Below are 105,631 nucleotides of genomic sequence, written 5' to 3' on the forward strand. Positions count from 1 at the left end.
GTCACTGGTTCAATCCCAGTATCGCGCACAGGGTTTCCACTAGGAGCCCACGACGAGCGAGAGCTCGTCACGCGGATGTAGCGCAGTTGGTAGCGCATCACCTTGCCAAGGTGAGGGTCGCGAGTTCGAGTCTCGTCATCCGCTCCACATCGAGTGCCCCTCCAAATTGGAGGGGCACTCTTAGTTTTCTGTCTCCCGGATTTTAAGGGGGGGGTTAAGGGTTAAGGGGGGGTGAGGGGGCTCTTCCCCGTCAGCGAGAGAACTTCCAGTCAGCTGTTTATGATGTTTCTCACAGTCTTGTCGTCTCAAGGAAGTAGACATCATGAAAGCCTTTTCTCCACCTTCGTCTTCCCCGCAGGGCCTGTTACGCGGGGTCTTTGCTATTCTCGCAGCGCTACTCATCGCGTTTCTCACCGTCGTTGCGGTGCCAGCGTCTGCGCAGAATCCGACCGGGGTGTCGTCCAGCACAGCTCCGAGCTCCGAGGCCGCTACCACGAATAACCCGGAGTCCGGCCCCGATGGGGACGCCGCAGATACCGAGAGCGGCGCGACGATGCTTGTTCTCGATTCTTCTGGCTCGATGAATGCGCAAGACGCTGGCGGGCAGACCCGCCTCGACGCCGCGAAGGACGCAACGAAGAAGTTCGTCTCTGAGCTTGGTGGGACTATCCCACTAGGTCTTGTTACTTACGGCGGCACGGTCGACGAAGCACCAGAGAATCAGGAAGCAGGGTGCCAAGACATCCACGTGGTCAGTGGCCCCAAAGAGGATGTAGGGGATTCTTTCACTGGCCCGATCGATGCGCTCCATGCAAAGGGCTACACCCCGATTGGTGATTCCCTGAAGAAGGCCGCCGAGGAATTGGGTGGCCAGCACGGCACCATTGTGCTTGTCTCTGATGGAATCGATACCTGTGCGCCGCCGCCAGTATGTGAGGTGGCCAAAGAGCTTCACGAGCAGGGCGTCGATCTGGTCATCAACACCATTGGTTTTAACGTCGATGAGGAGGCCCGAAAGGAGCTCTCCTGTATTGCAGATGCCGCTGGCGGCGAGTATCTCGACGCCGATGATGCAGACTCATTGGCAGCGATGATCAAGAAGGCAGCAGGGCGCGCCGCGGACATCTATCAATCCGATGTCGAACAGATTGAAGGCAGCGAAGACATCAGCCAACCAACGCAGCTTCCACGCTGGGAGTCTGGTGAGGACTTCATCTTCCGCGCGGAGTTGGATGCCCCACCGAACGGCGGCGAGGAATCTCGCTCCGATTTCCATGCTGAGTCATGGTCGATCCCCGTCAAGCCGGGTGAGCGCTATGTGGCGACGATGTACAAGACACTTGAAGGTGCAGTGGGAACACCGAACGACCTGTATTTGAAGACATTTTTCGGCGATGGTGCAGAACCGCCAACGGGTACGCATGGTGGCGACGAAGGCTCAGATGATTGCACAGCTGACTGGGAAAGTGCGAACACCGGCACTGTATCTGAGGCCTTGGCAAACGCTAGCGCTTATACCTACGAAATCGGTTCCAAGAATTGCCAGGGCGACTTGGTCTTGACGGCGATGCGCGCAGGCCAGTACAAGGCCGATGAACCTTTCGACGTGGAGATTCTGCTTCACCGTGTTGACCCAGTATCCAACATTGACGAGCTTGTTAGTGGTCTTAGCAGCGAGCTGGACGGCGAACTCCATGCCAACGCCAACGATGCTGAACAGATGGCTCCCGGAAACTGGTTTGACAATGCCACGGAGCTTTGCAGCGGTCAGGCCATCGAAACCGACATTGTTCAGGGCGAAGCGCACGTCTACAAGGTCCCCATGAAGGAAGGACAGCAGTTGGCTGCCGCAATTAGAGCTGGAGAGGCTTCGGATAAGAAGGCTCTCCAGTACTCAGGCCTCGATGTGTCTATCCTCAATCCAGTTCGTGAGAAAGCTGGAGAGCATGAGTCTTTGATCTGGCCCGATGAGGGGGACGAGGGATCGGTCTCGGCAGCAAACCCTATTGCTTTCACTAACCGCTTCAGCTCGGATTCTGCACCCTCTTATGGCAACGCGAACTGGTTGGAGGGTGACTACTACATCGTGGTGACACTGGATGCAGGTAAAGGGAATAATCTAGCGGATAGTGAAGGCAATTTCACTGACAAACGTGCCACCATGAAATATTACCTCACGTCCAAGGTGTTGGGGGAGCCAATCCAAGGGCCCATTTATGAGCCTGTCAAGGACAAGACTGAGGCACCGAAGAGTGATGGTGACGAAGGAAATGTGGACCAAGCAGCAAGGGCCGATGAGGATAAAGGCCTCGGCCTTGGCGCTCTCGGTTATTTCCTAGCTGCGGCCTTGGGCATCATCGCTGTTGCCGTAATCATCCTGGTAGTTATCCTTCTGCGCGGACGTAGCCACTAGAAGTCTTATAAGAAACACGACCTTGCTGCTGGAGAGGACTGGGAACTTTTCCGCCGCGTGCAACGACTACTTGGTAACCTCGCGCATTTCGCGCGGGGTGAGGATTGGCTCGAGGATCCCTCCCGGCGATAGGATGAGGGAGCCTTCAATCAAAAGTTTCATCAGACCATCAAGGAGTAGTCCGGGAAATGCAGCTGCGTCAGGTCACTACGGGAATTGCCGCTGGGGCCGCGGGCCTTGCGATTGGGTTGTCCGCGCCGCTAGCGGTGGCACATGACTCAGTCATTGGCGGAAACGTGGTGGGTGACGCACCGCTGGAAGAGTTTCCGCGTGAAATCACACTAGAGTTCTCTGGTATTCCCCGGGATGACTTCAATACTTTTGCCGTGAGCGATAAGTCAAGCGGCGAGGTGCTCTTTGACGCCACCCCAACCATTGATGGCCGCAATCTCACCGTTGAGGTTCCTCAGGACATCGAACCTGGCGATGGTGAATACCAGGTAGGTTTCCGCATTACCTCCTCCGATGGCCACTCCACGCTCGGTTCCGTGCCGTTTAGCGTGGGTTCTGGGGCCGGCGGACATGAGGCTGCAGATGCTTCTGCTGATGGTGCCAAGGAAGGCGAAGAGGCGCAGGAGTCTCAGGATCCGCTGAGCTCCTTGCCCGCTGCGGCCAGATGGATCATTGGCGTAGGGGCAGTTCTCGTTGTCGGCGCAGCGCTTTTTGCCTTCGGAGCAAAGACCCGCCGCGCTGGTGGAGAAGGCTCAGAAGGCTAAACACCACCAGCCTCCGATGAGGCGAGGGTCAATCCGTACTTTCCTTAACTACTGTTACTACAGAAAGGCATGTCCCATGCTGAATACCCGTTCTTTCCTCCGTGTCTCCGTGGCGGCCCTCGCAGCCGGCAGCCTGACCTTGGCGGCTTGCTCCCCGAGCGAAGAGGATTCCGCCGCAGCTCCGTCGAGCGCTGCAAGCAGCGCGGAGAAGGACAAGGACGCAGAGACCAGTACTTCGGCTTCTTCCTCCGCTGAGTCTGGCGTAACGTTCGAGGATGCTGTTGTGCGCGCCATGGAGGAGGACTCCGATATGACCGCTATCTTCGGCACTCTCCACAACAACACGGACAAGGATATCAACGTGCTTGGCTTCAGCTCTTCGGTGAAGGCGAAGCACTATGAGATCCATGAGGTTGTCGATGGCGTCATGCAGGAGAAGGAGGGCGGCTTCGATATCCCTGCCGGCGAATCCATTGAGCTCGCGCCGGGCGGTTTCCACTTCATGTTGATGGGCGTGACCGAGCCTGTTATGGCCGGTGAGACTGCCACCCTCACGCTGGAGCTTGCCGACGGTTCCACGGTCGAGCTCGGTGACATCCCGGTGCGCACCATTGGTGCCGGCGACGAAGACTACGGCGACATGGGCCACGGATCTATGGACCATGCAGAGCACATGGACCACTCGGAGTCCGCAGACATGTCTGACGTGAAGAAGGAAGAACACGCGCACTAGAAACCAGCGTGCTCTGGGCCAAAGTAGGCAAGAAATCGGTTCTCACGAGATAGGGAGAAATCAAGGATGAGCGGGTTCGCGGAACCTGTCAGCCGGCGTGGATTACTCGCCGGAAGTGCTGTGGCGGCAAGCGCGGTAGCGCTTGCAAGCTGTGCGAAAGGGGATGAACCTGGACAGGCATCTGCGGATGCCTCCCGCGCAGCACAGGCTGGGGACGCCGGAAGCACCGGTCCGGACAGCCGCGAGGAGACCATGGGCGGCGATATCGTCGCCTTCGACGGAAAGCACCAAGCGGGCATCCAAACTCCGGTCCAAGCGCACGTGGAACTGGTGGGCTTTAACCTGAAAAAGGGGACCACCGCACGCGGCGCGGCCGCGCTCATGCGCCTGTGGACGGAAGACGCCCGCCGTCTGTGCACCGGTGAGAACCCGTTGGGCAGCCTCGAACCCGAATTGTCTACCACCCCAGCAAACCTCACCGTCACGTGCGGTTGGGGAGAGGGATTCTTCGACACGGTGGACGTCGCCAAGCCCAGCTGGCTGCGCGATATCCAGGCTTTTGACCATGATGACCTCCGCCCGGAATGGGGCCAGACAGATATCGTCCTGCAGATCTGCAGCGATGACCCTTTCACTGCCGCCTTCGTATTGCGGCATATGACCCGCGCGGGCAAAGATTACGCCGATGTTGCGTGGATCCAACAGGGATTCAGCCATGCCTATGGCTCCGCACCGAAGGGTATGACTCCGCGCAACCTCTTTGGGCAAAAGGACGGAACGGTCAATCCCCGAAGCGATGAAGACTTCAACGAACAGGTGTGGATCGAAGACGGCCCCTTCGCCGGCGGCAGCGCCATGGTGGTACGCCGCATTCACATGAACCTGGACACATGGGAGCAGCTTGATCGCGCGGCACGTGAGAACTCGACTGGGCGCACGCTCGATACCGGAGCTCCTATAGGCGCTAAGGACGAGTTCGACCCGGTGGATCTGGATGCCCGCAACGAGTTTGGGCTCAAAGCCATTGATGAAAACTCGCATGTCGCCAGAGCGCATCCGCCGGCAGAGCATCCAGAACAAAAGCTTTTGCGTCGCCCGTATAACTACAACCTGCCGCCGACTCCGGAGACCACCCAGCGCGGTGAACTTAGCAACGCGGGATTGATCTTCATCTGCTACCAGAAGGACCCGACGACGCAGTTCGAGCCTATTCAAGCGCGCCTTGATGAAGCGGATCGCCTCAATGAGTGGATTCGCCACATTGGTTCGGCCGTGTATTACATGCCGGCCGGAACTGAAGGCGAAACCTTCTGGGGCGAATCGCTCATACGCAGTTAAGAGGGGTAGACTAAGCCGCTGTAACTTTCTCGTTGAGTGCTGCTCGGCCAGGTATGTCGAGCGGCGCGTGAGCGCAAAGGAGCGCACCAAGTCATGGCGGAAATGATTCCAGCAGTCCCGGTGAACTACGAACCAATCACGGTCCCCGCCGGTACTGCCGTGGGAGCAGCGATGCGCGAGCATGAGCTGCCCAACAAGGGCCCGGAAGCTGTCGTCGTCGTCCGCGGCGCCGATGGAACCCTCTACGACCTTTCCCACACCCCGGACACGGACGCCGAGTTCACCCCGGTTGCTGCCTGCGAGGAAGACGGCCGCGCCGTTATCCGCCACTCCTGCGGACACGTCATGGCCCAGGCAGTGCAGGCGGAATTCCCCGGCACCAAGCTGGGCATTGGCCCGGCCATCGAGAATGGCTTCTACTTCGACTTCCAGACCGCTGAGCCCTTCACCCCGGAGGACCTCAAGGCCATTGAGAAGCGTATGAAGAAGATCATCAAGGGCGGCCAGCGCTTCGAGCGCCACGTCTACGCCACCACCGAAGAAGCTGAAGCGGCATTGGCCAACGAGCCCTTCAAGCTGGAGCTGGTCCAGGACAAGGGCAACGTGGATCCAGATTCCGATGAGGCCGCCGAGGTGGGCGCCGGAGATCTGACCCACTATGACAACGTAAACCCCCGCACCGGCGAGGTGGAGTGGTTTGACCTTTGCCGCGGCCCGCACGTGCCGACCACCAAGTACATCCCGGCTTTCACCCTGACGCGATCCTCTGCTGCCTACTGGCGCGGCGACCAGTCCAAGGCTGGCCTGCAGCGCATTTATGGCACCGCCTTCGAATCCAAGGAGGCCCTGGAGTCCTACAAGACCATGGTCGAAGAGGCCGAAAAGCGTGATCACCGCCGCCTGGGTGCTGAGCTGGACCTGTTCTCCTTCCCGGATGAGATTGGTTCCGGCTTCCCCGTCTTCCACCCGAATGGCGCCACCGTGCGCATGGAGATGGAGGAGCACTCCCGCCGTCGCCACATCGCGGACGGCTACTCCTTCGTGTCCACCCCGCACCTGACCAAGGGAGACCTGTTCAAGAAGTCCGGCCACCTCGACTTCTACGCGGATGGCATGTTTCCGCCGATGCAGCTCGACGGTGAGTGGGATGAGGACGGCAACTGCACTAAGCAGCCTCAGGATTACTATGCCAAGCCGATGAACTGCCCGATGCACAACCTCATCTTCGCTTCTCGTGGTCGTTCCTACCGTGAGTTGCCGCTGCGCCTCTTCGAGTTCGGCACGGTCTACCGCTACGAGAAGTCGGGCGTTATCCACGGCCTGACCCGCGCCCGCGGCTTTACCCAGGATGATTCGCACATTTACTGCACCCCGGAGCAGCTCGAAGACGAGCTGACCAAGGTTCTGGAGTTCATCATTTCCTTGCTCAAGGACTACGGTCTGGATGACTTTTACCTGGAGCTATCCACCAAGGACCCCAACAAGTACGTTGGCTCGGATGAGATTTGGGAGCGCTCCACGGCTACCTTGCAGTCGGTGGCGGAGAAGTCCGGCCTCGAGCTGGTCCCGGACCCAGCAGGCGCGGCCTTCTACGGCCCGAAGATTTCCGTTCAGGCGCGCGATGCCATCGGCCGTACCTGGCAGATGTCCACTGTGCAGCTGGACTTCAACCTGCCGGAGCGCTTTGAACTGGAGTACACGGCGTCGGATGGCTCCAAGCAGCGCCCGATCATGATTCACCGCGCACTTTTCGGTTCCATCGAGCGTTTCTTCGGCGTGCTACTGGAGCACTACGCGGGTGCATTCCCGGCGTGGCTGGCACCTCACCAGGTGGTGGGCATCCCGGTCGCCGATACCTTCGCCCCGCACCTCGAGGAAGTCTGTGCACAGCTGCGCGCACGCGGCCTGCGCGCTGACGTGGATACCTCTGATGACCGCATGCAGAAGAAGATCCGCAACCACACCACGGGCAAGGTTCCATTCATGCTGTTGGCCGGTGAGCGTGACGTGGATGCCAACGCGGTGTCCTTCCGCTTCCTCGACGGCACCCAGGTCAACGGTGTGCCCGTAGAGACAGCAATCAACGTGATTGAAGCATGGGTTCGTGAGCGCAACAACGAGCAACCGACTAAGGACACTATCGCTGAACGCTTCTAGGCGGATGCATCTAGGTAGAGGTTAGAAAAGGAGAACACACAGAGTGGGAGAGTACGTCGATACCGGCCTGGGAACCCCCGACCGCTTAGAGCGCCTGTGGGCGCCGTACCGCATGAGCTACATCAAGCGTGAGGGCGGCGCCGGCGACGTGCCCAAGGAAGCCCATAATCCGTTCGTGGAGATTCCACAGATGTCGGACGAGGACGGGCTCATCGTTGCGCGTGGCGAGTTTGTCTATTGTGTTCTCAACCTCTACCCCTATAACGCCGGGCACATGATGGTGATCCCATACCGTCAGGAATCAGAGCTGGAAAACCTCACCGAGGAAGAATCTCGCGAGCTTTTTCAGTTTGCCCAAGCCGCCATCCGCGTCCTAAAGAAGGTCTCCGGCCCCGATGCCGTCAACGCTGGCTTTAACTTGGGGCGCGCCTCGGGCGGCTCGGTGGGGCAGCACCTGCACATGCACATCGTTCCGCGCTGGAGCGGGGACTCAAATTTCATGACTATTGTGGACGGCGTCAAAGTGCTGCCGCAGCTCCTCAAAGACACCCGGTCCCTGTTGGCGCAGGGGTGGGCGGAGCTCGCCGCTGAGGGAATCATTTCAGGAGAAGCGCATGCTTAGTGTTCATGGGCGCAAACCCGCCGCCGTGGTTGTGGTCCCAGTGGCCAAACTCTTCCTGAAGGTGGGGCTCACGCCCAATGTCGTCACCGTCGTGGGCACAATCGTCACCATTGCTATTTCGGTTATCCTGATCCCGCTTGATCACCTCTTTGCGGCGGCGCTGCTGTCGGGACTCTTCGCTGCCTTCGACATGCTCGACGGCACCATGGCGCGCCTGACCACCGGCGGATCCAACTTCGGCGCGACTCTCGACGCCTCCTGCGATCGCATCACTGACGGTGCTTTGTTCGCAGCGATCGCCTATTGGATGGTGTACGTCGATAACGCCCACCCTCTCAACTTCGCCGCCTGCATGGTGGTGCTCGTGAGCTCCCAGGTCATTTCTTATGTCAAGGCGCGCGGCGAAGCCTCCGGTTTTAAGATGGTCGGCGGACTCGTCGAACGCCCCGAGCGCCTCATCTTGGGCCTCGGCGGCGTGGGGCTGGAAGGCTTGGGCGTGCCTTATGCACTCGAGGTTGCCCTGTGGCTGCTGGCCGTGGGCTCTGTCTTCACCATTTACCAGCGCATGCGCCAAGCAGCGCGTCAGGACACCAAGGCGCGTTTCAAGAAGGAACTGAAGCACATTTAGTCCGACACCCTCTTCTACCGGAAGGTACCGCGCCCTCAGCCCACACAGAAAGGCTCCCGAACCGTGGCTCTACTGGACCGTGACCGGCTGACCGCCGCCGCATACATCGCGTGCTGGAAGGTTGTGCGCTTCCTTCCCCAGCCGCTGGCAGCCTGGCTGTTCGAACGCGGCGCGGATCTGGCAAGTGACAACGGCCAAGGCATGGAACAGCTGCGCCAGAACCTGAGCCGGGTCGTGGGGGCGGAAAACGTCACGCGGGAGTTGGTGCGGGATTCGATGCGCTCCTATATGCGCTACTGGCTCGAGGCTTTCCGTTTGCCTGCTATCCATTCGGATCCGGATCTGCAGAGGCATCTATTGGCAGGTCTGCGAGGCAAGGAACATGCTGATGCCTCCGTGGCTTCCGGGCGCGGGGTGATTTTTGCGCTTCCGCACTCCGGTAATTGGGACATGGCGGGTGTCTTCTGCGTGGGGCACTATGGCGGCTTCACTACGGTGGCTGAGCGCTTGAAGCCAGAGGTGCTTTTTGACGCCTTCGTGGACTACCGCGAGAGCCTTGGCTTTATTGTCCTGCCACTGACCGGTGGCAGTTCTTCTCCTTACCCGCGTCTGAAGGACACTCTGGAACGCGGTGGGGTGGTGTGTTTGTTGTCTGAGCGGGACCTCACGCGCACCGGTGTGACGGTAGACTTCATGGGCGAAGAGGCTAACGTTGCCGCCGGCCCCGCCCAGCTGGCCATCGAGACAGGAGCTGCACTCCATGTCGTGCACTCGTGGTTTGACGGTAAGGATTGGGGGCTATCGGTCAGCCCCGAGGTGGAGGTCACTGACCTGCAGGAGACATGCCAGCGCCTTGCGGATGGCTTTGCGGAGAACATCAGGGCACATCCAGAAGACTGGCACATGTTGCAGCCGCATTGGAACGCCGATGTGGAGCGGCGGCGAGCCGCTCGCCAGAAGAAGTAGAAAGGCAGAACACAGATCATGCGCATAGGCATCATCTGCCCTTATTCCTTCGACGAACCCGGTGGAGTTCAGGCTCATATCCTTGACTTGGCGACTGTCTTCATTGAGCAAGGACACCACGTGGAAGTACTCGGGCCCGCAGCGGCGAGCACGCAGGTTCCCAGCTTTGTTCGCAAGGGTGGCTGGGCGGTGCCGATTACCTATAACGGATCCGTGGCTCGTCTCTCTATTGGCCCGCACGTGCGCCGCAATATTAAGCGTTTCATCCGCGAGGGAGATTTCGACATCCTCCATATCCATGAACCCAACTCCCCAAGTTATTCCATGGCTGCTCTGGCTGTGGTGCGCGGGCCCATCGTAGCGACGTACCATGCTTCGGCCTCGAGCTCTCTGGCATTGACCCTGGCTAAGCCTTTCCTCCGTCCGTATCTGGAAAAGGTTCGGGGAGGTATTGCGGTTTCAGAGATGGCTCGGCGCTGGCAGGTTGAGCAGTTGGGAGGGGACCCTGTGCTCATCCCTAATGGGGTCGACACCTCTGTCTATGCGCGCGAGCGTGCCCGCGCCGAGCATAAAGAGAATGATTCAGAGATTGAGATTGTGTTCTTGGGCCGGCTCGATGAGCCGCGAAAAGGCTTGGACATTCTTCTTGAGGCTCTCACGCTACTCCCGCAGCCGGTCCGGGTGACGGTTATGGGCGGGGGACACCCGCGACGCGTTCCGGGGGTTGACTTCGTGGGGCGTGTCAGTGATGCCGAGAAGGCGGCTATTTTGGGGCGCGCTGATATTTATGTGGCTCCCAATACAGGCGGCGAGAGCTTCGGCATTGTTCTTGTTGAGGCAATGGCCGCTGGATGCGCAGTGGTGGCTTCAGATCTGGAGGCCTTCGCCGCGGTGTGCAACGCAGACTCGGAGAAACCCGCAGGCGCCTTATTTAAGAACGGTGATGCGACGGACTTAGCGCGGGTGTTGCAGGATTTAGTGATCAATGCGGACAAGCGGCAGGCCTTGATTAGGGCGGGGGTGGAGCGTGCCCGCGAATACGACTGGGATCATGTGGCCGCAGCCGTCATGCAGGTATACGAGACCGTGGCGGATGGCACAAAGGTCCGGGTGTCATAAATGGCTATCGAGATAGTTATCATCCTCGCTGTGCTCCTCGTACTAGGTATGTGGGCGCTGTACACGGCGCAGCGGCTCAACTCGCTCCACATTCGCACGGACGCAGCCTTGGCACAGCTCGAAGCCACTCTGGATCGCCGCGCAGCAGTGATAAGTGCCTTGGCTCCTGAGCTTGAGGCTATCGCGGCGCGCGCAGAGTCAACGGAGCTTGTGCAAGGGCATTTCGATGAACGAGCCGCCCGGGAACGGGAGCTTTCGGCGGCCATTGCGCAGCGCTTTGAGTCACGCCCGCCCGTGCTTGCCGACGCCGAAGGTCGCATCCACCTAGCGCATCGCTTCTACAACGAGGCAGTCAGCGATACCCGCGCGCTGCGCCTGCGACCAGCCGTCAAGCTGCTGCGTCTGGGAGGAACCGCGAAATTGCCGGAGTACTTTGAGCTCAGTCAGATCGACGTGTGATTCACCCGCCCTGTCACACCCGCGCCTGATTCGCTCTTGCCACACGGTACTCAAGCAGGTGCCAGTAGACGGCACATGCGGTCATTGCCAGGATGAGCAGATTGCGCAACAGGAGCGCGTAGACCGGGTTGGGGTTTTCGCCCACAAAGAACCAGATGTAGTTATACCCATAGGGGTAGATGACGGTTCCCAAGGCCGCCGTTCCTACAGCGAGCACCGCCATGATGGCGCGTACCCCTTTAATGTCAGCGGCCACCTTCCGTGGGGTGGTGGCCGCCGTGGGAGTAGCGGAGCGAAGCGCCACCGCTAGTATCGGCCCAAGCCACACGATGTATTGCGGGGAGAAGACCTTATTTGTCGCGATGAGAAGGAGAATCGCCGCGATGAAGAAGACGAGGGAGGAGTGCGGGCTCCAATTCCCGCGCAGAAAGTGCACGAGTGCCACTCCCACGATCCACGCGAGGGCCGCTCCCATGGCGATGCTGCTCAGCGCAATCGTTGTGTCGACGCCCGGGCCGGTGATCTCAAAGCTTTTCGAGGCCGCGTATCCCATCGTCCACACATCAGGCTGGTGATGAGCTTGGTAGACGAACCAGGTGGCGGCTAGAGACTCAATCTGGAGGCCGCGTTCTCCTTGATAGGTCAATGGGGAGAGAACTCGATCCACGCTGGTCATTGCAGCCACGCCGAGGCACAGGGCAACGAGACTTCCAAAGAACACGGCTAGTCGCTGCCAGGTATCGCGAGAGGTTGCTCGCCCGACAAGCCCAGCAGCGAGGACCCCCGGCCACAGTTTCGCGGCGGTGGCCCAAGCCAACAAAACCGAGGCAAGTCTCGGGCGGGTAGCCAGAAGCGCGCCCGCGCCAGCGACAAGCAAGGCAGGATAAAGATCGAGTCGCCATGCGAATACGTGGCCCGCCGCGGTGCCGAAGAACACCCAGAACCACCCAGCGCTATACGCCCCTGGGGTGGTCCGGTGATGGCGCAGGAGAAGGGCGAGGAAGGTGGCGTCGGCAAGCAGCACCATTGCGGTAAAGCCGACGGCATAGCGCTCGAAGTTATAGCCGGTAAGCCGTGCAAGCAGGACGCTTGGCCACGTGCCGACTTGGGGATATTCCATCATGTCGCTCGGGTTCGGGCCATAGACGCCCTCCAGGTAGTACCGAACGTCCCCCAGCGGTCCCTTCTCGTTGACGAGTAGGTAGATAAGGAAAAGACGTGCCAGCACCCAGCCGGCCCAGATGCTGGGAGCCTTAGCGATTGTTTTCAATGGTGGACTCGACATCGACGGGCGGACCCAACATGAGCAGAACGCTAAAGACTACAGCTACAACGAACAGCGCGATGATTGCGGTGCGTACTGGGTGGCGGATGGCCTGTGCCAGGATCTTGTCGAAGAATCCCCGTGGCTGAGCGTCATCGCTAAACCGCCATGGGCCGGCGACGAGTCCGCGCCGCGAAACCCACACTGCAAAAGGCAAGGCCGCGAAGGGAATCACGGTGACTACCAAGCCTAGAATCCCCACGCCGAGTGACCATCGGTTGTTGATCCATACCAGCGCCGTCATAAGCAAGAAGCAGAGAAAACCGAAGCCGTGGATACCTCCCGCAATGGGGGTGAGTGCCTCGGTGGCGCCGGAGTATTTGAGGATCATCGAGAAGATCAGTAGGGCCCACGTGAACATTTCCAGGTAAGCGGCCACGCGGTGCACGCTGTGCGGGGTGGTGGAAGTCATGCGGAATATAGTACGCAACCTCTGGGCGTGGATCAGCATGTGAGTAGGATGGTCGAGGTTGGTGTGGCGGGCGCCATAACACGGCGTAGGCCACAACGCTAAAGGAAGGGAGTAGGGCATGGCATCGGTGGCCCAGGCGGTCGATATTGAGCGGATCGGCACAGATGAGTTCCGCGCCCCTGTGGTTCCATCGCGGATTAAGCGCACCTTCGGCGGACAAATTATGGCGCAAGCGCTGAGGGCAGCGCAGCTGACGGTAGAGGGCAAGTTAGCGCACTCCCTGCACTGTTACTTCGTGGGGCCGGGCGATTCGAGCGCACCCACCACCATCCAAGTCGAGCGGGTTAGGGATGGGCGCTCATTTGTGCACCGCCATGTGCGTGTCTTTCAAGAGGATCGTTTGATCTTTATGCTCAGCGCTGGTTTCCACGTGTCTGGGGACAGTGGCCCTGAACACCAGGCTGCGATGCCGCAGGTGCCGACACCGGAGAGCATTAAGGGCTCGCCTTATTCCACCCGCATCATTTTGAAAGAGTGGGAAGACTGGGATGTGCGGCTTGTTCCGGACGCAGACCGTGATGCTGTTGCCGCCGAAACCACCGGGGCCGGGTTTAGGAATATCTGGTTCCGCAATACCGGTGAACTGCTTGCTACCACCCCCGAGCAGTCCCTCCATCAGGCAGCGTTGTTGTATATGTCTGACATGACGCTGATTCGCACGGCGCTTCTGCCGCACCAAGGCGAAAAGATTCAGCTAGCAAGTTTGGACCATTCGCTATGGTTCTTGCGACCAGTGCGGGTTGATGAGTGGATGCTGTATTCACAGTCCAGTCCCTCGGCACAAACTGGTACGGGGCTTGCCCAAGGAAAGATTTTCAATCAGCGCGGCGAGCTACTGGCCGTGGCGGTGCAGGAGGGGCTGACACGCACCCTGCATCCCGACAGCGAAGTCTCCAGTGCCAATGGCAATTGGCAAAATCTCTAACGCCTAAAACACTTTTCTCCAGTGGGTTCTGCTGTGGATGCAGGCGGGATGCAGCCCCTGTGCAGGTGGAGGCTCGTTGAGGCCGTATAATTACAACAGTTTCCACACAAGTCTTTTAAGCCACATCGAAAGGGATGACATGGCAGGCCACTCTAAATGGGCAACAACGAAGCACAAGAAGGCGGCGAACGATGCCAAGCGTGGCAAGGAATTTGCCAAGCTGATCAAGAATATCGAGGTGGCAGCACGCACCGGCGGCGGTGACCCTGCAGCCAACCCCACCCTCGATGACATGATCAAGAAGGCTAAGAAAGCCTCCGTTCCCAACGACAACATTGAGCGCGCCCGCAAGCGCGGTTCCGGCGAAGAGGCCGGTGGTGCCGATTGGGAAACCGTGATGTACGAGGGCTATGGCCCGAACGGCGTGGCCATGCTCATCGAGTGCCTGACGGATAACCGTAATCGTGCGGCGACGGACGTCCGCACTGCGATGTCTAAGAATGGCGGCAACCTCGGCGAGTCCGGTTCCGTGGCATATATGTTCTCCCGCACCGGTCTGGTTATGGTGGAGAAGGGCGAACTCAGTGAAGATGACATCCTTCTCGCCGTCCTCGAGGCCGGCGCCGAAGAGGTCAATGACAACGGCGAGAAGTTCGAGATCACCTGCGCACCGGGCGATGTTCCTGCCGTGCGCGAGGCGCTCGTTGCTGCCGATATCGAGGTCGATGACACCGATACCGACTTCCGTGCTTCCGTTGAGGTGCCGCTGCAGGCAGATGATGCCCGCAAGATCTTCCGCCTCATCGATGCTCTCGAGGATTCGGATGATGTCCAGAACGTTTATACCAACATGGACTTAAGCGAAGAGGTCCTCGCCGAGCTGGACGAGGACTAAGAAGGCTAGTCGAGCTCGAGGCCTTCCATGCCATGAGCAGTCACCGTCTCTGACAATGGTGCGCGGCCCGGGGCAGTCTTGAACACGGGGCTGGACTGGTCTGCTACGCCGAAAGTTAGGGCGGTGACGAGTTTGTAATCCTCGTCCACGCCCAGGAACTCACGGACGGTTGGGGCGAGCAGCGAAATCATGCCCTGCGGGACGCCGTGATAGCCGTGCGCCTGGAGCGAGAGCAAAAAATTCTCCGCATAGGTGCCTTGGTCAAAAGCGGCACGGATGCGGTCACCCATCGGGGGAATGAAAAGCAGCGCGGTGTGCGGGGCACCGAAGAAGCGAAGGTTTTCACGGATAAATTCCGTGCGGGCTTCTTTATCTTCACGCGCAATGCCGAGGAGCCCATACATTTTGGCTGCCAGTTGCTGAGAGCGCTGCGGGTGAACGCCTTGACCGTAATCAATCGTGAAGTCTGGGTTGATGCCGTTCTTATCGAATTCGGATATGAGAGCAGCGCTTAGTTCTTGCAGTGCCGTACCGCCGACGAGGTGCACATTCCATGGTTGGGTATTGGAATTGGAGGGGGCGGATCGGGCGTCGATAAGCACCTGCTTTATGACATCAGCGGGGAGCGGCTCCGGAAGGAATGCGCGCGGTGAATGGCGGGAACGGATAAACTCTGAATAGTCATTAGGATGTTGAGACATGCGCGCCACTCTACGCCGCGCAGTAGGAGAGGCGAGTAAGCGGCTTGGGGGACTGCCTAGACTAGAACACATGTGTGTACACTGTTCCTAGATAAACAAGCGCTTCACAAGGGCGCGTGCAACAAGGGCGAGGAGGCGGCCGTGAACTTGGAGGGGTTGCGCGTCATGGGCATTGATCCCGGTCTGACGCGTTGCGGTCTGTCAGTTGTCCAAGCCGGTCGTGGGCGTGGGGTCATTCCCATCGCCGTAGGGGTCGTCCGCACCCCCAGCGACAAGGACTTAGGGGAGCGCCTGAAGCGACTATCGGTGGCAGTCCGGGAATGGATGGATGACTATAAGCCGGATGTTGTGGCCCTCGAGCGCGTATTCGAACGCGGTCAAGTCTCAACCGTGATGCAGACCGCGCACGCGGTTGGGGTATTGGTCCTTGCCGCAGCAGAGCGGGATATTCCGGTGCACATGTACACCCCTTCCGAAGTCAAGAAGGCAATTTCAGGCAATGGACGTGCTGATAAGAAGCAGATGACTGCCATGATTACTCGAATCTTGGGGCTCAGTGAGGCGCCTAAGCCGGCCGACGCTGCGGATGCCCTAGCCCTAGCCGTGTGTCACTGCTGGCGTGCGCCAGCCCTGGCATGGATGACCGGCGGTGATGCGAGCGCTGGCGTCGGGGCCGGGGCACGAACGAGCGGAGTACGCGGCACCTCGCCGCGTACCGCATCCGTCTCCCGGGCGGCGAAGACGACCTCCTAAGCTAACTGGCACAACCACTCACACCAAGGAACCCTATTAATGATTGCATCTTTGCGCGGAACCGTCCTAGACATCCAGCTTGATCATGCCGTGCTGGAATGCGCTGGCGTGGGCTATAAGGTCCTGGCCACCCCGGCCATGCTGGGAACCCTACAGCGTGGCGAGGAAGCGCGGATCATGACCACGCTCGTGGTAAAGGAAGACTCGATGACGCTGTACGGCTTCACCAGTCAGGATGACCGCGATATGTTCCACGTCCTCCAAACGGTTTCTGGGCTGGGGCCAAAACTGGCTCTAGCTGCTCTGTCCGTGATGAGCGCGGGCGATTTGGCACAGGCGATTGCGGGGGAGGAGGCCGCACGCTTGCAGAAAATCCCGGGAGTGGGAAAACGCGTTGCACAGCGGTTGATTCTGGAGCTCAAAGATAAGGTCAAGGCTTTCGCCCCGGCAGAAGGCGCGGATCTCTCGGCTGCTGCCCCGGCTGCCGCCGGGCCGGTGGTTGAGGATGTCGTTGAGGCTCTTATTGGGTTGGGCTTTACTGATAAAATGGCCCGCCCCGTGGTGGAATCCGTGGCGGCAGAGCAACCCGATGCGGCGACGCCGGTGGTGCTGCGCGCAGCGCTGAGCCAGCTTGGCGCCAAGAAATAGGGGAGAGTGGGTGACATGTCAGACGTAGAACGCACTGAATTTAAGCTTCCGGAGGGGATGGATTTAAGCTCGCCCCCGCAGCGTAACCAGGATGTGGACGCCACAGAGCAACAGGGCGAGCACGATATTGAGCGCTCGCTGCGCCCGAAGTCCCTCGATGAATTCATTGGCCAACCCAAGGTGCGCGAGCAGCTATCGCTCGTGCTCAATGGCGCGAAAAACCGTGGTGTCACCCCGGACCACGTATTGCTCTCCGGCCCGCCTGGGCTGGGCAAGACCACCATGGCGATGATCATCGCCCAAGAGCTGGGAAGCTCCTTGCGTATGACCTCGGGCCCAGCGCTGGAGAGGGCCGGGGATCTAGCGGCGATGTTGTCGAATCTGATGGAGGGGGATGTGCTCTTCATCGATGAAATTCACCGCATCGCCCGCCCAGCTGAGGAAATGCTCTACATGGCAATGGAGGATTTCCGCATCGATGTCATCGTGGGCAAAGGCCCAGGAGCGACGTCCATCCCGCTGGAAATCCCGCCTTTTACACTGGTAGGAGCGACAACTCGTGCGGGCATGCTGACTGGTCCGTTGCGTGATCGCTTCGGTTTCACCGCGCAGATGGAGTATTACGGTACTGAGGATCTCACCCGGGTAATTAGCCGTGCAGCGCGGATTCTGGAGGTGGACATCGATCAGGATGCCGCGGTAGAGATTGGTTCCCGCTCGCGTGGCACTCCGCGTATTGCCAACCGGCTTTTGCGCCGAGTCCGAGACTATGCCGAAGTCAACGGGGATGGACATATTAATGTTGCAGCTGCCCAGGCAGCGCTGCGGGTCTTCGACGTCGATGAGCGCGGATTGGACCGTCTTGACCGCGCGGTGCTCGGGGCTTTGATCAAAGGCCACGGCGGTGGCCCCGTAGGAGTGAATACCCTAGCCATCGCGGTGGGCGAGGAACCATCGACGGTGGAGGAGGTCTGTGAGCCCTATCTCGTGCGTGCCGGCATGATCTCACGAACCGGCCGCGGCCGTGTGGCAACAGCCGCCGCATGGCAACACCTAGGACTGGAGGCGCCCGAGGGAGCGGTTGGCGGGACCCTTTTTTAATTGGCCCGGAGGTAGGGCGGTCTGGCACACTGGCCTTTTATGAACGGAACTCAACTTCTTCTTCTCCTTGTTCTCGCCATCCTCGTCATCTTGCCGAGCTTCATGTCGATGCGAGCGCAGCGCAAGCGCCAGGCGCAGATGCAAAAGCTCCAATCCTCGCTGAAGGCGGGACAGGAAGTGATTACTGCCGGCGGCCTCCACGGCACCGTCGTCGCAACCCGCGGCGAGCAGGTTGATCTGCAGGTGAAGGACGGCACGGTGATGACTTTCGACACGATGGCCATCGTTCGCTCCGCTGACGCAGCCGGCGCAAACACTGATGCGCCAGTGGAGACGGAGGACGAGAACGACGAGCGCTTCCCGAAACTCTAAGATTGCGTTGCGCTCGTCACAGTGCGGGCGCGTACCTTAAGTCTGTTAAGGAAAACAACAGTCCATGACGTACCATGGTGGACTGTGCTTTAGTCATGGAGGCACCGCGGCGCCCAGTGCGTGCGCGGCGGTTGCTGCCATGACCTATGATTTTTAGCCCTGTTCCTCACAACACAGGAGATCTTTGTGTCCGCTTCGAAACGTGGTGGCGTTAGCAGCCGTCAACGGCAATGGCCCAAGCGTGCGATGGCGTTTTTCGCGCTCATTGTCATCGTGGTTTATGCGCTGATATTTTTGACCGGTGATAAGTCACCAACACCCAAGCTCGGCATTGACCTGCAGGGCGGAACCCGCGTAACCCTGGTGCCGCAGGGCGAAGACCCCACCCAGGAACAGCTGCAGCAGGCGCGCACCATCCTCGAGCAGCGCGTGAATGGCATGGGCGTGTCCGGTTCTGAGGTCGTCATCAGTGGCTCCAGCTTGGTCATTACCGTCCCCGGTGAAGATGCCTCCCAGGCGCAGGCCGTGGGCCAAACCTCCCAGCTGTTGTTCCGCCCAGTGGGCGAGCAGCCGATGCCAGACATGGGCAAGCTTGAGAAGACCATGACGGATATGGCTAACCGGTGGGTTAAGTACGGGGTGGTAACTCCGGAGCATGCTGATCAGTCGCTGGCCTCCATCCATGAGGCACTCAACCAGAGTGCCGACGCCGCCCAGGGCGGCGATCAGAAGGACGAGGAGAAGGATGACAAGTCACCGGCTCCGACTGTGAGCGAAAAGCCGCTTCCGGACCCAGCGAACTCCCTTGAGGAAACTGAGCGCCGCGACAAGGTTACTGAGGTTCTGCTCAAGGACCGCCAGTCCGAAGACCCCACCGTGCAGACCGCAGCCTTGGGACTGATGACCTGTGATGCGGAATCCGATCCGCTGGCAGGTACCGACGACCCTGCAAAGCCCTTGGTGGCTTGTGATTACTCGAATCAGCAGCCCTATATTCTTAACCCGGCTCCGCTGCTGGACGGCATTGAAGATCCGAACGGAACTCGCCTGACCGGTAACGAGATTGATAACAACGCCCCGATTCAAGGCGGGCTCAATTCCCAGACTGGTCAGATGGAGATTAACTTCGCCTTCAAGACCGGCGATGGCCCCAATGGTTCGCAAACCTGGGCTACCCTGACCCAGGAGTACCTCCAGAAGCAGGTGGCTATCACCCTCGACTCCGCCGTGATTTCCGCGCCGGTAATCCAAGGCCCGACCCCGGTTGGTTCTGCCACTTCCATCACCGGTGACTTCACGCAGGAGGAGGCCCAGAACTTGGCCAATAACCTGCGTTATGGTGCGCTCCCACTGTCCTTTACCGGCGCTAACGGCGAGCCGGGGGGCACGGTAGAAACCGTTCCGCCATCGCTGGGCAAGGCAGCTCTTGAGGCAGCGCTCATCGCGGGCATCGTGGGCCTCATCCTGGTTTCGCTGTATTCCATCTACTACTTCCGTGCCCTGTCTTCGGTGGCTCTGTTGGTCCTCATCGCTACCTGCGTTCTGCTTTATGGCGCACTGGTTCTGCTGGGCCGGTGGATCGGTTACTCGCTTGATCTTTCCGGCATGGCGGGCTTGGTCATCGGTATTGGTGCCACCGCTGACTCCTTCGTCGTCTACTACGAGCGTATGAAGGATGAGCTCTTGAGCGGACGTACCTTCCGCTCCGCCACCCGCACTGGTTGGGAGCGTTCGCGAGCAACGATTGTCACAGGTAAGGCCGTGACTCTCATCGGCTCCGTCGTGGTCTACTTCTTGTCCATTGGCGCCGTCAAGGGCTTTGCCTTCACCATGGGCCTCACCACCATCTTCGACCTCGTCGTATCCTTCCTGATCATGGCACCGCTCATGCAGCTTCTTGGTAGCCGCCCAGCCTTTGCCAAGCCGTCGATGAACGGCCTAGGCGGTATTTACAACCTTGTGGAGGAACGCCGTGAACGCGGCTTTTATGCCAAACCGGCCAAGAAACCCGTCGCTACTGCTACGGATGAGGAGAAGTAACCATGGCTGTCGAAACTACTAACCGCAAGATTTCCCGTTTTGACCGTCTCTATGTGGACGGCAGTGGATTTGACTTCGTGGGCCGGGCTAAGACCTGGTACACCATCGCCGGCGTGCTGCTTATTGCCTCGATCCTGGCTATCGTACTTCGCGGCTTCAATCTGTCCCTTGATTTCGAGGGCGGCACGAAGCTCAACATGCCTGCAGGCGATCTTTCTACTGAACAGGTAGAAGAAACCTTCACGGAAGCCACCGGTGTCACTCCGGAGCTGGTGCAGATTGTGGGCGCCGGTTCTTCGGAGACTCTGGAGATCACCTCCGAGCGCCTGTCGCAGGATGAGGTTAACCAAGCCCGCCAGGCTATCTTTGAGACCTACCAAGTCAAGGATGACAACGGCAAGCCCAGCCCGGATGCAATTGGCTCCTCGACGGTGTCGGAATCCTGGGGCTCATCGATCACCCAACGCATGGTTATTGCCATGGCGGTCTTCCTCGTGCTGGCTACCATCTATGTGGCGGTCCGCCTGCAGCGCGATATGGCTTTTGCCGCTATCCTCGCGCTCATCTTTGACGGTGTCTTCATCGCGGGCATCTACGCGCTCTTCGGATTCGAGGTGTCCCCGGCAGTCATCATCGGTCTGCTGACAGTCCTGACCTTCTCCCTCTACGATTCCGTCATTGTCTTCGACAAGGTGGATGAGAATACAACGGGGCTGGAAGGCCAACGCAAGAAGACCTACGCCGAGCTCACTAACTTGGCTGTCAACCAGACCGTGATGCGTTCCATCTCCACCTCGGTGATTTCGGCCTTGCCTATCATCGCGCTGTTCATCGTCGCCGTGTGGTTAATGGGCATTGGTACTTTGCGCGATCTGGCATTGGTTCAGTTCATTGGCGTTATTGAAGGTGTCTTTTCCTCCATCTTCCTGGCCACCACGTTGCTGGTGACCTTGTCGAATCAGCGCAAGAGCGTTAAGAAGCACAATGAGGTGGTCGCTGCCTACCGCGCCGAGGGGTGGACTGCAGAAGCAGAGGATGAGGATGCGCCGAAGGCAACACGCACCGTGGCATCCCCGGCCGCAGCTTCTGCACCAGCCGCAACACAGACCGAATCCGGGCCGCGTAGCGACGAGTCCGGTGGGGCGTCCTGGCGCCCTGGGCGCTAAGCCGTGCGTAGTCCATCATTCGCGGCGCTGTGTGCCGCGGTAGCTCTTACTGTGACCGCATGCGGGGCACAGGAAGGCGGCCTTGGCAAAGACACCCCGCCATCGCGTTTTGCGGTGCTGGCCGACGCCCCCATTGCCACCAGCAATGCAGCCACGGCGTGGGGGGATGCGGTGGGGGCGGCCCAGCTGGCTAGCCGTGTTTTCCCGGCGCTCTACGTACCGGGCCCGGCGGGGCAGATGGTCCCTAATTCAGATCTCGCCGATGCCGAGTTCTTTGCTGCCGAGGGTGAGGACGCTGGGGCGCACGTGGACTTCACGCTCACTGAGCAAGCACGTTTTGCTGACGGTGAAGCCGTGACCTGTGATGATTACCTTTTGGTCTTCACCGCCGGGCAGTTGAGCGAGATTTTCGGTTCCCACCTTCCCCTGATGGAGGAAGTGACAGAAGTGGAATGCGCGCCCCACAGCAAGAAATTCACCGTATGGTTTACACCTGATGCCGGCTCGCGGTGGCGGTATTTGTTTGGGCCGGGTTCGGTTGTCCCAGCACACGTGTTAGCCAAGCGGGCTGATATGAACCTCGAAGAACTCAATGCAGCTCTACATTCTCAGGACGTAGCTACTTTGCAGCCGGTAGCAGAGGCGTGGCGCTATGGTTTCTCTACGGAGCCTGGGCGCTTTGACCCGGAGTTACAGGTTTCCTTCGGTCCTTATCAAATCGAGCGCGTTGAGGATGACGGTGCCATTGTGCTCACCGCCAACGATAACTATTACGGCGATAAGCCGACCCTGCGCGAGATCCTCATGCTTCCGAGAAGCGCAGACGCTGCCGCGTTTGTTGCCTCAGATGAGCTCCGCGTTGCCGAGGCTGCCACCGCGTCACCGTCGTGGTTCGACCGGGATGCAGAAGGCAAGCCAGTAGAGGTGACGTCTTCGGCAGGAAGCCTGACAGACACCTTAGTATTCTCCGAGGCTGGGACCTTTTCTCAGCCCTGGGCACGCGCTGCCTTTGCGGCCTGTGTGGATGCACAGCACTTGGCGCAGGTCTCATCGAAGGAATCTGGCGTGGACGTCCCCGCTGTCACCGTCCGTACCGTGCGCAATGATGATCCGGTCGCGGCGCAGATGTCTTCGCTGACAACCGTTCCTGTAGACAATGCAACGGCATCCGGTCTGTCCGGCTACACCATCGGAGTGGGTTACCTCGGGCCTAACCCGCGTTATAAGGCGATGGTGGAGGAGCTCCGCGCCGCGTGCGAACCTGCGGGGATCATGGTGGAGGACCGTTCCGGCGAGCGGGTTTCCCGTGCGCAATTGGCCGCGGATCCTGCAACTGGGCAGCCGGAGATAGATGTCTACCTCGGCGCCGTGGACCCGATGCGTGAGCATTCCGCGCCGTCCTCTAGCGTGAAGCACGCGGCGGCGCTGCGGAATCTGGAGCAGGAATTGTGGGAGGAGCTGCCCTCTATTCCCATCGCCGCGCAGCCTCGCACATTCATTGTCGACCGCGCTGTCACCGGCGTGGTGCCCTACACTGGCCTTGCGGGTATCGGGTGGAACCTCGACCGTTGGAGCTATAACCCCACAACAGCAACTGAAACAAAGGAAGAGTCGTGAGCGAGATTTACGTCGCAGCAGCACAAGCCTTGAAGGATAAGGTGCGCCTTGTCCAGGATTTCCCAGAGGAGGGAATTCTTTTCGAGGATCTGACCCCGGTGTTGGCTGACGCAGATTCCTTCACCGTCGTTGTCGATGGCTTAGCAGAGGCCTGCAAGGAGCTCGGCGCAGACATGATCGGCGGCCTCGATGCACGCGGTTTCCTGCTTGGTTCAGCCGTAGCCTACAAGCTGGGACTAGGAATCTTGGCTATCCGCAAGAAGGGCAAGCTCCCACCGCCCGTCTTGACCCAGGAGTACGAGCTGGAATACGGCACTGCAGCACTGGAAATCCCCAGTAGCGGCATTGATATTAAGGGCAAGCGCATCGTGCTTGTCGACGACGTCCTCGCAACCGGCGGCACACTCCACGGCGCCACCTTGCTCTTGGAATCCGCTGGAGCTGAAGTCGTGGGCAACGTCGTGGTCCTAGAGGTCCAAGGACTTGAGGGCCGCGAGCGCCTGCAAGGTTCTCCGTTGATTGTGCTCAACCAGATGGGGACGAAGGACTAAGGTTGTATGCCTAAGCTACTTCGCGGAGGCAGACATGACGACTGAAAAGCAGGACAAGACTGCATGGCGGCCAGGCAGTGTGCGCGGCATGTCCGCGCGATTGGCCCGCTCCCTGACAGGTGGTCGAGTAAAGATCAATCCGGCTCTGGACCCGTTGATGTCGATCCACCGGGAATTTCACCCGAAGGCGGATGCGGAGCTGCTCAACAATGCCTACACCACGGCACAGCGTCTGCACGAAGGCGTTTTCCGCAAATCCGGCGAACCTTATATCACGCACCCGTTGGCGGTAGCGACAATTGCGGCTGAGATTGGTATGGACACCACGACTGTCGCGGCGGCTTTGCTCCACGACACAGTGGAAGATACTGACTATTCGCTGGAGGACCTCACCCGTGACTTTGGTCCCGAAGTGGCCCGGTTGGTCGACGGCGTAACGAAGCTTGACAAGGTCGCCCTCGGTGCCGCCGCGGAGGCAGAGACAATCCGCAAGATGATCGTGGCCATGGCCACCGACCCGCGCGTGCTCGTTATCAAGGTGTGCGACCGCCTGCACAACATGCGGACCATGCGCTTCCTGCCGCCCGAAAAGCAGGCGAAGAAGGCACGCCAGACTCTCGATGTCATTGCGCCACTGGCTCACCGCCTAGGAATGGCCAGCGTCAAATGGGAGCTTGAGGATTTGGCCTTCGCCATCCTGTACCCAAAGAAGTACGACGAAATCGTGCGCATGGTGGCGGATCGTGCTCCCTCACGCGATCGAGCGCTGAAGGAAATCAAGGCCCAGGTAGGCCAGGCTCTCAAGGCTAATGGTATTGAGGCCGAGGTCATGGGGCGCCCGAAGCACTACTGGTCGATTTACCAGAAGATGATCGTGCGCGGCCGCGACTTCGCGGAGATTTTTGACCTCGTGGGAATCCGCATCCTCGTCGATGACATCAATTCCTGCTACGCGGCCATTGGCGTGGTGCACTCGCTGTATCAAGCTCTTCCAGGGCGCTTCAAGGATTATATTTCCTCTCCGCGATTCGGGGTATACCAGTCACTGCACACCACCGTGATTGGGGCCGGCGGTTCCACCCTTGAGGTGCAGGTGCGCACGCACGAGATGCACTATAACGCGGAGTTCGGCGTGGCCGCCCACTGGCGTTATAAGGAAACTAAGGGCAAGAACTCGGGCCACCAAGAAGAAGTGGACCAGATGGCGTGGATGCGTCAGCTGCTGGATTGGCAGAAGGAAGCTGCAGATCCCAACGAGTTTTTGGATTCGCTGCGCTATGACCTGACAGCCAAGCAGATTTTTGCCTTTACCCCCAAGGGTGACGTGGTCAATCTGCCCGCGGGGTCCACCCCTGTGGACTTCGCCTATGCGGTGCATACCGAGGTCGGCCACAGGTGCATCGGCGCAAAGGTCAACGGCAAGCTCGTGGCTCTAGAATCGGAGCTGAAGTCCGGCGATAAGGTCGAGATTTTTACCTCAAAGGATCCGAATGCTGGCCCCTCGCGGGATTGGCAGGAATTCCTCGTATCGCCTCGGGCGAAGACGAAGGTGCGGCAGTGGTTTGCCAAAGAACGCCGTGAAGAGCACCTCGAGGCCGGGCGCGATGCCTTGGCTGCTGAGGTGCAGCGCGGCGGCTTGCCCATGCACCGCCTGTTTACCGCCAGCTCCATGAAGCAGGTGGCTGAGCAGCTGCACTATCCCGATGTGGATGCACTCTATACCGCTATTGGCGCGGGTCACGTGTCGGCACAGCACGTTGCCAACCAGCTCATGGCCCTGTTCGGGGACCAAGACGATGCCGTCGATGCCTTGGCTTCGCGTACCCCACTGAGCGAATTGGAGAACTCCCGTGCTCAGCACACGAAGGATTCCGCAACTGGTACCGGCATCTTGGTGGAGGGCAGCCCAGACGTCATGGCCAAGTTGGCGAAGTGCTGCCAGCCGGTGCCTGGTGACGCCATCTTTGGTTTCGTCACCCGCGGCGGTGGCGTGTCTGTCCATCGAGCGGACTGCACCAATGCCGAAAAGTTGAAGTCCGAGCCGGAGCGCATGATGCAGGTGGAGTGGGCCGGCGGGCCGAAGTCCTCCGGTGCATTCGCCGCAACCTTGCAATTGGAGGCCATCGACCGCCAAGGTCTGCTTTTTGAGCTCACGCGAATTTTCAGCGAGCAGAGCCTCAATGTGCTGTCGATGACGTCCAATCGCGGTGATGATCACATCGCGACCGTGCGCTTTTCCTTCTCGGTTTCCGATACCAAGCAACTGGGCCAGCTCATGACAACGTTGCGCAACACGGAGGGTGTCTTCGACGTTTATCGCGTCACCGCCTAACCCGCCACCCCTGATTCGGGGGTGCGTGGCTGAACTCAAGGTTGCGCCTGGGTGAAACCGTAGAAGATCCTACGTAAACCCGCTGGTGGTGGTCTCAGCATGCGCTGCGCCATTGTGATGTATGCGTTATAAACACGTGGACAAGATTCCTCTCATTCTCAGGAGACCTACGTGAACTTCCGTCGCTTTGGCCAGCTGTTGGCCGCCACCACCGTTACCGCCGTTGCTATCTCCGGCGCACCTGCCTTCGCCGCCGAGGCTGATCAAGTGACCTTCTCCGTCACTAACTTCACCGACTTCCACGGCCACCTTGAGCTGGCTGAGGAGTTCGACAAGGACACTAAGGAATTGAGCGGCTACACCGAGATGGGTGCTGCTCGCATGGCTGCGCTCATCAAGGCCGTCAACAAGGATCAGGAGTACGCCCTGACCTCCGCCGGTGATAACGTTGGCGGCTCCGCCTTCGTGTCTGCAATTTCTGAAGACAAGTACACCAACGAGGCCCTCAATACCATGAACCTCGATGTCACGGCTGTGGGCAACCACGAGTTCGACAAGGGCACCGATGACCTGATGGGCCGTATCAAGGACCAGTCCAACTTCCCGATCCTGGGCGCCAACGTCACTAAGGATGGCAAGCCCCTGCTCGATGCTTCCTTCGTCAAGGAGGTAGACGGTGTGAAGGTCGGCTTCGTTGGCACCGTTACCACCAACACCAAGTACAAGGTGTCCGCCGCTTCCATCCCAGGTGTCGAGTTCTCCGACCCCGTCGAGGCCACCAATAAGGAAGCCAGCCGCCTGAAGGAATCCGGCGAGGCCGAGGTTGTAGTGGCGCTCATGCACGAGGATGCTCAGCAGTTCGCGCAGGGCTTCAACAAGGATGTGGATATCCTCTTTGGCGGTGATACTCACGTCAAGACCCAGGGCGAGGTTGCTCGTGAGGACGCACTGCCGCTGTACTGGGCACAGGGCTACGAGTACGGCAAGGTGCTTAACGACGCCGACATCACCTACGACAAGGCCGAGAAGAAGATCACCAAGATTGATCTCAAGCAGTACGACGTGGCCGACGCAGATGTCTTCGCTCAGCTGCAGGGCCTCGAAGACGACCCCGAGGTAGCTAAGGTTGTCGAGGAAGCAAAGAAGGTAGCGGAGATTGAGGGTGCCAAGACTGCTGGTACCACCGAGAAGGCCATGTACCGCGGTTCTGATGAGGGCAAGGACACCGGTACCAACCGCGGTGTGGAGTCGACCCTCAATAACTTTATTGCCGATGGCCAGCGCTATGCTCTATCTAAGCAGACGGACAAGGACATCGAAATCGGTGTCATGAACGCAGGCGGTGTGCGCGCCGACCTCAAGCAAGGTGATGTTTCCTACCAGGACATCTTTGCCGTTCAGCCATTCGGTAATTACGTGATCACCGCGGAGGTTAGCGGCGCAGACTTCATTACCGCGTTGGAGAACCAGTGGAAGCCTGGCCAGTCCCGCCCGCGCCTGGCTCTGGGCCTGTCCAACAACGTCACCGTTGTCTACGACCAGAAGGCTGAGCAGGGCAAGCGCGTTAAGTCTGTCACCATTAACGGTGAACCGATTGACCCGGAGAAGAACTACAGCATTGCTCTGTCCTCCTTCCTTGCCTCCAGCGAGACGGAGGCCGGCGGCGATGGCTTCTTCGAGCCCGGTTCCATCAAGAACCGCAATGACGTTGGCTATATGGACACCCAGGCGATGATTGACTACATCGCTTCCGGCGAGTCCAAGGTTCGCACCGGCCAGGGCCAGATTGGTGCCCACGTGTCTGGTGACCTGAAGCCGGGGGAGGAGATCACAGTCGACCTTTCCTCCCTGAACTACTCCAACGCAGAAGAGCCACAGGCTAAGAAGGTCACCGTTGCACTGGGTGACGCTAAGGCCGAGGCAGACATTGACAACGCAGCACAGCCCGGTGACGAGCAGTTCGGTGAGCGCGGCCGCGCGACCGTCAAGCTCACACTCCCGGAGAAGCTGGTGGGCGATGAGAAACTGCACATCACTACCGATGCTGGTACTGAAGCAGTTCTGCCGCTGTTCCTAGACGGCAATGACGGCTCTCAGGACGGCGGTTCTGCCAAGGACGTAGGGTCCTCTATCGGCTTGGGCGTGGGAATCTTTGCCGCAATCGCGGCTGCTATCGCAGCCGTCATTGGTGCCATTAACATGCCGGTAGCAGCCCTCCCAGCTCCGGTACAGCAGTTAATTGAGCAGCTGCGCAAGCAGTTCAACATCTAGTCACTTCTGATGTACAGGCCCGCACTACGGTGCGGGCTTTAGCTTTTTCTTCCGGAAGGTAGGGTAGTAGGGTGTGGATACACTGAGGCTTTTTGGACGCGAGGCAATGTATCAGCTCGGCATTGAGCTTCACCGCATCCCCCTGGTGATGCTCGCAACGCTGGGTATCTATCTGGCCTTCATGGTCCTGGTCAAGCTTTTCGGCAGCCGTGTTCTGACGTCCATCACTGCCTCTGACGCCGTCATCATCATTATGTTTGGTGCGGTCTCTGGACGCGTCATCGTGGGTAACCCACCGACGCTCGCCGCAGGCATCATTGGTCTGTTCACCCTCATGCTCCTGGAAGCCGCCTTCGGTACGTTTCGTCAACTAGTGGCGTGGTCACGGTTCATCGACCGCAAGCCAGTCTTGCTCGTGTACAAGGGGCAGCTGCAAGAAGACAACATGAGTTTCGCCCACATTACCGAGAGAGACGTCAATTCCGCAGTGCGCAAAGCTGGCCTGGGCCGGCGCAGCGACGTGCAGCTGATGATTTTGGAGCCTACCGGCCAGATATCTGTCATTCGCCGTGGCCAGCTTGTTGATGCCTCCGTGTTCAAGGACGTCCTAGGCGCCGAGCGCATCGAGGAAGTGGATGAACCGGACTAGCCTGTATGTTCTGGCTTCTTGAGAAATTGAGTGCTTAAGAAGCCGCGTCGACCCTATCGGGGGCACCGTATCTGGTGGGACGGAAAACCAAAAACTCCTCCTGCGCGGAGTGCGCAAGAGGAGTGTACGGAGCCAGTGGCTTACTTGGTGCCGGCGAGCTTGTCGCCGAGACGCATAGCGTCATCCATGGCGCCGATGATGGAGGTGACGACCTTGATCCACTCGCGGATCTCCTTTGGGCTGATGTTGCCCTCATCGTCGGAGGAGAGAGCGAAGAAAGCCTTGGAGGAGCTGTCATCCTCAACCGGGGCTGCGGAAGCAACTGCGGTACCGGAGAAAGCGATGGTTGCAGCGGTGGCAGCAGCAACGATGGACTTACGGGAGAAGAACTTCATGGTGTGGTCCTAATCTGATTCGAATGTGAACGGAAAGTCTGAGCTATTCGGTCTGACTTACTTAGCGAAGTACTTGTTGTAGAAAGCGAAGACCGTGCCCAGAGCGCCGATGATAGCGGTGAAGACAGCGATCCAGTCGCGGATCTCACGCGGGCTCATGTCGGAGATGGAGGAACCCTCGGAGTCATTGGAGGAAGAGGAAGAAGACTCCTCGTCCTTGTCCTTGTCCTTGTTCCCGTCCTTGCCGTTGTCGCCGGTGTTGGTGTTGTTCTTGCCCTCAGACTTAGGAGCGTCCTTGCCGGCGTCCTCGTTGGTGTTGGTGTCGTTGGTGGTGTCGTTTACCGCGGCGGTGTCATCGTTGGTGGTCTCAGCGGTAGCAACGGTCACGCCGGACAGGGAAACGGTAGCGGCGGTAGCGGCAGCAACAAGTGCCTTACGGGAGAAGAGCTTCATTCTCGTTCCTTAGGTATCTCGGGAATTTCAAAGACCTCACAGATGGTACTGAGGCACTACGCGTTTTGCAAGGGTTCTACCATTCGAATAGCGAGTCTGAAGGTCTGCTGACTGTCGCATGTGAGCTGGGTTTATCACGATATGACGCCTTTGGGCGAAGAATGCTTTGCTAAATGAACAGCTCAAGGCTAAGAAATTCTTAGACCGTGATGGATGGTGAGGGACGGGAAAGGAAAAGCCCCGCTCACTGAACGTGTGCGAGGCTGATCACCGTAAAGGGGGTAAAACTTAGCTTTCGATGGTGGCCTTGGTGATGCGAACCTCTTCAGCAGGTTCACCATCGGATTGTCCATCCTTGACGCCCTTAGCGGCAATGGCGTCGATGGTCTTCTGGCCCTTCTCCGTCAGGTTGCCAAAGTAGGTATAGGCAGGCGGAAGCTGCGAGTCCTTGTAGTTAATGAAGAACTGGGAACCATTGGTGTCTTCACCGGCGTTAGCCATGGCGATGGAACCCTTCGGGTACAGAGCCGGCTGGGCCATTGCTGTGTCGTCAGCTTCATCGGTGGGGTATTCATTAGCAAACTGGAAGCCAGGTCCGCCGGAACCCTTGCCGGTGGGATCACCGCACTGCAGGACGAAGATGCCGCCATCAGTCATGCGGTGGCACACGGTGTCGTCGTAGTACTTTGCCGAAATCATGTCTGTAATCGCGTTGACGGTGCACGGAGCTAGGGAGCGATCAAGAGTCATTTCAATATCGCCTTGCTTGGTGGCGAAGTTGACGGTCACCTCTCCCTTGGCAGGAATGTCCTTGCCCTGCGGGGTGGGGACCTCACGGGAAGCGTCGCCGGTCTCGGGGTATTCGCAGGTGACGGTCTCACCAAGGGGCTTAGCGCGCTTGCCACTCAAAGCCTGGGCAGTGGGGGCTTCGGTGGTGGTGTTCGCAGCCGAGCTTTCCTCGGCCTGAATCTCCTCCTCCTCTGATGAGCGCGTTGACAGGAACCAGATACCGCCAACGAGAGCGATAATGACCACGGCCGCCATGAGCACAACGCCCAGTGGGCGGCTCTTTTGTTTGCGGTCACGGGATTTCAGCTCGCGATCGAGCTGATTGAGCGCATCATCCAAGCGCTGGCTGTTAGTAGACACCTATGTTTCCTTCACTGTGGTGGTTCACAAACTTTCGACCCACTCATCCTAACCGCACCGTTGTTCACCGTGGCGAGCCGCCCCGCGGGTCAGTACGCTTGGGTGCCATGGCTACAACGAATTTTCAGAATAAACCCGTCGACACCAATGCCGAGCTGCCCAAGGTTGGTGACGCCCTGCCGGACTTCACCCTCGTGGGAACCGACTTGGCAGAGCTGACTAATGCTGACTTCGCAGGCAAGCGCCTGGTGGTGTCCTGCTTCCCATCCGTGGACACCGGCGTGTGTGCGGCACAGCTGCGCAAGTTCAACGAAGAGGCAGCTGGTCTAGAGAACACTGTTGTCCTGTCCGTCTCCCGCGACCTGCCTTTCGCGCAGGAGCGTTTCTGCGCTGCAGAAGGCATCGAGAACGTCGTCAGCGCTTCTGATTTCCGCTCTGATTTTGCCGATAAGCTCGGTCTCGTCCTGGAAGGCTCCCCGCTCAAGGGCCTATTCGCCCGCGCGGTCATCGTCACCGACGCCGAGCACAAGGTGACCTACACCGAGCTGGTTCCGGAGGTCACGACCGAGCCGGACTACGACGCAGCTTTGGCAGCTCTCAAGTAATGAGCGCTCCCGAAATCTACGGTTTCGCCGCTGGGCCCTATAAAACCAACACCTATGTGGTGGCTAACGGTTCTCGGGCGTTCATCGTGGACCCAGGGATGCATACGCGCGAGAAGCTTGAGCAGCTCGCGCGTGAGAAGTCCTTGGAGTTTGAAGCCGTCGTGCTCACCCACGGCCACATTGATCACACGCGCGACGCTGCCGAGTTTGACCTACCGGTCTACATCCACCCGGACGACGCGTTCATGCTGGTGGATGGCTCCGGTGTGTCCCCCGAGTCGCAGATGCTCTTTGCTGCCGCCTCCATGAAGCAGGTAGCGGACCGCCGCGACTTGATCGATGGAGAAACGTTGAGTCTTGTCGGCCTTGAATTTGATGTGCTCCATGCACCGGGCCATTCCCCGGGATGCGTCATCCTCGTGGCTGAGGGGATTGCCCTGACGGGCGACGTGCTATTTAAAGGCTCCATCGGGCGTACCGACTTGCCACACTCCGACCACGCCGCGATGCAACGTTCACTGCGCGGTCCGGTGTGGGGTCTTGATGACTCCCTTGCTATCTTGCCGGGCCACGGCCCGACGACGACCATGCGGCGTGAACGCGCGACTAATCCGTTTCTACGCGCAGCAGGGGATGTACTCTAAAGGGCGTGAGTGATAAGAAGCAGTTCAAAGCCCTGTCCGCGCCTAAGGGTGTGCCGGACTACGTCCCGCCGCAATCGGCCATCTTTGCCAAGGTCCGTGAGGCCTTCGTACATCAGGCACACCTGTCCGGCTTCCAGCACATCGAACTCCCCGTCTTTGAGGACACATCGCTCTTCGCCCGCGGCGTAGGGGAGTCCACGGACGTGGTGTCGAAGGAGATGTATACCTTCGCCGATCGTGGTGATCGTTCCGTGACGCTGCGACCAGAGGGCACCGCGGGTGTCATGCGCGCGGTCATTGAACACAACCTTGACCGCGGTCAGCTTCCGGTGAAGCTCAACTATTTCGGCCCCTTCTTCCGCTACGAGCGCCCGCAGGCGGGCCGTTACCGTCAGCTGCAGCAGGTCGGTGTGGAGGCCATCGGCGTGGATGATCCGGCGCTGGATGCCGAGATTATTGCCTTGGCGGATCGCTCCTACCGCAGCCTAGGCCTGAGCCAATTCCGCCTTGAGTTGACCAGCTTGGGTGACCACGACTGCCGCCCGGCCTACCGCGAGAAGCTGCAGGAGTTCCTGTTCAAGCTGGATCTAGACGAGGACACTAAGGCCCGCGCGGAGCTCAATCCCCTGCGCGTGCTCGATGACAAGCGCCCAGAGGTCCAGGAGCAGCTTGTTGATGCTCCCTTGATGCTTGACCACCTCAATGCCGAGTGCCGCGAGCACTTTGAAACGGTCACCGGCCTGCTCGATGACATGGGCGTGCCCTACACCATCAACCCGCGCATGGTCCGCGGCCTCGACTATTACACAAAGACCTGTTTCGAATTCGTCCACGATGGCCTTGGCGCGCAGTCCGGCATCGGTGGCGGCGGCCGCTATGACGGCCTCATGGCCCAGCTTGGTGGGCAGGAACTGTCCGGAATCGGCTATGGCCTTGGCGTAGACCGCACCATTCTGGCCCTCGAGGCTGAGGGAGTCGAGCTCGAGGGTGTCGACGAGCGCGTGGCCGTCTACGGTGTGGCCTTGGGAGCTGCGGCGAAGCAGAAGATGGTCAGCATCATCAATGACCTGCGTAAGGCCGGCATTGCTGCCGATATGTCCTTCGGCGACCGTGGCCTTAAGGGAGCGATGAAGGGCGCTGATCGTGCCAACGCCCGCTTCGCACTCGTCCTCGGTGACCAAGAGCTAGAGGCCGGCTCCGTGGCGCTCAAGGACCTGCGCGCGCACGAGCAGCGCGACGTCCCTGTGGGGGACATCGTCAACCAGCTCCGTCAGCTGGTTTAGCACTCCACCTGGGAGACGGTAAAGCCCATCGTCTTCGCTAGGCCGCCGAGCGAGGTCTCCTTGTACTTGGAGAGCATGTCGCGTCCGGTTTCGGCCATGGTGCGGACCGCGTTGTCGAGGGTGACGTGGTGCGTTCCCTCACCCATGCGCGCTAGGCGAGCGGCGTTAATGGATTTGACGGCGCCAATAGCGTTGCGCTCGATACAGGGGATCTGCACCAGGCCGCCAACAGGGTCGCAGGTCAGGCCGAGGTTATGCTCAAGCGCGATCTCGGCGGCGTTTTCCACCTGCTCCGGGGTTGCACCGAGCAGCTCAGCCATACCGGCCGCCGCCATGGAGGAGGCGGAGCCCACCTCACCCTGGCAGCCCACCTCGGCGCCGGAGATGGAGGCATTGGACTTGATGATGATGCCAACGGCACCCGCAGTGAGCAGGTAGCGGCGGGCATCGGCGCGCGTGAAGTCCGCCATAAAGTCGCGGGCATAATGGAGCACCGCCGGGATGATCCCACAGGCGCCATTCGTCGGTGCAGTAATGACGCGGCCGCCGGCGGCATTCTGCTCGTTGACGGCGAGCGCGTAGAGGTTTACCCATTCCATTGCGGAAAAGCCACAAGACTCGTCGTCCTGCTTGGCCAACAACTGTTGGTACATCTGCGGCGCACGGCGGTTGACACGGAGGCCACCAGGCAAGATTCCCTTGGTGGAGATTCCCTCGGTCACGCATTCGCGCATGATGTCCCACACAAGGTCGAGGTGTTGGTAGACGTAGTCGAGTCCGCCTTCTTCGCGGTGCAGGACTGCCTCATTGGCGGCGACGATTTCCCAAATGTCCATGTCGTTGGCCGCGCACAGGTGAAGCAGGTGCTCACCCGATTGGAACTCATAAGGAACGGCGTCCTCGGCGGTCGCCGCAGCGACACCGGCCGGAACTCCAGTGTCGGTTTCGAGCTGGGCGTTGTACTCCTCGCGGGACAGAATGAAGCCGCCGCCGACGGAGAAGTACTCCGTGTTCTCGGCGAGGATGGAGCCGTCTTCGTCCCAGGCAGTGAAAATCAGGCAGTTCGGGTGTTCTGGCACCGGCTCGTTGTTGAACTCAATGCTGTACTGCACCTTACCTGCAGGGCCTGAGATGGAGCCCTCGCTGGGGATGAAGGCATCAGCGCGCGGCTCGGCGTCGAGCGGCACCGACAGTGGGTCCCAACCAGCAAGGCCCAAAATTACGGCGCGATCTGTAGCGTGGCCGCGGCCGGTAGCAGAGAGCGAGCCGCGCAGTACGACGTGGACCTTTGCAGGGTGTTCATCCAGTGTCTCGAGGAAAGCCTTGGCGGCGCGCATGGGGCCGACGGTATGAGAGGAGGAAGGGCCGATGCCGATGGAGAAGATATCGGTCACGCTAATTGTCATGTGGGGTCAAACCTCCTTAGAAGCGTTAAATAAGTTACGCTTTACGATAGTACCGAGAGGCCTCCATAGCTGCTTAGTCCGGTTGGCCGTCGTGGCGGGAGAGGAGTTCGCGGAAACCTGCAGGATCCGAATCCAGTATGTCTTCGGAACTGTCCTGGGGCGTTTCCTGCGTTTCGCTGAGGGTGCCCGTAAGCCCAGCGACCCGGTCGAGCGGGCGCACCATGAGATCCGCTAACTCCCTAGCGGCACGCTCGATGCGCCTTTCATTACGCGCGCCCTCCGCGGTGCCATAATCCTCCGTGGCTTGGAAGACGCCGGTGGGGACCACCGTGGCGTGCAGGTAATTGAGTAGAGGCCGCAGGGCATAGTCCAGGACCAGCGCATGCCGGCTGGAGCCGCCCGTGGCCGCGATAAGGGTAGGAAGCCCCTCCAAGGAATGCGGCTCCAAGGTGTCGAAGAACATCTTGAACAGGCCCGAGTAGCTTCCTTGGAACACGGGACTGACTGCGATGAGACCGTCGGCATTCAGCACGGCGGACTGTGCCGCCTTCAGACGAGGCGTGGGCGAGACCCAGTTGGTCATGGCCTCGGCCAGCTCGCCCGCGAGTTCGCGTAGCTCCACGACGGTGATGTCCACGCCTTCACCCCGGGCGGTGACATGGGCGGTGGTGGCGGATGAGAGGGCGTCACCAAGCGCGCGCGTCGACGACGGCAAGGACAGCCCAGCCGTAACAACCACCAGTGACCGCATTTATTTCTCCTCTCCAGGGCTGACCAGCGCGTGTGGGGGATAGGAGCCAAGCGTGGCGTGCGTCGGTGGGTCAGAAGGTACATGATCTGGGCGGCGTTCCTCAAAGCGGCGGCGCAGTTCCGGCACGACCTGGGTGCCGAGGATTTCTATCTGCTCCAGCACCACCTCTTGCGGCAGTCCGGCGTGGTCGATGAGGAAAAGCTGGCGTTGATAGTCACCAACCCAATCAGCAAACTGCAGCGTGCGCTCCACCACTTGCTCCACGGTGCCTACCGTTAAGGGGGTTTGAGCCGTGAATTCTTCCAGGGAAGGACCGTGGCCGTAGACCGGAGCGTTATCGAAGTAGGGGCGGAAGAAATCCTTCGCCTCCTGCTCTGTAGACCCGATGAAAACGTGCCCACCGAGGCCCACGATGGCCTGATCGGCACGGCCGTGCCCATAGGATTCATAGCGGTTGCGGTAGAGGTTCACCATCTTCGCGGTGTGTTCCTTGTGCCAGAAGATGTTGTTGTGGAAGAAGCCATCGCCATAATAGGCAGCCTGTTCGGCAATCTGCGGGGAGCGGATGGAGCCGTGCCAGACAAAGGGCGGGATACTGTCGAGCGGCGCCGGTGTGGCGGTGAATCCCTGGAGAGGGGTACGGAACTTTCCTTGCCAGGACACGACGGGCTCACGCCAGAGGCGGCGCAGCAAGTGATAGTTTTCCACCGCGAGGGGGATGCCCTCGCGGATGTCCTTGCCAAACCACGGGTAGACCGGGCCAGTGTTACCGCGGCCCAGCATTAGGTCGATGCGCCCGTCGGCGAGGTGCTGGAGAAAGGCGTAGTCCTCCGCGAGGCGGACGGGGTCGTTGGTAGTGATCAGCGTGGTGGCAGTGGAGAGTTGAAGGTTCTTTGTCTGTGCCGCGATATAGGCCAGGTGAGTGGTGGGTGCCGATGGGACGAAAGGTGGGTTGTGGTGCTCGCCGGTGGCGAAAATATCGAGCCCTACCTCCTCCGCCTTGAGCGCGATTTCCGTTATCGCGCGGATGCGCTCGGCCTCGGTGGGGGTGCGGCCGGTGGTGGGGTCTTGCGTGACGTCACCAATGCTGAAAACTCCGAATTGCATGCCAATCTCCCGTCTGTGACGTGTCAACAATAATGTACCAGGAGATTATTCCCATTCGAGGGCGTCGACCAACACTGCGAGATCCCCCGGTGTCGCGATAGCCAGCGGACGCTGCGAAGCCTTTCCATGCTCGGTGAGGAGGACTGCGCTGGCACGGACGCCATCTACGGTGGCCTCTGTGAGAGCATCGATAACCTCTTGCGCGCTGGCTGTGCGGGGCAGAAACTCGGCGCGGTCCTTCTTCTCGGCGAATTCCAGAACGGCGCTAATCGACGCCGCATTGACCACGCCATCGTCTCCCAAATCAGCCGCAATCCACCGGGCGATGACGTTGGTCGTCAGCAGCGCCTGGTAAGTCCCCGAATCATAGATAGGGATCTGCGAATAGCCGGTCTGGTTAATGAGCCGTAAGGCCTCCATGATTGGGGTTTCGGGGGCAAGAATGGTTACGTCACGGTCAGAAAGAAGGGACTGCGCTGTAGGCGGATCCGTGAGAAGGCGCTGCAGGTTTTCCAGCTGCGTGATGACCTGTGGGTGTGGGGTAGCGATGGGTGCGCCGTCGAAGTAGCGGCCATGGGCAATGGCATTGCGCAGGTTACCAAAGTCCTTCAGCTGTTCCGCTTGGCGCTTGCCCAACAGATGTTTGTCGTGTGCGCGATCAACAATCCACCAGAAAGAATCTGAATTCTTCGCCCCAATTGCCTGGCGGAGAAATTGTTCAATGTCGTTGAAGGCGGAAAAGAATCTGGCCAGGGAGTTATCGCTCATGAAGCCCCAGTGTACGGATTTGGCAGTGCGTGCTGTGTCCGGTCGCTAAAACACAATCACCGCGAGGACCCCGGTTGTTGGGGCACTCGCGGCGATAGGGCACTATGTGCTGTGCGCGTGTGATGCGCTGAAGCTTTAGAAGGCGACGCGCAGGATAGAAACCGTCACGGCTGCGATGGCTGCCGCTGCCGGGAGGGTGATAACCCACGCGAGGGCGATCGGCTTCATCAGCTTCCAGTTGGCGGCGTGGTTTACAATGCCGACGCCAAGGACAGCGCCGATAAGGATGTGGGTCGAGGAGACTGGCAGGCCCAGGAGGGACGCTGCCATGACGACGGCAGCGGCGGCCAGTTCAGCGGCGAAACCGGAGGAGGGGTGCATCTGAGTCAGGCCCGAACCGACCGTCTGGATAACGAAGCGGCCGATGAACCAGAGGCCAGAAATCAGGGCGATACCCATGGCCACCATGACCGGGAGAGGGACAGTGACTTCATCGGAAATCTGGTTCGTCCGCAGGACGTCGAAGACGGCGGCGAAGGGGCCAATAGCGTTAGCGATATCGTTCGAGCCATGCGAGAATGCGAAGGCCGAAGCAGTAAAGACCTGCATCCACGAGAAGAGAAGGAAGGTCGAGCGTGACAGGGACTTCTTCTTCAGGGAGCGGGCGAAGATAAACACAGCCATCCAGACCACGGCGCCTACCATGCCCATAACCAGGAAGTTCTCCAGGGTGGAGAAGTCAACGCCGGTGTTCTTCAACCCCTTGAAGAGCATCATCGCGGAAATAATGATGGCGCCCAAAGCGGCCAGCAGCGGGACCCAGTTCTCCAGGGCGCGGTGTGCATTGATGTCCTCAAGATCCTTGTTGAGGTTATGCAAGTCCCGGTAGTAGTCGGACTCGAGAGCCTCTGGGTCATAATCACCTTCCGCTGTGAGAGCAGCGTCACGAGCCATGGCGTTGGTGTAGGAAATCTGCTGCAGCTCGTTCATGCGCTCGAAGCGGGTCTTGTGCTCCTTGCGCAGCGCGGCACGGCGAACCTTGATCTCACGCAGGCGCTCGTCCGCAGCGTCGTTGTACACCAAGATGGAAGTCTTGATCCACTTGAAGAGAAGGAAGGCGGCAACACCACCAAGAACAGGGGAAAGGACCCAGGAGAAAGCGATGGTGCCAATGCCGCCCCACTGCACCATGTCCATGCCGCCCTTGCCGGTGATGAAGCCGACGGTCAGTGCAGCGCCGACGATACCGCCGACGATGGAGTGGGTCGTAGAAACCGGCCAGCCCATGCGGGTGGCGACGAGTAGCCAGATGGCAGCGCCTAGGAGCGATGCCATCATGATGTAGACGAACTCCATCGGGTCTAGACCGTCAATTGCATCAAGGTCCACGATGCCGGAACGGACGGTATCCGTCACCTCACCGCCAGCGAGGATGGCGCCGGATACCTCGAAGACCGCAGCGACCGCGAGGGCTTGCTTCATCGACAAGGTTCCTGCACCCACGGAGGTGCCGAAGGAGTTGGCGACGTCATTGCCGCCAATGTTGAAGGCCATGAATAGGGCGAAGATGATCGCTGTAATCAGGACTACGCGATTAGCCCCCTCAGCAACTTCTCCGTTGCTCCAAATGATGAAGAAGATCAGCGTGACAGCGGTGATGGCGCCGAAGAACAAGTGCCAAATCCAGTCCTTGTTCTTGCCATTCATCGATTCGAGGTCAGGCATCGTCGGCGTGGCGGTGCTCAAAACGTCGTTCCTTTCATGAAGAGAACGCTGCGTGATGAGGAAGCGCGGGCTGCCACAGGCAGGGCGAATGCGCCGTGAAAGCAGGGGATAATGTGCCTGTCGCGGTGCAGGGTGATGGCATCACGCACGGTTCTTTTATGCTTTTAAAGACAGAGCGGATCCCACCACAATCCGGCGGGAACTTGATCAGGGTAAAGCATCAAGATTGCCGGCAGGTAAACACTTCATGTATTTGAATTTAATCTGCACTTTTCTGGCACATTTGGGGGTGGTGCGACCTTTCATCGGCCGCACTAGTACTTTTAAGCGCAGTATTAAGACTTATAGACGCCTCGGCCCAAGGTATCGCACTGTTCCATCTTGCCGGTGTTATATCCAGCGAGGAAGGCCTGAGCGCGGTCCTCGGAGGAGCCGTGCGTCCACATGTCCGGGCGTACTTCGCCGCCCGAGCGGCGCTGGATGTTGTCATCGCCTACAGCACGAGCGGTGTTCACGGCATCGGTTACTTGTTGTTCAGTAATCGTTTCGAGCAAAGCGTCTTCGCCCTCATCGGCGTAGTGCGCCCAGAGGCCGGCATAGCAATCAGCTTGCAGCTCAATCTTCACAGCGTTGGAATCCTCGCCGGGCTCGTTGTAGTTGGACAAGCTGAGCGTGCCTTCCAGTTTTTGAATGTGGTGGCCAAACTCGTGGGCCACGATGTACATCTGGGCCAGAGGAGCATTCTCGCCGCCGAAATTGCGGAGCTGATCAAAGAAGGCGGTGTCGAAGTAGGCCGACTCATCCGCTGGGCAGTAGAACGGGCCCGTAGCGCCTGAAGCCTGGCCGCAGCCCGACATGGTGGTGTTGTTGAAGATGACGCGGCCCGGCTCGACGTACTCGATGCCTGCCTGATCCGGCAACTGCTGGGCCCAGACCTTGTCGACGGACTGGGCGGCGAACATGACGCGGCAATCGTCGTACTTATTGCCGTCCTCGGCAGTTTGGCAGTGCGCAAATGCGTCTTCGCCGCTTTCCTCTGGTCCCACCTGGGTCTGGTCGGTCTGGGGATCGCTTTCGGTGATGGCGCCGGGATCGCCGCCGAGGAGTAGATAGAGACCAATGAGAAGGAGAGAGCCAATGCCGCCGCCGGTAGCGATCATGCCGCCGCGGCCTCCACCGCCGGAGCTAGCTCGCTTACCATCAAAATTGGCGCCAGATTTAAAAGTCATGCCAGAGATTTTGCCACAAGCCGTAGGTGCTGTCTGCTCGATAAGTGGACTGCTGTTAAGCACACGGTGCTCACCCTAGCGCTGTGCAAGTCCGGTGTGGGCGGTAGACTTGGGCCGTTCAAGTACTTGCATCCCTCGGCGCGTGCTGTCTACGCGTGGCGTGTGTGGGTGCGAGCGTCAACAATGAGAAGGGATTGAACGAGAGTGCTGCGTACACATTTGGCAGGCGAACTGCGCAAGGAGATGGCAGGGGAGACCGTCACCCTGACGGGTTGGGTCGCTCGCCGTCGCGACCATGGCGGTGTTATCTTCATTGATCTGCGTGACCGCTCTGGCGTTGCCCAGGTGGTTTTCCGCGAATCTGAGGTAGCTGAGCGCGCCCACGATCTGCGTTCTGAATACTGCGTCAAGGTTACCGGCGTAGTGGAGCCGCGCCCGGAAGGTTCGGCTAACGCAAACCTGGCATCTGGTGAGATTGAGGTTAACGTCTCGGACCTGGAGGTGCTCAACAAGTCCGCAGCGCTGCCGTTCCAGATTGATGATCCGTCTTCTTCCGGTGAAGTCGGTGAAGAGACCCGTCTGAAGTACCGTTACTTGGACCTGCGCCGCGAGCGTCAGCACGAGGCTCTGCGCCTGCGCTCCGCCGCTAACCGCGCCGCCCGCGAAGTTCTGGACAACCACGACTTTACTGAGATTGAAACCCCGACCCTGACCCGTTCCACCCCGGAGGGCGCTCGTGACTTCCTCGTGCCCGCCCGCCTCAAGCCGGGCAGCTGGTACGCACTCCCGCAGTCTCCGCAGCTTTTTAAGCAGCTGCTCATGGTGGCCGGCATGGAGCGCTACTACCAGATTGCTCGCTGCTACCGCGATGAGGACTTCCGCGCGGACCGCCAGCCTGAATTTACGCAGCTCGACGTCGAAATGTCCTTCGTAGACCAGGACGATGTTATTGCACTAGCGGAAGAGATTGTATCCGCTCTCTGGAAGCTGATCGGCTACGAGATTAAGACGCCCATCCCGCGCATGACCTACGCCGATGCCATGAAGTACTACGGATCTGACAAGCCGGATCTGCGCTTCGACATCAAGATCGTGGAGTGCACCGACTTCTTCAAGGACACCACCTTCCGTGTCTTCCAGAACGAATACGTCGGTGCTGTCGTCATGGAAGGCGGAGCCTCCCAGCCGCGCCGCCAGTTCGATGCGTGGCAGGAATGGGCAAAGCAGCGCGGTGCGAAGGGCCTGGCTTATATCACCATCGCCGAGGACGGCACCCTGGGCGGCCCAGTGGCCAAAAACATTACTGACGCCGAGCGCGAGGGCATTGCCGAGCACGTCGGTGCTAAGCCGGGCGACGCCATCTTCTTCGCCGCCGGTGACGCAAAGTCTTCCCGTGCTTTGCTGGGCGCTGCGCGCGGTGAGATCGCAAAGAAGCTGGACCTTATCAAGGACGGCGACTGGGCCTTCACCTGGGTCGTGGACGCACCGCTCTTCGAGCCGGCCGCCGATGCCACCGCTTCGGGTGATGTGGCTCTGGGTCACTCCAAGTGGACGGCTGTCCACCACGCCTTTACCTCGCCGAAGCCGGAGTACCTGGATAACTTTGATGAGAATCCGGGAGAGGCCTTGGCCTACGCCTATGACATCGTCTGCAACGGCAACGAGATTGGCGGCGGCTCCATCCGTATCCACGACCAGGATGTGCAGAAGCGCGTCTTCGATGTCATGGGCATTGGTGAAGAGGAAGCGCAGGAGAAGTTCGGCTTCCTGCTCGACGCTTTCCAGTTCGGTGCCCCGCCGCATGGCGGCATTGCTTTCGGTTGGGACCGCATTGTCTCCCTGCTGGGCGGATTCGATTCCATCCGCGACGTCATTGCCTTCCCGAAGTCGGGCGGCGGCGTTGATCCTCTGACCGATGCTCCGGGCACCATCCCCGCTGAGCAGCGCAAGGAGACCGGCGTGGACTTCAAGCCGGAAAAGGCGGCTAAGGCTGCACAGGGTGAAAAGGCTGGGAAGGAGTCTTAAGACCGCGCAGCGCCGGTAAGGTAGTTGGGCCTACGACAAGTGGAGGCAGGCAAGCAAGTGAATTCGATGGGACACGAGTCCATGGACAGTTCTGCGGCTGATGCCGTGGTGGCGGAAGCATCGCTGATGATTTCCCGCCGCTATGGCGGCGAGCCTGAGCTGAGTGACATTCAACAGCTCACCGGCTCGGGCAATGCTGTGGTGCTTCGTGCCCGCACGACACCAAGTGCCTTCTTTCCACATCGGTCGGTCGTCATCAAGTACAACCCGGTCACCGGACACACTATTGATGACGCCGCACTCCTGCGTGAAGTGGTGGCCTATCAATTCACCACAGCGCTGTCTGAAGAGGTCCGCCCAGGCCCAGTCCTTCTTGCGCACGATGTGGAAAAGCGCATCCTCGTGCTCACCGACGCGGGCGATGGCGACACCTTGGCGGATGCCCTCGCCCACAGCAGCGATGAAGACCGCGTCGAGCTGCTCCGATCCCTGGGCAGCGCGCTGGGCAAGATGCACGCAGGAACCGCAGGGCGCGAGGAGGATTACGAGGCCCTGCTGAACCGTCAGCTGCGCCGGCATCCCGAATACGCTGAGCACCAGGCGCTGCGTGATGATTCGCTGAAGAGCTCCATCATGATCGGCGCTGACATTCTCAATGAGGCCGGACTGGAACCGCCGAAACACGTTCGCGAATTGGCTCGCACCGCCATGCAGAGCTTTAGTTCTGGCCGCAACCGCGCCTTTACCCCCTTCGATCTGTCCCCAGACAACATCATCGTGGGGACAGCGTTAACCTTCCTGGATTATGAATGGGCTGGTTTCCGTAACGTTGGCTTTGACGTGGCCTGCGTTGTTGCAGGCTTCCCACAATTCCTGTTCTCACGGCCGATTACTGATAGCGAAGCGGAAATCTTCATCCAAGCCTGGCAGCGCCGCATCGTCGATGTGTGGCCCCAGTTTGCTGATGAGAAGACGCTGCATGAATTGCTGGTGGCCTGCCTCATAGGCTGGGCCCTGTCGAGCGTGACCACCATGTATGCCGGCGGGATCGAAGGCGTTGTAGCCCTGGCGGAGGGCAACGCCGAGATTTATCGTGACCCGCATCGCTCGTTGCTTCGCCGTTCCGACCAGGGGCCGTTCACCGAGGATGAGGCTCTCATCCGCCGTGATCTTTATGAAACTTTCGAGGCGCTGTCGCGGTTTGCCGCGCAGTGCAAGAATGATGGATGCTCCGTGGTGGCCGCATTTGGCCGCGCAGTTGCTTCCCGTCTCCGGGAGTCCTGATGGGGCAGGAGTCACTCTTCGGCGATGACCAGTCAGCGCCCAGCCTGCCGGGTGGCCCCGATATGTTTGCAACTCATTCAGGCTCACCCCTTGCCGCGCGCTTGCGGCCGCAGAGCCTCGATGAAGTGGTGGGGCAGAAGCACCTACTGGAGCCGGGGACCCCGTTGCGCCGGCTGGTGGAGGGCTCGGGGGAAGCCTCGGTCATCCTGTACGGCCCGCCGGGAACCGGAAAGACAACGCTCGCCTCCCTGATCGCTTCCTCCTTGGGGGATAACTTCATTGGGCTTTCTGCCCTGGACTCTGGTGTTAAGCAAGTCCGCGAAGTGATCACTCATGCGCGTCGCGAACTCATCGAAGGTCGCCGCACGGTGCTCTTCATCGATGAGGTACACCGCTTCTCCAAAACCCAGCAGGATGCGTTGCTGGCGGCCGTGGAGAACCGCACTGTCCTTCTCGTGGCCGCGACCACCGAGAATCCTTCGTTTTCTGTGGTAGCGCCGCTGCTTTCGCGTTCGCTGTTGCTGCACTTGGAGCCGCTTGACGATGTCTCCCTCCGCAGCCTCGCGGAGCGGGCGCTGAGAAGTGAGCGCGGTTTGGCGGGGCGAATCACTGCCACGGAAGACGCTTTGGATCAGCTGGTGCTGCTCGCCGGCGGTGATGCTCGACGGACGCTGACCTATCTCGAGGCGGCCGCCGAAGCGGTGCCGGATGGCGGCGAGCTCACCGTCGACATTCTCAAAGACAACGTCAACCGCGCGGTCGTGCGCTATGACCGTGACGGGGACCAGCACTATGATGTTGTCTCCGCCTTTATTAAGTCCATCCGCGGCTCCGACGTGGACGCCGCGTTGCACTACCTTGCCCGCATGATTGAGGCCGGCGAAGACCCGCGCTTCATAGCGCGCCGGCTCATCGTGCATGCCTCCGAGGACGTTGGGATGGCGGATCCCACCGCTTTGCCCACCGCCGTGGCCGCGGCGGAGGCTGCGGCCCTGATTGGCCTGCCCGAGGCGCGCATCCCGCTGGCGCAGGCCACGATCCACCTGGCCACGGCGCCGAAGTCGAATTCCGTTATTAGTGCCATCAACGCTGCCCAAGCCGATGTCCAGGCCGGTAAGAGCGGGCACGTCCCGCCGCACCTGCGCGACGGCCACTACGAGGGTGCCAAGCGCTTGGGAAACGCCGTCGGCTACCGGTACCCGCATGATGATCCACGCGGTGTGCTAGCCCAGCAGTATTTACCGGAGACGCTCACCGATGTCGAGTATTATCAGCCCACCGACCACGGCGCGGAAAAACGGGTGCGCGAGTACCTGGGGAGGTTGCGGGGCATCATCCGGGGGCGGCGTCGCTAAGCAGAGCACCGGACGGGTAAAGTTGAGCGCTGACTAGAAACCATTCAACAGTGAAGGACTTTTGCTCGTGAAGACTCATGAGATCCGGGAACGCTTTACCCAGCACTTCGTCAAGGCCGGCCACGAGGCCGTGCCCAGCGCATCGCTGATCCTGGATGACCCGAACCTGCTCTTCGTCAACGCCGGCATGGTTCCCTTCAAGCCCTACTTCTTGGGCCAGCAGAACCCGCCTTTTGCTAACGGTACGGCGACCTCTATCCAGAAGTGCGTGCGCACCCTGGATATCGAGGAAGTAGGCATTACCACCCGCCACAACACCTTCTTCCAGATGGCAGGCAACTTCTCCTTTGGCCAGTACTTCAAGGAGGGGGCCATTACCCACGCCTGGAACCTGTTGACGAACTCGGTAGAGGATGGTGGCTTGGGGCTTGACCCCGAGCGTTTGTGGGTCACGGTCTACCTCGATGACGATGAAGCAGCCGATATCTGGCACAACAAAATCGGTGTTCCCCGCGAGCGCATTCAGCGCCTCGGCATGGAGGATAATTACTGGTCCATGGGCATTCCTGGCCCGTGCGGACCGTGCTCCGAGATCTACTATGACCGTGGCCCGGAATATGGCCAGGACGGTGGTCCCGTCGCGGACGATAATCGCTACATGGAGATCTGGAACCTGGTCTTCATGCAGAACGAGCGCGGCGAAGGCATTGGCAAGGGCAACTTTGAGATCGTGGGCGAGCTGCCCAAGAAGAACATCGATACCGGCATGGGCATCGAGCGCGTCGCCTGCATCCTGCAGGACGTGGACAATGTGTACGAAACGGACCTGTTGCGCCCAGTCATCGACGTAGCCGAAGAGCTCACCGGTGCGAAGTACGTTCCGGATGCGCCGAAGGAAGACCTGATCCGTTTCCGCGTGGTGGCGGACCACTCGCGTACCGGCATGATGCTCATCTTGGATGGCGTTACCCCCGGTAACGAGGGCCGCGGCTACATCCTGCGTCGCCTGCTTCGTCGCATCATTCGCTCCGCCAAGTTGTTGGGCGCGAAAGGCGAGACCATGGAGCGCTTCATGAACACCATCATGGACACCATGACGCCGTCCTACCCGGAGATCGCAGAAAACCGCGAGCGTATTCTGCGCGTTGCCGTGGCAGAGGAGAAGGCCTTCCTCAAGACCTTGGAATCGGGTACCAAGCTTTTCGACGAAGCCGTGACCGAGCTGAAGAGCACCTCCCGCGCAGCTACCCCGAAAGTCCTGTCCGGTGAAAAGGCCTTCGAGCTGCACGATACCTATGGTTTCCCCATCGACTTGACCCTGGAAATGGCGCAGGAAGTCGGTTTGACCGTAGACATGGAAGGCTTCGACGCCGCCATGGGCGAGCAGCGCCGCCGCGCCAAGGCTGATAACCAAGCCAAGAAGCATGGTCATGCTGATCTGTCTCTGTACCGCGAGTGGGTGGATAACCACCCGACGCTGTTCACGGGCTACGAGACCTTGGAGTCGGACGCCAAGGTCATCGGTCTTGTGCGCGATGGCGAGAAGGTCTCCGAGGTCCAGGCAGGGGACACGGTCGAGGTTATCTTGGACCAGTCGCCGCTCTACGCCGAAGCCGGTGGCCAGACCGCCGACCGCGGCCGCATTATCGCGGGCGAGACCCTGCTGGAGGTCAAGGATGTTCAGAAGATTGGCAAGAAGTTGTGGGTTCACAAGGCCACGGTGACCGCCGGTGGCCTTGAGCTGGGCAATGGCGTGACCGCCGCAGTTGACCAGCAGTGGCGCCACGGCGCCGTGCAGGCGCACTCCGCAACGCACCTTATCCACGCCGCGCTGCGCCAGGTGCTGGGCCCGACCGCAGTCCAGGCTGGTTCCTTGAACCGTCCGGGCTACCTGCGCTTTGATTTCAACTACACCGACCAGCTCACGCAGGAGCAGCTCGATGAGATCGCTTTGGTGACCAACCAGGCGGTGGACCAGCACTTCCCGGTCAATACCATCGAGACCTCCTTGGAGAAGGCCAAGGAGATGGGGGCGATGGCCCTCTTTGGTGAGAACTACGGTTCTGAGGTCCGCGTCGTGGAGATGGGCGGCCCCTTCTCCATCGAGCTCTGCGGTGGTACGCACGTGAAGAACACTGCAGAGATCGGCCCGGTATCTGTCCTCGGCGAATCCTCCGTGGGTTCGGGCGCGCGCCGCATCGAGGCTTATTCGGGCCTGGATGCATTCCGCTACTACTCGAAGGAGACCGCCCTCGTCGAGGGGGTCTCTCGTGAGCTCAAGGTCCAGACTGAGGACCTGCCGGAGCGCATCGCGCAGCTGACGGAGAAGCTCAAGGCCGCAGAGAAGCAAATCGCCGAGCTTCACAAGGCCCAGCTCATGTCCCAGACCGCGGAGATGATCTCTACTGCGAAGACCGTCAACGATTTCACCCTCGTGGCTGTCAAGCTGCCTAAGGGGGTCAACGGTGGAGACTTGCGCACACTGGCTTCTGATATCAAGAACCGTCTCGGTGATGCCGCCGGTGTGGTTGTCCTGGCATCGGAGAACGAGGGCGGCAAGCTCCCGTTCATCGTTGGCGCCACTAAGCCTGCAGTCGAGCGCGGTGTCAAGGCTGGTGACTTGGTCAAGGTTATTTCTGGCTATGTCGACGGCAAGGGCGGCGGAAAGCCGGACATGGCCCAGGGCTCGGGCGCGAACGCGGACGGCCTGCAGGCGGCCTTCAATGCTGTACGCGACGAGCTCGGTCAGCACTAGTAAGGTGCATGCAAATAGCTGAGTCGCAGAATCAGGAGGAGCACGATGGCCGTAGAGCCTGACAAACCAGGCGTCGACGATCCCGGCCCGGGGCGCCGTTTGGGCCTCGACGTCGGTACCGTCCGCATCGGCGTGGCGGTATCTGACCGAGACGCGCGCTTGGCCATGCCGGTCGAAACCGTCCGGCGTGAGACCGGGTTTAAGGACCGCGACAAGGGCGATATTGACCGTTTGCTCGAGCTGATCCATGAGTATGACGCCGTCGAGGTGGCCGTTGGCCTGCCGCGTGATCTCAAAGGCAACGGCTCATCAAGTGTTAAACATGCCAAGGAAATCGCGTTTCGTATCCGCCGCCGCTTGGCAAAAGATGACAGGATGAAAGAACCTCCGCCCGTACGCATGGTGGATGAGCGCCTCACTACGGTGGTGGCAACCTCTGCTTTGCGGGCCTCTGGCGTGTCAGAGAAGCGTGGTCGCTCGGTCATTGACCAAGCTGCCGCGGTGGAAATTTTGCAGTCCTGGCTGGATGCGCGCCATTTCGCGTTGCACGGCCACAGCCCTTCAAACGTAGGAGACGAAGTACGTGAGCCGTAAACCTTCACGCATCGGACGCTCGATGGAACCTCAATATGTCAAGCGCCGTCAGCGCGGCATGGCCGTGCTCATCGCAAGCTTGGTCCTTATCATTGGCGGACTCGGCTACATCGGCTTCCGCCTTCTGGGAGGGGGCAGTACCTTGGACTACGAGGGGCAAGGCAACGGTGTCACACAGCTTGTTCAGGTCCCAGAAGGCTCCTCCATGGGTGAATTAGCACCCGAGCTGGCAGAAAAGAACGTGGTGAAGACATCCGAAGCTTTCTCCTCAGCGGCCAACTCCAACCCACGCGCAAGCCAAATCAAACCCGGCTTTTACCGTCTCCAGGAGGAGATGAGCGCGAAGGCCGCTGTCGAAGCGCTGCTCGATGAAGCCAATATGGTGGACCTCCTCGACGTCCAAGGCGGTGCCACGCTGCTCGACGTCAACGTGCTTGGCGGTGATGTTCGCTACGGCATTTACTCCTTGATTTCCCAGGTCTCGTGCAAGGAAGGCGGCTGCGTCTCCGCTGAAGAGCTCGAGAAGATTGCGGCCACCGTGGACCCAGCTGAGCTGGGCGCACCGGAGTGGGCCCTGGAAGAGATTCGCGCACGAGGCGAGGACCCGAAGCGCCTTGAGGGGCTGATTGCCCCGGGCCAGTACGTGCTGGATCCGAACATGGATGCCCAGGAGATTCTGACGGACCTGATCACCCGCTCTACGAAGAAGTACAACGACACCAACATCGTTGACCGCGCCCAAGCAATTGGTCTGAAGCCCTATGAGCTTCTAACTGCCGCTTCATTGGTGGAACGCGAGTCCCCGGCCGGTGAATTCGACAAGGTTGCTCGAGTGATCCTCAACCGCCTCGATGAACCGATGCGCCTCGAGTTGGACTCCACCGTGAACTATGGCCTCGAGGACGTGGAGCTGGCCACCACCGATGAGGACCGCCACCGCGAGACGCCATGGAATACCTACGCCAAGGACGGTCTGCCTGATTCGCCGATTGCCTCGCCTTCGGAGGAAGCTATCCAGGCCATGGAGAACCCGGCGGAAGGAAACTGGCTCTTCTTCGTCACCGTCGATGACAAGGGCACCACCGTGTTTACCGATAACTACGATGAGCACCTTGCCAACGTCGATGATGCGGTGCGCTCTGGCATCCTGGACAGCCAGCGCGAGGCCGAAGGTGCGCCGCCAGCCGAGGAGCAGTAAACCAATGCCGCGCGCCGCAGTCGTGGGCAGCCCCATTGCCCACTCGCTCTCACCAGTCCTGCATAACGCTGGGTATGAGGCCCTGACCCTGAAGGAGTGGGACTATACCAAGCATGAGGTGACGGACTTGCCGGCCTTCCTCGCCGAAGTAGGCGAGGAGTACTGCGGTTTCTCCGTCACCATGCCGCTCAAATTTGATGCCCTTGCTTGTGCCGATATCGTCAGCGAGCGAGCTGAGCTCATTGGCTCCGCGAACACCTTGGTACGCACCCCGGAAGGGTGGCGCGCGGATAACACGGATACCGAAGGCGTGCTGGGCGCGCTCGATGAGCTTTTGGGCTCTTCCCAGCCGTCTTCGGCGCTGCTCATCGGCGCCGGCGGAACCGCGCGGCCGGTCCTGTGGGGGCTGGCTCAGCGTGGCGTGAAGGACGTTACCGTGTTGAATCGCTCCGACCGTTTAGCTGAGCTGCGTCCGCTCGCTGACGCCCTCGGTCTCACACTCCATGCGGCAACCTTCGAGGATGATCTAGCAGGCCTTGCGAGAGCAGTAGATCTCCTTGTCTCCACCGTGCCCTCTGCTGCGTTGGAGGGATACCTGACGCAGCTGGCCAAGGCTCCGGTTTTTGACGTTATTTATGATCCGTGGCCTACTCCGCTCACTGTGCATGCGGCCGCTGATGGCTACCGGGCCGTCGGCGGGCACATCATGCTGGCTAATCAGGCTTATTCGCAATTTGAGCAGTTTACCGGGCATACTGCCCCGCGGGCAGAGATGCTGGCGGCGCTCAACAAGGCGCTCAAGCTGCCCTAAGCAAGTCCCCACAGCTTGGTGCGTGCGTCTTGTCCGCCCACGCGGTAGGCTGCGGGACCATGGGGGAACTGCTTTTCTTGGCGTGGGGGTGCGCTTTAATTATTTATGACCTGCGTTTCAAACGCCTGCCTAACTATCTGACTCTGCCTGCCGCAGCCTTATCGCTGTGCTGGTTCAGCGTGGCCGGGCTGCTGTGGCCGGGTATCTACGTGGTGGCGGCGTTGCTAAGCCGCGCCGGAAGCATCGGCGGGGGAGACCTCAAACTGGCGCTGCCGCTGGGAATGGTGACCGCACACGTGGCGGGCGTACCGGGGGTTGCGCTGGCGATGATGGGGGCGTCGCTGAGCACGGTGCTCTGGGGCTATATAACCAGGGATAGGACACCCGCGCATGGACCCGGGATGTTGATTGCCGCAGGACTTGTTGTGTTATTTAGCCCCGACATGGTGTGATAGCAGGCCTAGTGGCCCCGAAGGAACCCTTGGCGTGTGATAATAGTCCGCATGCTTCGTTGGACTACCGCAGGTGAATCTCACGGCCAGGCACTCGTTGCACTCATTGAGCACATGCCGGCCGGGGTTCCCGTTTCCCAAGACGATATTGCTCTCCAGCTCTCTCGCCGCCGCCTCGGCTACGGCCGCGGCGCCCGCATGAAGTTTGAAGCTGATGATCTCACTCTGCTCAGTGGCATTCGCCACGGCCTTACCCTGGGTAGCCCCATCGCTATCATGATTGGCAACACGGAGTGGCCAAAGTGGACCACCATCATGTCCCCGGATGCGCTAGATCTCGATGACCCGGAGACTGCTAAGGCGATGGCTTCCGGTCGCGGTGCTCCGCTCACTCGTCCACGCCCTGGGCACGCCGATTTCGCCGGCATGGTGAAGTTTGATCACGCGGAGGCCCGTCCCATTCTGGAGCGTTCCTCCGCACGCGAGACCGCTGCCCGCGTCGCCGCGGCCACCGTTGCCCGCAACTTCCTTCGCGAAACCCTGGGAGTCGAGGTGCTGTCCCACGTCATCTCCATTGGTGCCTCAGAACCTTATGAGGGCCCGCACCCTAGCTTTGCGGACCTTGAGGCCATCGACGCCTCTCCGGTTCGTGCCTGCGATAAGGCCGCAGAGGAATCGATGATCTCAGAAATCGAGACCGCCAAGAAGCAGGGCGATACCCTCGGCGGCATTGTAGAGGTCATCGTGGAGGGCCTGCCGATTGGTTTAGGCTCCCATACCTCGGGGGAGGACCGTCTCGACGCGCAGCTCGCCGCCGCCTTGATGGGGATTCAGGCGATCAAGGGCGTTGAAGTAGGCGACGGCTTCGCTGAGGCGCGCCGTCGCGGAAGCGAGGCCCACGATGAAATGGTGCGCACCGATGAGGGAGTGGACCGGGAGAGTAACCGGGCTGGTGGCCTGGAAGGCGGCATGACTAATGGCCAGACGCTGCGTTTGCGTGCGGCGATGAAGCCGATTTCTACCGTCCCGCGCGCCCTGAAGACCGTTGATATGGTTACGGGTGGGCCAGCCACTGCCATCCATCAGCGTTCTGATGTCTGTGCAGTTCCAGCGGCTGGCGTGGTGGCCGAAGCCATGGTGGCTCTCGTCCTTGCGCGTGCCGTGTTGGAGAAATTTGGTGGCGATAGCTTAGCCGAGACCAAGCGAAACATTGCTGCCTACCAGGATTACGTGGCTAGCCGCTTGGATTGGGGTGAGGCATGAATTCCCCGCACGTCGTTCTCGTAGGGCCTCCTGGCTCCGGAAAGACCACCATTGGCCGGCGCCTCTCGCGCGCGCTGAACTGCGAGGTTGTTGACTCTGATGCCCTCATCGAGGCCCGCTACGGCAAGGCTTGCGGCGAGATTTTCTCTGAGCTGGGTGAACCAGCATTCCGTGAGGTCGAAGCCGAAGCGGTGCGCGAGGCACTCGCCACTACTGGCGTGGTGAGTCTAGGCGGCGGGGCAGTGCTGACCGAATCTACACGCGCCCTGCTCGATGGCCTGACTGTTGTATTCCTTGATATCACCCCCGAAGAAGGCGTAACCCGCACGCTGGGGGACAGCAACCGTCCCGTGCTGGAGTCTGCGGACCCGCTGGCGCACTACACCCAACTTTTGGAAACGCGCCGACCCCTCTACAGCGAGGTCGCTGACTTAAAGGTGCGCACTGGTGTGCGCTCCCCGCAGCAGGTGGTGGGTGACATCTTGAGCTTCCTCGAAACCCTCTAGGACGACGAAACTTCTTTACCCGCTACGTGTCGACGCCTCACGAACCCTGCCACCCCAGCCGAAGGAGCACCACCCATGCACACCATTGCTGTTAATGGACCATCGCCTTATGAGGTCACTCTTGGCAGTGGCCTGAGTACCGCCATGATTGAGCGCGCCGCGGCGATTGGGGCGGCTAAGGTGGCAATCATCCACCAACCGCCGCTCGCGCAGGCTGCCCAAGACTTAGTTAAACAGGCTCGCGTACAGGGGATTGAGGCCACCGCAGTTGCGGTCCCCGATGCCGAAGCCGCCAAACAGATCGACGTGCTCGCCCGCTTGTGGGATATCTTCGGAGAAGTAGGTTTTAGCCGCCGCGATGCCGTCATTGGCCTAGGCGGCGGTGCGGTAACTGACCTGGCTGGGTTTGCTGCGGCGACGTGGATGCGCGGCATCCCGGTGATTCAGGCGCCGACGACGTTGCTCGCCATGGTGGATGCCGCCGTGGGCGGCAAAACCGGCATCAACACAGCCGCGGGAAAGAACCTGGTTGGGGCTTTCCATGAGCCGGACTCAGTCTTTGTTGATGTGGAGCATTTGCGCACGCTGCCAGCCGAGGAAATCGTCGCCGGTTCTGCAGAGATTATCAAGACTGGCTTCATCCATGACCCGCAGATCATTGAGCACTACCTGAAGGATCCCGCCACATGCCTTGAGCCCGACGGCCTGCTGCCGGAGCTCATCGAGCGTTCTATTGCGGTCAAGGCCCACGTGGTGGGTCAGGACTTGAAGGAATCCGGGCTGCGCGAGACTCTCAATTACGGCCACACCTTTGGCCACGCCGTGGAGCGTCGCGAGAACTACTCGTGGCGACACGGCCGCGCGGTAGCGGTGGGCATGATGTTCATTGCCCACCTATCCCACGCGCGCGGGCTTATCGATGCCAACCTCGTGGCCACGCACCGCGACATCTTGACCAGGATTGGGCTGCCGACCACTTATGAGCAGGACCATTTCGAGGAGCTGCTGGATGCAATGCGCCATGACAAGAAGAACCGCGGCGGCCACATCCGCTTTGTAGCGCTCACCGGGATCGGGGAAACCACGCGCTTGGAAGACGCCACTGATGAGGAGCTGCGCGCAGCCTACGCGCAGCTGACCGTATAGGAATTTAAGGAGTTCGCCATGACCATTCTCGTCCTCAACGGCCCGAATCTGAACCGCTTGGGCAAGCGCCAGCCAGAAATCTATGGCAGCGAAACTTTGGAGGATATAGAGACTCGCGTCCGCGCGGCGGCGGGGGAGGAAGAGATCGTCTTCTTCCAATCCAACCACGAGGGCGAACTCATTGAACAGGTGCATCGCGCTGCCGACGAAGGCTGGCCTGTCATCATCAACCCGGGCGGTTTTACACATACCTCGGTGGCACTGCGTGATGCCCTGGCGGAGGTAGCCGATGGCCCCGGATTCGTCGAGGTGCACCTATCCAATGTGCATGCGCGGGAAGCATTTCGGCAGCACTCTTACCTGAGCCCCATCGCTCGCGGTGTTATCGCGGGCCTCGGCTCTTATGGATATGTCGCGGCACTGGGGTACTTCCTGGCAGATTAGCTATCATGGAGTATCGCTTGAATTGATTGGAGTGGTTCTCTCATGGCATTAGCCGATACTCGTTATGGCAACCGCCGCCGCAAGCTCATGACTGAGCTGACTGGTCAGCGCATTGACGCCATTATCGTTACCCACCTGACGCACGTGCGTTACTTGACCGGCTTTTCGGGATCGAATGGTGGACTGCTGTTGCGCAAGGACCTCTCCGCGCTCATGGCAACGGACGGTCGCTACACCACGCAGATCGCGGAAGAAGTTCCGGACATCGAAGCCAGCCTTGGTCGCGATGTAGGCCCGCACTTGCTGGGGCAGGTTTCTCAAGATCTGCGGGTGGGCTATGAAGCCGACTACGTCACTGTCGCACAACTGCAGCGTCTGGAGAAAGCAAAGCCGGAGGGCGTGACTCTGGTACCGGTCACCGGCGTGATTGAGAAGATTCGCCTGGTCAAGGATAACGTTGAGCTGCAGAAGCTCGAAGAGATAGCGGCCTTGGCCAACCAGGCGCTCACCGATCTCGTAGAGGCTGGGGAGGTCGCCGCTGGGCGCACGGAACGCCAAGTCGCTGCCGATTTGGAATACCGCATGCGCATGCTCGGCTCGGAGCGCGTGAGCTTTGACACCATTGTGGCTTCCGGTGAAAACTCCGCTAAGCCCCACCACGGTGCGGATGACCGCGAGTTGCGCAAGGGGGATTTGGTTACGATCGACTTCGGTGCCCACCTGCGCGGCTTTAACTCCGACTGCACACGCACCTTCGCTATCGGTGAGGTCACTGAGTTTGCCCGTGAAATCTACGACATTGTCCTGCGCGCCCAGGAGGCAGGTGTGAAGGCAGCGGTGCCAGGTGCCAAGCTTGTCGACGTCGACGCGGCCTGCCGTGACATCATCACTGAGGCCGGCTATGGCGAGTACTTCGTTCACTCGACTGGCCACGGAATCGGCCTCGACGTGCACGAAGGGCCCTCCGCAGCGAAAACCGGCAAGGGCGAGCTCGCCGAAGGGATGACGCTGACCATTGAGCCGGGCATCTACGTTCCTGGTAAGGGCGGCGTGCGGATCGAGGACAGCCTGTTTATTACCTCAGGGGCACCAAAGATCATCACGGCCTATCCGAAGGAACTTCAGGTGCTGTAGCCAGCACCCCTTCGTACCGTGCAGCAGCCGCGTACGGTATGCTTAGACACTGTTTTCATAGTTTCGACTACAAGTTATTTGGGAGAGTCATTTCATGGCAGATACCACTGATTTCAAGAACGGCCTCGTTCTGAAGATCGACAACAAGCTGCAGCAGATCGTTGAATTCCAGCACGTCAAGCCTGGCAAGGGTCCTGCATTCGTGCGCACCAAGCTCAAGGATGTGGTCTCTGGCAAGGTCACCGACAAGACCTTTAACGCTGGTGTGAAGGTGGAGACCGCCAACGTTGACCGCCGCGACATGACCTACCTGTACAACGATGGCCAGAACTACGTGGTCATGGATGATAAGACCTACGAGCAGTACGAGCTGCCGTTTGATAAGTTCGGCGACGCCGGCAAGTTCCTCTTGGAAAACATGCGTGTCCAGGTCTCCTTCCACGACGGCGACGCTCTGTTCGGTGAGCTTCCGATCTCCGTTGACCTGAAAGTTGAGCACACCGAGCCAGGTCTGCAGGGTGACCGCTCCAACGGCGGCACCAAGCCGGCGACACTCGAGACCGGTGCCGAGATCCAGGTGCCGCTGTTCATCGAGACCGGTAACACCCTCAAGATCGATACCCGCACTGGCGAGTACCTCTCCCGCGTCAACAACTAAGATGACCCGACCAGAGCCTAACTATAAGCGGCACACCGCGCGCTACCGCGCGCGCCGCCGAGCTGCGGATATTCTCTTCGAAGCAGAATCACGCGACGTTGATCCGGTAGCCATCGTGGAAGACCGCGTCGAGCTTGCTCGCGACCCGGAAAACGGCGTGGCGCCGATCGCGGACTACACCCGCGAAATTGTCAGCGGAGCAGCTGAAGAGCTGGACGCCATTGACGATGCGATTGCTCGTTACCTCTCCAGCGAGTGGTCGCTCGAACGCATTCCCGCCGTTGACCGCGCGATCATGCGAGTATCGGTATGGGAAATCCTCTTCAACGCGGATGTTCCGAACGCTACCGCGCTCGTTGAAGGCGTGGAGCTTGCTTCCGAATACTCCAATGACAAGGCCGCGCCTTATATCCATGCGGTGCTGGATGACGTCATCCAATCACAGTCTGCGGATAGCCCGATGGCCTCGTCCTCTGCCGAGGAGCCCGCAGAGCCCGCAGAGCCCGCTGAGACTGCGGAAACGGAAGGGGACACCGAATAGGGACCCACCGCTGGCGTTAATTGTTTCGCCAGCCCTTTCCAGAAAAACTCCGGCCAGTTAGCTTTGCGGACTGGCCGGAGTTTTGTCTTGGACGGGTTCAAATAGAAAACTGCCCTTGTTGCCAAAGATCTGGCCAGATCTTGAGGTGAGGGCGAGAAACTTTGGCAACAAGGGCAGTTGCGGCGGTGGTGCCGCGCGTGCGTCGGTGGTTGCAGTGCAGTGCGCTAGAGCAGCGAAGAGAGGAAATCCTTCGTGCGCTGGTGCTGAGGATTGTCCAAGACCTGCTGTGGGGTGCCGGTTTCGATGACGCTGCCGCCGTCCATGAAAACGATGGTGTCGGCGACCTCCCGGGCAAAGCCCATCTCGTGGGTGACAACGAGCATGGTCATGCCATCGGCGGCAAGTTCCTTCATCACGCGGAGCACCTCACCGACGAGCTCGGGGTCGAGGGCGGAGGTGGGCTCGTCGAAAAGCATGAGCTTCGGGTCCATCGCAACCGCGCGAGCAATGGCGACGCGTTGCTGCTGACCACCAGAGAGCTGGACTGGGTAGGCGTCCGCCTTGTGCGCGAGGCCAACCTTTTCCAGCAGCTCCATGGCCTTTTTCTTTGCCTGCTCCGGGTTCTGCTTCTTTACCTGGATGGGGGCCTCGATCATGTTTTCCAGCACGGTGCGGTGGCTAAAAAGATTGAATTGCTGAAAAACCATGCCGATATCTTGGCGCTGGGCGGCGGCTTCTTTCTCGGAGATTTCATAGAGCACGCCGTTGCGCTCGCGGAAACCAATCAGTTCGCCGTCGATGTAGAGGCGGCCGGCCGTGACCTTCTCCAGGTGATTACAGCAGCGCAGGAAGGTGGACTTACCAGAACCGGAGGGCCCCAGAAGGCACGTGACCTCACCCGGCATGACGGTGAGGTCGATGCCTTTGAGAACCTCAAGTTGGCCGAAGGACTTGTGCACATTTTGTGCGGAAATCATGGGTGTCGGCATTAGTTCTTTACCTCCGGGATGACAGAGACGTTGCGGGGAATGGTTCCTTCGGCATCCGCCAGCGCGGCCAACTGGCGGCCGGTGAGCTCGCGGGTGGCGCCGCGCTCAAAGCGGCGCTCTAAGAAGTACTGGCCCACCATGAGCAGAGAGGTGATGGCCAAATACCACGTCGCCGCGACCATAAGCAGGGGGATGGGCTCGAAGAGCGCAGCCGAAATGTCCGTGGCGCGGCCAAAAATCTCCGCCGTGTAGGGAATAGCAACCACAAGTGAAGAAGTCTTGAGCAGTGAAATAAACTCGTTGCCGGTCGGCGGGATGATGATGCGCATGGCCTGCGGGAGCACAGTGCGGCGCATGGTCATCCACCATCCCATTCCCAGGGCCTTGCTGGCTTCCTTCTGGCCCTCCGGAACAGAAGAGATACCGGAGCGAACAATCTCCGCCATGTATGCGGCTTCGTTCAAGCCTAAGCCTAAGACGGACAAGAGGAATGCGTTATTGAGTACCTCGGTGAGGGAAATCTCTGTGAATCCAAGGTTGATGGATTGGTAGAGGGCTGAAAGTAGACCCCAGAAGACGAGCTGCACGTAGATTGGGGTGCCACGGAAGAGCCAGAGGAAGACCCACGACACGCCACCTAGCACAGGGTTAGGGGACATGCGCATCACCGCGAGGGCAGCGCCGCCTACGACGCCGATGATCATTGCCAGAATCGTAATGGCAATGGTGTGCAGGGCAGCGGTGGCAATCCGAGTATCGAAAAGATACTGGAAATACGTGCCCCACCCGAAGGCTTCGTTGCGTGCCGAGGAGATGATGAACCATACGGCAAGCAGAGCGAGGACAGTGGCGAATACCCAGCGCCAGGGGTGACGCAGTGGGCGGGCTTCGATCTTTTCTGGGGCAGTCGAAGCCGATGAATTCGACGCTGCCGGGAGAGAGGAGTTAGTCATTGATCGGCCTTTCGTTAATCATTGCGTGTTCGACGAGTCCGTCGTCAACACCCCATTTATCGAGAATTTCAGCGTATGCCCCGGTATCGATGAGATGCTGGAGTGCCGCCGCCACGGCAGGGCCGAGGTCTGAATCCTTTGGCACGGCGAAGCCGTAGGGTGCGGCGTCGAACATCTTGCCGACCATGGACATACGTCCATCTGAGCGGTTGACAGCCCATGCGGAGACTGGTGAATCCGCAGAGAGGGCGTCCGCGCGGCCCATCAAAACCGCAAGGGCGGCGTTATCGCTTGTGTCATAGGGCAGGATGGTCAAGTTACCATCGCAGGCTTCCTGCTTGGGACGCAGATCGTCGGTCTCCGACACCGTCGTGCGCTGCACCGCGACGGTAAGGCCACAGGGATTCGATGGATCGACCTTGTGGGGGCCGTCGGTGAGTTCTGCCCACTGGATGCCGGCGTAGAGGATGTCGACGAAATCGAAGTTTTCCCGGCGCTCATCGGTATCGGTGAACCCGGAACCGCCGAGATCAATCTGTCCCGACTGAACCGCCGGCAAGATCATGGAGAAGTCTTGTTCCACTGGCTGGAACTTGAGCCCCAATACTTGGGCGACTGCATTGGCTAGGTCCATTTCCAAGCCGATGATCGAGCCGTCGGAGTCCTTGAACTCGAACGGCGCGAACGGTGGGTTCGTGCCGACGGTGAGGACACCATCGGTGTCCTGATACATCGCGGCAATCTCGGGAACTTCGTCCACGTTGGGCGCGGACCAGCCCTCTGGCAGCGCTGGCTCCTCGTTGGTGACGCAGCCGGAGAGGGCAACGGAGGCCAGCGCTCCGACAGCGCCCACGATGGCCTTCTTCTTATTCATGCTTTAACTCTCTTGATAACTTGCGGCTTTGCGCCTATCCACGGCGATGAAAATAGCGACGATGATGCCGCCGAGCGCGAACATAAGCAGGATAAGCGGTGTGGAAGCATCCTGGTCTGCGCCCCACGGCCACAATGCGCGAAGCGAGCCCAGCATAAAGCCGGCCATGGCGGCCAAGGTCGGATCGCGGTGGGTATCGAGTAGGTAATTCAAAACCTTGACGAACGCGACAAGGCCGCACAGCGCGCCGAGGGCGAAGACGCCCACGATGGTCATGTTCCGGTCAGAGACCGCGCCAATGACAGGCTGGTAGAGGCCCATCGTCAGCAAGATGAGTGAGCCCGATACGCCGGGGAGAACGAGCGCGCAGACGGCCACCATGGCCGCCAAGAACACCACAATCAGGCTGGGGTCTTCGACAGGAGTTGAAGTAAAGCCGGTAACGAAGAAGATCGCGACGGTGGCGATGATGAATGCGGCGATGGACGCGGGCGTAAACCGCGACATCATGCTTATTGGAACGATGATGGACACGGCGACCATGCCGAGGAACAATGCGCGGGACAAGGACACTTGTCCTTCCACAAAGTTGTGGAGCAGCGTGGAAAAACCGAAGACGGCAAGGAACATGCCGGCGGCGACTGAGAGGAGGAAGCCCCACTCAACCTTTTTGAAACGGCCGGAAATGAGATCATTGGCGTTGTGCAAAGCGCGTTCATAGATGCCTACGATGAGCGCCACGGTGCCTCCGGAAATACCGGGGACCAACTCGGCCATGCCAATGAGGGCGCCGCAAATGGCGTTAAGAATATAGTGCATAAACCGAAAGTAACGTTGACAGTCTCCTCGGTGGGGATGCCGTGCCGAAGGAGAGGAATGGGCAGATGACTCCTTATTCTCTCACTCCGCGAAGGGCTTATGCAAACTATTCAGCCCATAGAAGGTTATACGTTGCCTACATCGGCAAGCGCTTGGCCACCTCGCCGTAGATCGAACCCAGGATGGCGAAGGCAGCGAGGCCTACGAGGCCGTCGAGAAGCACGGTGTAGAAAGTGTTGAGCTGCGGATCGTCCGAGGACGCCGCAGACTTACGCAGCTCCTGGTAGTAGGAGGAGCCTTCCACCTTGGAGGAAACCTCCTTGTCGGCACTCGAATCTGCGGCAGTAGCCACGGTGGTACCACCCAAGGTGAGGGCAACGGCGGTGCTCACAGCGATGATAGTGCGACGCATGGTAACGGATTCCTTTCGGTTGAAAACGCTAACACCCCACAACAGGGTCTGTTGCGGGGTGGAATTGTGCCCCTGGTGAGACTCGAACTCACACTACACGGGTTTTGAATCCGTTGCCTCTGCCAATTGGGCTACAGGGGCGCACAAGCAACGATAGTAGCGCAGCCGACCAATGTGAACCTAATTGCCTGCCTACGGCCCTCAACGGTGCCGCTCCGTGCAACACGTTAGGATGGGCCGGGTGACTACTTCTCAGCCCCGACTCTTGCTCATTGACGGCCACTCCATGGCCTTTCGCGCATTTTATGCACTGCCCGCGGAGAACTTTTCCACCTCGGGTGGCCAGCACACGAACGCGGTATACGGCTTCCTGTCCATGCTGGCGAATATCCTCGCCGAGGAGAAGCCGGACTTCGTCGCTGTAGCCTTCGACGTGGGCCGCAAGACCTTCCGTACCGACATGTTCCCCGAGTACAAGGCGCAACGAGAGGCCGCCCCCGAAGAGTTTCGCGGCCAGGTTGAGCTCATTCGTGACGTGCTGGAAACGTTGGGAATTACCACGCTCTCGCGCGAGAATTTCGAGGCCGATGACATCGTGGCCACGTTGTCCACACAGGCGGGCGCGGACTATGAGACTTTCCTGGTTACCGGTGACCGCGACTATTTGCAGCTTGTCGACGACTCCACGACCGTCCTTTATCCCATGCGCGGGGTGTCCAAGCTGCATCGCTTCACACCGGAGGCGGTGAAGGAGAAGTACGGCCTGAGCCCCGAGCAGTACCCGGATTTCGCAGCCCTGCGCGGAGATCCTTCCGATAACTTGCCTTCCGTTCCGAAAGTGGGGGAGAAGACCGCCACGAAATGGATTACCCAGTATGGTTCCCTCGATGGCCTCATCGAGCATGCCGAGGAAATCAAGGGAGTGGCGGGCCAGAACTTCCGCGACCGCATTGAACAGGTCAAGCTCAACCGGAAGCTCACCCAAATGGTGACGGACATGGACCTGGAGGTTGGACCGGCAGACCTGGAATTCAAGGGAGCGGTCGCTAGCGAGGTCGCGGCTCGCTTCGACGAGTTGGAATTTGGCACCAACCTGCGCGAGCGGGTCCTCAACGCCGTCCCGCACGATGCCGCCGCCGAAGCTGCCGCGGCGGAGGAAACGCCGGATGTATCGGTGACCGTGGTGGACACGCCGCTGGCTAAGTGGCTCGAAGGTAAAAAGCATGTCGCGGTATTCGTGCAGGGTGACGGAACCCCAGGTGCAGGAGATGCGGCAGCGCTAGCACTGGTCGATTCAGCTTTTGAAGGACTCCAGATTGAATTGGCGGACCTGGATGCAGAAGATGACGCCGCCCTGGCCGCGTGGTTGTCATCAGATGCGCCGAAGTATGTGCACGAGGCAAAGGCTACTTGGCACATGCTGGCGGGGCGAGGGATTGAACTACGTGGAATTGCCCATGACACAGCCCTGGCGGCCTACCTCCTGCGCCCAGGTCAGCGCACGTATGCGTTGACGGACGTGTACCAGCGCCATCTGCAGAAGTCCTTGGGGGTGGCCACGGAGCAGCTTTCCCTCTTGGATGACAATCAACTTGTAGAACAGGCCGGCGCCATCATGGAGCTGGCGGCAGAACTGACTAGTCAACTCCAAGAGATTGATTCCTTCGAGTTGTATACGGACCTTGAGTTGCCGCTCGTGACCATCCTGGCCCAGATGGAGGCCGCTGGTATTGCAGTTGACCGCGATGTCTTGGAAACGCAGCGTGATGCTTTCATTGAGCAGGTCAATGAGCAGGAACGCGCCGCCCGCGAGTTGGCTGGTGATGATTCTCTTAACCTGAATTCCCCGAAGCAGCTGCAGGCGGTGCTCTTCGATACTTTCGATATGCCGAAGACGAAGAAGACTAAGACAGGTTATTCGACCGCAGCTAAGGAAATTGAGCAGCTGGCCGCTACCCATCCGCACCCCTTCCTGGATCACCTGCTGGCGCACCGCGAATACCAGAAAATGAAGACGACGCTGGAGGGGCTCATCAAGACCATTCAGCCGGATGGCCGCATTCACACCACGTTTAACCAGACGGTGACTTCAACCGGCCGCCTATCCTCGACCGAGCCGAATCTGCAGAACATCCCGGTGCGCACGGAGGCTGGTCGCCAGATCCGCTCGGCCTTCGTGGTCGGTGAAGACTTCGAAACCTTGATTACGGCCGATTACTCGCAGATTGAGATGCGAGTCATGGCGCACCTCTCTGCCGACCCTGGGCTTATTGAGGCCTACCGGGAGGGTGAGGACCTCCATAACTACGTTGGTTCCAAGGTCTTCGATGTTCCTGTCGATGAGGTCACCCCAGAGCTGCGCCGCCGAGTCAAGGCCATGTCCTATGGCTTGGTCTATGGGCTATCCGCATTTGGCTTGTCGCAACAGCTGGGCATCCCCGCACGGGAAGCCAAGGAGATCATGGAGAGCTACTTTGAGCGATTTGGTGGTGTAAAGCGCTACCTCGACGAAGTTGTCGTGCAAGCTCGAAAGGACGGCTACACCTCCACGGTCTTCGGGCGCCGCCGCTACCTACCGGAGCTGAACTCCGATAATCGTGTTGCTCGCGAGAACGCCGAGCGCGCAGCGCTCAACGCCCCGATTCAGGGAACTGCAGCAGACATTATCAAGGTGGCCATGATTCGCGTGGACAAGGCGCTTGAAGGTTTGGCCTCGCGCGTCTTGCTCCAGGTTCACGATGAACTCGTCGTGGAGGTGGCTCCCGGCGAAGCGGAGGACGTCCAGCGCATCGTGGAGCGAGAGATGGACAAGGCTATCGAGTTGACTGTGCCCCTTGAAGTCTCCGTTGGTGTGGGCAAAAACTGGGATGCCGCAGCGCACTAAGGCTTAGGTCAAGCCCACCGCGCGCTCGTCTTCGGTGGGCGTGCGGCGCTCGACCAAACATCCGGCAAGGAGGTCGAATGGGGTTTGTCCCAGCAGCAGGACGCTGAGGCCGAGGATGCCCAGGATGGTTGCCTCCACGAAGGGGAGTCCTGTCAACGCGAGAAGTGTGAGAAGGAGCCAGCCGTTGCGAACGGCTGGGCTGCCGATTCCGGGATGCTCAGCAATGACTTCTAGCTTTAGCGACCACTTACCCAGGGAAGTCTGCTTTGCGGCCTCTACCCACACTCGGTAGACGTAGAAGACGAGTGCGAGGGCAACGATGTCATAGACAGCGCCTGCTCGACCGCTCAGCACTTCATCGGCGATGAGGTTGATAAGCCACTTGAGTGCCACGATGATGGCGGCGGCGAGAAAGGCATCAATCCACCAGGCCACTGCGCGGCGCGCGAAAATCCCGAGGCGTTCTAGAAGCATGGCTGTCAGCTTAGTTCGCTGCAGCCGATTGATTCGATACCAGGGGAAGCAGTGTCTGACCTACCGTGCTTCGCACACGAAGATGGCGGTGCCGGGGAAAATGGCTCCCCGCTCAGGCGACCATTGTCCCCACGTAAGTGTGTTTTCCTCCGGCCACTTGGGTTCGATGAGGTTGCGAATTTCAAATGCACCGCGCACTTGGAGTGCTCGCACCCAATCGCCCATCGTGCGGTGGAACTCGGCATAGCTGAGCTCACCGCTGTCATCCTGCTCTAGGTAGGCGCGTTCAAAATAAGACAGCTGCGCAGTGAGGTCCTGTGGATCATCGGGGAAGACCCAACGCATGGGGTGTGGCACAGAAAAGACGAAGCGGCCATGAGGGTGCAGAACACGGTGGACTTCGTTCAGTGCCTGGTCAAGGTTGGCCACGAAGGGAAGGGCGCCAAAGGCGGAGAAGACGACGTCGAAGGATCCGTCACGATAGGGAAGTGCTAGGACATCAGCCTGAACGAGCGGTAGGCCACTCTCGGCATGGGAAAGCATTCCAGACGAGAGATCGAAGCCCGTGGCAAAGCGCGCGCGTCCTTGCAGCCACTGCGTGCAAGGCGCGGAGCCGCAGCCGAGCTCGAGGACGGTAGCGGAGGAGACATCGCCCAGTAGCTGCGCTTCCGCCTCGTGCAGCATCTCAGGACACCAGTAGAAAGAGGATAGATATTCGGGGTGTTCCGCGTGGTAGGAATCGGCGTCACGATCCCAAAAATTGCGATTGGCTGAGGAAGCAGAAAAGGCTGCAGAAGACATTCTCACTTTTCCAATTTCTTTTCCGTGTTGTATTTGCCGTTTTAGCTGCGAGGATGTAGGGTTGTACGGGCGTGTCTATGACTCGGGACGCGTTGGGCTACTGTAGGAGAGCTCGGCACGGCTGCGAGTCGGGATTGAAATCCATCTTAAGCCTTGCGCATTTGCGCTGCTTAATGACGCTTTTCAAGAGACGCGTAACTGTCCAATTACGATCTCCTACGTTTATTCGGAGCATAACTACATGCCAACTTCTAACACCCCTCAGGTTGCGATCAACGACATCGGAACCGCAGAGGACTTCCTCGCAGCCGTCGACGCCACCATCAAGTACTTCAACGATGGTGACATCGTCGAGGGCACCGTGGTCAAGGTTGACCACGACGAGGTCCTGCTCGACATCGGTTACAAGACCGAGGGCGTCATCCCGTCCCGCGAGCTCTCTATCAAGCACGACGTCAACCCGGATGAGGTTGTCGAGGTCGGCGACGAGATCGACGCACTTGTTCTCACCAAGGAGGACAAGGAAGGCCGTCTGATCCTGTCCAAGAAGCGCGCACAGTACGAGCGCGCTTGGGGCACCGTCGAAGAGCTGCACGCCAAGGAAGAGCCGGTTACCGGTACCGTCATCGAGGTTGTCAAGGGTGGTCTCATCCTCGACATCGGCCTCCGTGGCTTCCTCCCGGCTTCCCTCGTTGAGATGCGCCGCGTTCGCGACCTGGAGCCGTACATCGGCCAGGAGCTCGAGGCCAAGATCATCGAGCTGGACAAGCAGCGTAACAACGTTGTCCTGTCCCGCCGCGCATACCTCGAGCAGACCCAGTCCGAGGTCCGCTCCGAGTTCCTGCACCAGCTGCAGAAGGGGCAGGTCCGCAAGGGCGTTGTCTCCTCCATCGTCAACTTCGGCGCCTTCGTCGATCTCGGCGGTGTCGACGGCCTGGTTCACGTTTCCGAGCTGTCCTGGAAGCACATCGACCACCCGTCTGAGGTTGTCACCGTGGGCGACGAGGTCACCGTCGAGGTTCTCGACGTCGACCTGGACCGCGAGCGCGTGTCCCTGTCCCTGAAGGCAACCCAGGAAGATCCGTGGCGCGTCTTCGCCCGCACCCACGCTGTGGGCCAGATCGTCCCGGGCAAGGTCACCAAGCTCGTTCCGTTCGGCGCCTTCGTTCGCGTCGAGGAGGGCATCGAGGGCCTCGTCCACATCTCCGAGCTGGCTCAGCGCCACGTGGAGGTTCCGGACCAGGTTGTCAACGTTGGCCAGGAAGTCATGGTCAAGGTCATCGACATCGACCTCGAGCGTCGTCGTATCTCCCTGTCTGTTAAGCAGGCCGACGAGGACTACACTGACGAGTTCGATCCGTCCAAGTACGGCATGGCTGACTCCTACGACGAGCAGGGCAACTACGTGTTCCCGGAGGGCTTCGACCCAGAGACCAACGAGTGGCTCGAGGGCTACGACGAGCAGCGTCAGGCTTGGGAGGCTCGCTACGCCGAGTCCGAGCGTCGCTTCAACCTGCACACCGCTCAGATCGAGCGCAACCGTGCTGCAGCTGCTGAGGCCGCTGAGTCCGCTGCCAACTCCAACTACTCTTCCGAGTCTCAGGATGCAGCTCCGGCATCCGATTCTCAGGCAGAGGTTGGCGGCTCCCTCGCATCCGACGAGCAGCTCGCTGCTCTGCGCGACAAGCTCGCTGGCAACTAAGAATGGATCTTTCTCGGTTCGCACTCAGCGATGAACCCGAGATGGTCTAGCTTTTGAGAAAGGCCGCCCCTCCCACTGTGGGAGGGGCGGCCTTTCGCGTATCCTAAGCCGGTATGAAGCTCATTGGACTCACCGGCGGTATCGGCAGCGGAAAATCTACAGTGGCGCAGCTTCTCCTGCACCACGGATGGGAGCTAGTTGATGCCGATCAGATAGCTCGGGACATCGTTGAACCGGGGCAACCGGCGCTCGCTGAGTTAGCAGACGCTTTCGGGGAGGATATCCTTCAAGCCGATGGAAGCCTCGATCGTGGGTTGCTGGCTTCCCGCGCTTTCGCCAGCCGGGAGAAGACCGATCTCCTCAACTCCATTACGCACCCGCGTATTCAGGAGGAAACCCAGGCCCGCTTCGACTCCGCGCGCCGCGCTGGCGCCGACTTCGTGGTGTATGACATGCCGCTCCTCGTGGACAAGGGTCTACACAAAAATATGGACGCCACCATCGTCGTTGACGTCGATGTGGAGGAGCGGGTTCGCCGCCTCGTGGAGTATCGCGGGCTGGATGAGGGGGATGCGCGCCGCCGGATAGCCGCGCAGGTCCCGGACGATGTGCGCCGCGCCGCTGCTGATTTCATTATTGATAACAACGGCGCTCGCGATAAGCTCGATGCGCAGGTTGACGGGGTCGTCGACAAGCTCCGCTCCCGGTTCGCCTAGGGACGCGCAATTAACTAACGCGTCGCTACGACGTCAGAGACTTCAACGTGGTCGTTGTTTTCCATGTCTTCGCCCACGAAGTCGAGGTCTGTGCGCATGAGCATGGTGTTGTAGTCATGCCAGGACGTCAGAGTGTAATAGAGGTGCTGATCGTCCTGGTTCGGCAGAACGAAGGGAGCATAGGTGTCATTGAGCGGCTGGCCGCTGACGACCTTGGTGGTCTTTTCACTCACCAGCATGCGGCGCGGCGACCATGGGCCTTCTGGGCTATCGGCCGTGCGCATAACGATGCCTTCGCCCTCCACCCCGTACATAGTGATGTATTTGCCCAAGTAGTGGTTGTAAGCCACAGAGAGTTCGGATACCTTGCCGTCGAGTACCTCGGTGGCGCGCGCCGGATTCTTCACCCAGGAGCCGTCAGAGTAGTAGCTGAAGGCTTCCTCGTTAGGAAACTCCGACTTCAACGCACGGGACAAATATGCTGGGCCGCGGCGGCCGTTGCCGGTGGTGAAGCGGTAAATGTACTCGTCGTGCTCGATGAAGGCTGATTGTTGAAGTTTTTCAAACCCTTTGCGGTAGTTGGCGCCGCCGGGAATCGGCGCGTTCGCACCGTGGCTAGTGTTGGTTCGGGTGGCCTCTGGCACTGCGCGCCACGTGACTCCGCCATCAGTCGACTTCACGGTCGCGCCAAAGTTGGTGGACCAGCCGGTCTTCGGATCGTGCCAGGAGCGCACCGACATGTAGTCGATGTAGTGCACGCCGTCGACCACTATGCCGGCCGTGGGGATAGTGGTGCGCTCGCCGTTGGTGTCTTTATCTCCCACCTTCTGGGAAGGGATGAACTCCTTAGCCCGGCCTTGAGCCGACCATCCAGAGTTCGTTAGTGCTTCCTCCAGGCGCAGGCCGTCACCATAGTCGTGGTCGCTCGTGCGCAAAAGGAGGTTGGAACGCCACCCGTCGCCCTCGCTTGAGCAATCCATGGAATCGCCGAAGACATAGTAGGATTTGCCCGCGCCATCCGAGTAGGCGATGCCGAGGTCAGTTCCGGAAATATCAAACTTCCGGTCGGTGCGGTTTGGAGAACCGGAACCAGTGATGAGCTGCATGATTTGGGTTGGCCCGCCGCTGATCTGGCGCTGGTTATAGTTGCTGCGCTGTGGTGCCTCAGTATTGCCCGAACTGCTGGACCGGGAAGAGCTGCCGAGTAGGACGTCGAGCCCACCGAGCGAAGAGCCGGAAGTCTCGGGTTTCGACGTGAAGCTGCCGGACCTCGAGTAGGCCGTACACGGTGACGCATGGGCCGCAGGGGAGTGGGTCACGATAGCGACAGGCACTAGTCCGGCAATGGTCAACGCGCTGGTAAGAGAACGAAGCTTCATGTCAGCAGATTCTAAAGGAGAGCGCCAACTTTTAAAGGATATGGCGGCTAAAATTTACCTTGTGCTCGCATTCCGTTCACATTCCCTGCTTAATCTGCACCTCCATGGGGACGTGGGATGTTGGGCCTTTTGATAATCACGCCGCGTGCGAAGTGCTCGCGGCAATCCGTGATGGCTCCTTCGATCTTGATACGTTTAAGAAAAGCTGCGTGGATTCTCCCATCGACGTCGATGATGCCGAGGTAATCATTGCCTTGGGGGCATTGGCCACCACGCCTGAAGATAGGCTCCCCGCTGGAATTAGCGCGGATGACGTTAAAGCTTTGCGCACACCACAGACCCGGTCCTGGTTGCGCAAGAAAATCAATACAGCGATGGAGCCCAACAGTTCCCCGATTTATGCGTTGTGGGAAACCACGGGTGAGCTTGAACTGTGGTTGCGCAGGACGCGCGCGGCGTTGCCCTAAAATGCAGTGAGGCCTCCCTTCACAGACACAGGTGAGACAGGTTGCCTAGCCAGTGGGCCCTAGCAGGTTTCGTGGTGTGCGCGTTAGACTGGTCAGCATGGCTTTTGCTGCTGAACACCCCATCCTGCCCGTCTCCGAACATCGCCCTGTTGGCGAAATCGAGCGGCGCTCAGCCGAGTTCCGTGTTGAGTCCGAATTCCAGCCCGCTGGCGACCAGCCCGCCGCCATCGCGGAACTGGATGAGCGGCTCAGTCGCGGCGAGCGCGACGTGGTACTCATGGGTGCCACGGGTACCGGTAAATCCGCGACAGCCGCCTGGCTCATCGAAAAGCAGCAGCGCCCAACACTTGTGATGGCGCCGAATAAAACGCTGGCGGCGCAGCTGGCAAATGAGCTGCGCCAGCTTCTCCCGCACAACGCGGTGGAGTACTTCGTCTCCTATTACGACTACTACCAACCGGAAGCCTATATCGCGCAGACGGATACCTACATTGAGAAGGACTCCTCTATCAATGAGGACGTGGAGCGCCTCCGCCACTCCGCCACGTCAGCTCTTCTTTCTCGCCGTGATGTGGTTGTGGTTTCTTCTGTGTCGTGTATCTACGGTCTGGGCACGCCGCAGTCCTATCTTGATCGCTCTGTTGTGCTAGAGGAAGGGGAGGAGATCGACCGCGATCGCTTCCTCCGCTTGCTCGTGGATATTCAGTATGAGCGCAATGACGTGGGCTTTACGCGCGGAACCTTCCGCGTCAAGGGCGATACCGTGGATATTATCCCTGCCTATGAAGAGCGCGCGGTGCGCATCGAGTTCTTCGGCGATGACGTGGACGAGCTCTACTACATCCACCCCTTGACGGGCGACGTGCTGGAGCGGGTCGACGAGGTAAGAATCTTCCCCGCAACGCACTATGTAGCTGGGCCAGAGCGCATGGCCCGTGCCATCGAGGACATCAAGGAGGAGCTCGCGGAGCGCCTCGCGGAGCTGGAGAACCGCGGCAAGTTGCTCGAAGCGCAGCGCCTGCGCATGCGTACCGAATACGACCTTGAGATGATCGAGCAGGTGGGCTTTTGCTCCGGCATTGAGAACTATTCGCGCCACGTTGATGGACGTCCCGCCGGCTCCGCGCCGGCGACACTCCTGGACTATTTCCCAGAGGACTTCCTCACCATCATCGATGAGTCTCACGTGACCGTCCCGCAGATCGGCGGCATGTTTGAGGGCGATATGGCCCGCAAGCGCAACCTCGTGGAGTTTGGCTTCCGTTTGCCTTCTGCCGTAGACAACCGTCCGCTCACTTTCGATGAGTTCGAAGAACGTGTGGGACAAGCGGTGTACATGTCGGCGACGCCCGGTGATTTCGAAATGACGGCTTCCGGCGGCGAGTTCGTGGAACAGGTCATTCGCCCCACCGGCCTCGTAGATCCCAAGGTGACGGTCAAGCCCACCAAGGGCCAGATTGATGATCTCATCGATGAGGTCCGCGCCCGCACCGCGAAGCAGGAGCGCGTCCTGGTCACGACGTTGACCAAACGCATGGCAGAGGACCTCACGGACTATTTGCTGGAACACGGTATCAAGGTGCGCTACCTCCACTCGGATATTGACACGCTTCAGCGCGTGGAGCTGCTGCGCCAATTGCGCTTGGGGGAATTCGATGTCCTCGTGGGCATCAACCTGCTGCGTGAGGGCCTCGACCTTCCTGAAGTTTCACTTGTCGCCATCTTGGATGCCGATAAGGAAGGTTTTCTGCGCTCCACCACCTCGCTTATTCAGACTATTGGCCGCGCCGCCCGAAATGTGTCCGGTGAGGTCATCATGTACGCCGATAAGATTACGGACTCAATGCAGGAAGCCATCGAGGAGACTGAGCGCCGCCGTGAGAAGCAGATTGCCTATAACAAGGAGCACGGCATCGACCCGCAGCCGCTACGCAAAAAGATCGCCGATATCTTGGACCAGGTTTATGAGAACGCCGATGAGCAGGGGCAGGACGCGGATCCCACGGCCATCGTCGACAAGCCGGATGTGTCCTCCATGGCTGCCGACGAGGTGCAGGCGCTTATCGACGACCTAACGACCCAAATGCGCGAGGCAGCCCGGGAGCTCAAATTCGAGTTGGCGGGGCGCTTACGCGATGAGATCGCTGATCTGAAAAAGGAGCAACGCGGTCTCAAGGAGGCCGGCATTTGACGACGCGCCTAGTCCTGAAATTTGCCAACTCAATGTGCGGGTAAAATCCGTCTCGGCATAGCAGACCGTGTCATACTGTTAAGGATTAATCGCTACTTATAAGGAGAATTATGCTGAGCTACAACGTTATCGCTGTCGGAACCGATGGTTCTCAGACGTCCATGCGCGCTGTTCGTTCTGCCGCGTCCATGGCACGCGCTTATGACGCGACGCTGATTATCGTGTCTGCTTTCTACAACCACTCGGGTTCGATGCTCGGCGCCCCGAACTCAGAGGATGCCCGAGTACCGGTTGTGAGCGAAGAGATGTCGGAAAGCTTCCTCAACAATGCCGCGGAGATTGCGCACGGCGAGGGGGCGGAGCGGATTGAGATCATCGCTAAGTCCGGTGACCCGGTGAATTCGCTCCTCGAGGTCGGCAGGGACCATGACGTTGATATGTTCGTTGTGGGTAACAAGGGAATTCATTCGGTGCGTGGTCGCGTGTTCGGCTCCGTGGCGACGGAGCTCACTCGTAAAGCCCACGCTGACGTCGTCGTGGTCAACACCACTGACTAGGGCAGAACATGGCGCGCTGAGCCTCGTGCGCGCTGATCGACGTAAACGCGCCAGCGTTGTTAGACTAGCGGGTGCGCAAAAGCTTTAAAATTTTGTCAAGCGGTGGCCTCATGGTTGAGGCCAGCGAAGAAAGGTCATCATGAGCGATTACAACAAGATCGTGGTCGGCACCGACGGTTCCAAGTCCTCCCTGCTTGCTGTGGAGCGCGCCGCCAAGATCGCCGCAGCCTTCGATGCCACCCTCATCATCGGTTGCGCCTACTACGAGAACCAGGAGCAGGCTTCCAAGACTTTGCGCCAGGATTCCGTGACGATTCTCGGTGATGAGAAGGCCCAGGCCAACCTCGCCTCTGGCAAGGAGCACGCAGAGAAGTTCGGCGTGGCGAAGGTGGAGACCGCTGTGCGCCCGGGCACCCCGGTTCAGGCCCTGATGTCCATTGTCAACGACAACAAGGCAGACCTGCTCATCGTGGGTAACCGTGGAATCAACTCCCTGACCGGCCGCCTGCTTGGTTCGGTACCGGCGGACGTCGCACGTCAGTCTGATTGCGATGTCATGATTGTCCACACCGTCAACTAACGCTTTATTGCGTGCACGGCGCGCAGCGCCCAGAGACCTTCAAAGAAAGGGTTACCTGGGCCGCTGCGCGCCTTTTCTTATCTTCCTAGCTGGAAGGAAGAGTGCGGTAGGCACGGGCAAGGGCGTTACCGTCGGTGCCTTGAATGAGCGGGATATCGAAAGAAGACTGCTCGTTGACCTTCACCAAGGGAGCGAGCGAGCCGTGGGACAGCAGCTGCTCCTGCGGTGTGAGATTGCGTATCGCAACTGCTGCCACATGGTTAGGATGCTCCGCTGCCGCGTCCGCATAGGTCAAGGGATCGTGCTGGCCATCATCACCGATGAGCAGCCAGCGCAGTTTGCGGAAAGCGATGAACAGGTTTCGCAATTGGACGCGCTTGTGCTCCAGGCCATTGCGGAAGAGGCCGGTAGGTGTAGGCCCCCAATCCGTCAGGAGTAGCGGGCCGCGGGGGAATCCGTTGTCCGCCATGAAGTTCACCAACGTGTCATAGGTGTTCCACGCACCGGTGGAGAGGTAAATGAAGGGTGCCTCTGGGTGCTGCTGGTAGATCTCTCGGTAGAAGCTGGCCATGCCTTCTACTGGTTTGCGCGTATTAGTGCGCTTGACCCAAGAATTCCACGCCGCAATCATCGCGCGTGGCAGCCACGTGACCATGATGGTGTCATCGATATCGCTGACCACACCGAAGGTCGTGTCCTTATCCACGATGAGGACCTCCGCGCTGGCTTCCTCGGCGCCCTTGGCCCGGATGGTGACCTCGTGCCAACCGGGTTCGAGCCCGTGGTCATGGACTAGCACGTCGACATAGCCGTTGTCGTTCGTGGTGCCCGCTACCGTTTTCCCGCCAACCGTAACTTCAACCTCGTGGTGCGTGACCTGAATGGTGAAGAACTGGCGGTATCCGCGTTGAGCCCACGTATCGCGCTCTTCGGCGGCAGGGTCATGCATGAGGACCCGCCCCAGCACGTGGACGAATTCCTCGTTGCCGTAGCCGGCATAGCCAGTAACACTGGGGCGCCAGCCTTTGCGTGCTGAGCGCTTGAGCGAGTAAGCATTTGCGGTGGATTCGACTTTGCGGGCGATATCGGAAAGTGCCATGCGCACCAGATTAACGGAAAACCTCCGCGTAGCGGCCGGCGATGGTGAGGGACTGCATCGCACGCGTCAGCGCCACGTAGAGGTTGTGCAGACCCTGCGGGGACGCTTCCACGATGTCATCCGGATTGACTACGGTGACGTGGTCAAACTCCAGTCCTTTGATCTGCTCAACGTTGGCTGCGGTGATCACAGCGCGCAGGCGCCCGTCAGCGTCCTGGAAGGTTGCGGGCTGAAGGTCGCTCTCACCGTCCTGCCAGATAACGTCCACACCGTCGCGCACCGCGATGCCTGGCGTCGCCTCGGGGTTGATGGATTGAAGGAGCTGGTTGGCCAGCTCAGTGATCGGGCGCGGGGTTCGGTAGTTGACACTCAGACCGTGCAATCGGAAGCGCTGGCCGACGAAAGGCTCGAGAGTCTCGCCCCAATCATCAACGCCGGCGGGAGCTCCAGTCTGGGAGGTATCGCCGACGAGCGTCATCCACCGGGAAGGGCTGCGCCGGAAAATCATACGCCACTCCATTGGGGTCAACTCCTGTGCCTCGTCGACGATGACGTGCCCGTAAGCCCACGTGTAGTCCTCGCGGGCACGTTGAGCGGTGGTGCGGGAATCCCGAACTTCGTGGCGCCGAGCGAGGTGCTCGGCATCGATGACGTCGTGGGCAGAGAGAATCTCCGCTTCGAACATGTCATCATCGTTGTCGGTGGAATCAGATGAGCTCAGAATGTCGAGGGCATCTTCTGCCTCGGCGACCTGCTCACGCCATTCCTTCTCCTCTGCAGCGCGTTCCGCTTCTGGGTCTGGCATGCCGATGAGGACAGCGAGCTCGTCGAGAAGCGCAGCGTCGGACGCCGCCCAAGCCCGGCCATCCTCGCGGTAGAGGGCACCCCGGGTTTCCTCATCGTAGGCGCTGGCCGCTGAATCGATGCGTTCGGTGCTGCTCAGGAGCTCGGCGAGCGCATCTGTAGGCGCCAGATGGGGCCAGAACTCGTCGATGAGCTCCAGGACCTGCGGTTCTTCAGCAAGATCATCGTGGAGCTGGTCCACATCTGCGCGGGAGAGCAGGTTGGCGCCTCCCAGCGGATCAGAACCGATGCGTTCGGCCATCTGTTGGGCCAGCGATTCAATGAGGTGTTCCGCAAACGCCGCTTGAGCATCGTTGTGCGGCTTGCGCGAGCGCCGTGCGCGGGTTCGTGCTGCCTTGACCATCTGGGGGTCCACGGTGAGCTCGAGCCGATCGATCTCCAGCGTGCGCAGCTGCTCGGGTAAACGCTGGTAGTCCTTCACCGCGTTGCCGAGAATCTCCACCATGGCCTCGGAACCCTTGATTTCGCGGGCGAGCAAGGATTCAGAGTGTGTAGCCTCGATGCTGGGGAAGAGAGAAGAAATGGTGGAGAGTACAACGCCGGTCTCACCAAGTTCCGGGAGTACTCGGGAAATGTATTCCAGGAAGGTGGAATTGGGGCCCACGATGAGCACGCCCGTGGCGGCTAATTGTTCGCGGTAGGTGTAGAGCAAGTAAGCCACACGGTGCAGCGCCACCGCCGTCTTGCCGGTTCCTGGTCCGCCTTCGACCACCATGACGCCGCGCGTGCTGTCACGGATGATCTCATCCTGTTCGCGCTGAATGGTCTCCACGATGGAGGGCATATGGCCAGTGCGGGCACGCTGCATGACGTGGTGGAGGGCGGATTCACTAGCGACATCGCTGCTTTCTGCAGTGTTGTCTCCTTCGAGGATCTCGTCGCTAATACCGGTGACAGTGCGACCGGTAGTCCTGATATGCCGGCGGACGTGAACCCCTTCAGGGTGCGCAGTGGTTGCCAGGTAGAAGGGCCGCGCCATCGGGGCACGCCAATCCAAAAGAAGCGTGCGGTAGTCCTCCTCCCGGGCATCGAGCCCCATGCGGCCGATATAGCGGCGGTCTAGTCCCTCCGGGGTGGGGTTATCGCCAGGTGCATCAATGTCGATGCGCCCAAAAACTAAACCGAGTTGGGCGACGTTAAGTCGATCCAGCTTGGCTTGTAGGCCGTGGTACTCGGTTTCGCGGCGCACGAGAGCATCAGCATCTGGGGTATGAGGGTCGACGGCTGCTTGCACCTCGTTGAGGCGTACATTGGCCGCGTGGACCTCGTTGTCCAGACGCTCAAAGAGACCGTCGACATAGGCTTGTTCGCTAGCTATTTCGGCGCTCTGCTCGCTCGCGTGGGCGCTGGTTTTCCCGGTGTGAGTCGCAGGTGAAGATTCAGACACAAGGCTCCTTGGGTGCGTATGAAGGCTTCTCGTGAACAGACGGGAAGTAAGAAGGGAGATAAAGGAAGAGTGGACAGGAAAAAGAACAACGGCCCAGCATACTAGCTGAGCCGTTGTTGTCTCCACCGCGGTGATCATCGCGGTGCGTTGCGGGGCTTTCCGCAGCGTAGGAAGGAGAGCTTAGAAGCGGTCACCAAACTTCTTGAAAGCTTTATCCAGCTTCTTGGAGGCTTGCTTCTGGAGCTTCTCAGCGCGCTTGCGAGCCTTCTTCTGGGCGCGCTTTCCGTCGAGCGAATCTGCCTTGGCTAGGGCCTCGTCAGCGCGGTCCTGTGCCTTGCCGGCTGCCTTTACCAGACCCTTGCGGGCGGTTTCGGTGTTGTCACGTGCAGCGTCAAGCCAATCATCTTTGTTCTCCTCAAAGAACTCACGAGCGGTCTCAGCCTTGTCCTCGACGAAGGAGCGCGCGGAGTCGATGAAGTCCCGGCCAGCGGACTCCCAATCATCACGGTTGTCCTCGACGTAGTCCTTGGCGGTTTCGAACCAGTCATTAGCCTTATTGGTCACATCAGAAGAAATCTCGTTGGCGCGGTTGGAGAAGTCTTCTGCGAACTTCTGCTGCTCGGACTTACCCGGCAGCGCCTGCTGGATCTTCTTGTTGGCACGCTCCGAGGCCTTGGCAGCACGCCAACGCACGGAGGGCTTGCCTTCGGTGTCCTGCGTAACAATGGCCAAGGCACCAAGTAGGGCAGTGTTGGTGATGAAGCTGTTGCGCTGTGCTTTCTTGTCCTTCTTGGAATCGGCGGTCCAGAAAGCGTTGCCCACCAGGTTAGGGACGTGCGTCAGCGCGAGCACTGCAGCCGAGGTGCGCGGGGCTTTGCCCAGTGCCAAGGTGGTACCTGCAGCGGTCTTCGCACCGCCGAGTGCGCGGGTAACGAGCTCTGGGTCATTTGGGATGTAGCCTGCATATTCGCGGGGCAGCACCTTGCGCAGGCGCTTGAGCGCGGACTCGGTGTCCGCGACGTGCTCCGAGGTGTTGCGGAGCGTATCCACACCATCCCAGACAAACACGGAGGCCAGCATAGGACGGGCAAATTTACGAATCATAACGTGCTCCATTCAATAGATCTTTAAAGACGTTCGTCACACCATAGTACGCGGGTTAAGCAAGTGCCGCTGTCAGTGCAGCAGTTAATAAGTTGTTACCAACGCCGCTCCCACCATTCGTCCATGTGCGGGCGCTCTGCGCCGAGCGTGGTGGGTGCGCCGTGCCCAGGGCGGACGATCGCTTCGTCCGGGTAGACATCAAAGAGACGCTGCGTGACATCCTTGTACAGACGCACGAAGTCACCTTCCGAGGTGGTCTTGCCCACTCCGCCAGGAAAGAGTGAATCACCAACGAAAAGGTTGGTAACCCCATCAATCTCTGCGGCAATGGCCGCACCGCCGGGGGTGTGTCCGCGCAGAATAATGACGGGTAGTTCGTAGCCGGCGAATGGGAGCGTATCGCCGTGCTCCAGCTCGACGTCGACGGGTGCCGGCAAGGCAGGGGAGTCCAGGAAAGAGGAGTAATGCACGGCACCGGTTTTATCCAGAACCTCTTTGAGCGCGCGCACGTGGTCCCAATGACGGTGCGTGGTGAGAACGGAAGTGATCTTTACCCCATGGTCGGCGGCCAAGGAGAGCAGCGCAGGGGCGTCAGCGGAGGCGTCGATAAGCAGCGCCTCGTCACCGGCGCACAACAGGTAGCAATTGTTGTCCATCTCGGACACGGAAATTTTGTGAAGCTCAAGCGCGTTGTTCATAAGTCCAACCATACGGGTACATTCTGAGTGAGAACTCTCTGAACACACATTCTTTTGTGTAGGAAGGCAGCAACTAGTGGCTGATCGTTTGGTCGTACGAGGTGCGCGTGAGCACAACCTCAAGGGCGTGGATATCGACATTCCGCGCGATAACCTGGTGGTGTTTACCGGTCTATCAGGATCCGGTAAGTCCTCACTCGCCTTTGACACCATCTTCGCCGAGGGCCAGCGGCGCTACGTGGAGTCCTTAAGCTCTTATGCGCGCATGTTCCTCGGCCAAATGGATAAGCCGGACGTCGAGTTTATCGATGGCTTATCACCGGCGGTGTCCATTGACCAAAAATCCACCAACCACAATCCGCGTTCCACCGTCGGAACCATCACTGAAATTTATGACTACCTGCGTTTGCTCTTTTCTCGCGCGGGTACAGCGCACTGTCCTGAGTGCGATGCCGTCATTGAGCGCCAAACCCCGCAGCAGATCGTGGATGAGGTCTTAAGTCACGAGGAGAAGCTTAAGTTCCAGGTCCTTGCCCCTGTGGTGCGCCGACGTAAGGGCGAGTTCGTTGACCTCTTCGCAGATCTCGCGGCGCAGGGTTATTCCCGCGTTCGGGTGGATGGTGAGCTTTACCAGCTCAGTGACCCGCCCAAGCTGAAGAAGCAGATCAAGCACGACATCGATGTCGTCGTGGACCGCCTGCAGGTGAAGGCTTCTCAAAAGCAGCGGCTGACGGATTCGGTGGAAACAGCACTGCGCTTGGCAGACGGCCTAGTCACCCTGGATTTCGTAGACCGCGAAGAGCTCACGCACACCTACTCGGAGAAAGCAGCCTGCCCCAACGGCCACACGCTGACCATTGAGGAATACGAGCCTCGCGCGTTCTCGTTCAACGCGCCTTTCGGTTCCTGCCCGGTGTGCGATGGCTTGGGCACGCGCCTTGAAGTGGATGTGGATTTGTTGATCCCGGATCCGGATGCCCCGGCTGTCGAAGCCATCCAACCGTGGACGTCGAGCCCCAATGCGCGATATTTTGTCAAACTGGTTGAAGGGCTAGCGAAAGCCCTGGACTTTGATCCGCGCACCCCGGTGTCCGAGCTGAGCAAGGAGCAGCGCCACGCGCTGATTTATGGCACGGATGTGGAAGTCAGCGTGCGCTATAAGAACCGCTATGGCCGCCAGCGCAACTGGACCGCGCCGTTCGAGGGTGCCATCGGCTTCTTGGAACGCAAGCTCGATCAGACGGATTCCGAATCCCAGAAGGACCGTCTGCTTCAGTACACCCGCCGCGTGCCTTGTAACGCTTGTGGCGGTACCCGCCTGAAGCCGGAAATCTTGGCGGTGCGCTTAGCCTCCACCGCACATGGCGAGCAGTCCATCGCTGGCTTGACGGCGCTGTCCATCGAGGAGGCGGCGGAGTTCCTCGACTCGCTCGTGTTGGGCCACCGCGAGGAGATCATCGCCGGTGCCGTGCTCAAAGAAATCCAGGCTCGCCTGCGCTTTCTTCTCGACGTCGGCCTGAACTACCTGACCCTTGACCGCGGCGCCTCCACGTTGTCCGGCGGTGAAGCACAGCGCATTCGACTCGCCACCCAGATTGGTTCTGGTCTGGCGGGAGTCCTCTACGTGCTGGATGAGCCCTCGATTGGCCTGCACCAGCGCGATAATCAGCGCCTTATCGCCACGTTGAAGCGCCTGCGCGATATCGGAAACACCTTGATTGTGGTGGAACATGATGAAGACACCATCCGGGAAGCGGACTGGCTTGTCGACGTTGGGCCTCGCGCCGGCGAATTTGGCGGAACTGTGGTCTATCAGGGAGAACCCGCCGGTATCGAATCCGTGGAGGAGTCCCTGACGGGGCAGTATCTGTCAGGAAAGAAGAAGCTTGCGGTCCCGGATACACGCCGTGAGATTGACCCCGAGCGCATGCTCAAGGTCGTCGGCGCGCGCGAGAATAACCTCAAGGGTATTGACGTCGAGATTCCACTGGGCGTCCTCGTCTGCGTCACTGGTGTGTCTGGCTCAGGAAAGTCCACAGTGGTCAACCAAATCCTGGCCAAGACCTTGGCCAACAAGCTCAACCGTGCCCGCCAAGTGCCCGGTCGTGCCACACGCGTGGAGGGCGTGGAACACCTAGACAAGCTGGTGCAGGTGGACCAGAGCCCCATCGGCCGCACCCCGCGCTCGAATCCGGCAACCTACACAGGCGTCTTCGACAAGATTCGTAATCTTTTCGCGGAAACCCAGGAGGCGAAGGTCCGCGGCTACAAGCCGGGGCGGTTCTCCTTCAACGTTAAGGGTGGACGCTGTGAGGCCTGCCAAGGCGACGGCACCATCAAGATTGAAATGAACTTCCTGCCCGATGTTTACGTGCCGTGCGAGGTCTGTGATGGTGCCCGCTATAACCGCGAAACGCTGGAGGTCCTTTATAAAGGTAAGAACATCGCAGAGGTTCTCGATATGCCGATTTCGGAGGCAGCCGAGTTCTTCGAACCCATCACCTCAATTCATCGCTACCTCAACACCTTGGTGGAGGTAGGCCTGGGATATGTCCGCTTGGGTCAGGCCGCCACGACGCTTTCTGGTGGTGAGGCACAGCGCGTAAAGCTGGCATCCGAGCTTCAGAAGCGCACGAATGGACGCACGGTCTACATCTTGGATGAGCCGACGACTGGTTTGCATTTTGAGGACATCCGCAAACTTATGCTCGTCATCCAGGGGCTGGTGGACAAGGGCAATTCGGTCATCATCATTGAGCACAACCTAGACGTCATCAAGGCCGCCGACTGGATCGTGGATATGGGGCCAGAAGGCGGTTCCGGTGGCGGAACTGTCGTGGCCCAAGGCACGCCGGAGGACGTGGCGCAGGTAGAAGGCTCCTATACGGGAGGTTTCCTCAAGGAGATGGTGTGATGGTGAGGCAGAAGAACACCCCCAGGGCTGCTTTAGCTCTTTGCCTCGCCGTGGTAACAACCTTAACTGGCTGTTCGAGCCCCGAACAGAACATCAAGCATCCATCTACTGAAGAAGCAGGTGAGGGTGATACGCCGAACTTCGATGTGTCCTCGGAGCTGCGCGCCGTTATCGCCAACGTAGAAAGCGAGTTTGACGTTCGTGCCGGTGTGTCCGTGGCGGATAAAAAGGAGACGTTCAACGCTGGGCTCAAGGGCGATGAACCCGCATGGTCGACCGTGAAGGTTCCCATCGCCATTGCCGCTCTGCGTGATGGAGCTAGCCTCGAGCTCGTGGACCTCGCAATTAAAGAATCTGATAATGATGCAGCCTATGCACTGTGGTCCCACGTCCAATGGACCGAGGGGGATGCCGGCAGCGCGGTGAAATCCCTGTTGAAAGAGTATGACTCAACCGGTGAATTTGCCGAACCCTTTGGCTATTCCACGTGGTCGCTCGAAGAACAAGCGAAGTTCGGCGCGCACTTGCCGTGCATACCAGAAGCTGAGCAAGTGTATGACGCGATGGATGACATCGTGGAGTGGCAAGACAATGGGCTTGATAAGCTGCCGGACACCCGCGCCAAAGGTGGCTGGGGATTATCTGAAACTGATAACGGATATACTCACCGTCAAATTGGAGTTCGAGAAACTGCAGGCGGCGGAACTGCGGAGAATAGCGCGGTGGGTCTGGCCATTGAGGTCACTATGCCTGGGGAGTATGCCGATGAAGCGATACCCGCCCTCGACATGCTAGCCGCCGGAGTTGACCGAGTGGTCTCTGAGGCGCTGAAAGCCAGAGCACTAACGCCGTTGGAAGGTTGCGCGCAACCCAGTGCGCCATCAGCGGTGGTAGGGACGTCGTCAACCGCTGCAAGAGAGGTATCGACAAACACGTCGGCACGCCGATTTGGCTCACGATGATCGCGGTGATAGAGTAGTGCGCACTACCGCCCGTAGCGCCTCCTCCAGGAGGTACTTGGGCCGCAAGCGGAGTTTCTCCCACCCGATGCCGCGCAGGATGAATTGTCCAGTGCAGGATAAAGGTTAAGAGTAGGCGCCATTTATGGCGCGTGCTTGAAAAGAAACTCCCGGATGCCTATGGCACCGGGATTTATTCGTTTGTGGTCACGGTAGGCACACTACTAGCCCCCACAATCGAGGAGAACCACAATCAGCGCTGAAGCTCGCATTAATGAGCGCATCCGAGTACCCGAGGTCCGTCTTGTTGGCCCCGGTGGTGAACAGGTGGGCATCGTTCGTACAGACGATGCTCGCAAGCTCGCGTACGAAGCAGACCTTGACTTGGTCGAGGTCGCCCCGAACGCGAAGCCGCCCGTAGCCAAGATCATGGATTACGGCAAGTTTAAGTACGAGCAGGCCCAGAAGGCCCGCGAGTCCCGTAAGAATCAGCAGCAAACCGTGGTGAAGGAACAGAAGTTCCGTCCGAAGATTGATGATCACGATTACGAGACCAAAAAGGGCAACGTGGTGCGCTTCCTGGAGAAGGGTTCCAAGGTAAAGGTAACCATCATGTTCCGTGGTCGCGAGCAGTCGCGCCCGGAGCTCGGTTTCCGTCTGCTGGAGCGTTTGGCTGATGACGTCGCAGAGGTTGGCGTCGTGGAGTCGCGCCCCAAGCAGGATGGTCGCAACATGACCATGGTTCTTGGGCCCGTCCGCAAAGGCAAGAAGTAGACCACGCTCCACTTAGGATTTAAGGATTTAATTCTCATGAAGCAGAAGACTCACAAGGGCACCGCCAAGCGCATCAAGGTGACCGGCTCCGGCAAGCTGCGTCGCGAGCAGGCCAACCGCCGCCACCTCCTGGAGGGCAAGCCTTCCAAGCGCACCCGTCGCCTGAAGGGCACCGAGGACGTTGCCAAGGCAGACACCAAGCGCATCAAGCGCCTTCTCGGCCGCGCATAGTCAGCGCCGAAACACTCCATTTCCACACACCACAATCAAGATAAGGAAGTATTACTGTGGCACGAGTAAAGCGCTCAGTTAACGCCAAGAAGAAGCGTCGCGCGATCCTGAAGTCCGCTAAGGGCTACCGCGGCCAGCGCTCCCGTCTCTACCGCAAGGCCAAGGAACAGTGGCTGCACTCCATGACTTACGCTTACCGCGACCGTCGCGCCCGTAAGTCTGAGTTCCGCAAGCTGTGGATCCAGCGCATCAACGCTGCTGCTCGTATGAACGACATCACCTACAATCGCCTCATCCACGGCCTGCGCTTGGCTGAGATTGAGGTTGACCGCAAGATCCTGGCTGAGCTTGCTGTTAATGACTTCGAGGCTTTCTCCGCACTGTGCGAGGCCGCCAAGGCTGCACTGCCGGAGGACGTTAACGCTCCGAAGGCTGCTTAAGCTTTCACTAGCCTGCCCACGCCCACTGCTTTCCGCATCAAGGAAACGGTGGGCGTTTGGCGTTCCAAGCTTCAATTATGGGAACAGGAGCCAATGGGGAATAGGCCCCAGTGAGGTGAAGAAAAAGGGGACATGGCGTGTGCTTTGTGTTACCTTAATCAAGTTCCCACGTTCTCTTCCTGTGTTTACAGGCTTAAAAAGGAGTCTTTCTCATGACCAACCCCAACGGCGGTTTCCAGCAGAACAACCCGAATGCTTCGGGCAATAACCCTCAGTACTCCAATCCGTTCGACTCCAACGGAAACCAGTACCAGGGCGGCAACTACGGCCAGAACCTGCCGGCCCAGCAGGGCGGGTACCAAGGTCAAGGCCAGTATTACTCTCAGCAGGCCCCGGTCAACGCGCCGCAGAAGTCCTGGCTGGTTGCCCTTTTGCTGGCTTTCTTCCTCGGTGGCTTCGGCGCTCATAACTTTTACGTTGGCCGCACGGGTCGCGCTATCGGCCAGGTATCCCTCTGTGTCTTTAGCGTCTTAACGTCGTGGCTGGGTATTGGTGCAATCTCGGCGGGTATCCTCTGGATCTGGGTGATTATTGAGTTCATCATGATCATCGCCGGTGCAGGCGGTTATGACCGAGACTCCAACGGCATCCCGCTGAAGAAGTAGTCTTTTGCACATATTTTCTAGCCCACCTCTCTCAAGCTTGGAAGAGGTGGGCTAGCTGCATTGTGCTGCCCATGCGATCCGTGAGCTCGCAGGAGGCCTCGGTAGGGTGGAGGCTATGATACTGGACTTTGAGAATGCCTTCACCGAGCGCACGCCACGCATAGTCAATGCCGCAAAATTGCATCGTGCCGCTAGCCGTCGGAAGGCAGAGCGTTTCCTTATTGAGGGTGAAAATGCTGTCGACGCAGCGGTGTCCACAGGCGCAGCCACGGACGTTTTCGTAACGGAAAAGGCCGCCGAACGCTTTGCACATATTGTGCAAACCTGCGGCTATATGGACGTCTATGTTCATCCCATCACCGACAAGGCAGCCAAGCACCTCTCCGATACGGCGACGAGCACAGGCCTCTTTGCTGTGTGCCGTCCTGTCCTGTGGACTGCAGGTAAAATCCTGGCGGGCAAGCCGCGTTTGGTCTCAGTCCCAGTGCTTACTTCCGAGCCGGGCAATGCAGGTACCTTGATCAGGACTTCGGATGCCATGGGCGCCGATGGCGTCATCTTCGCGGGTGAGACGGTCGACCCTTTGGGCTGTAAAGTCGCGCGTGCATCAGCAGGCTCACTCTTCCATATTCCCGTGGCTCGTGATCCCAATATCAAAGATGTCTTGGGTAAGTTGCGCTCCTCCGGCATGCAGGTGCTGGCAACGGCCGCTGACGGCGAGGTGGACCTCGCGGATGCGGACCTTTCCCAACCCACCGCATGGCTGTTTGGAAACGAAGCGCATGGACTAGGAGAACTGTTGGATGAAGCCGATATGCGCGTGCGCATTCCAATTCTGGGCCGTGCAGAGTCTCTGAACCTTGCCACGGCTGCCAGCATCTGCCTGTACGAATCTGCCAAGCAGCAGAATCGCTAGTCTCTCCTTGGGCTGGGGCTGGTGGCCACAGCAGTCGTTAAGCACGGTAAGATAGCTCGCGTTAGTTTTTGTGCGAGAAGAAGGTAATCAAGGCACGTGTCCGACACACCTCAGATCGAATTGACCGAAGAGGCCCTCGAGGCCGCCGCGCAGAAGGCCATTGCCGCCTTCGAGGCTGCATCCGACCTCGACGAGCTCACTTCCGCCCGCCGTGAGCACCTTGGTGATGGCGGCTATATCCCGCAGGCCCGCCAGTCGCTGGGGCAGTTGCCAAAGGATCAGCGCAAGGATGCTGGGCGTGCGGTAAACATCGCGCGCGGCAAGATGGAGAAGCGCTTTGCACAAATTCGTGAAGTGCTCGAGCAGGAGGCTCGCGCCGCGCAGCTCAAGGCGGAGAAAGTCGACGTCACCGTCCCAACTACCCGGGCGCAGACCGGTGCTTTACACCCAATTACTGCGCTGTCGGAGCGCATTGCGGACATCTTCGTGGGCATGGGTTGGGAAATCGCCGACGGCCCAGAGGTCGAGGCTGAGTACTTCAACTTCGATGCTCTGAACTTCAAGCCCGATCATCCGGCACGTACGTTGCAGGACACCTTCCATGTGGGTAAGGAGGGCTCGAAGCAGGTTCTCCGTACTCACACGTCGCCGGTGCAGGTGCGTACGATGCTCGAGCGTGATGTACCGCTCTACATCGCTTGCCCAGGCCGAGTTTTCCGTACCGACGAGCTCGACGCGACCCACACGCCGGTCTTCCACCAGGTGGAAGGCCTTGCCGTGGATAAGGGACTGACCATGGCCCACCTGCGCGGCACTCTGGAGCACCTGGCCAAAGTTCTCTTCGGTCCGGAGACCACCACTCGCATGCGGGTGAACTACTTCCCGTTCACCGAGCCTTCTGCTGAGGTCGATGTGTGGTTCCCGAACAAGAAGGGCGGCGCCGGCTGGATCGAGTGGGGTGGCTGCGGCATGGTTAATCCCAACGTTTTGCGTGCGGTCGGCATCGATCCGGAGGAGTACACCGGCTTCGCCTTCGGCATGGGCCTTGAACGCACCCTGCAGTTCCGCAATGGTCTCACCGACATGCGCGACATGGTGGAAGGCGATGTCCGCTTTACCTTGCCATTCGGCGTGCAGGCATAGGAACCCAGAGAAAGGATAGAAAGAAAACAATGCTTATTTCCCAAGACTGGGTTACCCGCCTCCTCGGCACCGCAAACTCTGGCTGGAACGTATCCGCCGAAGAGCTAGACTCCGGTTTTGTCCGCGTCGGATTCGAAACCGAGGGCTATGAGGCTCTTCCGGAGACCACGGGCCCGCTCGTTATTGGCCAAGTCGTGGAGATTGAGGAGCTCACCCAGTTCAAGAAGCCAATCCGCTACTGCCAGGTGAATGTTGGCAAGGCCAATGGCACCGGCGAACTCCAGGGCATTATCTGCGGCGCGCGTAACTTCCGCCTCAATGACTATGTCGTGGTTTCCCTTCCGGGTGCTGAGCTGCCGGGAGGCTTCAAGATTGCTGCCCGTGAGACCTATGATCACATCTCCAACGGAATGATGTGCTCCGCGGCTGAACTGGGCTTTGGTGCGAAGGCTGATGGCATCATCGTTCTGGGAGAGGAAGTCGCCGACAAGGTCGGTGAGGACGCTCGCCCCCTCATTGGGCTGTCCGATACGGTTTTCGACGTCAACATCACCCCAGACCGCGGCTATGCTTTGTCGGCACGTGGCCTGACGCGGGAGATTGCCTCCGCTTTCGACCTCGCCTTCCCCGACGTGGCGCAGGATCCGAACGTTGCTGGAGTCGATACCTCTGCTGTACCGGCGCCGAAGGGCGAGCTGATCGCCGTCGATCTGCGTGAAGAAACCAAGGCCCAGCGCTTTGGTCTGCGCAAGGTTAGCGGCATTGATCCCGCTGCCCGCACACCCTTCTGGATGGAGCGCGAGCTCATGCTGTCCGGCCAGCGCAGCGTCAATCTGGCGACCGACATCACCAACTACGTTATGCTGCTCCTCGGAGCACCGATGCACGCCTTCGATGCCAACGTCGTGAACGGCAACCTCGTGGTGCGCAATGCTAGCGAGGGGGAGACATTTGAGACCCTCGACCATGTCAAGCGTGAGCTTTCGGCGGGTGACGTGGTCATTTGCGATGGCAACGGAATTCAGTCCCTGGCTGGTGTCATGGGCGGCACGACCTCTGAAATCTCCGAGACGACCACTGACGTGTACTTCGAATCGGCCATTTGGGATCCGATTACCGTGGCCCGCACGTCGCGCCGCCACAAGCTGTCCTCGGAAGCCTCCCGCCGTTTCGAGCGTGGCGTCGACCCGGCCATCGTAGAGGTTGCTCTCGACGTTGCGTGTGCGCTGCTGCAGCAAATCGCGGGCGGCACCATCGAGGAGGGCCGGACGCTCGTGGGAGACGTCGCCAAGCGCGAGCCCATTACACTGCGCGCCGCCAAGCCGAGCGAATACGCCGGCGTTGAGTACTCCCGCGAGACCGTGGTGAAGCGCCTTACTGAGGTTGGTTGCGAGGTCTCTGGCGAAGAAGAGTTTTCCGTCGTCCCCGCGTCTTGGCGCACCGATATCGACATGGATGTGGATCTCATCGAGGAGATCCTGCGTCTGGAGGGCCTCGAAGATATTCCGACCATTCTGCCTACCCCGGTGGGAGGTCGCGGCCTTACTCCGGCGCAGAAGCGTCGCCGTGCAATCGGACACGGCTTGGCTTATGCGGGCTATGCCGAGGTTCTGCCTTCGCCGTTCATTGCCAACGACACCTTCGACACCTGGGGTCTGGATAAGGAAGACCCGCGCCGCCGCACTGTTGCCGTGCAGAATCCTCTCGAATCGGATAAGGCCATTCTGTCCACGACGTTGCTTCCGAATCTCCTTGAAGCCATCGCCCGCAACGTGGCCCGTGGTCGAAGTGACCTCGCCCTCTTCGGTCTCCAACAGGTGGCATTCAAGCGTGCTGATGCGTCCCCGATGCCGTCGGTGGAGACGCGCCCGGAGGACTCCGTGGTGAGCGAGCTTTTGGAGTCGCTGCCGCTACAGCCGCTGCACGTGGCCACGGTCGCTACCGGCAACATTGAGCACGAGGGTCCGTGGGGCTCTGGTCGTGCTTATAGCTACGCAGATGCCATTGAGTCCGCGCGCCAGGTTGCCCGCGCCGCCGGTGTTGACATCACTGTCAAGGCGGCCGAGCAGCTCCCGTGGCATCCGGGCCGCTGTGCCGCCTTGGTCCTCGCTGCAGACGAGGAAACCGTCGTGGGCTATGCCGGCGAGCTGCATCCGCAGGTACTGGAGGCCCTTGAGCTTCCAGCCCGCACGTGCGCCATGGAGCTCGATGTCACTGCGCTGCCGTTGGAGGAGAAGTTCCCAGCACCGGTCCTCTCCTCCTTCCCGGCCTTGCACCAAGACATCGCACTGGTGGTGGATGAGGATACCCCGGCAGAGGCAGTGCGCCGAGTGGTTGAGGAAGGCGCCGGCGAGCTCTTGGAATCTGTGGAGCTCTTCGATGTCTTCCGTGGTGAGCAGCTCGGTGAAGGTAAGAAGTCCCTTGCCTTCCAGCTCTTGTTCCGCGCAGATGACCGCACGCTGACTGATGAAGAAGCTAACGAGCACCGACTCGCTGCCGCAGACCTAGCCAAGCAGCGTCTTGGTGCGGAGATGCGCGCTTAGCGTTTACTGGCACCTTTGGTTCCTTAACCCGGCTCACGCACCATGTGAGCCGGGTTTTCTTATGCTGCAAGGAGTGAAGGGGTGGGGACAGGTCCCCTGGAACTGGATGTAGTGTGGCTTGGCTCATAACCTCAAGGGGGCAGCGTTTCCACACCGAAAGGATTGTTCACACCATGCGTTTGATTTCTCGTCTTACAGCTACCGCCGCGGTCGTCGGCGCACTGACCATCGCCCCACATGCTTCCGCTGACTTGTCCCAGGGTTTCTCCAATGCTGATGGCACCGTCAACTGCGAAGCGGCGAATATTGAAGGAACTTACGTCGCTTGTCTGTCCAATGGCGCACGTGCCACTAGTCCGGAATGCAACCCGCCGGGGCAGTTGGCACCACGCTTCTTCTACCATGCGGGCCGGTCCAAGGCTGATTGTTTCAACCAGGGGCTCACGACTTCCAACTTCAAGCGCTTGCAGCCTGGCCAAGTTCACCAATTCAATGAGGTCACCGCCATCGCGGACGCCCAAGGTGGTATCCACTTCGTTGGCCCACAGGGTTACCTGGGCTACGCAGGAAAGAAGGCCGTGTCAGGCGCCGAAGGCCTCGGACAGGTTTCCTCCCGCGTCATGTAGGCTTCGCTCCTATCCCTACTGCAAGGCTCGAATTTTCGCAGGACACTGCGGAGATCCGAGCCTTATTCTCTGCGGAATGAAGAAAAGTGCTTCCAATTTGATTGAATAACATACGGCGGAGTGCATTATTTGCTACTGTGGCTGCATGACTATTTCAGTAGCTATCGCCGGAGCCACGGGTTATGCAGGAGGCGAAATTCTACGTCTCTTACTATCGCACCCAGCGTACCTTTCAGGTGATCTGCATATCGGCGCGCTGACGGGGCACTCCAATGCTGGTCAGCGAGTCTCCGAACTCATGCCGCACCTGCCGCAGTTGGCAGATCGCGTCATCGAGGACACCACTCCGGAAATTTTGGCGGGCCATGACATCGTTTTCCTCGGTTTGCCGCATGGGCATTCCGCGGAGATTGGTCGTCAGCTGGGGGAGTCCGTCACTGTCATTGATTGCGCCGCCGATTTCCGCCTCCGCAACAAGGAAGATTGGGATGCATTTTATGGCGGGGAGTATGCCGGTTCGTGGCCTTATGGAATTCCTGAAGTTCCCGGCAACCGGGACAAGCTTAAAGGCAGCAACCGTGTGGCCGTCCCTGGGTGTTTCCCAACCACGATTACACTCGGCGCGCTGCCTGCCGTGGCGAAAGGGCTGATTGAACCGGATCTGTCCGTCATTGCGATTACCGGTGTTTCCGGCGCGGGAAAGAAGGCCTCCGTGGCCCAGCTAGGCGCGGAAACAATGGGCAATCTCAAGGCTTATAAGCCGGGCGGTACTCATCGACACACTCCGGAAGTCCTGCAAAACTTACAGCCCTTTACGCAGAAGTCGGTTTCGGTGAGTTTTACTCCGGTGCTCGCGCCTTTGCCGCGTGGCATCCTGGCGACGATTACGGCACCGCTGAAGGGGGATGCTGACAAGCACAGCGTTGTTCAAGCTTTCCGCGAGTTCTATGCGGAAGAGCCGTTCTGCCTGGTTCTGCCGGAAGGTCAGCAGCCGGAAACACAGAACGTAGTGGGGACCAACATGGTCCACATCCAGGCTCACGTGGACGAACGCGCTCAGCGTCTGGTGATAACCGCAGCCCTAGACAACTTGTGCAAGGGCACCGCCGGTGCAGCTGTCCAATGCATGAACCTGACCTTGGGCTGGGAGGAAACCTTGGGTCTGCCGCAAGCGGCCGTCGCACCTTAGATGTCCGAATGCTTACGCGCATTCATACTGCTAGTCAATCTCGCTGGAACTTGAATTCCACTAAGACAAGGAGAAAATAGAAATGATCACCGCACCCGCAGGGTTTCTCGCAGGGGCAACGAAGGCTGGGATTAAGCCCTCGGGAAAGCCTGATATGGCACTCGTGGTTAACCAGGGGCCGAATTTCGACGCAGCGGCGGTGTTCACCCGCAACCGCGTGGTGGCCGCACCCGTGAAGCTTTCCCGCGAGGCAGTAGCCGATGGCACACTTCAAGCAGTTATTTATAACTCTGGCAACGCTAATGCCTGCAACGGCGAGCAGGGAGACAAGGACGCCGCGGCGATGGTTGCCGCTGTTTCCGAACACACGGGTATTCCTGTAGCCAACGTTGCTGCGTGCTCGACGGGCCTCATCGGAGAGCCACTGCCCATGGAGCAGGCCCTAGCAGGCATCGGGGTGGTTGCCGGGAATTTGGGTGCAGATAAGGCTCACGGTCAAGCTGCGGCAGAGGCCATCATGACCACCGATACCGTAATTAAGGAAGCAGTCGTCGAGTCCGACGGCTGGAGCATGGGCGCGATGGGCAAGGGCGTGGGTATGATGGCTCCCTCGCTGGCCACCATGCTGGTTTGCGTGACCACGGATGCCGTGGCCTCCCCGCAAGCATTGCACTCGGCCCTGCAGGCCGCCAGTGATCAGACCTTCAACACGCTCGATGTGGACGGTTCGACGTCAACGAACGACACCGTCATCATCCTGTCCTCTGGTGCTTCTGGTGTAGAACCGAGCCAGGAGGAGTTGGATGCAGCGGTCCTGGCCGTGTGCTCCGATATCGCGGATCAGCTCCAGGCAGACGCTGAGGGCGTGACCAAGCGCGTAAAGATCACCGTGGAGGGAACGAGCACCAATGAGCAGGCGCTGAACGCTGCGCGGACGTTAGGGCGCGACAACCTCTTCAAGTGCGCGATGTTCGGCTCGGATCCCAACTGGGGCCGCGTGCTCGCCGCAGTGGGCGTGGCGGATGCCGATATGGACCCGGAGAATATTTCCGTGTTCTTCAATGACCAGGCCGTATGCGTTAAGTCCACTGGTGCGCCCGGCGCGCGCAATGTTGACCTTTCTGGCGCCGACATTGACGTGCGCGTGGACCTCGGAACCGGAGGAAGCGGTACTGCCTTCGTGCGTACCACCGACTTGTCCCATGACTACGTGGAGATCAACTCCGCGTATAGCTCTTAGTTCTCACGGGGAGGAAGAATGCTTCAGGGATTAAGCAATGCTGACCGCGCCACGGTGCTCGCGGAAGCTTTGCCGTGGCTGCAGCACTACCGCGACAAGATCGTCGTCGTCAAGTACGGCGGTAACGCGATGGTGGATGACTCGCTCAAGGCTGCCTTCGCCGCCGACATGGTTTTCCTGCGCACCGTGGGCGCTAAGCCCGTGGTGGTGCATGGTGGCGGCCCGCAGATCAATGAGATGCTAGGCAAGCTGGGCATTGAAGGGGAATTCAAAGGTGGCTTCCGGGTGACCACCCCGGAAATCATGGACGTGGTCCGCATGGTTCTCTTCGGCCAAGTGGGGCGTGGGTTGGTCAACCTCATCAACTCCCATGGTCCCTATGCCGTGGGAACTTCCGGTGAGGATGCTGGGTTGTTTAAAGCCCGCAAGCGGCTCGTTGACGTCGACGGTGAGCCCACCGATATTGGCATGGTGGGGGACATTGTTAGCGTCGAACCTTCTGCTGTCATGGACATCATCGAGGCCGGGCGCATCCCGGTGGTGTCCACCATCGCTCCCGGAAATGACGGCGAGGTCTACAACATTAACGCGGATATCGCTGCCGGCGCGCTGGCACGAGCCCTAGGTGCCGAACGCCTGGTTATCCTCACCAATGTGGAGGGTCTGTATACCGATTGGCCCAACCGCGAATCCCTGGTATCGAAAATTGAGGTTGACAAGCTCAGGGCACTGCTCCCCGGCTTGGGTTCGGGCATGATTCCGAAGATGGAGTCCTGCCTCATGGCCGTCGAGGGTGGTGTGAGCGCCGCCCATGTCATCGACGGGCGTATTGCTCACGCCGTGTTGCTGGAGCTGCTCACTACGGGCGGCATCGGCACGATGGTGCTGCCCACTGATTACAACCGTGAGGACTACCCAGAAGGCACGATCTTTAGGAAGGACGATAACAAGTGACTGCGCAGACCACACTGACGCAACGGTGGGGACAGGTGCTGAGCAACACCTATGGCACCCCACCCGTGGCCATCGTATCTGGCAAGGGAGCCACGGTTACTGATGAAGACGGTAAAGAATACATTGATATGCTCGCCGGCATTGCAGTGAATTCGCTGGGCTATGCCCGCCCGGCCATCGTTGAAGCGGTGAGCACTCAGGTGGCGACCGTGGGGCATGTCTCCAACCTCTTCGCCAGCAAACCTGTCGTCGAGGCTGCCGGAAAGCTCCTGGAAAAGGTGGGGGACAGCGACGCCCGTGTCTTCTTCTCCAACTCCGGCGCGGAAGCCAATGAGGCTGCCTTTAAGCTGGCTCGCCTGACGGGGCGTCGCCGCATTCTCGCCGCGCATCATGGTTTCCACGGCCGGACGATGGGCTCTCTCGCTATGACGGGGCAACCTGCAAAGCGCAAGGCTTTCGAACCTTTCCCAGGCGGAGTGGAGTTCTACACCTACGGCGATATTGATTATTTGACCACGTTGGTGGAGCAAAACCCGGAGGATACCTCCGCCATCATCTTGGAGCCCATCCAAGGGGAGACCGGTGTGATTCCAGCGCCCGATGGATTCTTGAGCGCCGTGCGCGAGCTGTGCACCAAGCATGGGATCCTCATGATTGTCGATGAAGTCCAAACGGGTGTGGGGCGCACCGGCGATTTCTTTGCCTTCCAACATGAGAACGTCCTTCCGGATGTCATCACCATGGCCAAGGGCTTGGGCGCGGGTATGCCGATTGGTGCCACGATTGCCCGTGGTCAGGCTAAGGATCTCTTTACTCCGGGTTCGCACGGCACGACCTTCGGCGGAAATCCCGTCTCCTGTGCGGCGGCAGCGACGGTGCTGGAGCTTGTCGACGCCCCCTTCCTCGCCGACGTTAGCCGCAAGGGCGAGTGGCTACGCACCGAGCTAGCTCAATCTCCGGCTGTGCAGTCTGTCCGGGGCCGAGGGCTTATGCTAGGAGTTGTATTAAATAAGTCGGTGGCTAAGGACGTTGTGGCTGCGGGCCTGCAACACGGTCTTATTCTCAACGCCCCAAGTAGCGAGGTCGTGCGCCTGACCCCGCCGCTAGTGATTACCGATGAAGAACTCGCGCAGGCTGTGGAGCGCCTGCATAAGGTACTGGAGGATTTTGGATGAGCGTGCGCCATTTCTTGGCCGATGATGACCTCACACCGCAGGAGCAAGCGGAGGTCCTTGATCTCGCGCTGAGGTTAAAGAAGGACCCTTTTGCCGAGCGTCCTTTGGAGGGACCGAAGTCAGTCGCGGTTCTTTTTGACAAGACCTCGACGCGCACGCGCTTCTCCTTCGAGGCAGGAATCGCTCACCTAGGCGGCCACGCCATCGTCACGGAGACTAAGTCCACGCAGATGGGGAAGGGCGAGACTTACCAAGACACCGCAGCCGTGCTCTCCCGTTTTGTCGAGGCTATTGTCTGGCGCACCTATGCACACCAGAATTTGTTGGAGATGGCTGAAACTGCGACGGTCCCTATCGTCAACGCTCTGTCCGACGACCTACACCCCTGCCAGATCCTGGCGGATTTGGTGACCTGCCGCGAGAATTTCGGTGACCTTGCTGGCCGCAAGGCCGTCTACCTGGGTGATGGCAACAACAACATGGCTAACTCTTATATGTTGGGCTTTGCCACCGCGGGCATGGAGATGACGATCATTGCGCCGGAAGGTTTCCAGCCGCAGCCGGAATTTGTAGAACGTGCCCGCACGCGTGGCACGGTGACCGTGACTGATTCCCTTGATGCTGTCGGCGGCGCCGACGTTGTTATCACCGATACCTGGGTTTCCATGGGGCAGGAAGATGACGGCAAGGACCGTCGCACCCCGTTCCTGCCTTACCAGGTCACCCCAGAGGTCATGTCCCGTGCCAAGGAAGAGGCAATCTTCCTGCACTGTTTACCGGCCTATCGCGGCAACGAAGTGACCGCTGAGGTGATTGACGGACCACAGTCCCGTGTTTTCGACGAGGCGGAAAACCGCCTCCATGCGCAGAAGGCGCTGCTCGTGTGGCTTCTTGCAGCTCAGGAGGAGAACTAAGCGCATGACGACAACACCAACTACGCGCAATGCCCGCCAAGCAAAGATCTTGGAGATTCTTGACCGCACGCGGGTCACGAGCCAAGTCCAGCTCTCCGAGCTCTTGCTCGATGAGGGAATCGACATCACACAAGCCACCTTGTCGCGCGACCTCGATGAGCTGGGCGCCAAGAAAGTGAAACGCGATGGTGGCCGGTCCTTCTACGTGGTGGGCGGCGAGTTAGAGCAATTCGAAGACCAGCTCAACGGTCCGCGCGAGAAGCTGCGTCGCATGCTCGATGAACTCGTGGTCTCCCACGACTTCTCCGGCAACATCGCGATGCTTCGTACTCCCGCGGGCGCTGCCCAGTACCTAGCATCCTTCATTGATCGCGTGGGCCTGCCAGATGTGGTGGGTTGTATTGCTGGCGATGACACCATCTTTGTCCTTGCCCGTGAAGGACTAGGAGGCCGTGAGCTTGCAGAAAAGCTCACCAGCCGTACTATTTAACATTTATACGTAAGTCTGTATAATATAAATCAGTTCAATTTTTAGCACCTGTCTGTCTTAAAGGAGCAAACTACTATGACTGCACGCGTTGTGCTTGCCTACTCTGGCGGTCTGGATACTTCCGTCGCCATTCCCTACCTGGCCAAAATGACCGGCGGCGAGGTTATCGCTGTGTCCCTCGACCTTGGTCAGGGCGGCGAGGATATGGAATCTGTGCGCCAGCGTGCTCTCGACTGCGGTGCTGTCGAGTCCATCGTTGTCGACGCAAAGGATGAGTTCGCAGAAGAGTACTGCTTGCCCACCATCAAGGCGAACGGCATGTACATGAAGCAGTACCCGCTGGTGTCTGCTATCTCGCGCCCGCTCATCGTCAAGCACCTCGTAGAGGCCGCTCAGGCCCACGGTGGTACGCATGTTTCGCACGGCTGCACCGGCAAGGGTAACGACCAGGTGCGTTTCGAGGTTTCCTTCCGAGCATTGGATCCGGCACTGGAAATCATTGCGCCGGCGCGTGACTACGCCTGGACCCGCGATAAGGCGATTGCCTTCGCTGAGGAAATCGACCTTCCGATCGAGCAGTCCGCTGCGTCCCCGTTCTCGATTGACCAGAACGTGTGGGGCCGTGCGGTCGAGACCGGCTTCCTGGAAGATCTGTGGAACCCGCCGACAAAGGATCTCTACGCTTATACCGAGCAGCCGGACCTGGGCAATGCGCCGGACGAGGTGACCATCACCTTTGACAAGGGTGTGCCCACCGCTATCGATGGCAAGCCGGTTACCGTCCTTCAGGCCATCGAGGAGCTCAACCGCCGCGCCGGTGCACAGGGTATTGGCCGTCTCGATATGGTGGAGGACCGCCTGGTGGGCATCAAGTCCCGCGAGGTCTACGAGGCACCTGGCGCCATGGTTCTCATCAAGGCCCACGAGGCATTGGAAGATGTCACTGTGGAACGCGAGCTGGCCCGCTACAAGCGCCTCACGGACGCCCGCTGGTCCGAAGAGGTCTACGATGGCCTCTGGTTCTCGCCGCTGAAGCGCTCTCTGGATGCCTTCACCGAGTCCACCCAAGAGAATGTCACCGGCGATATCCGCATGGTTCTGCATGCCGGCACCGCCACTGTCAACGGCCGCCGCTCTGGTCAGTCTCTGTACTCCTTCGACCTGGCTACCTATGACACGGGCGATACCTTCGATCAGACTGCGGCCAAGGGCTTTGTTCAGCTGCACGGCCTGTCAACACAGATCTCCAACCAGCGTGACCGCGACGGCGGTTTCCCCACCGGCAAGTAAGCAAGCTCCGCCAAGGTCAAGGTAAGGAAACGATGCACAAGACTAACGAGGGCGCGTTGTGGGGAGGCCGCTTTTCGGGCGGCCCATCCGAGGCGATGTTTGCCCTGTCCGTATCCACCCACTTCGACTGGGTCCTCGCCCCCTATGATGTGCTGGCCTCCAAGGCTCACGCTAAGGTCCTGCACAAGGCCGGATTGCTGTCCGACGCCGACTTGGACACCATGCTCAACGGCCTCAGCGAACTAGGGGAGAAGGTTGCTTCTGGTGAATTCACCCCGCTACCGACGGACGAGGACGTCCACGGCGCGATGGAGCGCGGGCTCATCGACATTGTAGGCCCCGAGGTTGGTGGACGCCTGCGCGCCGGACGTTCCCGCAACGACCAGGTAGCCACCCTGTTCCGGATGTGGATCCGCGATGCTATCCGCGATATCGCGCTCCAAGTCACCGACTTGGTGGACGCTCTGGCTGGTCAGGCCGAAGCTCATCCGGATGCGATTATGCCGGGCAAGACCCACTCCCAAGCGGCGCAGCCAGTTCTGCTAGCGCACGAGTTGCTCGCACACGCCCAGCCGTTGCTGCGTGATATCGAGCGCCTCCAGGATCTGGACAAGCGTTTGGCCGTGTCTCCTTATGGCTCGGGTGCACTCGCTGGTTCCTCGCTGCACTTGGACCCGGAGGCTATTGCCGAGGAGCTCGGTTTCGACTCCGCCGCAGAGAACTCGCTGGACGGTACGGCAGCGCGGGATTTCGCCTCTGAAACGGCCTTCGTCCTTACCCAGATTGCCGTGGATATGTCGCGCCTATCCGAAGAGATCATCTACTGGTGCACCCCGGAATATGGCTACGTCACCTTGGATGATGCTTGGTCCACTGGCTCGTCGATCATGCCGCAGAAGAAGAACCCGGACGTACCGGAGTTGACCCGTGGCAAGACCGGCCGGCTCATTGGCAACCTCACCGGCTTGCTGGCAACGCTTAAGGCGCAGCCCTTGGCCTATAACCGTGACCTGCAGGAGGATAAGGAACCTATCGTCGACTCAGTGGCGCAGCTGAACCTTTTGCTGCCGGCGATGACCGGATTGGTCGAAACCCTGACCTTCCACGAAGATCGCATGCGCGAGCTCGCCCCGCGCGGTTTCACCTTGGCCACTGATCTGGCCGAGTGGATGGTGCGCCAAGGCGTTCCTTTCCGCGAGGCTCATGAGGCTTCTGGTGCGTGCGTGCAGATCGCAGAGTCCCGCGGCGTTGACCTAGTGGATCTCACGGATGAGGAATTGGCGGGCGTCGACAAGCGCCTGCTCCCCGAGGTCCGCGAGGTGCTGACCATTGATGGGGCAGTGGCATCGCGCTCTACTAAGGGCGGCACCGCCGGTGTCCGCGTGGTGGAGCAGCGCGAAAAGGTTCGCGAGCGTGCTCGTGGCGCACGCGACTGGGCGCAGACTCCGCTGCGCTAAACGCGCCAGCTTCTCTAACCGCATGGTCCTCCTGGCCATGCGGTTCTTTTCTTATGTGGGGGTGACGCAGAGCGCTCTTTTCTACTGCGTATAGTTGTCGTGCATCACAGCACGGGGGTAGGAGTGAGTTGCGTCTCATAGGGTTCCTATAACGTTTCCTTAGGGAATGCGAAGCTCCATCGCGTTCCGGATTCGGAAAGGACTATCCCCCTTATGACTGAAACACTTCGGCCGCCCAACGCGGAGTCTCATGAGAAAGAGAAGGCGGTCTATGCTTCGGAAGACCACGGCCTCCAGAAGGGGATGAGCAACCGTCAGCTGCAGATGATTGCCATCGGCTCTGCCATCGGTACTGGGTTGCTGCTCGGCACCGGCGGGCGCCTCCAAACGGCGGGACCCTTCCTGGCCGTCTTGTACTTGGTGTGTGGATTCTTCGGCTACATCATTTTGCGCTCGCTCGGTGAACTCATCGTGTACCGCCCGAGCTCAGGTTCTTTCGTCTCCTACGCGCGTGAGTTTTATGGCGAAAAGACTGCCTTCGTGACCGGTTGGCTCTACTGGGGAAATTGGGCGGCGACGTTGGTGGCAGATGGCACCGCAGTGGCCATCTACATCAAGTGGTTTGGGCAATATACCACGTGGCTTGACGCCGTCCCGCAATGGTTGCTCGCTCTCGGTGTGGTGTGCAGCATCCTGCTGTTCAACATGCTCTCAGTGAAGATCTTTGGCGAGCTGGAGTATTGGTTCTCCATGATCAAGATCGTTGCGCTGATCATTTTTATGGTGGTGGCGATTGGTGTGGTTATTTTAGGCCATCCGAATGGTGACCCGACTGGGTTTAGCCTCATTGCTGATGCCGGCGGTTGGCTGCCGAATGGTCTGCTTCCTGCGGTTATCGTCATTCAAGGCGTGGTCTTCGCCTACGCCGGCATCGAGCTGGTGGGCACCACCTCCGGCGAGACCAAGGACGTCGAGAAGCATATTCCGCGTGCGGTCAACAGCGTGTTGTTCCGCATCGTGGTCTTCTACTTCGGCAGCGTCCTGCTGCTGACCTTGGTGCTGCCGTATACGACCTACGTGGCGGAGGTTTCGCCCTTTGTGACCTTCTTTGAGACCCTCGGGGCAGGCTATGCGGCGCCCATCTTCCAGCTGGTGGTTATCACTGCAGCTATTTCCTCTCTGAACGCCGGGCTATATTCCACGGGCCGCATCATGTACAACATGTCCACCGCTGGATCCGGCCCTAAATTCGGTGCCCGCATGTCTAAATCCGGCGTTCCCTATGGCGGCATCGTGATGGCTGCCTTCGTCGGCCTCGCCGGTGTGTTTCTCAACTATGTCGTGCCGGAGATGGCTTTTGAAATCGTGTTGAACCTCGCGGCGCTCGGAACATTGGCGTCGTGGGCGGCAGTAGCCATGTCACACATTAAATTTGTGCAGCTGGCCAAGAAGGGTCGCTATACCCGCCCGACATACCGCTCACCATTCGGACAAGCCGGTGACTGGTCGGTGTTGGCTTTCATCGCCGTGGTCATCTTTCTCATGGCCTTCGATTACCCAATCGGAACTTTTGCCTTGGCTTCGACGCTGCTGCTCATCCCGGTATTCGCAGCCATGTGGTTTGCCTGGCGTGAGCGCATTTATGCCATCGCGGCGGAAAGGAAGGCCAAGCACCTGCCCACCTCGCGCTTCCCGGCTGCGCCGCAGACGGACCTTCACCCTAAGAACTAAGACAAGAATCAAGAGCGGAGAAAGAGATGAATCACGCAGTCAAGTTTGTTGATGTAGAAAACATGGCACGCTGGATACAGCGCGAGGGAGTAGAAAACATCATCACCGGTATGGTGGATTACCTTGAAGCGGACTATCGCGAATGGGAGCGCTTCGACAAAATCGCCCGAGTTGCCTCCCACACCCCGTTTGGCGTCATCGAACTTATGCCCACTTCCAACGGTAAGGAGTATTCCTTTAAGTACGTCAACGGTCACCCCTCCAATCCCGCGCGCGGATTCCAAACGGTTACGGCCTTCGGCGTGCTTGCCGACGTCGACAATGGCTACCCCACCTTCGAAGCAGAGATGACTCTGCTCACAGCGCTGCGCACGGCCGCTACCTCGGCCATGGTTGCCAAACACCTGGCCCGGCAGGATTCGAAAAGGATGGCCATGGTCGGGGCTGGTTCCCAGTCGGAATTTCAAGCACTGGCCTTCCGCGGAGTCATGGGGATTGATGACATAGCCATCTACGACATTGACCCACAGGCGGTAGAAAAGTTTAGGCGCAATCTTGAGCCGCTGGGCTTTAGTATCACTGCCTGCACGAGTGTCGATGAGGTGGTGCAGGGCGCGGATATCATCACCACCTGCACGGCGGATAAAGCGCAGAACCAGATTCTGGCTGAGCGCCATGTTCTCCCGGGCGTGCATCTCAACGCTGTGGGCGGTGATTGTCCCGGCAAGACGGAGCTGGAAAGCTCGATTTTGGACAAGTCAAAAGTCTTTGTTGAGTTTCCCGAGCAAACCCGCATTGAGGGCGAGATTCAGCAGAAGCCGGAGGATTTCCCAGTCGTCGAGTTTTATCAGGTACTGACAGGCCAGGCCACGGGCCGCGATAGCGAGGAGCAGATTACGCTTTTTGATGACGTCGGATTCGCTATTAATGATTTCTCTGCTCTGCGTTATCTACGTGATTCTGTTCGGGGCACCGACCTAGAGTCCGAGATTGATATCATCGCTAACCCTGAGGACCCGAAGGACCTCTACTCTTTGGTAGCGAACGTTCCTTCTCTTCTTTAAAGAACTGGGTGAGGCAGGACAGCGGGCTCCCGCTTTACCCCCTCACCCCCTTCCTTTACCCAGCAATGAGAAGAAGATCACTTTATGATTTAGATCATGAGCAGCACATCGTCGACGAAGCGTACTAAATCCTTCGTATTCGCCGCAGTGTTCATCGCCCTCGCCGTGGCCTCCCTCGTGGTGGGGCGTGGCGGAGATTCCCTGCCGAAGTTCAACTTTTTCAAGGACACGACCCTTGTCACGGGCGCAATTAGTCCAGAACTGGAAGCTACCTTTAAAGACCCGGCCATGCTCGAGGCTTTAGAGAAACACAACATCGAGCTCGACCTCGATGTTGTGCCGGCTCGTGACTTCGTTGAGCGCAGCAGCAGCGTGGACAAGGATTATGACTTCATTTTGACGGACCCCAATGGCGCTGCGTGGGTGTCTGACCTACGCAATACCAACCCGGAGTTGGCGGAACTGGATGAAGGTTCTCCGATGGTATTTGGCAATCAGTTGTTGGTGCTGGTGCATAGCGAGCTTGTAGAGGACATGAAGAACCACGACTTGGTCACGGAATCCGACAACCTAGCTTCGTTGAACGTAGAGACCTTGGTGGACATGTCCCAGGAAAACACTCGCTGGCGTGACATTAGCCCAACCTTCGGCTCGCCGCGTGTCGTGGATGTTGCAGTGCCCCAGGTAAGCCAGTCTTTTGCCGCATTGCGCTACGCCCGTGTCCTACGCACCGTTGGGGCGGATTACGCGGAGAAGAAGCTAGGACGCGATGACAAGGCGAAGATTGATGCGGAAGCTGATGACATCATGCGGGGTCTCGTAGCGGAACAAGGCTACAGTGAGACCACCGACCAGGGAATTCTCGATGCTTTTCTTCGGGTAGATAAGGGGGAGATGCCCATGGTCTTGGCAACTACCGATCAGTACGTGCGCCTGCTCCACGAGGGTGAGGACCTGTCCCGCTATACGTCCTTAGCCCTGAACCCACCGACGACGTTGACCAGCATCGTCATTCCTCGCACTGAGGAGGGAGCGCTGTTTGCTAAAGCAATGAATGAGGACGGCATCCCTGCGGTGATGGAGGGGCTCGGGCTCAGCACACAGGGCTCCGGCTTCAGCTCGAAATTTGATCCATCCAGTGATCACAGTATCCCCGTGGATGGCGGGGAATATAGCCAGCTGCGGTGGGCGGATTACGAGGAAATTCTGCAGGCAGTCGGATAAGGCTCCGCAGTAACAAGCATCAGGAAGGTTGTGAGGGAATGTTTCGGTCACTAAGAGTACTGCTCATCCTAGTGGGCACCATGGCGCTGACGGCCTGTTCGATGGGTGATCTGTTGGATGACTCTCAGAAACCCGGCGCTGGAAACTCATTCAGCGAGGGTCTCAGAATCGTGGCGGCAACGGAGCTCGAACCTCTGGAGCCCGTGCTTGCCGAAGCCTCCCAAGACCTCGGCTTCGACATCACCATGACCACCGAGGACGGAACGCTGGCGAATTCTCACACACTTAAGCAAGGTGGTTTCGAAGGGGCCTATGACGCGACGTGGTTTGCCACCAATCGCTATGCGCGCATTATCGGTGCAGATGGCCAGCTGGGAAGAGAACACAGCGTGGCGCGTTCCCCAATAGCTCTCGGCGTGCAGTCCTCTGTGGCACAAAAGCAAGGCTGGACCGGCAAGCAGCCGACGTGGCAAGAAATAGCTGACTCCGGAATAACTTTTGGCATGACGGATCCTTCTACCTCAAATTCGGGTTTCTCCGCACTATCGGCAGCAACGACTGCTTTTGCGGACACAGGACGCGCCCTCACGGAAAAGGACATCAGGCAATCCACTGGCAAAGTGCAGGAGCTCTTTGGCAACCAAACCCTGACATCAGGTTCCTCTGGCTGGTTGGCCGACCGCTTCCGCGAACACCCGGAGCAAGCCGATGCAATCTTTAACTATGAATCTGTGCTTTACCAGCTCAAAGATGACGGAGCAGACATAGAGGTGGTCATCCCCTCCGATGGAGTGATTTCGGCAGACTATCCGTTGTCTTCCTTGGCGAGCTCTTCAGACAAAAACGCAGAAGCAAAAGTACAGGCGCTTGCTGAGTGGTTTGCGGAGCATCCAGACAAGCTCACAAGCTTCCATTTGCGGGTAGATAATTCTGACTTGCCCGGCACTGTTTTTGAGCTGCCCTACCCAGCAAACGAGCAAACCGTTGATGCGCTGGAGGCTGCCTTTGCCCATGAACTGCGCAATCCTGGTAACACGGCATTGGTCCTCGATACCTCCGGCTCCATGGAAGGCGAGCGTATGGATCTACTCAAGAGTAGTTTGCTCCCGCTTATCGACGGCTCAGCTGACGGCACCCCAGATGGCGAAGGCCAAGTTGCCTTCCGAAATCGCGAGCATATCAAGCTGATTCCGTATTCTTCAGTACCCCAGCAACCGACTCGTGCACGCGTGGATAAGGATAAGCCGGCAACCACCAAGGAGCTTGCAGACCGCGTGGAACGCCTCGTTGCGGATGGCGATACCGCGACCTTCGAGGCCGTCCTGAATGCTTTCGATGAAGTGGATACCAGTGGCGGCGATATTGGCACCGTGGTGCTCATGACCGACGGCGAAGTTACACGTGGGCGCACATTTGCACAGTTCAAGGAAGCCTATGAGCAGCTGCCCGAGGATAAAAAAGAGATTCCGGTCTTTGTCATCTTGTATGGTGAAGCCAATATCCAAGAGATGGAAGAACTTGCTCAGCTCACTGGTGGCAAGACCTTTGATGCGCTCAACGGCGATCTCGTTGCCGCATTCGAAGAAATTCGTGCCTACCAGTAACCTAACTCCACCTTTCCCAGGAGGATCTGCACTACATGAACGCCCTGAACTCGCGAAAAGTTGTTGTCGGCGTTGCGGTTACCGCGCTCGTCGTTGTCCTCCATGTTTTAAGTGGCGGCGGTTTGGGCTTCCTGTGGCCGGTCGTCGCAATCTGCACCGGTATGGCTGCTGGATTCGTGACGCCGCCACGGCAAGAGAAGGTTCTGGAGCCACCAAAGGCAGGGGAAGGCGAGCTTATCCACACCTTGGAGGAAGTCCGGTACACCTTTACAGCGCACAAGCTTCCTAGTCCTGTCCAACGTGCGTGGGATACTTTCGATGAGTCAGCGGTGTGGGTGTTGGACAATTGGCACCGACTCGATGAGGCTCCTCACCAGCAAGCCCTCGTGCGCGACATGATTGAAGCACACTCCAAAGAGCTGGTGAGGTCTTACCTCGATGTGACAGACTTGGAGGATCCGGTTGCTGTCGAGGAGATGAGTGAATCGCTCAGCATCCTGGGCCGCGAAATGGAGCAAATCAAGGAGGCGATTTCCCAGAACTCGGTCCGCAAGCTGCGCAATCATTCCATGGCGCTCAAGCTCGAATATGGTGGGACCCTTCCTTCTTTGGAATCTAGGGAAGTGTAGGCTTAGCGCTTATGAGTCTCGATTCGCAACTGCTTGACATCTTGGTGTGTCCGCAGGATAAAGGTCCGTTGAAGTATCTGGCCGAGGAACAGGTCTTGGTCAATGAACGCCTTGGCGTGGCCTATCCCATTGAGAACGACATCCCCGTCATGCTGGTGGACCACGCTACGCCGTGGCCGCGGCAGAACTAGATCTCAAAAGAACGAATCGATTTTCAAAGGAGCCTTCATGAATATCATTGATGAGCTGCAGTGGCGCGGCCTCATTAACCAGTCCACCGACCTCGATGCACTCCGTGAGGCCTGCGAAGAACCCATCACGTTGTACTGCGGTTTTGACCCGACAGGCGATTCGCTGCATGCCGGACACCTCGTACCGATGATTATGCTTCGCCGCTTCCAGAAGGCTGGTCACCATCCGATTGCCCTGGCAGGTGGCGCGACGGGCCAGATCGGTGACCCGCGCGATGTAGGGGAGCGCACCATGCTCTCGCAGGAGACCATCAACGACAATATGGTCGCCATTAAGAAGCAACTGCGTCAGTTCATTGATTTTGAGGGTGAGAACGCCGCCACCATGGTCAACAATGCTGACTGGACTTCGAAAATGACCGTGATCGATTTCTTGCGTGATGTGGGTAAGAACTTTTCTCTCAACACCATGCTGGACCGTGACACCGTCAAGCGCCGTTTGGAGTCTGATGGCATCTCGTACACCGAGTTTTCCTACATGCTCCTGCAGTCCAATGACTATGTCCATCTGCACGACGAGTTTGATTGTGTTCTGCAAATCGGTGGTGGTGATCAGTGGGGCAATATCGTTTCGGGCGTCGATCTCAACCGACGCGTCAAGGGAGCCAAGGTGCACGGCCTGACGGTTCCGCTCGTGACGGATGCCCAGGGACAGAAGTTTGGTAAGTCCACTGGTGGCGGAAAGCTCTGGCTCGATCCGGAGAAGACATCGCCTTACTCCTGGTACCAGTACTTCCTCAACGCGGGTGACTCCGTGGTCATCGACTACTTGCGGTGGTTTACCTTCCTCAGCCAGGAAGAAATCGTTGAGTACGAGCAGAAGGTTGCCGAGGAGCCCTTCCGTCGTGAGGCACAGCGCCGCCTGGCGCAGGAAATGACCAATTTGGTCCACGGTGAGGAAGCCACGAAATCCGTTGAGCTTGCCGCACAGGCCTTGTTCGGTAAGGCGGAGCTTGCTGAATTGGACGAGCAGACACTGGTTGGTGCGCTGTCTGAGACCACTGTCGCTGACATTGCTGCTGATGAGCCACGCACGATTGTGGACCTGTTGGTTGCTTCTGGCCTTGCCGATTCCAAGGGCGCAGCTCGTCGAACCATCAAGGAGGGCGGTGCATATGTCAATAACCAGCGCATCGAGTCTGATGATTGGGAGCCAGCCGCCGAGGACTTGCTGCACGGTGCGTGGCTTGTGCTTCGTCGTGGCAAGAAGAACTTTGCTGGTGCCAAGCTCAACTAGTTAGGCCCGCCATCGGAGATCCTGCAGTGGTTAATCCCGTCGCATAGTGCGGCGGGATTCGTCGTTTTCCGGTGAGATAGCGCTGTAAGGCCGCAAAAGGACCAAATATAGACGTTGACCAGCGGATTTGGTGTTATATGGAGCTCTGCGTATATTTATCGAGGTCGCCGCGAGAAGCTGGTGACACGGAGATTAACTCCCAGTTGACAAGATTCAAACTTGTTGGCTAGAGTGTGAACTCCAGCCGCTCAGGGCAGTGAATAAAAAGATTCAGTGCAAAGAGTGTGCGGATGATGTTTGAGAACTCAATAG

At 59.4% G+C, this 105,631-nt stretch carries 97 protein-coding genes and 2 tRNA genes; 74 read left to right on the forward strand and 25 right to left on the reverse strand.

From position 1 onward, the window contains the following. Window positions 1-71: 71 nt before the first annotated feature. From HMPREF2896_RS08810 to HMPREF2896_RS08860, 11 genes are all read left to right on the forward strand, one after another. Window positions 72-147 (forward strand) — tRNA-Gly (locus HMPREF2896_RS08810). A 175-nt stretch (window positions 148-322) separates the two neighbouring features. After that, entirely contained in the window at window positions 323-2,413 is a 2,091-nt protein-coding gene (locus tag HMPREF2896_RS08815) for a vWA domain-containing protein (protein ID WP_070719196.1), read from the forward strand. 188 nt (window positions 2,414-2,601) lie between these two features. Then, the gene (locus tag HMPREF2896_RS08820; protein ID WP_070719198.1) at window positions 2,602-3,189 is read left to right on the forward strand and encodes a copper resistance CopC family protein; all 588 of its coding nucleotides are present in this window, start codon (window positions 2,602-2,604) and stop codon (window positions 3,187-3,189) included. 76 nt (window positions 3,190-3,265) lie between these two features. After that, window positions 3,266-3,922, forward strand: coding sequence for a copper chaperone PCu(A)C (locus HMPREF2896_RS08825; protein WP_083311474.1), 657 nt, complete (start codon window positions 3,266-3,268; stop codon window positions 3,920-3,922). Window positions 3,923-3,988: 66 nt separating this feature from the next. Then, a complete protein-coding gene (locus tag HMPREF2896_RS08830) occupies window positions 3,989-5,260 on the forward strand; it encodes a Dyp-type peroxidase (protein ID WP_070719200.1) in 1,272 nt (423 codons plus the stop codon). A 93-nt stretch (window positions 5,261-5,353) separates the two neighbouring features. Further along, the gene (gene thrS, locus HMPREF2896_RS08835) at window positions 5,354-7,417 is read left to right on the forward strand and encodes a threonine--tRNA ligase (protein ID WP_070719202.1); all 2,064 of its coding nucleotides are present in this window, start codon (window positions 5,354-5,356) and stop codon (window positions 7,415-7,417) included. A 43-nt stretch (window positions 7,418-7,460) separates the two neighbouring features. Next, window positions 7,461-8,039, forward strand: coding sequence for an ATP adenylyltransferase (locus tag HMPREF2896_RS08840; protein WP_070446786.1), 579 nt, complete (start codon window positions 7,461-7,463; stop codon window positions 8,037-8,039). Beyond that, entirely contained in the window at window positions 8,032-8,667 is a 636-nt protein-coding gene (gene pgsA, locus HMPREF2896_RS08845) for a phosphatidylinositol phosphate synthase (RefSeq protein WP_070446787.1), read from the forward strand. Before HMPREF2896_RS08840 ends, pgsA begins: the two co-directional genes overlap by 8 nt. 63 nt (window positions 8,668-8,730) lie before the next feature. After that, entirely contained in the window at window positions 8,731-9,633 is a 903-nt protein-coding gene (locus tag HMPREF2896_RS08850; protein WP_070719205.1) for a phosphatidylinositol mannoside acyltransferase, read from the forward strand. 18 nt (window positions 9,634-9,651) lie between these two features. Next, window positions 9,652-10,752: a glycosyltransferase family 4 protein gene (locus tag HMPREF2896_RS08855; protein WP_070446789.1), complete on the forward strand. Its 1,101-nt coding sequence runs from the start codon at window positions 9,652-9,654 to the stop codon at window positions 10,750-10,752. Then, entirely contained in the window at window positions 10,753-11,211 is a 459-nt protein-coding gene (locus HMPREF2896_RS08860) for a hypothetical protein (RefSeq protein ID WP_070644906.1), read from the forward strand. It abuts the gene before it with no gap. 13 nt (window positions 11,212-11,224) lie between these two features. On the opposite strand, the gene HMPREF2896_RS08865 is transcribed toward HMPREF2896_RS08860, so the two are convergent. Both HMPREF2896_RS08865 and HMPREF2896_RS08870 read right to left on the reverse strand, forming a co-directional pair. Beyond that, entirely contained in the window at window positions 11,225-12,481 is a 1,257-nt protein-coding gene (locus HMPREF2896_RS08865) for a DUF2029 domain-containing protein (RefSeq protein WP_246824013.1), read from the reverse strand. Beyond that, window positions 12,465-12,947: a DUF3817 domain-containing protein gene (locus HMPREF2896_RS08870; RefSeq protein WP_070644902.1), complete on the reverse strand. Its 483-nt coding sequence runs from the start codon at window positions 12,945-12,947 to the stop codon at window positions 12,465-12,467. The genes HMPREF2896_RS08865 and HMPREF2896_RS08870 overlap by 17 nt, the downstream gene beginning before the upstream one ends. A gap of 118 nt (window positions 12,948-13,065) precedes the next feature. On the opposite strand from HMPREF2896_RS08870, the gene HMPREF2896_RS08875 reads away from it, so the two are divergent. Together HMPREF2896_RS08875 and HMPREF2896_RS08880 are read left to right on the forward strand one after the other, a co-directional pair. After that, the gene (locus tag HMPREF2896_RS08875; RefSeq protein WP_070644900.1) at window positions 13,066-13,932 is read left to right on the forward strand and encodes an acyl-CoA thioesterase; all 867 of its coding nucleotides are present in this window, start codon (window positions 13,066-13,068) and stop codon (window positions 13,930-13,932) included. Between the two features lie 139 nt (window positions 13,933-14,071). Then, window positions 14,072-14,827 carry a YebC/PmpR family DNA-binding transcriptional regulator gene (locus tag HMPREF2896_RS08880; protein WP_070446794.1) on the forward strand — a complete coding sequence of 252 codons (756 nt, stop codon included), beginning with the start codon at window positions 14,072-14,074 and terminating at the stop codon, window positions 14,825-14,827. 5 nt (window positions 14,828-14,832) lie between these two features. On the opposite strand, the gene HMPREF2896_RS08885 is transcribed toward HMPREF2896_RS08880, so the two are convergent. Further along, a complete protein-coding gene (locus HMPREF2896_RS08885; protein WP_083276479.1) occupies window positions 14,833-15,528 on the reverse strand; it encodes a nitroreductase in 696 nt (231 codons plus the stop codon). Between the two features lie 141 nt (window positions 15,529-15,669). Between HMPREF2896_RS08885 and ruvC the strand changes: the two genes are divergently transcribed. From ruvC to HMPREF2896_RS08940, 11 genes are all read left to right on the forward strand, one after another. Then, entirely contained in the window at window positions 15,670-16,281 is a 612-nt protein-coding gene (gene ruvC, locus HMPREF2896_RS08890; RefSeq protein WP_070446956.1) for a crossover junction endodeoxyribonuclease RuvC, read from the forward strand. A gap of 39 nt (window positions 16,282-16,320) precedes the next feature. Further along, the gene (gene ruvA, locus HMPREF2896_RS08895) at window positions 16,321-16,929 is read left to right on the forward strand and encodes a Holliday junction branch migration protein RuvA (RefSeq protein ID WP_070446796.1); all 609 of its coding nucleotides are present in this window, start codon (window positions 16,321-16,323) and stop codon (window positions 16,927-16,929) included. Between the two features lie 15 nt (window positions 16,930-16,944). Then, entirely contained in the window at window positions 16,945-18,030 is a 1,086-nt protein-coding gene (ruvB, locus tag HMPREF2896_RS08900) for a Holliday junction branch migration DNA helicase RuvB (RefSeq protein WP_070719285.1), read from the forward strand. Window positions 18,031-18,069: 39 nt separating this feature from the next. Then, complete coding sequence (gene yajC, locus HMPREF2896_RS08905; RefSeq protein ID WP_070719211.1) at window positions 18,070-18,402, forward strand: preprotein translocase subunit YajC; 333 nt, start codon at window positions 18,070-18,072, stop codon at window positions 18,400-18,402. Window positions 18,403-18,648: 246 nt separating this feature from the next. Continuing rightward, complete coding sequence (gene secD / locus HMPREF2896_RS08910; RefSeq protein WP_210388765.1) at window positions 18,649-20,442, forward strand: protein translocase subunit SecD; 1,794 nt, start codon at window positions 18,649-18,651, stop codon at window positions 20,440-20,442. 2 nt (window positions 20,443-20,444) lie between these two features. Continuing rightward, on the forward strand, window positions 20,445-21,608 hold the full coding sequence (gene secF, locus HMPREF2896_RS08915; RefSeq protein ID WP_070644894.1) for a protein translocase subunit SecF: 1,164 nt from the start codon (window positions 20,445-20,447) through the stop codon (window positions 21,606-21,608). A 3-nt stretch (window positions 21,609-21,611) separates the two neighbouring features. Continuing rightward, on the forward strand, window positions 21,612-23,225 hold the full coding sequence (locus HMPREF2896_RS08920; RefSeq protein WP_168165691.1) for an ABC transporter substrate-binding protein: 1,614 nt from the start codon (window positions 21,612-21,614) through the stop codon (window positions 23,223-23,225). Continuing rightward, window positions 23,222-23,776, forward strand: coding sequence for an adenine phosphoribosyltransferase (locus HMPREF2896_RS08925; protein ID WP_070446808.1), 555 nt, complete (start codon window positions 23,222-23,224; stop codon window positions 23,774-23,776). The genes HMPREF2896_RS08920 and HMPREF2896_RS08925 overlap by 4 nt, the downstream gene beginning before the upstream one ends. 34 nt (window positions 23,777-23,810) lie before the next feature. Next, entirely contained in the window at window positions 23,811-26,108 is a 2,298-nt protein-coding gene (locus HMPREF2896_RS08930; protein WP_070446810.1) for a RelA/SpoT family protein, read from the forward strand. 171 nt (window positions 26,109-26,279) lie between these two features. Further along, entirely contained in the window at window positions 26,280-28,379 is a 2,100-nt protein-coding gene (locus HMPREF2896_RS08935; protein ID WP_070644889.1) for a bifunctional metallophosphatase/5'-nucleotidase, read from the forward strand. Between the two features lie 106 nt (window positions 28,380-28,485). Further along, window positions 28,486-29,028: a DUF421 domain-containing protein gene (locus tag HMPREF2896_RS08940; RefSeq protein WP_210388766.1), complete on the forward strand. Its 543-nt coding sequence runs from the start codon at window positions 28,486-28,488 to the stop codon at window positions 29,026-29,028. Window positions 29,029-29,168: 140 nt separating this feature from the next. On the opposite strand, the gene HMPREF2896_RS08945 is transcribed toward HMPREF2896_RS08940, so the two are convergent. The 3 genes from HMPREF2896_RS08945 to HMPREF2896_RS08955 form a co-directional block, all read right to left on the reverse strand. Further along, window positions 29,169-29,423 (reverse strand): hypothetical protein, encoded by a 255-nt coding sequence (locus HMPREF2896_RS08945; RefSeq protein WP_070446814.1) that lies wholly within the window; start codon window positions 29,421-29,423, stop codon window positions 29,169-29,171. Window positions 29,424-29,480: 57 nt separating this feature from the next. Beyond that, window positions 29,481-29,876 (reverse strand): hypothetical protein, encoded by a 396-nt coding sequence (locus HMPREF2896_RS08950; protein WP_070719216.1) that lies wholly within the window; start codon window positions 29,874-29,876, stop codon window positions 29,481-29,483. Window positions 29,877-30,164: 288 nt separating this feature from the next. Next, window positions 30,165-31,025: a peptidylprolyl isomerase gene (locus HMPREF2896_RS08955; RefSeq protein ID WP_070719217.1), complete on the reverse strand. Its 861-nt coding sequence runs from the start codon at window positions 31,023-31,025 to the stop codon at window positions 30,165-30,167. Between the two features lie 107 nt (window positions 31,026-31,132). Between HMPREF2896_RS08955 and tpx the strand changes: the two genes are divergently transcribed. Genes tpx through hisS form a run of 3 tightly spaced genes read left to right on the forward strand, consistent with a single transcriptional unit; the run spans window position 31,133 to window position 33,557 of the window. After that, complete coding sequence (tpx, locus tag HMPREF2896_RS08960) at window positions 31,133-31,630, forward strand: thiol peroxidase (protein ID WP_070644883.1); 498 nt, start codon at window positions 31,133-31,135, stop codon at window positions 31,628-31,630. Next, complete coding sequence (locus HMPREF2896_RS08965) at window positions 31,630-32,274, forward strand: MBL fold metallo-hydrolase (RefSeq protein ID WP_070711281.1); 645 nt, start codon at window positions 31,630-31,632, stop codon at window positions 32,272-32,274. The genes tpx and HMPREF2896_RS08965 overlap by 1 nt, the downstream gene beginning before the upstream one ends. 5 nt (window positions 32,275-32,279) lie before the next feature. Next, on the forward strand, window positions 32,280-33,557 hold the full coding sequence (gene hisS, locus HMPREF2896_RS08970) for a histidine--tRNA ligase (RefSeq protein WP_070446824.1): 1,278 nt from the start codon (window positions 32,280-32,282) through the stop codon (window positions 33,555-33,557). Here hisS and HMPREF2896_RS08975 read toward each other — a convergent pair. From HMPREF2896_RS08975 to HMPREF2896_RS09000, 6 genes are all read right to left on the reverse strand, one after another. Further along, window positions 33,554-34,963, reverse strand: a complete 1,410-nt coding sequence (locus HMPREF2896_RS08975) for an L-serine ammonia-lyase (RefSeq protein ID WP_070644879.1) — start codon at window positions 34,961-34,963, stop codon at window positions 33,554-33,556. The two genes, hisS and HMPREF2896_RS08975, sit on opposite strands and share 4 nt — an antisense overlap. Before the next feature lie 73 nt (window positions 34,964-35,036). Further along, window positions 35,037-35,714: an FMN reductase gene (locus tag HMPREF2896_RS08980; RefSeq protein ID WP_070719219.1), complete on the reverse strand. Its 678-nt coding sequence runs from the start codon at window positions 35,712-35,714 to the stop codon at window positions 35,037-35,039. Further along, window positions 35,715-36,821, reverse strand: coding sequence for an LLM class flavin-dependent oxidoreductase (locus HMPREF2896_RS08985; RefSeq protein ID WP_070719220.1), 1,107 nt, complete (start codon window positions 36,819-36,821; stop codon window positions 35,715-35,717). Between the two features lie 45 nt (window positions 36,822-36,866). Continuing rightward, window positions 36,867-37,589, reverse strand: a complete 723-nt coding sequence (locus tag HMPREF2896_RS08990) for a CBS domain-containing protein (RefSeq protein ID WP_070446832.1) — start codon at window positions 37,587-37,589, stop codon at window positions 36,867-36,869. A gap of 135 nt (window positions 37,590-37,724) precedes the next feature. Continuing rightward, window positions 37,725-39,335, reverse strand: a complete 1,611-nt coding sequence (locus HMPREF2896_RS08995) for an inorganic phosphate transporter (protein WP_070719223.1) — start codon at window positions 39,333-39,335, stop codon at window positions 37,725-37,727. A 314-nt stretch (window positions 39,336-39,649) separates the two neighbouring features. After that, entirely contained in the window at window positions 39,650-40,543 is an 894-nt protein-coding gene (locus HMPREF2896_RS09000) for a KPN_02809 family neutral zinc metallopeptidase (RefSeq protein WP_070446836.1), read from the reverse strand. Window positions 40,544-40,747: 204 nt separating this feature from the next. Between HMPREF2896_RS09000 and aspS the strand changes: the two genes are divergently transcribed. The 15 genes from aspS (at window position 40,748) to nusB (ending at window position 56,709) form a co-directional block, all read left to right on the forward strand. Continuing rightward, complete coding sequence (aspS, locus tag HMPREF2896_RS09005) at window positions 40,748-42,568, forward strand: aspartate--tRNA ligase (RefSeq protein ID WP_070719224.1); 1,821 nt, start codon at window positions 40,748-40,750, stop codon at window positions 42,566-42,568. An 81-nt stretch (window positions 42,569-42,649) separates the two neighbouring features. Continuing rightward, window positions 42,650-43,852 (forward strand): phosphotransferase, encoded by a 1,203-nt coding sequence (locus HMPREF2896_RS09010; RefSeq protein ID WP_070644991.1) that lies wholly within the window; start codon window positions 42,650-42,652, stop codon window positions 43,850-43,852. Then, window positions 43,852-45,207: a replication-associated recombination protein A gene (locus HMPREF2896_RS09015; protein ID WP_070719225.1), complete on the forward strand. Its 1,356-nt coding sequence runs from the start codon at window positions 43,852-43,854 to the stop codon at window positions 45,205-45,207. Before HMPREF2896_RS09010 ends, HMPREF2896_RS09015 begins: the two co-directional genes overlap by 1 nt. Window positions 45,208-45,274: 67 nt before the next feature. Further along, window positions 45,275-47,962 carry an alanine--tRNA ligase gene (gene alaS, locus HMPREF2896_RS09020; RefSeq protein ID WP_070719226.1) on the forward strand — a complete coding sequence of 896 codons (2,688 nt, stop codon included), beginning with the start codon at window positions 45,275-45,277 and terminating at the stop codon, window positions 47,960-47,962. Window positions 47,963-48,007: 45 nt separating this feature from the next. Further along, entirely contained in the window at window positions 48,008-48,556 is a 549-nt protein-coding gene (gene ruvX / locus HMPREF2896_RS09025; RefSeq protein WP_070446844.1) for a Holliday junction resolvase RuvX, read from the forward strand. Window positions 48,557-48,578: 22 nt separating this feature from the next. Beyond that, window positions 48,579-49,754, forward strand: coding sequence for an endolytic transglycosylase MltG (mltG, locus tag HMPREF2896_RS09030; protein WP_070644989.1), 1,176 nt, complete (start codon window positions 48,579-48,581; stop codon window positions 49,752-49,754). Between the two features lie 4 nt (window positions 49,755-49,758). Beyond that, complete coding sequence (locus HMPREF2896_RS09035; RefSeq protein ID WP_070446846.1) at window positions 49,759-50,565, forward strand: shikimate dehydrogenase; 807 nt, start codon at window positions 49,759-49,761, stop codon at window positions 50,563-50,565. 59 nt (window positions 50,566-50,624) lie between these two features. Then, window positions 50,625-51,017, forward strand: a complete 393-nt coding sequence (locus HMPREF2896_RS09040; RefSeq protein WP_070644867.1) for a prepilin peptidase — start codon at window positions 50,625-50,627, stop codon at window positions 51,015-51,017. Window positions 51,018-51,068: 51 nt separating this feature from the next. Then, window positions 51,069-52,280, forward strand: coding sequence for a chorismate synthase (gene aroC, locus HMPREF2896_RS09045; protein ID WP_070719228.1), 1,212 nt, complete (start codon window positions 51,069-51,071; stop codon window positions 52,278-52,280). Beyond that, window positions 52,277-52,786, forward strand: coding sequence for a shikimate kinase (locus HMPREF2896_RS09050; protein ID WP_070446851.1), 510 nt, complete (start codon window positions 52,277-52,279; stop codon window positions 52,784-52,786). Before aroC ends, HMPREF2896_RS09050 begins: the two co-directional genes overlap by 4 nt. 75 nt (window positions 52,787-52,861) lie before the next feature. Next, on the forward strand, window positions 52,862-53,932 hold the full coding sequence (gene aroB, locus HMPREF2896_RS09055; RefSeq protein ID WP_070719230.1) for a 3-dehydroquinate synthase: 1,071 nt from the start codon (window positions 52,862-52,864) through the stop codon (window positions 53,930-53,932). 18 nt (window positions 53,933-53,950) lie between these two features. After that, entirely contained in the window at window positions 53,951-54,376 is a 426-nt protein-coding gene (gene aroQ, locus HMPREF2896_RS09060) for a type II 3-dehydroquinate dehydratase (protein ID WP_070446855.1), read from the forward strand. 42 nt (window positions 54,377-54,418) lie between these two features. Further along, window positions 54,419-55,510, forward strand: coding sequence for a M24 family metallopeptidase (locus HMPREF2896_RS09065; protein WP_070719231.1), 1,092 nt, complete (start codon window positions 54,419-54,421; stop codon window positions 55,508-55,510). A 94-nt stretch (window positions 55,511-55,604) separates the two neighbouring features. Further along, entirely contained in the window at window positions 55,605-56,168 is a 564-nt protein-coding gene (gene efp / locus HMPREF2896_RS09070; RefSeq protein ID WP_070446858.1) for an elongation factor P, read from the forward strand. A 1-nt stretch (window position 56,169) separates the two neighbouring features. Continuing rightward, the gene (nusB, locus tag HMPREF2896_RS09075) at window positions 56,170-56,709 is read left to right on the forward strand and encodes a transcription antitermination factor NusB (protein WP_070719234.1); all 540 of its coding nucleotides are present in this window, start codon (window positions 56,170-56,172) and stop codon (window positions 56,707-56,709) included. Between the two features lie 224 nt (window positions 56,710-56,933). On the opposite strand, the gene HMPREF2896_RS09080 is transcribed toward nusB, so the two are convergent. The 6 genes from HMPREF2896_RS09080 to HMPREF2896_RS09105 form a co-directional block, all read right to left on the reverse strand. Then, window positions 56,934-57,698, reverse strand: a complete 765-nt coding sequence (locus HMPREF2896_RS09080) for an amino acid ABC transporter ATP-binding protein (protein ID WP_070719236.1) — start codon at window positions 57,696-57,698, stop codon at window positions 56,934-56,936. Then, window positions 57,698-58,651 (reverse strand): amino acid ABC transporter permease, encoded by a 954-nt coding sequence (locus HMPREF2896_RS09085; protein WP_070446865.1) that lies wholly within the window; start codon window positions 58,649-58,651, stop codon window positions 57,698-57,700. Before HMPREF2896_RS09085 ends, HMPREF2896_RS09080 begins: the two co-directional genes overlap by 1 nt. Then, window positions 58,644-59,525 (reverse strand): ABC transporter substrate-binding protein, encoded by an 882-nt coding sequence (locus HMPREF2896_RS09090; protein ID WP_070719239.1) that lies wholly within the window; start codon window positions 59,523-59,525, stop codon window positions 58,644-58,646. The genes HMPREF2896_RS09085 and HMPREF2896_RS09090 overlap by 8 nt, the downstream gene beginning before the upstream one ends. 3 nt (window positions 59,526-59,528) lie before the next feature. After that, complete coding sequence (locus HMPREF2896_RS09095) at window positions 59,529-60,344, reverse strand: DUF368 domain-containing protein (protein ID WP_070446869.1); 816 nt, start codon at window positions 60,342-60,344, stop codon at window positions 59,529-59,531. Between the two features lie 136 nt (window positions 60,345-60,480). Next, a complete protein-coding gene (locus tag HMPREF2896_RS09100; RefSeq protein ID WP_070446871.1) occupies window positions 60,481-60,756 on the reverse strand; it encodes a hypothetical protein in 276 nt (91 codons plus the stop codon). A gap of 67 nt (window positions 60,757-60,823) precedes the next feature. After that, window positions 60,824-60,897: transfer RNA gene (locus HMPREF2896_RS09105), tRNA-Leu, on the reverse strand. A gap of 91 nt (window positions 60,898-60,988) precedes the next feature. Between HMPREF2896_RS09105 and polA the strand changes: the two genes are divergently transcribed. Further along, window positions 60,989-63,640, forward strand: coding sequence for a DNA polymerase I (gene polA, locus HMPREF2896_RS09110; protein WP_070644857.1), 2,652 nt, complete (start codon window positions 60,989-60,991; stop codon window positions 63,638-63,640). A 3-nt stretch (window positions 63,641-63,643) separates the two neighbouring features. On the opposite strand, the gene HMPREF2896_RS09115 is transcribed toward polA, so the two are convergent. Next, the gene (locus tag HMPREF2896_RS09115) at window positions 63,644-64,114 is read right to left on the reverse strand and encodes an RDD family protein (RefSeq protein WP_070719241.1); all 471 of its coding nucleotides are present in this window, start codon (window positions 64,112-64,114) and stop codon (window positions 63,644-63,646) included. A 60-nt stretch (window positions 64,115-64,174) separates the two neighbouring features. After that, on the reverse strand, window positions 64,175-64,915 hold the full coding sequence (locus HMPREF2896_RS09120) for a class I SAM-dependent DNA methyltransferase (RefSeq protein ID WP_070719243.1): 741 nt from the start codon (window positions 64,913-64,915) through the stop codon (window positions 64,175-64,177). Between the two features lie 241 nt (window positions 64,916-65,156). Between HMPREF2896_RS09120 and rpsA the strand changes: the two genes are divergently transcribed. Together rpsA and coaE are read left to right on the forward strand one after the other, a co-directional pair. Continuing rightward, window positions 65,157-66,617 carry a 30S ribosomal protein S1 gene (rpsA, locus tag HMPREF2896_RS09125; protein WP_070719246.1) on the forward strand — a complete coding sequence of 487 codons (1,461 nt, stop codon included), beginning with the start codon at window positions 65,157-65,159 and terminating at the stop codon, window positions 66,615-66,617. 113 nt (window positions 66,618-66,730) lie between these two features. Further along, window positions 66,731-67,333: a dephospho-CoA kinase gene (gene coaE, locus HMPREF2896_RS09130; RefSeq protein WP_070644851.1), complete on the forward strand. Its 603-nt coding sequence runs from the start codon at window positions 66,731-66,733 to the stop codon at window positions 67,331-67,333. Between the two features lie 14 nt (window positions 67,334-67,347). Here the strand turns inward: coaE and HMPREF2896_RS09135 are convergent, their stop codons facing one another. Next, complete coding sequence (locus tag HMPREF2896_RS09135; protein WP_070644849.1) at window positions 67,348-68,712, reverse strand: DUF4185 domain-containing protein; 1,365 nt, start codon at window positions 68,710-68,712, stop codon at window positions 67,348-67,350. 104 nt (window positions 68,713-68,816) lie between these two features. Here HMPREF2896_RS09135 and HMPREF2896_RS09140 point away from each other — a divergent pair, with 104 nt between their 5' ends. From HMPREF2896_RS09140 to HMPREF2896_RS09155, 4 genes are all read left to right on the forward strand, one after another. Further along, the gene (locus HMPREF2896_RS09140; protein ID WP_210388763.1) at window positions 68,817-69,179 is read left to right on the forward strand and encodes a DUF4259 domain-containing protein; all 363 of its coding nucleotides are present in this window, start codon (window positions 68,817-68,819) and stop codon (window positions 69,177-69,179) included. Between the two features lie 97 nt (window positions 69,180-69,276). Further along, complete coding sequence (uvrB, locus tag HMPREF2896_RS09145) at window positions 69,277-71,370, forward strand: excinuclease ABC subunit UvrB (RefSeq protein WP_070446886.1); 2,094 nt, start codon at window positions 69,277-69,279, stop codon at window positions 71,368-71,370. Between the two features lie 110 nt (window positions 71,371-71,480). After that, a complete protein-coding gene (locus HMPREF2896_RS09150; protein WP_070644846.1) occupies window positions 71,481-71,927 on the forward strand; it encodes a universal stress protein in 447 nt (148 codons plus the stop codon). Window positions 71,928-72,066: 139 nt separating this feature from the next. Beyond that, a complete protein-coding gene (locus tag HMPREF2896_RS09155; RefSeq protein WP_070446890.1) occupies window positions 72,067-72,507 on the forward strand; it encodes a universal stress protein in 441 nt (146 codons plus the stop codon). Window positions 72,508-72,592: 85 nt separating this feature from the next. On the opposite strand, the gene HMPREF2896_RS09160 is transcribed toward HMPREF2896_RS09155, so the two are convergent. The 4 genes from HMPREF2896_RS09160 to HMPREF2896_RS09175 form a co-directional block, all read right to left on the reverse strand. Further along, window positions 72,593-73,606: an App1 family protein gene (locus HMPREF2896_RS09160; RefSeq protein ID WP_070711267.1), complete on the reverse strand. Its 1,014-nt coding sequence runs from the start codon at window positions 73,604-73,606 to the stop codon at window positions 72,593-72,595. Window positions 73,607-73,616: 10 nt separating this feature from the next. Continuing rightward, entirely contained in the window at window positions 73,617-75,857 is a 2,241-nt protein-coding gene (locus HMPREF2896_RS09165) for a HelD family protein (RefSeq protein WP_070719251.1), read from the reverse strand. 180 nt (window positions 75,858-76,037) lie between these two features. Next, window positions 76,038-76,961, reverse strand: a complete 924-nt coding sequence (locus tag HMPREF2896_RS09170; RefSeq protein ID WP_070719289.1) for a DoxX family protein — start codon at window positions 76,959-76,961, stop codon at window positions 76,038-76,040. 95 nt (window positions 76,962-77,056) lie between these two features. Next, entirely contained in the window at window positions 77,057-77,659 is a 603-nt protein-coding gene (locus tag HMPREF2896_RS09175) for an MBL fold metallo-hydrolase (RefSeq protein ID WP_070644842.1), read from the reverse strand. Window positions 77,660-77,735: 76 nt separating this feature from the next. On the opposite strand from HMPREF2896_RS09175, the gene uvrA reads away from it, so the two are divergent. The 25 genes from uvrA to tyrS all read left to right on the forward strand — a co-directional run bounded on the left by uvrA (window position 77,736) and on the right by tyrS (window position 105,319). Next, window positions 77,736-80,573 carry an excinuclease ABC subunit UvrA gene (gene uvrA, locus HMPREF2896_RS09180; protein WP_070719253.1) on the forward strand — a complete coding sequence of 946 codons (2,838 nt, stop codon included), beginning with the start codon at window positions 77,736-77,738 and terminating at the stop codon, window positions 80,571-80,573. Between the two features lie 50 nt (window positions 80,574-80,623). Beyond that, the gene (locus HMPREF2896_RS09185) at window positions 80,624-81,535 is read left to right on the forward strand and encodes a serine hydrolase (protein ID WP_246824014.1); all 912 of its coding nucleotides are present in this window, start codon (window positions 80,624-80,626) and stop codon (window positions 81,533-81,535) included. 249 nt (window positions 81,536-81,784) lie between these two features. Then, window positions 81,785-82,306, forward strand: a complete 522-nt coding sequence (infC, locus tag HMPREF2896_RS09190) for a translation initiation factor IF-3 (RefSeq protein ID WP_080550383.1) — start codon at window positions 81,785-81,787, stop codon at window positions 82,304-82,306. A 36-nt stretch (window positions 82,307-82,342) separates the two neighbouring features. After that, the gene (gene rpmI, locus HMPREF2896_RS09195) at window positions 82,343-82,537 is read left to right on the forward strand and encodes a 50S ribosomal protein L35 (RefSeq protein ID WP_039675593.1); all 195 of its coding nucleotides are present in this window, start codon (window positions 82,343-82,345) and stop codon (window positions 82,535-82,537) included. A 56-nt stretch (window positions 82,538-82,593) separates the two neighbouring features. Further along, window positions 82,594-82,977: a 50S ribosomal protein L20 gene (gene rplT / locus HMPREF2896_RS09200; protein ID WP_005323264.1), complete on the forward strand. Its 384-nt coding sequence runs from the start codon at window positions 82,594-82,596 to the stop codon at window positions 82,975-82,977. A gap of 212 nt (window positions 82,978-83,189) precedes the next feature. Beyond that, window positions 83,190-83,642 carry an NINE protein gene (locus HMPREF2896_RS09205; protein WP_070446903.1) on the forward strand — a complete coding sequence of 151 codons (453 nt, stop codon included), beginning with the start codon at window positions 83,190-83,192 and terminating at the stop codon, window positions 83,640-83,642. Between the two features lie 115 nt (window positions 83,643-83,757). Beyond that, a complete protein-coding gene (locus HMPREF2896_RS09210; RefSeq protein ID WP_070719257.1) occupies window positions 83,758-84,558 on the forward strand; it encodes a TrmH family RNA methyltransferase in 801 nt (266 codons plus the stop codon). Window positions 84,559-84,654: 96 nt separating this feature from the next. Beyond that, window positions 84,655-85,701 carry a phenylalanine--tRNA ligase subunit alpha gene (gene pheS, locus HMPREF2896_RS09215; protein WP_070446907.1) on the forward strand — a complete coding sequence of 349 codons (1,047 nt, stop codon included), beginning with the start codon at window positions 84,655-84,657 and terminating at the stop codon, window positions 85,699-85,701. A 29-nt stretch (window positions 85,702-85,730) separates the two neighbouring features. Then, entirely contained in the window at window positions 85,731-88,244 is a 2,514-nt protein-coding gene (gene pheT / locus HMPREF2896_RS09220; protein ID WP_070719259.1) for a phenylalanine--tRNA ligase subunit beta, read from the forward strand. Window positions 88,245-88,417: 173 nt separating this feature from the next. Then, window positions 88,418-88,870 (forward strand): hypothetical protein, encoded by a 453-nt coding sequence (locus tag HMPREF2896_RS09225; RefSeq protein ID WP_070719261.1) that lies wholly within the window; start codon window positions 88,418-88,420, stop codon window positions 88,868-88,870. A gap of 145 nt (window positions 88,871-89,015) precedes the next feature. Beyond that, window positions 89,016-90,059, forward strand: coding sequence for an N-acetyl-gamma-glutamyl-phosphate reductase (gene argC / locus HMPREF2896_RS09230; protein ID WP_070446913.1), 1,044 nt, complete (start codon window positions 89,016-89,018; stop codon window positions 90,057-90,059). An 82-nt stretch (window positions 90,060-90,141) separates the two neighbouring features. After that, the gene (gene argJ, locus HMPREF2896_RS09235) at window positions 90,142-91,299 is read left to right on the forward strand and encodes a bifunctional glutamate N-acetyltransferase/amino-acid acetyltransferase ArgJ (protein ID WP_070446915.1); all 1,158 of its coding nucleotides are present in this window, start codon (window positions 90,142-90,144) and stop codon (window positions 91,297-91,299) included. A gap of 18 nt (window positions 91,300-91,317) precedes the next feature. Beyond that, window positions 91,318-92,253: an acetylglutamate kinase gene (gene argB, locus HMPREF2896_RS09240; protein WP_070719263.1), complete on the forward strand. Its 936-nt coding sequence runs from the start codon at window positions 91,318-91,320 to the stop codon at window positions 92,251-92,253. After that, entirely contained in the window at window positions 92,250-93,428 is a 1,179-nt protein-coding gene (locus HMPREF2896_RS09245) for an acetylornithine transaminase (protein ID WP_070719265.1), read from the forward strand. The genes argB and HMPREF2896_RS09245 overlap by 4 nt, the downstream gene beginning before the upstream one ends. Beyond that, entirely contained in the window at window positions 93,425-94,342 is a 918-nt protein-coding gene (argF, locus tag HMPREF2896_RS09250) for an ornithine carbamoyltransferase (protein ID WP_070719266.1), read from the forward strand. Before HMPREF2896_RS09245 ends, argF begins: the two co-directional genes overlap by 4 nt. A 4-nt stretch (window positions 94,343-94,346) precedes the next feature. Further along, entirely contained in the window at window positions 94,347-94,832 is a 486-nt protein-coding gene (locus HMPREF2896_RS09255; protein ID WP_070446922.1) for an arginine repressor, read from the forward strand. Between the two features lie 75 nt (window positions 94,833-94,907). Continuing rightward, complete coding sequence (locus HMPREF2896_RS09260; RefSeq protein ID WP_070446924.1) at window positions 94,908-96,122, forward strand: argininosuccinate synthase; 1,215 nt, start codon at window positions 94,908-94,910, stop codon at window positions 96,120-96,122. A gap of 32 nt (window positions 96,123-96,154) precedes the next feature. Further along, window positions 96,155-97,579: an argininosuccinate lyase gene (gene argH, locus HMPREF2896_RS09265; protein ID WP_070719268.1), complete on the forward strand. Its 1,425-nt coding sequence runs from the start codon at window positions 96,155-96,157 to the stop codon at window positions 97,577-97,579. 213 nt (window positions 97,580-97,792) lie between these two features. Beyond that, window positions 97,793-99,310: an amino acid permease gene (locus HMPREF2896_RS09270; protein ID WP_070719269.1), complete on the forward strand. Its 1,518-nt coding sequence runs from the start codon at window positions 97,793-97,795 to the stop codon at window positions 99,308-99,310. Between the two features lie 26 nt (window positions 99,311-99,336). Further along, window positions 99,337-100,374 (forward strand): ornithine cyclodeaminase, encoded by a 1,038-nt coding sequence (locus HMPREF2896_RS09275; RefSeq protein ID WP_070446930.1) that lies wholly within the window; start codon window positions 99,337-99,339, stop codon window positions 100,372-100,374. 96 nt (window positions 100,375-100,470) lie between these two features. Continuing rightward, a complete protein-coding gene (locus HMPREF2896_RS09280) occupies window positions 100,471-101,598 on the forward strand; it encodes a hypothetical protein (RefSeq protein WP_070719271.1) in 1,128 nt (375 codons plus the stop codon). 38 nt (window positions 101,599-101,636) lie between these two features. Beyond that, window positions 101,637-103,202 (forward strand): vWA domain-containing protein, encoded by a 1,566-nt coding sequence (locus HMPREF2896_RS09285; protein WP_070719273.1) that lies wholly within the window; start codon window positions 101,637-101,639, stop codon window positions 103,200-103,202. 35 nt (window positions 103,203-103,237) lie between these two features. Beyond that, window positions 103,238-103,831 (forward strand): hypothetical protein, encoded by a 594-nt coding sequence (locus HMPREF2896_RS09290; RefSeq protein WP_070719276.1) that lies wholly within the window; start codon window positions 103,238-103,240, stop codon window positions 103,829-103,831. An 11-nt stretch (window positions 103,832-103,842) separates the two neighbouring features. Further along, window positions 103,843-104,022 (forward strand): Trm112 family protein, encoded by a 180-nt coding sequence (locus tag HMPREF2896_RS09295; RefSeq protein WP_010190039.1) that lies wholly within the window; start codon window positions 103,843-103,845, stop codon window positions 104,020-104,022. Between the two features lie 37 nt (window positions 104,023-104,059). Further along, window positions 104,060-105,319, forward strand: a complete 1,260-nt coding sequence (gene tyrS / locus HMPREF2896_RS09300) for a tyrosine--tRNA ligase (RefSeq protein WP_070446939.1) — start codon at window positions 104,060-104,062, stop codon at window positions 105,317-105,319. Window positions 105,320-105,631: the final 312 nt, after the last annotated feature.

This window comes from Corynebacterium sp. HMSC069E04 (assembly GCF_001813175.1).
GTDB classification, from domain to species: domain Bacteria; phylum Actinomycetota; class Actinomycetes; order Mycobacteriales; family Mycobacteriaceae; genus Corynebacterium; species Corynebacterium aurimucosum.

Coding starts and splice junctions, on each gene's coding strand:
- HMPREF2896_RS08815 (WP_070719196.1), top strand. CDS start 323: ATGAAAGCCTTTTCTCCACCTTCGTCTTCCCCGCAGGGCCTGTTACGC.
- HMPREF2896_RS08820 (WP_070719198.1), top strand. CDS start 2,602: ATGCAGCTGCGTCAGGTCACTACGGGAATTGCCGCTGGGGCCGCGGGC.
- HMPREF2896_RS08825 (WP_083311474.1), top strand. CDS start 3,266: ATGCTGAATACCCGTTCTTTCCTCCGTGTCTCCGTGGCGGCCCTCGCA.
- HMPREF2896_RS08830 (WP_070719200.1), top strand. CDS start 3,989: ATGAGCGGGTTCGCGGAACCTGTCAGCCGGCGTGGATTACTCGCCGGA.
- thrS (WP_070719202.1), top strand. CDS start 5,354: ATGGCGGAAATGATTCCAGCAGTCCCGGTGAACTACGAACCAATCACG.
- pgsA (WP_070446787.1), top strand. CDS start 8,032: ATGCTTAGTGTTCATGGGCGCAAACCCGCCGCCGTGGTTGTGGTCCCA.
- HMPREF2896_RS08855 (WP_070446789.1), top strand. CDS start 9,652: ATGCGCATAGGCATCATCTGCCCTTATTCCTTCGACGAACCCGGTGGA.
- HMPREF2896_RS08860 (WP_070644906.1), top strand. CDS start 10,753: ATGGCTATCGAGATAGTTATCATCCTCGCTGTGCTCCTCGTACTAGGT.
- HMPREF2896_RS08870 (WP_070644902.1), bottom strand. CDS start 12,947: ATGACTTCCACCACCCCGCACAGCGTGCACCGCGTGGCCGCTTACCTG.
- HMPREF2896_RS08875 (WP_070644900.1), top strand. CDS start 13,066: ATGGCATCGGTGGCCCAGGCGGTCGATATTGAGCGGATCGGCACAGAT.
- HMPREF2896_RS08880 (WP_070446794.1), top strand. CDS start 14,072: ATGGCAGGCCACTCTAAATGGGCAACAACGAAGCACAAGAAGGCGGCG.
- HMPREF2896_RS08885 (WP_083276479.1), bottom strand. CDS start 15,528: ATGTCTCAACATCCTAATGACTATTCAGAGTTTATCCGTTCCCGCCAT.
- ruvA (WP_070446796.1), top strand. CDS start 16,321: ATGATTGCATCTTTGCGCGGAACCGTCCTAGACATCCAGCTTGATCAT.
- ruvB (WP_070719285.1), top strand. CDS start 16,945: ATGTCAGACGTAGAACGCACTGAATTTAAGCTTCCGGAGGGGATGGAT.
- yajC (WP_070719211.1), top strand. CDS start 18,070: ATGAACGGAACTCAACTTCTTCTTCTCCTTGTTCTCGCCATCCTCGTC.
- secD (WP_210388765.1), top strand. CDS start 18,649: ATGGCGTTTTTCGCGCTCATTGTCATCGTGGTTTATGCGCTGATATTT.
- secF (WP_070644894.1), top strand. CDS start 20,445: ATGGCTGTCGAAACTACTAACCGCAAGATTTCCCGTTTTGACCGTCTC.
- HMPREF2896_RS08930 (WP_070446810.1), top strand. CDS start 23,811: ATGACGACTGAAAAGCAGGACAAGACTGCATGGCGGCCAGGCAGTGTG.
- HMPREF2896_RS08940 (WP_210388766.1), top strand. CDS start 28,486: ATGTATCAGCTCGGCATTGAGCTTCACCGCATCCCCCTGGTGATGCTC.
- HMPREF2896_RS08945 (WP_070446814.1), bottom strand. CDS start 29,423: ATGAAGTTCTTCTCCCGTAAGTCCATCGTTGCTGCTGCCACCGCTGCA.
- HMPREF2896_RS08950 (WP_070719216.1), bottom strand. CDS start 29,876: ATGAAGCTCTTCTCCCGTAAGGCACTTGTTGCTGCCGCTACCGCCGCT.
- tpx (WP_070644883.1), top strand. CDS start 31,133: ATGGCTACAACGAATTTTCAGAATAAACCCGTCGACACCAATGCCGAG.
- HMPREF2896_RS08965 (WP_070711281.1), top strand. CDS start 31,630: ATGAGCGCTCCCGAAATCTACGGTTTCGCCGCTGGGCCCTATAAAACC.
- HMPREF2896_RS08975 (WP_070644879.1), bottom strand. CDS start 34,963: ATGACAATTAGCGTGACCGATATCTTCTCCATCGGCATCGGCCCTTCC.
- HMPREF2896_RS08980 (WP_070719219.1), bottom strand. CDS start 35,714: ATGCGGTCACTGGTGGTTGTTACGGCTGGGCTGTCCTTGCCGTCGTCG.
- HMPREF2896_RS08985 (WP_070719220.1), bottom strand. CDS start 36,821: ATGCAATTCGGAGTTTTCAGCATTGGTGACGTCACGCAAGACCCCACC.
- HMPREF2896_RS08990 (WP_070446832.1), bottom strand. CDS start 37,589: ATGAGCGATAACTCCCTGGCCAGATTCTTTTCCGCCTTCAACGACATT.
- HMPREF2896_RS09000 (WP_070446836.1), bottom strand. CDS start 40,543: ATGACTTTTAAATCTGGCGCCAATTTTGATGGTAAGCGAGCTAGCTCC.
- HMPREF2896_RS09010 (WP_070644991.1), top strand. CDS start 42,650: ATGGACAGTTCTGCGGCTGATGCCGTGGTGGCGGAAGCATCGCTGATG.
- HMPREF2896_RS09015 (WP_070719225.1), top strand. CDS start 43,852: ATGGGGCAGGAGTCACTCTTCGGCGATGACCAGTCAGCGCCCAGCCTG.
- ruvX (WP_070446844.1), top strand. CDS start 48,008: ATGGCCGTAGAGCCTGACAAACCAGGCGTCGACGATCCCGGCCCGGGG.
- mltG (WP_070644989.1), top strand. CDS start 48,579: ATGGAACCTCAATATGTCAAGCGCCGTCAGCGCGGCATGGCCGTGCTC.
- HMPREF2896_RS09035 (WP_070446846.1), top strand. CDS start 49,759: ATGCCGCGCGCCGCAGTCGTGGGCAGCCCCATTGCCCACTCGCTCTCA.
- HMPREF2896_RS09040 (WP_070644867.1), top strand. CDS start 50,625: ATGGGGGAACTGCTTTTCTTGGCGTGGGGGTGCGCTTTAATTATTTAT.
- aroC (WP_070719228.1), top strand. CDS start 51,069: ATGCTTCGTTGGACTACCGCAGGTGAATCTCACGGCCAGGCACTCGTT.
- HMPREF2896_RS09050 (WP_070446851.1), top strand. CDS start 52,277: ATGAATTCCCCGCACGTCGTTCTCGTAGGGCCTCCTGGCTCCGGAAAG.
- aroB (WP_070719230.1), top strand. CDS start 52,862: ATGCACACCATTGCTGTTAATGGACCATCGCCTTATGAGGTCACTCTT.
- aroQ (WP_070446855.1), top strand. CDS start 53,951: ATGACCATTCTCGTCCTCAACGGCCCGAATCTGAACCGCTTGGGCAAG.
- HMPREF2896_RS09065 (WP_070719231.1), top strand. CDS start 54,419: ATGGCATTAGCCGATACTCGTTATGGCAACCGCCGCCGCAAGCTCATG.
- efp (WP_070446858.1), top strand. CDS start 55,605: ATGGCAGATACCACTGATTTCAAGAACGGCCTCGTTCTGAAGATCGAC.
- nusB (WP_070719234.1), top strand. CDS start 56,170: ATGACCCGACCAGAGCCTAACTATAAGCGGCACACCGCGCGCTACCGC.
- HMPREF2896_RS09080 (WP_070719236.1), bottom strand. CDS start 57,698: ATGCCGACACCCATGATTTCCGCACAAAATGTGCACAAGTCCTTCGGC.
- HMPREF2896_RS09085 (WP_070446865.1), bottom strand. CDS start 58,651: ATGACTAACTCCTCTCTCCCGGCAGCGTCGAATTCATCGGCTTCGACT.
- HMPREF2896_RS09090 (WP_070719239.1), bottom strand. CDS start 59,525: ATGAATAAGAAGAAGGCCATCGTGGGCGCTGTCGGAGCGCTGGCCTCC.
- HMPREF2896_RS09095 (WP_070446869.1), bottom strand. CDS start 60,344: ATGCACTATATTCTTAACGCCATTTGCGGCGCCCTCATTGGCATGGCC.
- HMPREF2896_RS09100 (WP_070446871.1), bottom strand. CDS start 60,756: ATGCGTCGCACTATCATCGCTGTGAGCACCGCCGTTGCCCTCACCTTG.
- polA (WP_070644857.1), top strand. CDS start 60,989: ATGGGCCGGGTGACTACTTCTCAGCCCCGACTCTTGCTCATTGACGGC.
- HMPREF2896_RS09115 (WP_070719241.1), bottom strand. CDS start 64,114: ATGCTTCTAGAACGCCTCGGGATTTTCGCGCGCCGCGCAGTGGCCTGG.
- HMPREF2896_RS09120 (WP_070719243.1), bottom strand. CDS start 64,915: ATGTCTTCTGCAGCCTTTTCTGCTTCCTCAGCCAATCGCAATTTTTGG.
- rpsA (WP_070719246.1), top strand. CDS start 65,157: ATGCCAACTTCTAACACCCCTCAGGTTGCGATCAACGACATCGGAACC.
- coaE (WP_070644851.1), top strand. CDS start 66,731: ATGAAGCTCATTGGACTCACCGGCGGTATCGGCAGCGGAAAATCTACA.
- HMPREF2896_RS09135 (WP_070644849.1), bottom strand. CDS start 68,712: ATGAAGCTTCGTTCTCTTACCAGCGCGTTGACCATTGCCGGACTAGTG.
- HMPREF2896_RS09140 (WP_210388763.1), top strand. CDS start 68,817: ATGGGGACGTGGGATGTTGGGCCTTTTGATAATCACGCCGCGTGCGAA.
- uvrB (WP_070446886.1), top strand. CDS start 69,277: ATGGCTTTTGCTGCTGAACACCCCATCCTGCCCGTCTCCGAACATCGC.
- HMPREF2896_RS09150 (WP_070644846.1), top strand. CDS start 71,481: ATGCTGAGCTACAACGTTATCGCTGTCGGAACCGATGGTTCTCAGACG.
- HMPREF2896_RS09155 (WP_070446890.1), top strand. CDS start 72,067: ATGAGCGATTACAACAAGATCGTGGTCGGCACCGACGGTTCCAAGTCC.
- HMPREF2896_RS09160 (WP_070711267.1), bottom strand. CDS start 73,606: ATGGCACTTTCCGATATCGCCCGCAAAGTCGAATCCACCGCAAATGCT.
- HMPREF2896_RS09170 (WP_070719289.1), bottom strand. CDS start 76,961: ATGATTCGTAAATTTGCCCGTCCTATGCTGGCCTCCGTGTTTGTCTGG.
- HMPREF2896_RS09175 (WP_070644842.1), bottom strand. CDS start 77,659: ATGAACAACGCGCTTGAGCTTCACAAAATTTCCGTGTCCGAGATGGAC.
- rpmI (WP_039675593.1), top strand. CDS start 82,343: ATGAAGCAGAAGACTCACAAGGGCACCGCCAAGCGCATCAAGGTGACC.
- HMPREF2896_RS09205 (WP_070446903.1), top strand. CDS start 83,190: ATGACCAACCCCAACGGCGGTTTCCAGCAGAACAACCCGAATGCTTCG.
- HMPREF2896_RS09210 (WP_070719257.1), top strand. CDS start 83,758: ATGATACTGGACTTTGAGAATGCCTTCACCGAGCGCACGCCACGCATA.
- pheT (WP_070719259.1), top strand. CDS start 85,731: ATGCTTATTTCCCAAGACTGGGTTACCCGCCTCCTCGGCACCGCAAAC.
- HMPREF2896_RS09225 (WP_070719261.1), top strand. CDS start 88,418: ATGCGTTTGATTTCTCGTCTTACAGCTACCGCCGCGGTCGTCGGCGCA.
- argC (WP_070446913.1), top strand. CDS start 89,016: ATGACTATTTCAGTAGCTATCGCCGGAGCCACGGGTTATGCAGGAGGC.
- argJ (WP_070446915.1), top strand. CDS start 90,142: ATGATCACCGCACCCGCAGGGTTTCTCGCAGGGGCAACGAAGGCTGGG.
- argB (WP_070719263.1), top strand. CDS start 91,318: ATGCTTCAGGGATTAAGCAATGCTGACCGCGCCACGGTGCTCGCGGAA.
- argF (WP_070719266.1), top strand. CDS start 93,425: ATGAGCGTGCGCCATTTCTTGGCCGATGATGACCTCACACCGCAGGAG.
- HMPREF2896_RS09255 (WP_070446922.1), top strand. CDS start 94,347: ATGACGACAACACCAACTACGCGCAATGCCCGCCAAGCAAAGATCTTG.
- HMPREF2896_RS09260 (WP_070446924.1), top strand. CDS start 94,908: ATGACTGCACGCGTTGTGCTTGCCTACTCTGGCGGTCTGGATACTTCC.
- argH (WP_070719268.1), top strand. CDS start 96,155: ATGCACAAGACTAACGAGGGCGCGTTGTGGGGAGGCCGCTTTTCGGGC.
- HMPREF2896_RS09270 (WP_070719269.1), top strand. CDS start 97,793: ATGACTGAAACACTTCGGCCGCCCAACGCGGAGTCTCATGAGAAAGAG.
- HMPREF2896_RS09275 (WP_070446930.1), top strand. CDS start 99,337: ATGAATCACGCAGTCAAGTTTGTTGATGTAGAAAACATGGCACGCTGG.
- HMPREF2896_RS09280 (WP_070719271.1), top strand. CDS start 100,471: ATGAGCAGCACATCGTCGACGAAGCGTACTAAATCCTTCGTATTCGCC.
- HMPREF2896_RS09285 (WP_070719273.1), top strand. CDS start 101,637: ATGTTTCGGTCACTAAGAGTACTGCTCATCCTAGTGGGCACCATGGCG.
- HMPREF2896_RS09290 (WP_070719276.1), top strand. CDS start 103,238: ATGAACGCCCTGAACTCGCGAAAAGTTGTTGTCGGCGTTGCGGTTACC.
- HMPREF2896_RS09295 (WP_010190039.1), top strand. CDS start 103,843: ATGAGTCTCGATTCGCAACTGCTTGACATCTTGGTGTGTCCGCAGGAT.
- tyrS (WP_070446939.1), top strand. CDS start 104,060: ATGAATATCATTGATGAGCTGCAGTGGCGCGGCCTCATTAACCAGTCC.